The following is a 109337-nucleotide window of genomic DNA, read 5'->3' as shown; positions in this document are numbered from 1 at the left end:
GAGAAACACGCGACGGTCGCCAACGACGAGTGGCGACAGGAGCAGTACAACAACGCCTACGACGCGTTCCTGAAAGCGCGGACGGAGTACGAGCGGGCGCTGGACATCGCACGCGAACACGACTTCCCGGAGGAGAGCGACATCCGCGAGAGCGCGGACACGGTGACCCAGAGTCTGGATCACCTGTCGAAGTCGCCGCTCCGCCGCGCCGAGACGGCCGCCGAACGCGCCAGGGACGCGGACGCACCGGCCGTCGCGGCCGAACAGTTCGAGGTCGCGCTGGAACGGTACCAGACCGCGCTCGTCCTCGACTGGGGGAGCGAGAAACAGCGGTTCGCCGGCGACAGCGACGAGTTGCGCGAGACTATCGAACGGGTCGTCGGCGAACTCGTCCACACACGTCGCCTGCTGGCCGCGTACCACCTGGCGGCCGGGAACCGCCTCCTGGCGGCCGGTCACCCCGACGCGGCGAAAGACGCCTACGAGAACGGGCGCACCGAGATCGACGACGCGCTCACGGTCGCGAAAGAGCTGCAACCGCGGCTGACCCCGATGCTCGAGGCGTCCGCCGACACGCTCGCCAGGTGTATCGAGGCCGCCGACGACCCGGTCGACGACGGCTTCGAGTTCGTCGGCGACATGGCCGACGGCGACCCGCGGACGCGCCAGCTCTCGAACGACTGATCGTTCCCGCGTTTTCCGGTCCGACCGAGCCCGTGACCCACTGGTCCGGACCGCGGACGAGAGTTATTTGACAGGCCCGCCCGAACCGGGGAGCGAATGGTCCCGTTCCGGGAGTTCGACATCGACGCCCAGCGCAGAGCCTACTGCAACGCCGCTCGGGACCGGCTCGCCGAAGACGGCCCACTCGCCGCCGCCCGTGACCGCTGGGCGTCGCTCGTCCGAACCACCCACGGTGACGTGTTCGCCGACCTCGACGCCGACGCCCCCGTCGACCGGGCGTTCGTCGAGACCTGCTACGTCGACTTCCTCCTGGATTGCCTGCTCGATGCCTTCGAGGGCAACACAGGTGTGACGATCACGAACCGGGAGCCGGGAACCGACACCGGCGTGAACGGCGGCGCGCTCGGCGACCTCCACGATCGGGTACTGCCGCCGGAGCGGGGACGGGAGCGGGTCGTGTCGGCCGTCGACGCGGAGCAGTTGCCACGGGTGACGCCGGCCTTGCTCCGGGACCGCTACACCGATGTCGTCTCGCGGGACGTTCGGCTCGCGCTCGGAGAATACTACACGCCCCGCGGGGTGGCGGACCTCGCGCTCGATGCACTCCCGGCGTCGGTGGCCGACGCGAGCGTTCTCGACCCGGGCTGTGGATCGGGGGTGTTCCTGACCGCCACACTGGATCGGAAACGCTCGGCATGGGCCGGTTCTCCCGACGGTCTCCTCGACGCCGCCGCGTCGGTCGTCGGCATCGACGTGAACCCGGTCGCCGTGAAGTCGGCCACGCTCGCGTACTGCACGGCGCTGTTCGAGGAACTCGACGCGACCGACAGGGATCGATTCGCGGTGCCGGTCTTCCTGACCGACGCGCTCGGACTGACCCGCGACGACGAGATCGAGTTTCGCGGGGAGTCGCTCGACACGACGTTCGATGCCCTCGTGGGAAACCCACCCTGGATACCCTGGGAGCGTCTCTCAGAGCGGCTGAAGGACCGCTGGCGCGAACGGTACGTCGAGCCGCTGGACCTCCAGCCCCACGGGGGCGTCGCCGCCCGACTGGGCCACAGCAACGACGACGTGTCGGTGCCGTTCGCCTGGACCTGCGTCCACCGCTACCTCCGGACTGGCGGGACGGCGGCGTTCGTCCTCAAACGCGACCTGATGCGGGGCCCGGCCGGGGCCGTCCTCCGGCGACTGCGCGTCGGCGACCGGTCGCTCGCGCTCGCCGACGTGCAGGACCTCTCGGCGCTCGATCCGTTCCCGGCGGTCGGTGCCAACACCGCCGTCTACGCGCTCGACGCCGACGCCGAGCCGTCCTTTCCCGTCCCGGCGACTGTCTGGACGCCCGGCGACGGACGGGCGGACTTCGGCTCGGGGGCCGCGTTCCGGGAGAGTGCTACGGCGACGGCGACCGAACTCGTGCCGCTCGATCCCGAGGACGCGACGACGCCGTGGCTCCGGGCCGACGCCGAGCGGGCGGCACTGGGCAGCTGTGCCCACGAGATCAGGCACGGACTGAAAGACGACGCCAACGACGTGTTCGGGCTCGCACGGGACGATCTGGCCCAGATCGAGCCCGACCTGGTGTATCCGTATCTCAAGTCGCGACACGTCCGGAAGTGGGGGCTGACGGGGCACGACCTGCGGTTGATTCCCCAGACGCAGGCCGGCGAGGACAACGAGGCGTGGCTCCGCGAGGAGTACCCCGAGACCTACGACTACCTGCGGGCCAACCGCGAGGCGTTGACCGACCGCTCCTCGTCGTGGCTCGACCGCGGCCCCTTCTACTCGGTGTTCGGGCTCGGCGAGTACACCTGGGCCGACTACAAGGTCGCGTGGTGTCGCCTGGGGTTCAAACCCCACTTCACCGTCGTCTCGACCCGCGAGGATCCGGACCTGGGTGCGAAACAGGCGATTCCCGGCGATCACTACATGTTCGTCGCGACCGACGACCGGCGCGAGGCCCACTACCTCTGTGCCCTGCTCAACGCCGCGCCGTACCAGCGGACGCTCCGGGACCTCTCCTCGAACGGGAAGGCCAGTCTCTCGAAGTCGGTCGTCTCGGAACTGGCCCTCCCCCTACCGGCGGACTGCCCGCACGCCGACCGCCTGGCGGACCTGTCGGCCGAGGCACACGATCGGGTCGCCGCGGTCGATGGGTCCTCGGACGCGGACCCGGAACTATCGGCCATCGAGACGGAAATCGACCGTCTCGTCGAGGCGTGGCTGGCCGGCGACGGGGATGTCGCCTCACCGGAGCTACCGGGCGAGTGATTGATTAGGGAGGAGTGTCAATGGTAGATAGTTACGGGATCACAATGGGGGGCAGCACGAACGTAGAGCACACGGTGTCCAGCGACGGCGGTGGGAACGGCTACCTCGCGGGGGCGACGCTCGAAGACTTCTTCGAGGGGACCGAGGAGCCGGCGTACGTCCTGACGAACGAGAAGCGAGGGATCAAACACGAAGACGGCGACGGCGAGCGGGTCGTCAAGCCCGGCTCGGACTACAACGCCGTGGCGGCGGTGACCGACGAGCGCGTCCTGTTGCTCGTCGGCGGCAACGAGGACGGCAACGGGCGAAACCGGAGCGTCTCACTGCCGTACACGGAGATCCGGTCGGTCGAGACCAGTAGCGGCGTGCTCAAGAGCCGCCTGACGCTGACCGCGCGGACCAGCGACCGCTACACGTTCTGGCTCGGCGGCCGCGAGGACTACGGGCACGTCGAGGAGTACGTCGAGCAGGCCATCTCCTACTGGGTGACCGTCGACCGCCGCCTGGAGAAGGCCAGAGAACACCTCTCGACGGTCGAGGACAAACTCGAAGACGGCGACCCGGCGAGGGCCCGGACCGCGATCACCCGGACCGAGGAGTTGCTCGGGGAGGCAGAGCAGGTGGCCACGGACTTCCGGGACGGCGACCACGCGATGCACCGCCGGATCGCCCAGCTGGAGACGCGGCTGTCGCTTGCGCGGATCCGAACCCACTGGACCCGGGCGCGCCAGCTCGCCGGCGACGCCGAATCCGCCCGGAGCGAGGGCGAGTTCGTCGAGGCCTACGAGACCTACCGCCGCTCGCTGGCGGAGTACGAGCGCGCCATCGACCGCTCGGAGGGCGTCGAGTACCACGCCGCCGACGACATGGACGCGGAAGTGGCCGGCGTCGAGAAGGCCATCGACGAAGTGGCCGGAGCCCCGCTCAGGGAAGCAACCGAGGCGTGTGAGGCCGCGACCGACGCCACCGACCCCGAGACCGCCGTCGACCGCTGGGAGACGGCGCTGGACGCCTGTCACGACGCGCTCGCGCTCGTCCTCCGGCGCGAAGACGTATTCGACGGCGACCCCGACTCGCTTCGCTTCCAGGTCGAGTGGGCCGCCCAGAAACTGGTCGAGGCCCACGAAGCCGTCGCGGACGAGGCCCGTGATCGCGGCGACAGCGCACGCGAGACCGGCGACGGGGCGACGGCCAGCGAGGCCTACGACCGCGCGCGCGACCACTACGAGGCCGCCCGACAGGTCGCCGGCGAGTTCCGGTCGTGTGACCCCGAGCGGTTCGAGCGCGCCCTCGCGGACGTTCCCGGAGCCGACGACGCCGAGGCGGTCGACGCCCGCGCCTGAGAGACCGTTCTCATCCCCTGAGAACCCCCGTCTCGTTCTTCAGCCCCCGTCTGCAATTCCCGAGTAGCCATGCGCGAGGACACCGAACAGCGCTGTACCGGGTTCGAGGTCGGGAACGGCGACTACATCGTCTGTAATCCGGACAACGCCCACGCGTGGATCCGGTCGGACACCGTCGTCACGCTGGACGGCGAGGTCGAACGGGAACGGGACAGTTCGACCCGGCCACGCTGAGTCGACGGGCGTTCCAGACCGCCCATCTAAATACGTCCGGCCGACAACGGGCGACCATGACTACCTACCACGTGCGGCGGGCGTTCGAGACGGTCGCGACCGTGACTGCCGGCACGACGGGCACGGCAAAGAGCGACGCCGGCGAATCGATCCGCGAGTCGGTCCGCGAAGCGAGCGGCGAGACCTTCGAGTCGGTCACGACCGAGGCGACCGACGTGTTCGAGTTCCCGGCCGGTCCGTTCGACCCCTACCGGATCACGGTCCAGGGGACGGTGACGGTGGGCGTCGAGAGCGACGACGAGACCAGCGCGACCGAGACCGGCGACCAGTTGATCGAGGACCTCCTGACGGCCGCACAGCTGGACGGCTGGGAGTACCTGGACGAGGCGACGGTCGCGGGCACGGACTGAAGATGCGGTCGGGAGTGCGAGTCCCGTCCGGTCAGAGATAGTCGTCGTCGGGACCGCCTGCGGCCGGGTCCTCGGCGGTGTCCCACATGTCGTCTGCGTACTCGTCTGCTACGTCGGGCGCACCCCGGTCGTCGCCGGACACGTCGCGTGTGTACGCGTCCAGCCCCGCCGAGAGCAACGCCTCGACGGCCTCCTCCTCGGTCACGAACTCCTCGTCGACGAGCCGTTCGAACTGCGCGTGAACGTCCTGTGGAAGCGAGACTTCGACGGTCGGCACGTCCGTCACTATCCGGTCGTCCGATTTCAATCTTTGGGCTTCGATGACAGGTTCGAGGCGACACGCCTTTGCTCGGGAGACGGGTATCCCCGACAATGGGTCGGCTGGGACTGCGAGCGCTCATGGCCGGTGTCGGCCTCTCTCTGCTGGTCGGGTACGGGCTGGCGGCCTGGTTCGTCTACTCGGTGCTGGTGTGGTTCTGGGCGAGTCGGCCGCCGCTGGGGACCACGGTGGCCATCGTCGCCCTCACGACGCTGGTCTTCGGCTACCTCAGCTACCAGTACGGCACCAGTCAGTTGCTCGCCAGCGTCGACGCCACAGACCTGCCGCGGGAGCGCGCGCCGGAGCTGTACCGCCGTGCGGACCGGGTGGCCGCCGAGATGCGGGTCGAGACGCCGCGCCTCCTCGTCGCCGACATGACCGTGCCCAACGCGCTGGCGCTCGGCAGTCCCACCGACGGCGCGGTGGTCCTCGACCGGTCGCTGTTTCGCCTGCTCTCGCCCGCCGAACTGGAGGGGATCCTCGCCCACGAGTTCGCCCACCTCGAGAGCCGTGACAGTCTGGTCCAGACGCTGGCCTACAGCGGTCTGCGAACGGTGGTCGGACTCGTCACGGTCGCACTCTCGCCCGCCCTGCTCTTTCTGACCGGGCTGGCCCGGGGCGTGGCCTGGCTCCGCGGGCGGCCGGCCCGGTGGGCCGAGGGGACCGTCGGCCAGTTCCGCCTGCTGATCGGGAACGGCGTCGTCGTCCTCCTGTTCGTGTTCACACTCGCGATCCGCGCGCACTCGCGCCGGCGGGAACTGGCCGCGGACGACCGCGCGGCTTCGGTGACCGGCGATCCGCTGGCGCTGGCCCGCGCGCTGGCGAAGATCGACCGCGTGCGCGATCCGAACTGGAGCCTGCTCTCGCCGCTGTACACCCGCGGCGACGAGGAGGGGACGCTCGGCCAGGTACTCTCGACGCACCCGGCCATCGACGAGCGCATCGAGCGCCTCCGCGAGCGCGCCAGCGCGACCGACCCACGGCGGGGCAACTGATGTCGACTCCCGAGCCGAGCGACACCGCTAAGCCCCCGGGGTCGAACCCCGAGACGATGTGTCTTCCCACCCTGCAGACCTGCGCCGAGGACGGCTGTGAACGCGTCGCGATGAGTCGGAGCCGCGTCTGTTTCGGCCACGCCGAGATCGAGGAGATCGTCGGCTGAGGACGAACCTTCATGTCGCCCGCCCGTCTCCTCTCGGGCGATGACAGACGAGAGGGAGGGTTCGTGGCTGGCCGACGACTGGCGGCGAGTGGCGCTGGGGGTCGGCCTCGGGGTCGTCGTCCTGCTGGCGGTCGTGATCGGCGCCGTGTGGCTGTACAGCGGCCACCTCTACCGCACCAGCTACGAGAGCGAGTACACCTACGAGGTGACCTTGGCGACCGACGGGACCCTGACGAACGCGACGATCTATCTGCCGGTCCCAGAGGCGACCGACACCGCCGACCTCGGCGCGGCCGCCGTCGAGCGGGGGACCAACCGGTCCGGACCGTTGACCTACGAGGTGGTCGAGACCGAGCGCGGCCCGATGCTCGCCGTCTCGGCCGCCGAGTGGACCGTGACGCCGGAGTACTACCAGTTCGTCGAGCGGAACGGGCGCGGCGAGCGGGTCGAAATCTCCGAGTCCGAGTACGACCCCGAGGACCCCTCGATGGTGGTCAACGACACGCGGAGCGTCCGCTTCGAGGTGACCGTGCCCGTCGACCGGAGCGTCGACACCGGGACGCCGTGGGCCGGCGAACCGTTGCTCCGGCCCCGGGTCGACCGCCGACCGAGCGACTGCGGGTTCCCCGTCGGTGACCGGCTCCGGTGCTACGCGTACGAGTCCGCGGTGTACGCGAGTTACGACACGGCCAGCGACACCGAAGTGTACGCGTCGACGACGCTCTATGGTACCAACGCCTGGTGGGTCTTCGGCTGGAACTACGACGAGTACCGCGACGACGTGACAGTGACGCTGGACGGCCCACAGGCTGGCTGGACCGACGCGACTGGCACCCTCGAAACCGACACGGACCAGCGCGACCCGCCCTGACTCACAGGTCCGGGAAGTACCGCCCGTGAAAGCCGAAGGGGACCGCGTGCGGGAGGCGCGCTCGTGCCCTGAGCTGTAGCGTCTCGGCGTCGAACACGAGCAGGTACGTCCGCTCGGCGTCGGTATCGAGCGCGGGGGCGAGGACCACCCCTTCGTCCTCGCTGTCCCCGTCGGGACGCTGGACCATCCGCGGTTCCTCGACGTAGGTTCCGTCCTCCCACCACTCGGTGGCGGTGCCCGCTTCCACGTCGACTTTCACCAGTCCGTTGGCCCCGTCGCGGTCGGTCGCCTGGCCGTAGGCGTACCGGTACGGCTTCGTCCGGACGGCCGGGGGCACCGTCGGGAGTTCGACCCCGCCCGGATGGCGGCGGTCGTGGTCGACGGTTCCCGAGCGTGGATCGACCCGGTAGCGGTAGAGGTGGCCGTCCGGCGCGGCGGCGAAGCCACCCGAGCGGAGTTCGTCCAGCGCCAGCGCGTCCACGATGTCGGCGTCCTCGAAGGCCACGAGGTCGAGGACCACCGCGCCGTCGCGCTCGAAGGCGTTCACGTGGTGGAAGACGAAGAAGGGGTCGACGGTGGGATCGGCGACGATCTCGCCCGTCGCCCGGTCCAGCACGACGATCCGCGTCCCCGCGTCGGCGTCGTAGGAGAGCATCCCCGCGAACCCCTCGGTCCAGGGAGCGAGTCCGCGAAGCACGTCGATGTGGAGCGGTGGCTCCAGCAGGACGACGTAGTTCGGCGTGACGGCGACGTCGTGAACGTAGCCCGGCCCCTCGGCCGTGACGCGCGCGATCTCCTCGCGCTGGTCGCTCCCGTGGGGCACTCGATAGACGTAGTACTCGGTCCGTCGGCCGAAGGAGAGCCCGTAGCCGACGGACTCGCCGCGGTGGTCGTCGACGACGAAGTGGGCCGTCGCCATCTGGGTCGAGACGCCGTCCTCGAAGGTGAACTCGCCGACGGTCTCCAGGGTGTGGGGATCGAACTCGATCCAGCGGGGAACCTCGGTCTGGGCGACGAAGCGGTCGCCGATCCGGGCGAGGTGGACGTTGGCGTTGTCGGTCGGTTCGGGCGGCCCCAGGGCGCGAATCCACCGCCGGAGTTCGCTCAGCCCGCTCGCGCCGGTGGCGAACTGGCGGGTTGGTTCGCCGGCCTCGGCGCGGTCGTAGGCCTCGGTGCGGAGAAAGCGGTTGGTGTACTCGATCTCGCCGTCGTCGAACCCGTACCGGCGGAGCATGGCGAGGCCGTCGAACCAGTGGTTGACGCCGCCGCCGGCGTCGAACCGCCCCGGCCCGTTGCGGACGAGCGTCCCCGAGAGCCACGCCGGCACGGTGCCCGAGACCGGCAGTGACTCCCCCGTTCGTTCGTCGCGCAGCGTGCGAAACCCCAGTTCCGCCGCCGTATCTCGTGACACAGGTAGAACAGGAGGGCGACGGTAATCAAATTGCGGGCGCTCCCTGCGTTCCGTGTCGGCGTCCTACGTGCGGTCCTCGCGTGGCACGACCTCCATCGACATCTCCTGGCGCGGGTGAGCGGTCAGCGTCGGGAGCAGTTCCAGCGGGGACTCACCCCGGAAGTCGAGGCGGTACTGGTCCGCGACGGTGGCGACGATCAGCCGGGCTTCGAGCATCGCCAGGTGTTTGCCGATACAGTGGCGTGGCCCGCCGCCGAACGGGAAGTAGGCGAACCGCGGCCGGTCCCTCCGGCGCTCGGGACTGAACCGCTCGGGGTCGAAGGTTTCGGGGTCCTCCCAGTACTCCTCCGAGCGGTGGACGGCCCACTGGGGAAGCATGATGCTCGCGCCCTCGGGCACGGTGTAGCCGTCGATCTCGACCGGGCGTTTGGGCGAGCGGAAGATCGTGTACACCGGCGGGTAGAGCCGCATCGCCTCCTCGATGGTCCAGGTGGTGTATTCGAGGTCCCGCACGTCGGCCATCGTGGGCTGGCCGCCGTCGAGTACCTCGTCGAGTTCGGCGTGGACCCGTCGCTCGACCTCGGGGTGTTCCGAGAGCAGGTACCAGGTGTAGGTCAGCGTCAGCGCGGTCGTGTCGTGGCCCGCCAACAGCATCGTCATCATCTCGTCGCGCAGCTGCTCGTCGGTCTGTTCGCCGCGACCCCGGGCTCGCAGGAGGATCGACAGGAAGTCCATCGGGGCGTCGTCGTCGCCCTCCTCGCCTACGTCGTCGCGGCGGCGGGCGACGATCTCCTCGATCACGGACTCCAGTTCCGCGACCGCCGACTCGAACTCGGCGTCGTCGGGCATGGGCACCCAGTCGGGGAGGGCGAAGCGGATCGGATCGGGCTCGAACCGCTTGCCCAGCGGCTCCAGTTGCTCGCGGACGTGAGCGACCCGCTCCGCGTCGAGTTCGACGCCCATCATCAGATCGAGGATGACGTTCAGCGTGACGCCGGTCATCGCCTCCTCGGCGTCGATCACGTCGCCGGCCGCCCAGCCGTCGACCATCGACTCGGCGTGGCCGACGATGCGGTCCGCCATCCCCGAGAGCCGGGACATGTTGAACGCCGGGTTCGCCAGGTCACGCTGTTTCTGCCAGGTCTCGCCCTCGCTCAGCAGGAGTCCGTCGCCGAGCAGGTCGCCGAGGGCGTCGTCCTGAAACGCGGGTTTCTGGAAGTCCGCCGCGTCGGAGACGAGGATGCGCTGGATCGCCTCGGGGTCGGTGACCATGTACGTCTCCAGCGGCCCCATGTCGAACTGCGAGACGCCGCCGTAGGCCCGTTCCAGCGTCGTCACGAACGTGAACGGATCGCGAGCGTACTGGCGGCTACTTCCGAAGACCGGTTGCCCTTTGGGACCAGGTGGGGTCTGGGACATCGAGTTCACTAGGGACTGTACCACTAAATATCTGGGTCCGTCAGCGGTCTCGAAAAAACTGGCCGCGGGGGCTTACAGGAAGTCGTCGACGCCGATCCCGCCGTCGTCGTCGTCGCCGCCACCGCCACCGGGGATCTCCTCGGCGATCTTCTCGGCGAGACTCTCGAAGTCGCGGTTCTGGACCCAGACCTTCCCCGGCCCGCTGAACTTCGCGACTTTCCCCTCGCCGCCGAACGCGCGGCTCTTGACGCCGCCCGGGCGGAACGTCGAATACTGGACCGTCGAGTCGAACGCGACGATGTGTTCGGTGTCGACGTTGAACTGCTCGCCCTGCTCCAGTTCGACCGTCTCCATCGCGCCGTAGCTGTCGATGAACGTCGTCCCCGTGCCCGAGAGCTTCAGGAGGAACACGTCACCGCTCGTGAAGAACTTCGACGCGCCCTGAAACTCCGTGCTGACCTCGACGTTGGGCTCCGAGGCCAGATACGATCCCGAGTCGGCGTAGATCGTCTCCTCGTCGAGAAACCGGGCGCGCACGTCACCGGGGGCGGGCGGTGCGAGCGTCACGCTCCCGGGCTGTTGGGCAGTGAACGTGTTCATGAACACCGATTCCCCGCCCATCATCGACCGCTTGGCCGAGTCCAGCAGCCCACCGCTGCCGGTGTCGGTCGTCATCTCGATGCCGGGGTCGTAACTGACCATCGCCCCCGGCTCTGCGAGGATCTGCTCGTTCGTATCCAGGGCGACCTCTACGTCGGCGAATCCGTTCTTGCCGCGAATTTCGTACTCCATTGTCTGGTCGGGGCACTGACACCCCTGTACCTATCAGTGATCGTGTTATCGTACAAAAACGTACACACTAGTATTTTCGAGGCAGGGCAGAATCGGCCGCGAAGTCGGTCGAGCGGGCGTCACTCGGCCGAAACCTTCCGGAGGCCAAACGGACTTCAGTCGGCCGACCGTGGGTGTGAGCATGGTGAATGCAGCCATCGTCGGCGGCGGCCCCGCCGGCCTGAGTGCCGCACTGTTCCTCCAGAAAAACGGCGTCGACGCGACGGTGTTCGACACCGACGGCACCTGGATGCACAAGGCCCACCTGTTCAACTACCCCGGCGTCGGCTCTCAGGACGGCTCGGCGTACATGGAGACGCTTCGCACCCAGGTCGACAGTTTCGGCGTCGAGCGCCACCAGGGTACCGAAGTCACCGGCGTCGCGGCAGACGGCGACGGCTTCACCGTGACGACCGACGACGGCGACCACGACGCCGACTACCTGGTACTGGCGACCGGCGCGAACCGCGACCTCGCCGAGGAGCTGGGCTGTGAGTTCACCGACGAGGACGTGGTCGACGTGGACGTGGACATGGAGATGAGCGTCGACGACGCCTACGCCACCGGCGCGATGGTCCGGGCAGAGGAGTGGCAGGCCGTCATCTCCGCGGGCGACGGCGCGGCCGCCGCCCTGAACATCCTCAGCAAGGAGAAAGGCGAGAACTTCCACGACTTCGACACCCCCGCGGATGCCGACGCGACCTTCGGCGAGATGGGCGAGGAGTAATCCCCGAGTCGGCCGATCAGGCCGCCCTCGCTAGCCCACGTGGGCCGCGATCACCGCGGCTTCCGCTTTTCGCAGGAGTTCCCCCGCCGTGCTGGCCGCGCAGTCGAGTTTGGCCGCCACGTCCGCGACCGTCCCGTCGCGCGGGACCTCGTAGTAGCCCACCGCCAGCCCCGCTTCGAGCGCGGCCCGCTGGCGGTCGGTCAGCGTCGACGGCGAGCGCTCGCGCTCGAACTCGCGGACCCGCTCGATGGCCACGTCGCCCAGCGACGCGAGGTCGTCGTGGAACGCGCTCAGCGCCGTCGCCTCGCCGACCGCCTCGAACTGCACGACGCCGGTGTCGAGAAAGACGACCGGCGGGAGGAAGATGACGCCGGCGTCGGCGACCGTCTCCAGAATCGCCCCCGCGAACTCGTACTCGCGCTGTCCGAGGACGACGTAGGTTCCGTCGTCGTCCCCGACGAGCGTCCGGTCCTGGACCGACTCGACGGCGTCGACCAGCGCCGTGGTCGCCGCCCGGTCGCCATCGCACCAGAACAGCGCCGTCGCGTCCGCCGTGGGACTCCACATCAACAGCTCCACCCGCGTGACGGCCGTCTCGTCGACGAGCCGTCGGTGCAGCGGATGCACGAACCGTTCCGGGTAGATCACCGAGAACCGAATGCGTTTCATCCCGCGTTCGGCCCCGAGTTCCCCCGCCACCGTCTTAACCGACGGGTTCGGCTCGCCGTCCGTCACGGTCGGCGGGTCCGGTCCGTTCCCGAGCGGTGTCGGTCCAGCACGTCCTCACGGGTCCGGAGGAGCGTCCGGAGGTGGTCGGCATCGCTGACCGTCTCCAGATGTGCGTCGGGAATCTGCTCGGCGAGCTGACGAACGCCCGCTATCGGGACGTTCGCGTCGGCGTCGCCGTGCCAGAAGCGGACCGGAGTATCGACGGCCTCGACATCGAACTCCCACGCCGCGGCCGCGTGCTGGAACTCGGTGATCGTGCCCGACCGGTGTGTGGTCAGCGCCTCGACGAAGTCCGCGCGGACCACCTCGGCGGCCGCGTCCGGAATCGCCGCGGCATCGTCGGTGTACTGCCCGACGACGACGGACGGATCGCGACGCCGGACCAACCACGCCTGACCGCGAAGGAGTCCGCCCAACAGCGTCGGTGTCCGCGTCGCCAGGCCGCCGAGAAGCCGTTGTACCGCGGGATCGGTTCCGCCAACGTCCGGCGGCGTCGCCCCGGCGATCACGTCGACCCGCTCGATACGTCCGGGTTCGGTGGCCGCCGTCGCGAGCGCGTAGGGACACCCGCCCGAGAAGGCGATCAGGCCGGCGCGCTCGACACCGGCGTCGTCCAGCACCGCAGTCACGACCCGTGCCGTGTCCGTGATCGACCGACCGGGCCACGGCGACGACGCCCCGAATCCCGGTCTGTCGGGTGCGAGAATCCGGATCCCGCGCTCCCGGGCGGCCGTGTCGAACAGTTCGCCCAGTCGCCGCGAACCCGGTGTCCCGTGGCAGAACACGACCGGCGTCCCGTCGGGCGCACCGTACTCCGCGTACGCGAGTCGTCGCTCCCCGTCCAGCGAGACCATCGGCGGAGCGTCGTCGCCGCTGCCGTCAGCGTCTCCGGCAGTAGCCCGACCGGTCTCGCCTGTCTGCGTTGCCATACCCGACGATACCGGCCTGTGGCGTGAGAGGATGGTGGCGGATGCATGCGGTGGTTTATAAACAACGAGGGGATCCCCGGTCGGCCCTGGTGCCGGACGACTTCCGACCGACGTTTCACTCGCGGCGCGGTGACTCGTCGCTATCCCTCCTCGTCGGTAGCGACGCGAAAAGTGGGTCGGGGCGGATTGTGAACCACGGTCGTTCCGCTACGCTCCACTCCCTGGTTCAAATCCGACCAACGCTTCACTCGCGGCGCTCGTGGGTGAGCGCCGCGAGAAATTCAGTGGGTTGGGGCGGATTTGAACCGCCGGCTTTCTCCGTGTGAAGGAGATATCATAACCGGACTAGATCACCAACCCGGCGCTCGATGCTACCCCTGCGCCGGACTTAAGGGTTACCTCTCAGGCTTCCTTCTGCCGGTAGGTCTCGATCTTGTCCCGGGCGTCCGCGATGGCCTCCTTGGCCTCGCCTTCGGCCCGCCCCTGAAGCTCTTTCAGGTCGGCGCGGATCTCCTTCAGCCGGTTCGGTTCCGGTTCGGCCTCGTCGCCGCCGGTGAGATTGTCGATTCGGTCCTGAATCGGCTCCAGTTCCTCGACGACTCCTTTTTTCGCCGTCTCGCCTGCACGTTTGAGGTAGTATTGTGCGTCTTCGAAGTGTTTGTTCATATTCGTTGGTACGTCGAGGACAGATAAAAGGTTTGTGCCGATACAGCTCCAAACCGCCAGACAGCGAGCCGGTGCGTGCCCTGTAGCCGACCGACCACAAGGTTTTTCAATCTTTTAGGCATACCTAAAATCGGCTGGAACCCCGTCGGGGGGTCGGCCACGCGTCTGTCCCAACAACGCGTCCACCATGCCTCCGGCCGTCGAGGTGTCCGTGGGCATACCCTCGTCGGTCGGCTTTTCGTCACAACCCTATTGGTCCACCGGCGGGTACGTGCCGCTATGTTCACACGCCTCACGGTTCCGACGCCGTTCCAGGTCGGGGCGGTCAACGCCTACCTCGCAGGCCGGACGCTGATCGACCCCGGACCGGACAGCGAGGAGGCCTGGTCGCACCTGCTCGACGCACTCGAAGAGCGCGGGCTCGCTCCATCCGACATCGAGCGGGTCCTCGTCACCCACCCTCACCCCGACCACTTCGGGCTGGCCAATCGGTTCCGCGAGGCCGGGGCGTCCGTCGTCGCCACCCCCGACGCCGCGCGGATCATCGGCGACTTCGAGGGCCGGTTCGAGCGCGAGCGTGCGTTCTTCACCGACTTCTTCGAGCGCTGTGGGATGGCTCGCTCGACTGCCGAGACCGTCACCGGCCTCCCCGAAGTGTACCTCCGCTACGCGCCCGACGTGGCGACCGACCAGGAGATCGTCTCGGGCGATACCCTCGTCGTGCAGGACACCGTTCTCGATGTCGACGAAGTCCTCGGCCACGCCGACGGCGAGTGCATCCTCTCCTACGACGTCGACGGTGAGCGCCGCGCCGTCGTCGGGGATCACGTCCTCCCCGAGATCACGCCGAACCCCTTTCTCCTTCCGCCGGGGGAAGACCGTGACGAGCGCCCGCGCGTCCTCCCCTCGTACAACCGGTCGCTGGACCGCCTGCGCGACCGGGAGTACGACCGGATGCTCCCGGGCCATCGCGGGCTCATCGACGCACCGAGCGAACGGATCGGCGAGATCCGCGACGCCCACGAGGAACGGACCGACAACGTCCGTGACCTCGTGGACGGCCCGACCACGCCCGTCGACGTGATGGACGGGCTGTTCGGTGATCTCCCCGTCACCGAGTCGTTCGCCGGCATGAGCGAGGCCGTCGGCCACCTGGACGTACTCGAAGATCGAGGCGAGGTGACGATGCGGGATCGGGGCGGCGTCCTCGTCTACGAACCGACGTAGGTCGGCCGCCGATCAGTAGGTCGGACTCTCCTCGGGGACGCCCTCTCGTTTGTTGACCACGCGTGCGAGCGTGAACAGGCAATCCGAGAGGCGGTTGAGGTAGACGATGGCGGCGTCGTTGACGCCGGCTTCCTCGGAGGCGAAGGTGACCGCGCGGCGTTCCGCGCGGCGACAGACCGCGCGGGCCTGGTGGAGTTTCGCGCCCGGTTCGCTCCCGCTCGGCAGGATGAACCGCTCCAGCGGGTCGAGTTCGTCGTCGTAGTCGTCCATCCACGATTCCAGTTCGTCCACGTGCTCGTCGGTGATCTGCGGGTCGTCCTCCTCGGGATTGGGGTTGGCGAAGTCGGCCTGGACGACGTGGAGGTGGTTCTGGATCGATCGCAACTGGTCGTCCACGTCGTCGTAGCCCGTCGGTCGGACGACGCCGACCAGGGCGTTGACCTCGTCGACGGTCCCGTAGGCCTCGATCCGCGGACTCGCCTTCGACACCCGGTCCATGTTCCGGAGGTCGGTCATCCCCTCGTCACCGCGACCGGTATAGATCTTCATACCCCTACTGAGGCCGCCAGTTCCTTATACTTCCCCGGCGGCGAGGGCGACGGAGTTTACTGGCGGGCGGACCCCACTGATCGTATGGTCACCGGCCGGAGTCCGACCGTCACGACGCTCACCGTCTTCGTCGTGGTCTTCCTGCTGGAGTGGGTCGCGATCCCGCTCGGACTGTTCGGCACGCTGTTCGTACTGACCCCACCGGTCGCCGCCAATCCCTGGACGCTCGTGACGAGCGTCTACGCGCACATGACCCTCCAGCACCTGCTGGCGAACTCGCTCGGGCTCCTTGTCACCGGCGTCGTCCTCGAACGCGCGACGACCCGCCTGCGCTATCACGCCTTCTTCGTCGGGACCGGGGCACTGGCCGGTATCACTCAGATCACCGTCGGCAGCGCTCTCGGAACTGGCACCGGCGTCCTCGGCGCGAGCGGCGCGATCTTCGCGTTCGTGGGCTACCTCCTGGCCAGCAACCGCCTGACCGACACCGTCGTCGGCGGGATCGAGGTCCCCGCGCGCGTCCAGTTGCTCCTCTTCCTCGTCGTCGCCGCAGTCGTCACACTCGCCACTGGTTCGGCGCGTGCGGCGCTAATCGCGCACTTCACGGGGCTGTTCGTGGGATTGCTGGCCGGTCGGGCACACCTGTTGCAGGTCGACCGAACCAGTTCGATATAGCACTCGGCCGTTTATCGTCCCCGAAACCGGGACGTTGAACTATCCCGCCGTGGAACCGTCGCGTATGGCCATGGAACTCGAGCGGTCCTGTCCGAACTGTGGCGAGACGAAGACGTTCTACCGGGCGGCGAGCACGGAGCTGCACCTCGGGCAGAAGGTCAAGTGGCACTGCCCGGACTGTGACTACGGCTTCGTCCAGATCGACAGCATCGATACCGGCGCGAAAGCGTAACCGTTCGTTTTCCACTCCGTCCGACGAGTCGCTCCAGAGCGCACCCCCAGCCGGTCGTCCGACACCCCGGAGCGACCGCTATCGTTCACGGTTCACCCGAGAGTGTGGACCGTACGCGAGAGCGGTTGGGAGGCGGGCAACTGAGGTATCCGATTGACAGGCGAGACACCCCGATAAATCGGATGTCGCGATAGGAAATCCACCACAGGCGCGGATCGACGGTGGCTGCGCTATCGGCGGCCGGGTTCAGACCCGTCCGTCGATGATCTCGGCGACGCGCTGGCGGTCGAACAGCCGTTCGTCTTCGGGAATCTCCGGGTAGGGATCGCCGTCGGTGTAGCCCGGCCACTGCCCGAACCGCTCGGGGTACAACTGCTTCGCGGTCATCTCAGTCTGGAACAGATTGAGGAGCGGTCCCTGCCGACGCGCGCCCTGCGTGTAGATACGCCCCTCCTGTACCGCCGTCAACTCCGACGCGACCTCGTGAGTCCGCAGGTTCGCCCTGATCTCGCCGATGTCGTGATACGCGGTCATCGGTCCGAGAACGAGCAACACGTCCGGATCGGCTTCCAGCAGGAGTTCGTAGTCCAGCGTGATGTTCCGGCCGTCCTCGCCGTATCCCGGACCGACGGCGTCGGCCAGGGCGTCGGTCGCCCCCAGCGGCCGCGAGTGGGCGGCGTAGTACCCCGGATGGTTCAGCTTGTAGCCCCACATCTTCCCGTCGTCCGAGGTCGAGAACAACACCATCGCCGCGCTCGGGCGCTCGCTCTCGGGCGGCAGGCGTGCCTGAATCGTCGAACGCATCGCATTCCGAATCGCTGCCAACTCCTCGAACCGTCGGCCTTCCCGAAAGACCCGCGCGACCTTCCCGAAGATCTCCCAGAGCGTGTAGTACTCGTACCGATCCGTCCACTCCGACGGCGGCGTCTCGTGACTGCCGCTGAAGGTGTTCCCGAACCACGGGCCGACGCTGGTTCGGACTTCCTCGATGTCTCCTTCGTCCCACCCGTCGGCCGTCGCGACCTTCGCGGGGTCGGCCAGGTGAACGTCGCTGTCGAGTTCGATCAGCTTCTCCTTCGTCGGTTCCCAGGAGGCGTACAGTCCCTCCCAGTCGACCGAGACGCCGTCGAGACGGTGCGTGAACTTCCGGTACAGGGACTGGTGGTAGCCGGGTGCGTGCATGGCGTTGAGCGCGTCGCCGCGGCCCAGCGCCAGCGCCATGTCGGCGTGGTGCCCCAGGATCGTGAATACGTCCTCGGGGACCGACTCGAACGATACCTCACCCACCGGTGCCATCTCGACGGTGTACGCGCCGTCGCCGGTTGCGTCGGAGCGGCCAGACTCACTCTGGCCCAGCAGGTCCGAACAGCCGGCCAGTCCACCGCCGACCGCCACGGCACTGCCGTACTTCAGCGTGTCTCTGCGTGTCGGTGCTCTCGTGGCCGTGGTGTCGTCGTCCGTCATGCTCAGATGTCTCCGTCGATGATCTTCCTGACTTCGTCGCGGTCGAACAGCCCGTCACCGCCCGGGAACGCCGGGAACAGCGTCGGGTCGAACTCGCCGAACGTGTCCGGGTAGAACTGCCGCGCGACCATCTCCGTCTGCAGGAAGTTGACGATCGGCCCCTGCGAGCCGAAGGCACCGGGATAGACCCGGCCGTTCCGGACGGCCGTCAGCTGACTGCCGACCGAATCGTCTTCCATCGGCTCGACGTACTGCTCGCGGAACGCCGACCGGGAGAAACCGTCGCCGCCGCCCGTGGTTCCGATCCCCCAGTGGACGACGATGATCTCGGGATCGACTTCGAGCAGTCCCTCGTAGTCGATGGTCCCGGCTTCGACGTGGTCGGCAGAGAACGCACTCCCGACGCCCAGATCGCGATACGGTTTCATCTCGACACCCTCGGCCCGGGTGTCCATCGGGTAGAACCGCCCGTTGCTGGGGTCCGAGGCACTGTTGATCAGCGCGATATCCGGCCGCTGGGACTCGGGCGGCAGTCGCGAGTCGATCTCGCGCTGGACACGTTCGTGTACGTCTGCAAACGCCTCGTATCGAGCACGCTCCTGGAACAGGTCCGCCAGTCGGTCGAACGCCTCGTACAGCGAGTAGAGCTTGTAGTCGTGCCACTCCCGTCGACGGAGGATGTTGTTCCCGAAGAAGGGTGCGACGGCGTTCGCGACCTCCTCGGTGTCCCCCTCGTCCCAGGCGTCGTCCCAGCCGGTCTTGTGCATGTAGTTGGGGTCCATGAGGATGACGTCCGGATCCTGCTCGTAGAACACCTCCTTGTCCCAGTTCGAGGGGGACAGCGACGTGGTCTCTGACTCCGGCGGCACGTCGAGGCCGAACGGCTCGAAGAGGTACCCGGGAATCATGTTCGCCGCCGTCTGGAACCCGTCGCGCTGGCCGAGCGCGAAGGCCATGTCCGCCCACTCACCGTTGTTGACGATGTACGTCTCCGGGACCTCCTCGAAGGTCTGACACCCGACCGGCTCGATGCACGCCTCGTAGCGTTCGCTGGGGGTGCGGGTCGATTCGGGGTCGTCGCGCTGTCCGAGCAAGTCCGAACAGCCAGCCACCGCCGCACCTGCCGCGAGCGCACCGCCGTACTTCACGTAGTCGCGTCGGGTCGGTGCCTCGGTCGTTTCCGTCTCATCAGTTGCCATCTCAGAATTCACCTCGGATGATATTCGCAACGCGTCGTTTGTCGAACAGCCACTCGCTCTCCGCACCGAACGTCTCGTAGCCACGCCACTCGCCGAACACGTCGGGATAGAACTGCTTGGCGGCCATCTCCGTCTGGAAGAGGTTGATGATCGGTCCCTGATAGGCCGTCCCGCCGGGGTAGAGCCGATCGTTCTGAACAGCGGTGAGCTGGCTTCCGATATCGCTGTTGCGGAGCGTCGCTTTCTTCTCCTCGAAGGTTTCCTGGTCCACGTGTGACACGGCGTACTGGAAGACCAGTACGTCGGGGTCGATATCCAGCAGGACTTCGTAATCGACGTCTTTCGCCTCCTTCGGGTCGAGGTCGGCGAACGCGTCGTTCATACGGAGGTCCTGGTACTGCTTTTTGCCATTGCCGGCCTCGACCTTGTACAACGAGAACGTCCCCTCCTCGAAGGGGTCGTTGACGGACAGGAGCCCGACTTCCGGCCGTTCGGACTTGGCTGGGAGCCTGGACTGCAGGTCCGAGATGAACTCGTCGTGGACCGACTTCAGCGCCTCGTACCGTTCCCGTTCCTGGAAGACCTGGGCTATCTTCTCGAAGGCCTCGTACAGCGAGTAGTACTCGTAGTCGTGCCAGTCGCCCTGTCGCAGTCGAATGACGTTCCCGATGATCGGGCCGATCTCCTCGTCGACTTCTTCGAAGTCGGCCTCCTCCCAACTGTCGTCGAGCAACTGGATGAAGTTCGGGTCCATCAGGTGGACGTCGGCGTCGAGTTCGTAGAAGCGCTCTTTCGGGATGCCGTCGGACCAGAGCTGTTCGACCTCGTCCGTCGGCAGGTCCGTTCCCGGCAGATAGTCGTAAAACCGGTGGGGCCAGTTCTCGGCGAAGATGGCCGCTTCCATCCCGTCGAATTGACCGAGTGCGATCCCCATGTCCCCGTACGTGCTGAAGTAGGACATCCAGGTCTCCGGCACGGTATCGAACTGCACCTCGCCTGCTGGGGCCATCTCGACCGTGTACGGACTGCTTTCGGGCGTCGCACTCGATCCCTCGTCGCCGGTTCGACCCAGCAAGTCCGAACAGCCGGCCAGTCCACCGCCGACCGCCACGGCACTGCCGTACTTCACGTAGTCACGTCGGGTCGGTGCTGCCTGTCGAGTCGTGTCGTCGTCACGCATCGTCGATGTCCCCGTTGATGATGTCCGCGACCCGCTGGCGGTCGAACAGTTCCTCGTCGCCGGTCACGCGGCCGAACTGGTCGGGGTAGAGTTGCTGTGCGGCGCGTTCGGTCAAAAAGAGGTTGTGGACCGGCCCCTGGTGGAGGTACCCGCCGCGGTAGACCCGCCCGTTCTGGACGGCCGTCAACTCGCTTCCGACCGGATGGTCTCGCATGTAGTCGAGGACCACGTCCCGGAACTCCGCGGGCGACTTGCGCTCGTGCCCGCGCACGAGGATCACGTCCGGATCGACTTCCAGCAGCGTCTCGTAGTCCAGTTCACCCCGGTTGGTGGTGCTGAGGTTCTCGATGCCGGTGCCCGAGAGCGCGTCGCCGACGCCGAGATCGCGCCACTGCTTCTTGCTCGTCCCCAGGTCGGTGAGCCGGTACGGCGAGAACGTCTCGGGTTCGGCGGTGTTCTCGTAGGTGAGCAACACGTCAGGCCGTTCGCTCACCGGCGGCAGGTTCGACTGAATCCGGGCGATGAACTCGTCGTGGAACCGCTCGAACGCCCGGTAGCGGTCCTGTTCCTGAAACACCTGTGCGACCTTCTCGAAGGCCTCGTACAGCGTGTAGTACCGGTGGTCGTGCCAGTCGTCCGACCTGCGGAAGATCAGATTCCCCAGGAAGGGGCCGACGTTCTCGCTGATCTCGGTGATGTCCCGCTGGGACCAGTCGAACCAGTTGATCAGCATCGCCGGGTCGTAGAAGTGGACGTCGTTGTCGAGTTCGTAGAACGCCTCCTTGGAGCGGACTTCCGGGTGGCTCTCGATGGCATCGCTCGGGGCACTCACGCCGGGGATCTCGTCGTAGACGTACGTGTAGAACTCGTCGAGGTTCCCGCCGCCAGTCATCGTGTCACCGTGGCCCAGCGCCACCCCCATGTCGGCGAAGGCACCACAGTACGGTGCCCACCGGTCCGGGACCGAGTCGAACGTGACCTCGCCGGTCGGTGCCATCGTCACGGAGTACGATCCACCGCCGGGCGTCGCCGTCTCCTGGGTACTGTCACCGTTCAGGAGACTCGAACAGCCAGCGACTGCGCCACCGGCCGCGAGCGCGCTCCCGTACTTCAGCGTGTCTCTGCGCGTCGGTCCGTCCGTCGTCGTATCACTGTCGTCACTCATCGTCGAACTCCCCCTTGACGATGGCCGCGACCCGCTGTGGGTCGAACATCTGGCCCAGTTCGGACGTGTTTCCGGGCTCGGGGGGCTGGCCGAACAGGTCCGGATAGAGCTGTCTGGCGGTGAGTTCGAGCTGGAAGATGTTGACGATGGGGCCCTGGAACGCGTCACCACTCGCGTAGAGGCGGTCGTTCTGCACGGCGGTGAGCTGTTGGCCCACCGGATGGTCGTCCAGGGCGAAGAACGCCTCCGTCGCCTCGTCCGGGTTCTGCCAGTCCGCGAAGTGCAGTAGCACGTCCGGGTCCACCTCCAGCATCGCCTCCATGTCTATCTTGCCGCTGTCAGCCCACCCACTGCGCGGCCCGCTATCGAATTCCGAGAGGGCGTCGTTCGCCCCCAGCGGCCGGGTGTGTGCGTTCTGGAAGCCCGGCGCGTTCAGGTGATAGACCCAGAACGAGTCCTCGTCGCGGTTGTAGTAGACGACCCCGACCTCTGGGCGCTCGGCCTGGGCCGGCAGTTCCGCGCGGATGTCCGCCAGCATCTCGTCCCGGACGGCCTTCAGCTTCGCACCGCGTTCGGCCACCTGATACGCCTGCGCGTACCGATCCACCAGTTCCCAGATGGTGTAGAACTGGTAGTCCGACGCGGCGTCCGGTGCGACGTTCGTTCGGCTGTGATAGTTGGCGAAAAACGGCGCGATGTCCGACTCGATCTCCTCGATGTCGGCGTCGTCGAACGACGACCAGCTCGACAGCCAGACCGGGTCGATGTGGTGGACGTCGCCGTCGAGCTGGTAGAAGATCTCCTTGTCGACGCCGTCGTTGTACAGCTTCGTCAGCTCGCTCGTGTCGAGCGAGACGCCCGGCAGTTCGTCGTAGTACACCGCGCTGTAGTTCTCCGGAAAGCCCAGCGACGTGATCGCGTCCGCCTGGCCGAGCGACACGAGGATATCCGCGTCGTGGTTCGAGTACACTACCGCCTCCTCGGGTACCGCGTCGAACTCGACGGTCCCCATCGGCGACATCGTCACAGAGTAGCTGCCACCGCTCGGGGTCCCCCCGGACCCGTTCTCTCCGTCCTGGCCGACCAGATCCGAACAGCCAGCCATCGCGCCGCCGGCTGCCAATGCGCCGCCGTACTTCAGCGTATCTCTGCGCGTCGGTTCCCCACCGCTTGCCGTGTCTTCCGACATGGGATTTAGGCTCGCCTAAAGATATAAGCCACTTTCGAAATTTAGGTCAGCCTAAATCCCTCAGCGCGGCGCACCACACTGCGGGCACATCGGCGGACCGGTGTCGGGGAGTGCGAGCCCGCAATGTGGGCACTCCCCCTCGGCGTCGGGACTGGTGATGTCGTCGACGATCTCGTCGGTGGCGTCGCGGATCGCGTCTCTCGTTCCGATCTCGGTGGCGCTGTCTTCCGGTCCAGCCCCACCGTCACGGGCCGCGCGCACGAACCGGGCGCGGTCGGCGACGAACGACGCGTCGTCCTTTGTCAGGTCCGCGATTCTTTCGTCGGGAAGCGACGTGTCGTCGGCCCGGGTCAGCAAACCGAGGGCTTCGAGCGCTCGCCCGCGGACGTAGGTGTTCTCGTCGTCCAGACGCTCGATCAGCGCGTCGCGGGCGTCGGCCAGCGCGGTCGGGTCGGCAGTGCCGACTACGACGAGCGCGGTCGTGAGGTGATACCGGACGAGTTCCGCCTCGTCGTCGAGGTGGTCGGCGAGCGTCGACACCCGATGGGAGAGTCGCCCCGGGTCGCCGAGCGCGACGTGTTCGAGGGCCTTCGCCAGTTTCTCCCGCACCTCGGGTTCGTCGAATTCGAGGCCGATCCGGAGGTCCGCGAGGATGTCGGGGGTCAGCTCCCCGGGACGCGCGGCCGCGACGTACCCCAGCGCCTCCGCACAGCGTGCGCGAACGTAGTAGAACTCCGCGTCGTCGGCCAGTCGGTCGGCGAGGACCGACACCGCGTCCGTCGCGGATTCGGGATCGGACGCGGCGACGGTGACGAGCGCTTTCGCGGTCGTCAACCGCACCGCCCGCTGTTCGTCGTCGAGAAAACCGATCAGCGGCGGGAGCAGTGGCGCGACTGGCGTCCCGTCCTCCACGTACTCCCTCACCGTCCGGACGGAGCCTTTCCGTGTCTCCGGGTCGGCGGTTTGCGCGCGGTCGAGCGCGGTGCGGGCCGCGTCGAACTCGCGAGTCTCGATCAGGCTCGCCAGTCGGTCGGGGGACGGCTGCTGTGCTGAGTCATCCATCGTCGTTCAACGGGGTTGGACGGCGCTACTCCTCCCGGTGACAAGAAAGTACGCCGGACGGACCCGCCCAGCAGTCGCGAATGCGACGGCACACGGGGTCCAGGAGGCCAGTGTTCCGTCGAGAACTATCCGTTGACGATCCGTCTGCGTTCGACGCTGGTCTCGTCGACAGTCGGCTGATCCTGCGTAAGCCGAACCGTCGTAACGGAACACTCTCCCGGGGCGTAGGCCCCGAACCTGTCGACCGGGTCCGCGCCGGCGATGGTCCCGAGGATCGTCGCGATCGGGAAGTCGTGTGTGACCACGAGAATCCGGTCGTCGTCACCGGCCTCCGAACACAGTCGACGCCACCGACCGACGACGCGATGCCGGCCCGCAGTCAGCGTCTCGCCGCTTCGCGGGAGGGGCTGTAGTACGTCGATGTCGGTGCGTGGTTCGTTCGGGCCGTCGGTGAGTGCCAGTTCCTCGTAATCGAGGCCCTGGTACACTCCGGCGTCGCGCGGTCGCCACGCAGACTCGACGGTCGGGCGGGGTTCGACACCCGCGAGACGGACGAGTGCAGCCGTCTCCCGTGCGGCGAGCGTCTCGGCGGCGTACATCCGGTCGAACTCGTAGGTCGACGCCAGCCCGCGCGCGATAGTCTCGACCGACTCGCGGCCGGCCTGGGTGAGCGGGACGGGCGCGTGCCCGTGCAGTCGGTTCTCTCGATCCCATTCGGTCTCTCCGTGTCGTAGCAAAACGATCTCTGTCATGCTGTGGTGGCTGTCGGCGGTGTGGTGATGCGCCGTGGACGCGTCCGGTCCGGCGCTGCTGCCGCAATTGTCTGGTCGGTTCAGGCGGTCGGACTCACGGTCACTCCTCGCGACGGAACGTCGTCGTGCGGCCCCAGCTGGTCGCTTTCCCCCAGAGGCCCGACCGCATACACTCGAGTTCGACGATCTGTGAGTTGTCGACGAATAAATTCACGTTCGGTCCGAAGTTCTTGACGTACCACTCGAACATCTCCGGCCCCGGGGCCTCGAACACGAGATTCTCCATGCCGAGTTCGTTGGCCAGTTCGTAGACCACGTCCGTCCGCCACTCGTGGACCTCCTCGGTGATCCCCTCGGCCTCGACCATCAGGAGGTCCGCGCCGGCGTCGAGGTGGCGCTGTCCCTCCCGAATCGCCATCGACGGGTCCTGCTGGCCCTCGCGCTCCAGGTCGTCCGGATCCGACGCTCCGCCGGCCCCGAACTGGACGTTGATTTCGGGCTTCGGCTTGAGGTCGTAGTCCGCGACCAGTTCGGTCAGCGCGACCAGGTCCTCCGTGTCGATGGCCAGGAAGCCACTGGAGATCTCCACGATGTCGAAGCCCAGCGATTTGGCCTCGGCGACGTACTCCTCGACCTTGTCGTTGTCTCGCACGAGAACGTTCTCGACGAACCCGCCCGTCGAGACCTCGACGTCGTGGTCGTGGCAGATGCCGATCAGTTCCTCGACGGTCTCCCGGTCCATCAGCGCGAACGACCCGCCCGAGAACTTGTAGATGTCGACGTACTGGCCCATCGTCTCCAGGATGTCGCGCAACTCCCGCGGCCCCATCGGATCGTAGTAGGGACCCCGGATCTCGGTGATACCCTTCGTCCGCGGTTTCTCGGGCCGGTCGTTGACGTGCAGGAAGTCGAACGCTCGCTGTGACATGTGCAATCGACCCTACAGCGCCCACCCATTTGTATTTTTAGGTCGGCCTAAAACAAACTGCATTCTTGCGGTTTGCGGACGCGAAGCTGTCGGTGCTAGCGGACGGGGCTGTGGGTGCCGACGGAGGGCGGTGTCCGCGTCAGTGGGCTGGCGTTCGGGGGCGGGACCCGGTCAGTCGAGCAACGCGACCAGGTCGGCGACCGTGTTCGATTCGAGGTTCCTGACCGTGTCGACGATCTCCTCGCGACGCTGCTGGTCGTAGCGGTCGCGGGCCATCGTGTGGAACTTCGCCTCGACCTGTTCCCAGTCCATCGAGTTGTTCGGGTGGCCCTGGAAGTCGTCTTTCCGGGTTTCGAGGGTGGTGCCGTCCGTGAGCGTGATCGTCAGGTTCGCGGGCATCTCGCCGGACTCGAACCGCTCGGTGAGTTCGGGGTCTTCCTCGACCGTGACGGTCCGGAGGAGCGACTGCACGTCGTCGCGCTGGATGCGCTCGGGATCGTACGCGTCGTTGGTCATCTCGCGGTCGATCAACGCGGCCGCGAGCATGTACGGCAACGAGTGGTCGGCCTGGGCCTTCGTCTCGACCTCGTGGCGGTCGCCCTCGCCGCCGCCGATGATCAGCTTCGCGCCGTGGAACGTGTCGAGGTGGATCGACTCCACCTGCTCGTGGTCGAGGTCGTGCTCCTCGGCGAGTTCGATGATCCCCTCGACCGCCGACTGAGCGTAGGTCTCGGCGACGTAACGTTTGGTCATCGTATCGAAGACACGCTCACACCCGGCACTGAGGTCCACGTCGAACTCGCCGCTGACGATGTGTTTCCACCCTTTCTGACCCTCGAAGAGGTTGGTCGGCCCTTCCATACCGTTCTCGGCGAGCAGGCAGGAGTACACCCCGTTGCGGGCCGCGTTCGCGCTGGCGATCCCCTTCCACTCGTTGATCCCGCCAGTCCGGGTCACCCGAAGCGCGTTGTGGGCCGTGCCGGCGATGCCGACCGCGTGGCGGAGCTGTTCGCGGTCGAGGTCGAGAATCGACCCCGATCCGGCGGCTGCGGACAGGACGGTGTGGGTGACGTGATCCCAGCCCTTGTCCCGGACTGGCGCGTTCCAGGCCAGTTCACCCTGGAGTTCGTACGCGACACCGACAGCCTCGATCAGGTCCTGACCCGACGCGTCGACGCGCTCACCGCAGGCGATCACGCTCGCGATGTTGTCGCTTGGGTGGGGCGTCTCCCCCGGCGCGAGGAACGAGTCCATGTAGTCCAGATAGCGCGTCAGGGCGGTGTTGTGCATGGCCGCCTGTGACGGCGACGCACTCCCGGACCGTCCCCACAGGGTGCAGGACCCGCCATCGCTCACGTCCGACACCGTCTCCGCGACGATCTCTACGGGTGCCTCCCCGAGCGCACCGATCCCGATACCCACGGAGTCTAACACCCGTTTTTTCAGCTCCTCGACCACGTCGTCGTCGAACTCGTCGTACTCGACTGCCTGTACGAAGTCGGCGATGGCTCCGGTCGTTGCCATGTTTTTAGGCTAGCCTAAACATTTGAAAAGCGTTTCTGTTTTAGGTCGACCTAAAACGATGTCGGCTCCACGAAACGCTCCGTGGCTTGGCGACGACTACCGAGCCGAATCACGTGAAAAAGTCGGGGTTTCGGGAGAAATCGACGGCGGGTCAGAAGGGGGCCGTGTTCCTCGCCCGTACATCGAGCGTTGAAATCGCCGAAACCGGTAAACAGACCACTACGAAAGGTCACGCCAATGTCCGAATCGTTCACGAATCGAATCGCATCGCGATACAGTCAGCGAGTCGGCGTCTCGCTGGCCGCGACGCTGGCCGTGACGCTCGTGTTGGGCTCTATCTTCACCTACCACGCGGCCAACACCGGAGCCGCGGTGTCGGCACTGGCCGGCACCATGTTCGTCATCGTACTGAACCTGGGTCTGCTGGGCATCGTCCTCGGCGGCAACGTCGGCGTCGAACTCCGGCAGCTGACCGAGGTTGCCGAAGCCATCGAGGACGGCGACCTCGACGTGACCCCGGAGTCGGACCGCCCCGACGAGTTCGGCGAGCTGGCCGAGACCCTCGACGACATGCGGCTGTCGCTGGATTCGGCGTTCGAGGAATCCGATCAGGCTCGCGAGGAGGCCGAACAGGCCCGCGCGGAGGCCGAGCAGGCCAAACGGGAGGCCGAAGAACTGACCGAGACGCTGCTCGACCGGGCCGACGAGATCGGCGACGCGATGACCGCGGCCGCCGACGGCGACTTCACGCGCCACCTCGACGACGAGGCCGACGTGGAGGCCATCGAGCGCATCCTCGTCGCCTACGAGGAGATGGCCGACGGCCTCTCCGTGACGGTCGACGACATCCAGGACTTCGCGGCGGAGGTCCAGCAAGCCAGCGAGGCGGTCGCCGACGACGCCGCGACGGTCGAGGACCTCAACGCCACGCTCGCGACGGAGATCCGGGATCTCGCCGAGGACATCGGTGCGCAGGCCGAACGGCTGGACGCGGCCGTCAGCGAGGCCAACGATCTCTCGGCGTCCATCGAGGAAGTCGCCTCGACGACCGACGAGGTCGCACGCCAGGCCTCGGACGCGACCGAAGTCGGCGAGACGGGCGTGGAACGTGCCGAGCAGGCCGTCGAGGCCATCCGCGAGGTCGAGGACGCCGTCGAACGCCTGGGCGAACAGGTCGGCGCGCTCGACGACCGGATGGACGAGGTGGCGGCGACGACGGACCTGATCGACGAGATCGCCGAACAGACCAACATCCTCGCGCTCAACGCCAACATCGAGGCCGCTCGGTCCGGCGAGGCCGGCGACGGGTTCGCCGTCGTCGCCGACGAAGTCAAGGAACTCGCCGAGGAGACCCAGGACTCCATCGACGAGATCGAGGACATCATCGTCGCCGCGCGCGCGGACGTGGACACCGTCACCGACGAGATGGCGGCGACGAGAGACCGGATCGGCACGAGCGTCGGGAGCGTCACCGAGACCGGCGAGACCCTCGAAGAACTCATCGACACCGTCACCGACGTGGACAGCGCGATGGGCGAGATCGCTCGCGCGACCGAGGACGGCGCGGCCGCCACCGAGGAAGTGGCCGCGACCGTCGGCGACGTGCGCGAAGCGGCGACCGACGTGGCCGACCGCTCGCACTCGCTGGCCGACACCGCCGACGAGACCGCGGAGACGATGCAGGACGTTCGCGGGCGCGCCGACGACCTCGCGAGCCGGACCGCGGACCTCCAGCGCCGGCTGGCGGAGTTCGAGACCCGGAACGTGGACGATACGTCCGACCACGGGATGGGTGGCATGAATCGCACGGCGGCCAACGCGGGTGGTGACGATGATTAGTGCCGCGACGGTCTACGCGGCCAGCGCCGGCGTCTACGCCGTCGTGATCGCGGCACTGGTCCTCTGGCTCCGCCGGATTCCGGAGGCCTACCACAAGTACTGCTACCCGGTGCTGGGTATCGTCGTCATCTCCGGGATCGCAGTGGCGCTCGACGCCGCCGGAATCGGCACCGTCGTCGTCAACGAGTACCCGATCACGATCCCGAGTCTGCTCGGCGACCTCATCGCGTACCCCGCGCTCTGGGCGGTCGCAGCACTGCTCGCCGGCGTCGGCCGGCGGATGCTCGCGATCACCATCGCGCTCCCGTTCGTCCAGCGGGCCTCCTTCACCATCGCCGCGACTACGGGCGGGCTGATCGCGCTGGTGATGCTGGCCGTCCTCGTAGGCGGGCACCTCGTCCTCCTCTATCTCTACCGGAACCAGATCTGGGAGGCGGCACAGTCGGTCTCGGACGAACAGCGCCTCCTGCACTGGAAAGGGCGGAACCTGCTGTTGTTCCTGATCGGGATGATCATCGTCTCGGCGGTTCTGGCGCTGTCCGGACTGTTCGACAACTTCGTCAGCGCAGTCCTGACCCAGTACATGAACCTGCTGATCCGCGCCGGCTTCGCCGGCTTCCTCTTCGCCAACGTCACGAACATCGATATCGGCGACGCGGGTGGCAGCCTCCTCGACGAGATCGGCGGCGCGGGCGACGCCGGCGGTGGACCGACGAACCCCGACCCCGCCGACTGAGTCAGTTCCCGCCGCTCAACGCCTCGTTCAGCCCGTCGACCGGAATCACGGAGTAATCGACCGTGAGCGTGTCCTTGGTCGCTCGGATCTTGCCCACGAAGGTAGAGATGTCCTCGAGGGAGCCTTCGAGGATGAACAGTTCCATGCAGTAGGCGTCGCCGACGTGGTTGTGGACGTTCGACTGGACCAGTTCCTCGTGCTGGTGGCGCAGGTGCATCATCCGCTCCTCGACGCTCGTGGTCTCGTAGTTGAACAGGACGGTGACGACGCCCATCAGTTTCCGGTCCTCCAGCCGACGGTCCTCGAACTCCCCGAGCAGGTTGCGCGCGGCCTCCCTGACGACTTCGCTGCGGCCCGTGTACCCGTGGCCGTCCGCGAACTCGTCGATTCTGTCGAGTAGTTCGTCCGGCATCGACACGCTGACGACGGTCATGCTGTTAACTCAGCGCCGCTCAGCTATTAAGGATTGGTAAGTCCCGAACTACGACCCGTCGTCGAGTGCCTGCCAGGACAGTCGGGGATTCCGGGCCGCTGCGACCTGGTCGATCCGCCGTGCGCTGGTCTCGTGGGGGGCCGCGTCGAGGGTCGCATCCGCCTCGCCGGCGACGGCGTCGAAGGCCGCGGCGAGTTGATCGAGCGTCCGTTTGCTCTCGATCTCGGTGGGTTCGGTCATCAGTGCCTCGCCGACGATTTCGGGCCACTTCGTCGTCGGCGGGTGGACGCCGTAGTCGAGCATCCGTTTGGCCACGTCGGCGGCGTCCTGATCGCCGGCACTCGCGACGAACTCGTGGTGGAACGGCCCGAAGGGCACCTCGTAGTCGACCTGTTCGGCGAGGTAGTTGGCGTTCAGGACCGCCTTCGCACTGGCGTCGGCGAGTCCGGGATCGCCCAGCCGCGCGATGTAGGCGTAGGCCTTGATCAAAACGAGCCAGTTACCCTCGAAGCCGTGGACCTTCCCGACGCTGTGTTCGGGCTCGTAACGTTCGTACCCGGTGCCGTCGGGCCGTGCCCGGACGTGTGGACTCGGCAGGAAGGGGGCCAATTCGGAGTTGACGCCGACCGGACCCGCACCGGGACCGCCGCCGCCGTGGGGCGTCGCGAACGTCTTGTGGACGTTGTAGTGCATGATGTCGAAGCCCATGTCACCGGGGCGAGCGCGCCCGAGCAGGGCGTTGAGGTTCGCGCCGTCGTAGTAGAGCAGACCGCCGGCGTCGTGGACGACCGTGGCGATCTCCTCGATATCGCGCTCGAAGAGGCCGAGCGTGTTGGGGTTGGTGAGCATCAGCGCCGCGGTGTCGTCGCCGACCGCGGCTTCCAGCGCGTCCAGATCGACGCGGCCGTCCTCGGCGCTGGGCAGTTCCACCACGTCGTAGCCCGCGAGCGCCGCGCTCGCGAAGTTGGTCCCGTGGGCGCTGTCGGGGACGACCACCTCCGTCCGGTCCTCGCCGTTGGCCTCGTGGTAGGCCTTCGCGATCAGGATGCCCGCGTACTCGCCGGCCGCACCCGCCGGCGGCTGGAGCGTCACCGCGTCCATCCCACCGATCCGACCGAGGTAGTCCTGCAGGCCGGCCATGACGGCCAGCGTGCCCTGGATCGAGTCGTCCGGCCGGTCCGGGTGGACCGCGCCGTCGGGCAGGGCCGCCACGTCCTCGGTGAACTTGGGGTTGTACTTCATCGTACACGACCCCAGCGGGAAGGGGCCGCTCTCGACGCCGTAGTTCATCTGGGAGAGCCGGGTGTAGTGGCGGGCCAGCTCCGGCTCCGAGAGGGCGGGCAACTCCAGTGAGTCCCGTGTGAGGTCGTCGGGGAGCGGCGAGTCGTCACCGCCCACGTCGACCTCGGTAGTGTCTTTCTCAGACAGCAGGGGTTCGTACCGGTCCCCGGAGTCGGTCCAGCGGGCCTGCTGGTAGCCCAGCGTCCCCGATTCGTCGTCGCTCATGGGGCCACCTCCGCCATCGCCGCGACGAAGCCGTCGAGGGCCGCCGCCGTCCGTTCGGTCACGCAGACCTGCAGGAGGTGTTCACCCACGTCGTGGACCGCGTACCCCTGATCGCGGAGGTCGGCCGCGACCGCCGTGGCGGGCTGGTCCGTCCGGGCCAGGAACTCCCGGAAGTGATGCCGGTCGTGGACCGGTGCCTGCACGCCCTCGATCTCGTCGAGGCGTGCGGCCAGATCCTGTGGATAGCGCACGCAGTCCTCGGCCAGCTCGACCAGTCCGTCCGGGCCGAGCCAGGCCGCGTGGATCGCCGTCCGGAGCGCCACCCACGCCTGGTTCGTACAGATGTTCGAGGTCGCCCGCTCCTTCCGGATGTGCTGTTCGCGGGTCTGGAGGGTCAGCGTGTAGGCTCGACGCCCGCTGTCGTCTTCGCCTGCCCCGACCAGCCGACCGGGCACCTGCCGGAGGTAGTCCTCGCGTGTGGCGAACATCCCCAGTCCCATCCCGTAGCTACGGCCCAGCCCGAGCGTACTGGCGTCACCGATCACCACGTCCGCGCCGACGCTCGCCGGTTCCTCCAGCAGGGAGAGCGCCACCGGGTCCGAGCCGAGACAGAACAGCGCGTCGTGAGCCTCGGCGAGATCGCCGACGGTCGACAGTGACTCCTCGATCACGCCCCGAACTGTGGGGGTCTCGGCGTACACCATCGCCACGTCCTCGCCCATCGTGCCTTCGAGGGCATCGGTGTCGACGGCACCGTCGGCCATCGGATAGGCCTCGACCGTCACGTCGGCACCGTCGGCGTAGTTCTCCAGCACTGCCCGCCGTCCGGTCGCGAGGTGGGCGGGGACGAGAACGCGGTCGCCCGAGACCGACCGGACGCGCTGGGCGAGCGTCGCGGCCTCGCCGAGCGCGGTCGCGGCGTCGTACATCGAGCAGTTGGCCACGTCCAGGCCCGTGAGTTCCACCAGCACGGACTGGTACTCGAAGAGGGCCTGGAGGAAGCCCTGTGCGACCTCGGGCTGGTACTGCGTGTACGAGGTCAGAAACTCCGAGCGGTCGGCCAGGTGGTCGACCAGCGACGGGACGTAGTGGTCGTAGTGGCCGCGGCCGAGCAGTTCGGTGAGGTCCTCGTTGCGCGACAGCGTGCGCTCGATATCGCGACGAACCTCGCGCTCGCCCTCGGGGTCGATGCCGAACGCGTCGTCGAACCGCACGGTACTGGGAATGTCGAACAGCGCCTCCTCGCTGTCGACGCCGACGGCGTCGAGCATGGCCGCCGTCTCCGCCTCGGTGTGGGGTGCGTACGGACTCCCGCGTGTGTCGTTGTCGGTCATGGTAGCTACCGCAGGACGGCGCGGCCGCCCTGTGTCCTTGGGGACTGTTACGGCCGGGCTGAAAAGAGTGTCCCGGTTGGTCACGCCGTACAGAAGTCGATGGCGTTCCGAACGGCTTCCTTCCGACCGATGATCGTGACGTGATCGCCGTGTTCGATGCGGTCCTCGGCGTGGGGGATCCGGTTCTCGTCGCCCCGGCTGATCAGGCCGACGTAACACCCCTCCGGGAGGTCCTCGGCGAGGTCGGCCACGGTCCGGCCGGCCGCCGCGTCGGCCGTGACCTCGATCTCCTGTACGTCGCCGGTCCGGTCGAGTTCGGTCATCCAGCGCGCGATGGCCGGCCGCTCGATCACGTTGTCCATCGACCACGCGACGGACATCCCCGTCGAGATGGCCTCGATATCGAGGTCCTGGAAGGCGTCCTCGTTGTCGGGCTGGTTGACGCGGGCGACGACCGTCGCCACGTCGTAGGTGTTTCGCGCCAGCTGGCCGACCAGCAGGTTCACGTCGTCGCTGGGCGTCGCGGCCGCGATCACCTTCGCGTTCTCGGCTCCGGCCGACCGCAACACCTCCCGGTCTGTCCCGTCGCCGTGTTCGACGCGGTAGCCGTCCTCCCGGAGCGATTCGACCACGTCCTCGTCGAGTTCGACGATGGTGACCTCCTCGCCGCGGTCCTCGAGTCGGTCCGCCAGCGCCTGCCCGATTCGTCCGCCGCCGACGATGATGGTGCGCATCGGAATCACGTCGAGTGCCTGGGCGATGTGACGGGCCAGTCCCCCTTGAAACGCGACGGTCGCGAAGATCACGAGAAAGACCGTGCCGACCAGCGTCGTCGCCACCTCGGGCTGGCTGTCGCCCAGCTGGAGGGCAAACAGCGTCACGACGCTGGCGGGGATGATCCCCCGTGGCCCGATGGCGCTGACGAACAGCCGCTCGCGGAACGTGAACCGCTCGCCGACCGTCGAGAGAAAGACCAGCAGCGGCCGGATCACGAGCGCGACCACGAGGACGACCACGATGCCACCGATGCCGAGCGACCGCAGGTCCGACAGCGAGAGCAACGAGGCCAGCACGACGAACACGAAGGTCAACACGACGAGCGTCACGTCGCCTTTGAACTGCTCGATCTGCTCGCGGTAGGGCAGATCGACGTTGCCCAGCAGGAATCCGGCGCTGGCGACGGCGGCGATGCCCGACTCGGCGACGCCCAGCCCAGCCTCCGCGACGCCGTATGAGACCAGGGCCGCCGCCAGCACCACCAGCCGCGCGTTGCGGGGTGCGTTCTCGGTCGGCAGTTCCAGCCGCGCCAGCAACAGCCAGACGACGCCGGCCACGGCAACGCCCACGAGGACGCCCGCCCCGAGCCGGTAGGCGAACTGCCCGATCAGCGTCGGCAGCCCCTCCCCCTCAAGCAGGAGGTACTCGAACATCACGATGGCCAGGATGGCGGCGGTCACGTCGTTGACGACGCCCTCGGTCTCCAGCGTCGTCGCCACGCGCTCGCGCACGGGAACGACCTCCAGGATCGGCGTGATGACCGTCGGCCCCGTCGCGATCAGCAGGGAGCCGATCAGCAGCGCCAGTTCCCACGAGGTCCCCAGCGCGAACCGGACCACGATTGCGGTCCCGAGGTGGGAGATGATCGCCCCGACCGTCACCAGCCGCAGCGTCTCCCGCGGCGCTTCCCGCAGTCGGTCGATCCGCAACGCGAACGCGCCTTCGAAGACGATGATCGCGACAGAGAGCCCGACGATGGCCGACAGCGATCCCCCGTCGATGGCACTCGGCGTGATCAGCCCCAGCCCCTCGGGCCCCACGGCGACGCCGGCCGCCAGCCAGAACAGGACGCTCGGCACGCTCAGCCAGTCCGAGAACACCTGTGCGGCCACGCCGACACCGACGACGGTGACGACGAGCGCGATGAGTTCTGTCGAAGCGGACACCGGCGTAGTCGTTCGATTCCCGTCACGCCAGCGTCGAAAGTGTTCCGCTCGGTGGGTCTCCGGTTGGTTACGTGTCTAACTACGAAGTATAAACTCGTAACCGCTATATCAAATTGGCAGGGAGTGACGTCGTCGTCGGTAGTCGTGACCGACGGAGCACTGTTTCGAGCTCTGAAACACTGGTTCGGCTCTTTTTGTCTCCCGGGGCCTCCAACCCAGTGCCGGCAGTGAACGTGGCCGTCCCGATACACGCTCCGTGCCGACCGACGGCCCGCTGCCGGCTGGTCCCCCATGAACCACGAGACAGACGACCGCGATATCGCAGACCGGATTCGGACACAGCTTGTCCGGAAACGGCTCGGTCGTGACGACGACGAATAGCACCCGATCCCACCCTGCCCTATCCACCCACCACCCCTCTCGTCACATTTTTCGACGGTCACTACCCGTCGCGTATCATGCGTCCGTGACCGATTCGAGCCAGTCGAACTGGGCGTTCAACTCCTTCCGACGCTGGCGTTTGATCACCGTCGCGTCGAGGACGGCACCCACGACGGCCACGTCCAGCGCGAACTCGGTCGTCGCCGTCACCCGCGTTCCATCGTCCGCGGCGGTGACCTCGTAGGCCGTCCACATCTCGTCGAAGATGCCCTCGTCCTGTCGGTAGGCCAGCTCGGCGTCCGGGCGGTCGACCAGGGTGAGGTCCAGTTCGATGGCGGCGAGACCGAACCCGTTGACGATGGTCATGTCGTCGCCGTCGACGGTCACCTCGTCGAAGCCCGCCGCGGCCATGAACCGCTGTACGTCGGCCATCGCCTCGCGGATGCGTTCCGGCGACGCGTCGACCGTCCGGGAGACACTGACGGAGTCCATGCGCGAGCGTTCTCGACCCACGCCTAATCAGTTTGTGGCGAACACGACCGGCTCCCCGCCCCACTCACGAGAGTGCCGACACGCCCACGTACGTGATGATGCCGACAGCGAGGCCGAGCGCGACCGCGAACGACAGGATGGCCCGAATCGGCGGGCCGCCGGGCGGGAACGAGAACGCGGCGGTAGCCAGGAGCGCACTCCCGAGACCGAAGGCCGTAGCCGTCAGGATCGGATTCCGGACGAAACGGCTGTCCGACGGAAACACAGATGGGCTTCGAGCGATGGGCGCAAAACAGTTCTCCCGACGCGATCAGTCCGAGGTCGGTTCTTCGCCGGCGTCGATCGCACCGAGGGTCGGGGCCTCGTCGTCGCCCAGCGCCGTCTGGACCTTGCCGGCGACGACGGCGAGGACGTAGATCGCGACGGCGACCAGCACGATCACGCCGCCGGCGGTCGCCCCGGCGTAGTAGGCGACGCCGATCCCGAGCAGGACGGCCAGTTCCGCGAGGACGATCGAAACGAGGAGTGATCCGTTGAAGCTCCCCGAGATCTGTGCCGCGCCGGCGACGGGGACGACGAGCATCGCCGCCACGAGGATGACGCCCATGATCTGCATGGCACCGACGACGACGAGCGCGGTCAGCATCACCATCACGCGGTTGTACCAGGTGACGGGAATCCCGGACACCTCGGCGGCCGTCTCGTCGAAGGTGACGTAGAGCAACTGGTTGCGCGTGAGCGCGACCGTCCCGACGATGACGGCGAACAGCACGAGCAGGATGGCGGCGTTCTCCGGCGAGACCGTCGAGAGGTTCCCGAACAGGTACTGGTTGATCCCGACCGCCAGCCCGCCGGCGTTGATGCTGATGAGCGTCGTCCCCAGCGCGAACCCCGTCGAGAGGACGATGGCCATCGACACGTCGTTGTAGGCGTCGGTCGTCTCGGAGATGACCTCGATCAACAGCGCGGCGAGCATCGCCACGACGACCGCCGTCAGGTACGGCGAGACGCCCAGGTCGATCACCGCGTTCAGGAACAGGCCCACGGCGACGCCGGCGAACGCGGTGTGGGCGAGCGCGTCCCCGATCAGCGCGAGCTGGCGATGCACGAGGAAGGTACCGATCAGGGGTGCCATCACGCCGATGCAGAGGCCGACCAGGATCGCCCGGTGGAGGAACTGGTACTGGAGCAGGCCCAGTCCCGTCAGGTCCCACAGCAGGAACAGGAACGCCGACCACAGATCGAGCAGGACGTACAGCGGTGCGAGCAGGGGATCGAGCGGGCTGGCCTGCAGGACGGGAGTCATCCGGCATCACCCACGATGGACGCGGTGGTGCCGAACGCCCGGGCGAGCGCGTCGCTCTCGACGAACTCCGTGGCCGGGCCGTCGAAGTACACCTCGCGGTTGAGACAGACCACCCGGTCGGCGTGTTCGGTCACGGCGCTCAGGTCGTGTTCGATGAGCAGGATCGTGATCCCGCGGTCGTTGAGCGCGTCCAGCAGGTCGTAGAACGCCTCGACGGACTCGGCGTCGACGCCGACGGTCGGTTCGTCGAGGACGAGCAGGTCCGCCTCGCTCGCCAGCGCCCGGGCGATGAACGCCCGCTGACGCTGGCCGCCCGAGAGGTTCGTGATCCGGCGGTCGGCGAAGTCGCTCATCCCGACCGTCGCCAGCGCGTCGTCGACGATCTCCCAGTCAGCGGCCGAGAGCCGGCCGAACCCGACGTGTGGGAACCGGCCCATCTTCACCACCTCCCGGACCGTGATGGGCATCTCCTTCGAGGCGCTGGCCTGCTGGGCGACGTAGCCGATGCGGTCGCCGTCGTCGAACGCGTGGGCCGGTTCGTCGAACAGCCGAACCGTCCCCTCGTCGGGCTGGAGGAGCCCGAGCATCAGCTTCATCAGCGTCGACTTCCCCGAGCCGTTCGGCCCGACGACGGCCACGTACTCGCCCGGCGCGACCGTCAGCGAGACGTTCTCGACGACCGGCGTCGCGGTGTAGCCGAAGTCGACGCCGGACACGTCGATCACCGGCTCGGCGGGGGACTCGCCGTTTCTCGCCGCGGCGTCGCTCGCGGCGTCGGCGTGGCGACCGGTCATTCGAAGTTCCTCCACTCCTCGGCCCAGCCGTCGGGGCCGGCCTCCTCGGGCGCTTTGTTCCCGAGGACGACCTCGAAGGTGGGCATGTTGATGTTGTCCGCGATCTCCTCGTAGCCCCAGTCGTTTCGGACCCACTCCTTCCGGACGCCCGCGTAGGGCGTCACCGGGAAGTACGCCTCGACCTGCGTTTCTTCGAGCAACTGCCTCGCGGGCCGACGCGCCTCGAAGACGCCGTTGCCGATGTAGCGGATGTCGTTGTCCCTGATGAATTCTTTCGCTCTCGTGATGTCCTGTGGCTTCGGGTCGCCGCTGGCCGCGAGGTTCGTGACGAGCGGGCGCATCTGGACGCCGTATCGGACGCCGATGTACTGGAAGGCGTTGTGCGCGGCGAGTTGCACCACTTTCCGGTCGGCCGCGTCGAAGATCGCCTGATAGTCGCTGTCGATCCGGTCGAGCACGTCGGTCTTGTACGACTCGGCGTTCTCCCGGAGCGTGTCCTCGTGGTCCGGCGCAACGGCGACCAGCCCCTCGGTGATGTTGTCGACCGACTGTTTCGCTCGCTGTGGGTCGAGCCAGAAGTGTGGGTCCTTGCCCTGATTGGCTCCGACGCCCTCCTCCTCGCGGTCGAGGCTGGCGGCCAGATCGACGAGTTCGACGCCCTCCCGGACGTTGATCAGGTCCGTCTCGATGCCGTCGCCCTTGATCGTCTCGATAGCCCGGTCGGCCCACGGCTGGAAGTCGGGACCGACGTGAATGAACGCGTCCGCCTCGATGATCTGCCGGGTCACGTCGAAGTTCGGTTCCCACCCGTGGCCGTGGAGGCCGGTCGGAACGAGGTTCTCGACCTCGACGGGCGTCTCCGCGGCGATCTGTCGACCGAAGTCGTAGAAGCTGAAAAACGACGCGACGGCGGTCGTGCCACCCGAGCCACGCCCGTCACCGAGACACCCGGCCACCCCGGCCGTCAGTACCCCCGACCCCGCAACCAGCGCCTGCCGCCGCGAGAGCCGAGACGAGACACCGCAGTTCGAATCGTCCATGACGAATCTAGGGGGTACGTCGAAGTAGATAATAGTTTTGCTCCAAGCTAAATATTAGACGCGTCTAATTCGTTCGAGAGCATCGGCCCCGAATCGACGGGGGACGACGAGCAGCGGCGCTGGGAGTCGGTCCGGGGACGGCGCGGAAAACGGCGAACAAGAACAGTCGAGCGTCAGGCGATCTGGTCGTCGTACTCGTCGGGCGAGAGCAGGTCGTCGAGTTCGCTCTCGTCGTCTACTTCCACGTCGAGCATCCAGCCGTCACCGTAGGGGTCCTCGTTGACCAGTTCCGGGGCGTCCACGAGGTCGTCGTTGACGGCGACGACGGTGCCCGAGACGGGGGCATAGAGGTCCGACACGGCTTTGATGCTCTCGATGACGCCGAAGTCCTCGCCTTTGGTCACCGCGTCACCCTCGGCGGGGAGTTCGACGAACACCACGTCGCCGAGTTCGTCCTGCGCGAAGTCTGAGACGCCGATCCGAACGGTATCCCCCTCGCGGCGCGCCCACTCGTGTGAGTCCAGAAACCGGCAGTCGTCGGGAATCTCGAAGCTCATCTATCCAGAAATGGCAACGCCTGTGTTTGTGCCTTTTTCGGCTCGCCGCGGACGACCACCTGCACGTTGACGCCCGGACTGCGATACTCCACCGGGAGATAGGCCAGCCCGATGGGCTTGTCGAGGGTCGGACTCATCGTCCCGCTCGTGACGGTGCCGATGGCCTCGCCGTCGAGATCCTGGACGGTGTAGCCCTGCCGGGGGACGCCCCGGTCGACCAGCCGGAAGCCCGTCAGCTTCTCCTCGACGCCCTCGGCGTCGACCCGTTCCAGCGCGTCCCGGCCGACGAACTCCGTATCGAGTTTGACCGTGAACCCGACACCGGCCTCGTAGGGGTTGCGGGGGTTGTCCTCGGGGTCGAAGTCCTGGCCCGAGAGGAGAAAGCCCATCTCGATCCGCAGGGTGTCGCGGGCGCCGAGGCCGCAGGGCTGGCAGTCGAACTCGCGCCAGACGGTCTCGACCGACTCGGTGGGGACGATCAACTCGAACCCGTCCTCGCCGGTGTAGCCGGTCCGGGCGATCAGGCAGACGACGCCACCGACGGACGCGGTGATCGCCGAAAACCGCGAGAGGTCACAGATCGCCGTCCGCTGGCTCTCCGCGACCGGATCGAGCAGGCGCTCCTCGGCCTCGGGTCCCTGGAGCGCGAGCATGGCGTAGTCGTCGGTGCGGTTCTCGACGGTGGCGTCCAGTCCCCACTCGTCGCGGTGGTCGACCCAGCGGTCGTACAGCTGCTCGTCGTGGCCGGCGTTGGGGATGAACAGGTAGTCCGCGTCCCGATCCGCGGGGAGGTCGTAGACCACCGTGTCGTCGAGGATCGTCCCGTCCTCGTCGGTGATCATCGCGTACTGTGCCTGTCCGGGGTCCAGCGCGGTCACGTCGTTGGTCGTGAGCCGCTGGAGGAGGCGCTCGGCGTCCGGGCCGGACACCTCGATCTCACCCATGTGCGACACGTCGAAGATACCGGCCGAGTCGCGGACCGCTCGGTGTTCGGTTCGGATCGATTCGAATTCGACCGGCATCTCCCACCCGCCGAAGTCCGTGAACTTCGCCCCCCTGTCCTCGTGGACGGCGTGCAGGGGCGGCGTGCGTCCCGTCATACCAGTACCCGCCCCGCCCAGCGACCTAATTCTTCCCCTGCCACACGCGATCCCGGACTGCGAACGTCGCCGGGAGGACGGGGCCGACCCACGCACGTGAACGGTAATCTACATGTATCGGTGCCACGGAATCCGACCCATGTCACGGGATGTCGTGGTTACTGGAGTGGGGGCAGTGACGCCGGTCGGTACGGACGCACCGGAGACGTGGCGGTCGCTCCGTGCCGGCCGGAGCGGCGCAGGACCGATCACCCGGTACGACCCGGCCGACTACCCGGGCGAGGTGACGTTCGCCTGTGAGGTCGGCGACGACTTCGACGAGCGGCCGCGAGTCGACGCCGAGAAGATGGCACGGTTCACGCAGTTCGCGGTCGCCGCGGCCGGTGAGGCAGTCGCCGACGCCGGACTGGACCCGGGCGGGGACGACTGGGAGCCGTTCGACGTGGGCGTGAGCGTCGCCAGCACCGTCGGCGGCCTCCCGGCGTTCGAGGAGGCCGTCGAGTCACGGCGCGACCGCGGGGCAGTTCCGTCCCGGTTACCCGCGGTATTCCAGCCGTCGCTGGCGGCCGGGAACGTGAGCATCCAGTTCGAGGCTCGCGGGCCGAACCGCGCGCCCTGTACCGCCTGCGCGTCCGGGACCCACGCCATCGGCGACGCCGCCAGAGACGTTCGGACCGGCCGGGCCGACGTGGTCATCGCCGGCGGGACCGACGCCGTCGTCACGCCGACGGTCATGGCGGGTTTCGAGTCGCTCGGTGTCCTCAGCACCCGGACCGACGACCCGGCGGCCGCCGCCCGGCCCTACGACCGGGACCGCGACGGTGTCGTCATCGGCGAGGGCGCGGGCGTCCTCGTGCTGGAGGCCCGCGAACACGCCACACAGCGAGGCGCAACGCCGCTGGCCGAGATCTCCGGCGTCGGGATGAGCGGCGACGCGGCCGGCGTCTTCCGCCCCCATCCCGAGGCCGCGGGGTTGACGGCCGCGATGGAGGGGGCACTCGCCGACGCCGGCGTCGACCCCGCGGCGGTCGACCACGTGAACACCCACGGTACGGGGACACGACTCGGCGACGAACACGAGTGCCAGGCGCTGAACCAGGTGTTCGACGCCGTCCCGCCGGTCACGAGTACGAAGTCGGTGCTGGGCCATCCACAGGGCGGTAGCGGCGCGGTCGAAGCGGTGGCGACGACCCTCGCCATCCGGGACGGGACGATCCACCCGACGCTCAACCTCAACGCACAGGACCCGGCGTGTGACGTGCCCGTGGTGACCGAGCCCCGCGACTGCGAGGTCGACGCCGCGATGAGCATCGCCGCCGGATTCGGCGGCACCAACGGGAGCCTCCTGTTCACGGCACCGAACTGACCCACCGGCGTCCGGCGGTTCGGTCAGTCGTCGCCGGCGGTCGGCTCCCCGTCCTCGTGAACTGGCTCCACGCCCTCGGGCAGGTCCGGCACGTCGCCGGTGTCGTGACTCCCCGTCGGCGGCAGGTTCACCTCGGCCGCCGCGGACTCGCTCAGGTCCGTCTCGTCGTCGATGGCCTCCATCTCGCCGTCCGCGTCGCGGGCGTCCTGGTCGATCCGCATCGAGCAGAACTCGACGCCACACATCGAGCAAAAGCGGGCCTCCTTGTAGTTGTCTCCGGGCAGCGTCTGGTCGTGGAAGTCACGGGCGCGTTCGGGGTCCAGCGCCAGGTCGAACTGCCGCCGCCAGTCGAACTGGTATCTGGCCTCCGAGAGGGCGTCGTCCCAGTCCCGAGCGCCCGGCTTGCCCGCGGCAACGTCGCCGGCGTGGGCGGCGATGCGGTAGGCCGCCAGCCCGTCGCGCACGTCCTCGGCCTCGGGCAGGCCGAGGTGTTCCTTGGGCGTGACGTAACACAGCATCGCCGCGCCGGCCCGGGCGGCCTCCGTCGCACCGATGGCGCTCGTGATGTGATCGTAGCCCGGCGCGATGTCGGTCACGAGCGGACCGAGCAGGTAGAAGGGCGCGCCGTCACAGACCGCCTGCTGGCGCTCGACGTTGTCGGCCACCTCGTCCAGGGGAACGTGGCCCGGGCCCTCGACCATGACCTGCACGTCGTGGTCCCACGCGACCCGCGTGAGTTCCCCCAGCGTGTCCAGTTCCGCGAACTGCGCGTCGTCGCTGGCGTCGGCCAGCGACCCTGGGCGGAGACCGTCCCCCAGCGAGAAGGTCACGTCGTGTTCGGCGAAGATCTCACAGATGTCATCGAAGTGGGTGTAGAGTGGATTCTGTTCGCCGTTCTCCTCCATCCACTGGGCGAGGATGGAGCCGCCCCGCGAGACGATGCCGGTCTTCCGGCCGTCGGTCAGCGGGAGGTGTTCGGCCAGCACCCCGGCGTGGATCGTCTGGTAATCGACGCCCTGCTCGGCCTGTTTCTCGATCACGTCGAGCAGGAGTTCGGGGGTGAGGTCTGCCACCTCGTCGACCTGCGTGACGGCCTCGTAGATCGGCACCGTCCCGACGGGCACGGGCGAGTGGGCGACGTTGGCCTCGCGGATCTCGTCCAGATTCGAGCCGGTCGAGAGGTCCATCACCGTGTCCGCGCCGTAGTGGACGGCGGCGTGGAGCTTTTCGAGTTCGCCGGCGAGGTCGCTCGTGGTCTCGCTGTTGCCGATGTTGGCGTTGACCTTCGTCGCGAACTCCCGACCGATGATCATCGGATCGAGCGCGTCGTGGCCGTGGTTGGCGGGGATCACCGCCTGGCCCTCGGCGACCTGCTCGCGGACGAACTCCGGATCGCGATTCTCCCGGTCGGCGACCCGCTCCATCGCCGGCGTGACCTCGCCGGCGCGAGCGCGGGCCAACTGCGTCGGTGGCATCGACCACTAGATGATATTACTAGGTGATAAGCCTTGCTCCGACCGCACAGACGCGTCGCTGGAGCCGGGAGCGCGGCGGGCGAGAAGGGGGCGGGTTAGACCGCGAGGTACGAGGCGATGGTCTCCTCGTCTTCGAGGTCGGTCGCGCCGAGTTCGTCCACGATGGTGCCCCGTTCCATGGCGTAACAGCGGTCGGCCATGTCGCGGATCACAGAGAGGTTCTGTTCGACGAAGAGGATGGTGGTGCCCAGGTCCTCGTTGATCGCGCGCATGTCCTCGCTGATCTGGGCGACGATGGAGGGCTGGATGCCCTCGCTCGGTTCGTCCAGCAGGAGGAGGTCGGGGTTGGCGACCAGCGCCCGCGCGATGGCGAGCATCTGTTGCTGGCCGCCGCTCATGGTCCCGCCGTTCTGGTCGCGGCGCTCGTCGAGGATCGGGAAGTAGTCGAACACGTCCTCGTACAGCAGGTCCGACGAGCCCTCGTTGATCGACTCGCCCATCCGGAGGTTCTGCTCGACGGTGAGGTCGGGGAAGATCTCCCGCCCCTGTGGGATGTAGCCCATCCCGGAGCGGGCGCGTTCGTGTGGCGGCGTCTCGGTCACGTCGCGGCCGTCGAACCGGACGGTCCCCTCGTCGGGTTCGACGAGCCCCATGACGGTCTTGACCAGCGTGGTCTTCCCGACGCCGTTTTTCCCCATCACGCCGACGATCTCGCCCTCCTCGACGGAGAGGTCGACGTTCCGGAGGATCGGGGTCGAGTCGTAGCCCGCCCGGACCCCGTCGAGTTCAAGCATCGGTCTCACCTCCGAGGTAGATCCGCTGGACCTCGGGATCGGCTTCGATCTCCTCGATGGAGCCCTCACGGAACGTCTCGCCCTGGTGGAGGACGGTGACGTGGTCGGCGATCTCCGCCACGAAGTCCGTGTCGTGTTCGATCACGACGAACGCGATGTCGCGGTCCGCGTTGAGCTGGGTGATCCGGTCGGCGATCTCCTCGCGCTCGTCGACGGACAGTCCCGCGACGGGTTCGTCGAGCAAGAGCAGATCGGGGTCCAGCGAGGCCGCCATGCCGATCTCCAGTTGCTGTTGTTCGCCGTGGGACAGCGCCGACGCCGCCACGTCGGCCTTGGCGGAGAGCCCGGAGGCCGCGAGCGCGTCGGCGATCCGCTCGTCGCGCTCGGAGCCCGATGCCAGCCGCTGGATCGGCAGGCGGACGTTCTCGCGGACCGTGAGGTCCTCGTAGACGCTCGGCACCTGGAACTTGATACTGAGCCCGTGGCGGATGCGCTCGTGGGGGTCCAGCCCGGTGATCTCGTGGCCCTTGAAGTAGACCTCGCCGTCGGACGGGGACAGCGAACCGGTGATGAGATTCAGCAGAGTGGACTTGCCCGCGCCGTTGGGCCCGATGAGACAGCGCAACTCGCCGGCCTCGACGCCGAAATCCACGTCGTCGATGGCCGTCAGGCCGCCGAAGCGCTTGGTCAGCCCCTCGGTCTGGAGGATCGTGTCGGTGTCGACACCCGTCGCCAGCTCCGCGCTGGTCTGTTTGACCGCGGGGTCCATCCCGTCGGCGGTGTCGCTCATTCGACCACCTCCCCGGTCGGCTCGGTCGTGTCGTCGGTGTCGCCCTCGCCGCGACGGTCACCGATCCAGGACACGAGGTCCCGGAGGCCCGGCACGAGCCCTTCGGGCAACAGGAGGACGATCACGAGCAACAGGATCCCGTTGATCACGAACGCCCAGTCGCCGACGTTGACCGAGAGGAACAGGCCCAGCCGCTCGATGAAGATGGTGGCGACGATGGGGCCCAGCAACGTCTTCCGGCCACCGACGGCCACCCAGATCACCGGCAGGGAGGCCGCGGTCAGGCTCAGCTCCGAGGGGCTGATGTAGTTGAAGTACGTCACGTAGAGGACGCCGCTCAGTCCGGCCAGGGCACCCCCGAAGGTGAAGACGGTGAGCTTGACGCGTTTCACGTCGTAGCCCAGCATCTCCGTGCGGTCCTCGTCCTCACGGACCGCGACCATCACGCGGCCGTAGTCGCTGTTGAGCAACACGCGGAGCCCGAGGTACGTCAGCAGCACCGCGAGCAGGGCCGCGTAGAACAGCGTGAAGTCGTCGAAGACGAGGAACGGCTCCCCGATACCGAGCGCCAGGTCGGGGATGCCCGGCATCCCGTTGAAACCGCCCAGTGCGGCCTCGCCGATGGTCCACTCGTCACCGGCGGTCTGGTCGAGGAAGGTCTTCAGCACCAGCACGACCACCAGCGTCAGGATCGTCACGTACACGTCGCTGACGCCGCCGTAGAACATGAAGTAGCCCAGCACGGCCGCGAACAGGGCCGCGATCCCGACGGCCACGACCAGTCCGGCCATCGTCCCGAGCGGGCCGGTGACGTTGATCGCGACGATGCCGTAGGTGTAGCCGGCCACGCCGAAGAAGGCGACCTGGCCGAAGCTCAACACGCCGGTGTAGCCCCAGACGACGGCCAGGCTCAACGCCAGCAACGCCAGCGAGAGGTACTGGGACATGTTCGTGACCGCCGACGGGAGCATGTACAGCGGGAAGAACACGAACAGCAACACCGCGACGCCAAAGAGGGACCAGAAGCGCCGGGAGTTGCCCATCGTGTTCGGTCCGTGCAGGGCCGCCGCGAGCCGGCCGAGCGGCCCGCGGGACGCCGTGTCGTCGCTCTCGACGGCCATCTCACTCCACCTCCAGCCGGCGTTCGCGCAGCCGTTCGACGAGACTGCTCAGTCCCTCCGGGATAAACCGGATGAGGACGATGGCGACGATCAACAGCGCGATGCGACCGGCGAACGTCCCGTAGACGTTCGAGAACAGCGTGTCGACGATGCCGAGCAGACCGCCCGACAGCAGGGTCCCGACGACTACCGACGAGCCACCGACGACGACGGCGACGAACGCGTCGACCAGGAACGCCGCCCCGAGGCCGGGCTCGATGCTCAAAAGCGGCGCGTACAGCGCGCCGGTCAGGCCGGCGAGGCCCGACCCGAGCGCGAACGTCGTCATGTAGGTCCGTTCGGTGTTCACGCCCAGCGACTGGGCCATGGACTCGTTCTGGATCGTCGCCCGGGCACGCATCCCGTAGTCGGTCCTGACGAACACCAGGTAGAGCGCGACCAGCACCAGCGCCGCGACGCCGGCCAGCAGGACCTGGTAGAGGCCGATCGAACTGTTCCCGTAACTGAGTTCGCCGAACGGGATCGGCACGCCGCTGAGGGAGTTCCCGAAGTAGTTCCGGAAGGTCTGGACCATGATGAGGCTGAGCCCCCAGGTCGCGACCATCGAGTCCAGCAGGCGGTCGTACAGCGGCGTGATGACCGGATGCCCGACCGTGCGCTCGGCGATCCAGTTCGGGATGGCCCCGGAGATGATCGTCCGTTCGACCAACAGGCCGAACAGCGCCGTCACGAGTGCGGCGAACAGCATCGCGCCGATCAGCCGTCCGAGTCCGGGCAGTGCGTCGATGGGCAGGAGCGGAATCCCGCCGTTGTAGGCCAGGGAGGTCGCGAACGCCCCGACCATGATGAACTCGCCGTGTGCGAGGTTGATGACGCCCATGATCCCGAAGATGATGGCCAGCCCGGTCGCCGCCAGCACGATGGAGGCGAAGTTCGGGAAGAACTGGACGAGGAGATCCAGGCCGACGGCCATCCTACCCCGCCTCCTCGTAGTAGTCCTGTGGCGTGTACTGGGTCTCCTCGTCTTTGCTCGTGAGGTCACAGCCGACCGTGTCCTTGAGGAAGGTCTCGTCGATGACCCGGTCGTCGACGGCCTCGACGTTGTGTTCCTCGTCGGCCCGCATGACCCACATGTGGTGGTTGACGTGGTGGGTCTCGGGCACCAGTTTGATCTCCTCGCCGTCGGGCGCTTCCGGGGCGGGGTAGGTGATCCCCGACTCCAGGGCCGCCTTGACCTCCTCCTGGTCGGTCGTGCCGGCCTGTTCGACCGCCCGCTTGTACATGTAGATCGAGAAGTAGTTGTTCTCGGCCTCCTCGTTGAGGTAGGGCGCGTCGGGGAACTTGTCGTAGTAGCGGTCGACGAAGCCGCCCTCTTTCGTGTTGCGGTTGGTCGGAATCTCCTCCATGTAGTTGACGCCGGCGTAGATGTTCGACATGGCCGGCGGGTCGAGCCGCAGGTGTTCGTACCCCTGGGCCATCGCGGTCGAGGTCCCGATGGGGATGTCCAGTCCGGCCGAGGCCTTCTGTTTGTAGAAGGAGGTGTGGTTCGACCCGACGAGCATCGACATCACGAAGTCGGGGTCGGCGTCCTGGATCCGGCTGATCGTCGAGGAGAACTCGGAGTTCGACAGCGGGATGAACTCCTCGCCGATCACGTTGGCGTCGTTCTCGTCGGCCAGGACCTTCACCCAGTCGGCCGAGAGCTGGCCGAAGTTGTAGTCGGCCGCGATGGTGTAGATATCGGGCCCGTACTCCTCGACGAGGTAGGGCAGGACGATCCCGAGTTGCTGGCGGGCGGTCGGCCCCACCGCGAACACGTTCTTGTCACAGACCCCGCCCTCGTACTGGGTCGTGTAGAAGTACAGCTGATCGTTCGGATCGATTGCCGGCTCACGGATCGTCTCCCGGGTCGCGCTGGAGTAGCCGGCCCACAGCGCGTCGACGTCGCGCTGGTTGATCATCCGCCGGGTCAGCTCCAGGTACCGCTGGTTGTTCGACTGCGGGTCGGGGTCGAAGTACTCGATCTGTTGCCCGTTGATCCCGCCGTTGTTGTTGATCTCCTCGATGGCGAGCAGACTCGCCTTGTGTTTCGGCGATCCGACCAGCGCGAAGTTACCCGACTGGTCCTCGAGGATGCCGAGCTTGATCGTGTCGCTGCTGCCGCCACCCATCAGGGCACACCCGGCCAACCCCGCCGTCGCGATACTGGCACCACCGGCGAGGAACTTCCGGCGGTCGACGCGTTTCGTCACGCCGGTACACCCCCGTAAAGACGAGCGTCCATATCGGACGCGAATAGGTTCGTGTTGTAACCAATACTTCCGCAGTTTTCCGAATATATGTCCACCATCGTTCGACGTGAGACTGTGATTGACACTTGCTTATAACAGTTTCCAAATGGGTATTAATTCTCTCCAGTTACTGCAATATTGTATAAGGATCAGCCCCATACAGTCGCAATATACTCCTGAATTTCCGAATTACCACAACAATCGGTCAAAAATGGATTCAGGAATCGGGAATGATGAGATAACACTGGTTGCCGGATTGAAAGGAGGGGTAACGAGGGGGTGTTCGAGGGAGAGAAACCGCCACTGGCGGGCGGGTTAGAACAGGACGGGACCGACGCCGAGCAGCTCGTTCGTGACGAGCAGGCCGCCGATGACGAAGCTCGCGCTTCCGGCGAGGAGTTTCAGTGCCGACTGGAGGCGGGTGGTCAACACCGAGCCCCACAGGTACGACAGGACGCTCATCGTCACCACGGTGATGATCGAGAACGACAGCAGGAGCGAGAACGAGGAGGGGACGGTCGACGCGCTCGCGGCGAGTGCGACGACGATGGCCCCGCTCCCGGCCAGGCCGTGGACGACGCCGACGAGGAAGGATTCGCCGTCGACGTGCGTGTGGAAGGAACCGATGGAGACGCTCCCGAGGGTGACGTGGGCGTGTTCGTGGCCGTCGTGTTCGTGGCGTTCGACGGTGAGCAGGCCCGCGACCTCCAGCAACATCCGGAGGCCGAGATACACGAGGATCAGGCCGGCCAGTACCTCGAACGCCAGCGTGACGGATTCGGGGAGCGACGCGCTGAGGAAGACGAACACGAGGCCGACGGCGATGATCGGGAGGGAGTGCCCGACGCCCCAGGACGCGCCGACCACGCCCGGGCGGTCCGTCTTTCGGTCGTCGACGAGCGTCGAGATCGCGGCGAGGTGGTCGGCCTCCAGCGAGTGCCGGAGCCCCACCACCGCGCCAGTGATCGCCGCAGCAGTGATTGCCATGTGTCCGGAGACGGCCCACCGGCGTGATTAATCCACCGATCCGCCCAAAATCTTCGTCGATTTTCCCGCCGAAAACCAGACGGTTTCGTCGTTCTTCCAGCCCGAAGAACACAAACGCACATGGAAACGGGACAGATCCGCGCAAGATGGAACTCTCGGCGGACCGGCAACGACGTGGATTTCGACGCTCGTTCAGAAATTGTCCGCCGTTCGTCCACCGATTGGCCAGATATTCAGTTGTTTCGTTCGCCGTAACCAGCAAGGATTAGTGGTTGCTCTAAATATTCACCAGTGAACATGGACAATCCGACAACGGCGATTTCGAGAGGTGGACGCGATGGGCAGTGACCTGGTTCCCGGCGAAGTCGAGCCGGGCGAGGGCACAGTACGAATCAACGAGGGTCGCGAGACGGCCACGGTGTCGGTCGCGAACACGGGCGACCGGCCCGTGCAGGTCGGCTCGCACTTCCACTTCTTCGAGGTCAACCGGGCGCTGGCGTTCGACCGCGAGGCGGCGTTCGGGATGCGGCTGGACGTGCCGGCGGGCACCGCTGTCCGGTTCGAGCCCGGCGACGAGCGCGAAGTCGATCTCGTGGCCTACGGCGGGAAACAGCGCGTCACCGGCCACAACGGTCTGACCGACGGCGCGACCAGCGACGGCGAGGCCGGCGACGCGCTGACCCGGGCACGGGAGCGCGGCTTCGCCGATACCGGGGCCGAGTCCGACGCCGACAGGAGTGGTGCGGACAGGGAGGCGACGGAATGAAGGACGTATCCAGACGCCAGTACACGGACCTGTACGGCCCGACGGAGGGCTCGCGGGTTCGACTGGGAGACACCGAGTTGTTCGCAGAGGTCACCGACGACCTCGGGACGCCCGGCGACGAGGCGGTCTTCGGCGGCGGGAAGACGCTCCGCGACGGCATGGGGATGGCCAGCGGCGTCACGGCCGCGGAGGGCGCACTGGACTGGGTACTGACGAACGCGGTCGTGATCGACCCCGTGCTCGGCATCGTCTCGGCCGACGTGGGGATCAAGGACGGCGAGATAGCCGGCGTCGGGAAGGCGGGCAACCCGGACACGATGGACGGCGTGGACATGGTGGTCGGTCCCGCGACGGACGTGTACAACGCCGAGGGAATGATCGCCACCCCCGGCGGCCTCGACATTCACATCCACTTCAACGCGGAGAACCTGTACGAACACGCCCTCACGTCGGGCATCACGACGATGATCGGCGGCGGGTACGGCGGCGGCGCGACCACGTGTACGACCGGGCCGACGAACATCGAGCGCTTCCTGCAGGCGGCCGACGAGTGGCCCGTCAACGTCGGCTTCTACGGGAAGGGCAACGCGAGCGACCCCGAACCGCTCCGCGAGCAGGTCGAAGCCGGAGCCGTCGGCCTGAAGATGCACGAGGACTGGGGTTCGACACCCGAAGTGATCGACACCTGCCTCTCGGTCGCCGAGGAGATGGACGTGCAGACGGCGATCCACACGGACACGCTCAACGAGTCGGGCTTCGTCGAGGACACGTTCGACGCCATCGACGGCCGGACGATGCACATGTTCCACATCGAGGGGGCCGGCGGCGGCCACGCCCCGGACATCATCGAACTCGTCGGGGAACCCAACGCGCTCCCCTCGTCGACGAACCCCTCGATGCCGTTCACGGAGAACACCGTCGACGAACACCTGGACATGGTGATGGTCTGTCACCACCTCGACGACGACGTGCCCGAAGACGTTGCCTTCGCGGAGTCGCGCATCCGGGCGGAGACGCTGGCCGCCGAAGACGTGCTCCACGACCTCGGTGCTGTTTCGATCATGACCTCCGACTCGATGGCGATGGGCCGGATGGCCGAAGTCATCGCCCGCACCTGGCAGACCGCGGACAAGATGAAACGCCAGCGCGGCCCCCTGCCCGGCGACGAGGGGACCGACAACGACAACGACCGCATCCTGCGCTATCTCGCCAAGTACACCATCAACCCGGCGATCACGGCGGGTATCGACGAGTACGTCGGCTCGCTGGAACCCGGGAAAGTCGCGGACGTGGCGCTGTGGGACCCCGCCTTTTTCGGCATCAAGCCCTCGATGGTGTTCAAGAGCGGCTTCCCGGTCGTGTCGAGCATGGGCGAGGCCAACGGGTCGCTGATGACCTGCGAGCCCATCGTCCAGCGCGAGCGGGCGGGGGCCGTCGGGAAGGCGAAACACGAACTCTCGCTCTCCTTCGTCAGCGAGGCCGCCGCCGAGCGCGGCGTCGGCGAGGCGTACGGCCTCGACAGCCGGGTCGTCCCGATCTCGGGCACCCGGACGGCCGCCAAGTCGGACATGGTGCGCAACGACTACTGTCCCGACGACATCGACGTGGACCCCGAGACGTTCGAGGTGACCGTCGACGACGACGTGATCAGCTGTGAACCCGCCGAAGAAATTCCGCTGGCCCAGCGGTACATGCTCTAATCATGAAACTCACACCCAAAGAACGCGAACGGTTGACGATCTTCATGGCCGCAGAGCTCGCACGACGCCGCCGGGAGCGCGGCGTGAAGCTGAACCACCCCGAGTCCGTCGCGCTCATCTCGGACTGGGCCTGTGAACGCGCCCGCGAGGGGATGGGCGTCGCCGAGATTCGCTCGGCGGCACAGGCCCTGCTCACCGAGGAGGACGTGATGGAGGGCGTCCCCGAGATGATCGACACGGTGCAGGTCGAACCGACGTTCCCCGACGGGACCAAACTCGTGACCATCCACGACCCGATCCGGTTCGAGACGGCCGAGCAGGCAGAGGAGATGGGGCTGGCCGGTAACGGTGAGGGGAGCGCATGAGCCGGCAGGTCGCCACCGTCGGCATCGGCGGGCCGGTCGGCTCCGGAAAGACCTCGCTGGTCCGGGCGCTGGTCCCGCGACTGCGCGAGGAGGGCCTGCAGGTCGGCGTCATCGCCAACGACATCCTCACACAGGAGGACGCGGACGTGCTCCGGGACTCGTTCGCGGGCCTGATCCCGCCGGAACTGGTCGCCGGCGTCGAGACGGGGGCCTGTCCCCACACCGGCATCCGGGAGGACCCGTCGATGAACCTGGAACAGATCGACCGGTTCCTCGAGATCGAACCCGATCTCGATCTCGTCTTGCTGGAGAGCGGCGGAGACAACCTCGCGGCCACGTTCAACCCGGAACTGGCCGACTACTTCCTGTACGTCATCTCGACGGCCGAGGGCGACGACATCCCCCGCAAGCGCGGGCCGGGCGTCACGGAGGCCGACCTGCTGGTGATCAACAAGACCGACCTGGCACCCCACGTCGGGGCCGACCTGGACCTGATGCTCGACGACGCCGAGGCAGTCCGGGACGGGCCCGTGGTCACCACCAACTGCAAGGCCGAAGATGGAATCGACGAGGTGGCCGCGGAGATCCAGGGCCAGGTGTTGTTCGCCTGAGATGGCCGCCACGAGCCCACAGGACGCCTTCGAGGCGTACGCGGCCGAGCGACTCCCCCCGGCGGCCGACGGGGCGGTCGGCAAGGAGGGGCGGCTGGACGCGACCTTCGCCAGCGTCGGCGGGGAGACGCGGCTGGTACAGGACTACGCGACCGTCCCCTTCCACCTGACCGGCGGACTGGACCACGACGAGGCCATGCCCGACCTGTCGACGGTGTACCTCCAGTCGCCGACCGGTGCGGTGGCGCAGGGCGACCGCCACGACCTCTCGGTGACGGTCGGCGAGGGCGCACAGGCCCACGTCACGACCGGGAACGCGACGAAGGTCCACGGCATGGAGCGCAATTACGGCCGCGTGGACGTGGCCCTCTCGGTCGCCGAAGACGGCTATCTGGAGTACCTGCCGGAGCCGACGATCCTGCACGCGGACGCCCGCTACCGCGGCGAGACGACGCTCTCGGTGGCCGACGGTGCGAGCGCCATCGTCGGCGAGGTCGTCGTGCCGGGACGGCTGGCCCGGGACGAGGCCTTCGAGTTCGAACGCGCGTACACGCGCTTGCAGGTACGTGGCCCGGAGGGGTTGCTGTTCGAGGACGCGACCGACCTGCACCCGGCAGAGCGCGACCCGCGGCGGCCCGGCGTGATGGGTGACCACGACGTGCTGGGGACGCTGTACGTCGTCGGCGACGCCGCGTCCGATCCGCTGCACGAGCGCGTCGCCGACGCGACGACCGCCCGGGCCGGCGCGACCGCGCTCCCGAACGACGCGGGCGTGATGGTCCGCGCGCTGGGCGAGCGGGCGGCCGTTTCGGGCGCGCTCGACGCCGCCTGGGACGCGGCCCGCCGGACGCTCGTCGGGGCCCCGGCACCCGAACGGAGGAAGGACTGATGCTGGTCAGCGAATCCGTCCTCGGAAACGTCGAGGACGACGCCGACCTGCGGGCGGCGGTCGAAGGGCGTCCCCAGGAGGAGGTCGAGCGGGTCGTGCTGGACGAGCGCGAGCGCCGCCGCTCGCGGATCAGGACGACGACGGACGCGGGCACCGAGATCGGTGTCGTGGTCGAGGACGAGCGCGGTCTCGAACCGGGAGACGTGCTGGTGAACGACGACGAACGGATCGTCCTCGTGGAGTTCGCCGACCGCGAGGCGCTCGTCGTCGCCTTCGAGGGTGGCGACGCCGCGGCGATGGCCCGGGCGGCTGAGTTGGGCCACGCCATCGGCAACCGTCACCGCGATCTGGCCGTCAGAGACGGTGAAGTGCTGATCGCGCTCGAAGCGGACGGCGACCGGACCGTCGAGACGGTCACGGCGATGGTGCCGGAGGGGACCGAAACCCGACGCGAACGGGTCGACCCCACGCTGTTCGACGGCGCTGGTGCGACCGACCCCGACCACGATCACGGGCACGCCCACGACCACGGGAGCGACGGCCACACCCACGGGCCGGGGACCCACGATCACGCACCCGGCTCGGGCATCCGGACACTGGACGGGGCGCGCCCGGACGAGGAGGGCGACGGATGACCGGGGAGTCCGCGGTGGACGAGGCGCCGGTCGCGGCGCTGCAGTTCGCGGACTCGTTTCTCCCGGCGGGGTCGTTCACGACCTCCTACGGGGTCGAGCAGTTCGTGGCGGCCGACGAGATTACGGACGCCGACGACCTGCAGGCGCTCGTCGAGACCTACCTCGACCGGCAGGTCGGGCCCTGTGACATGGTGGTCGTCGCGGCGGCCCACGACGCGGCGAGCGACGGCGATCACGACGAACTCCGGCGGGTCGACCGGCGGTGTTCGGCGGCGCAGTTGCCCGCGGAGTTCCGCGAGAGTTCGACCCGGACCGGCGGGCAGTTGCTCTCGCTGGTGGCCGAGACCGAGGACGCCCCGTTCCTGGCGGCCTACGACGAGACCGTGGAAGCCGGGGACGCCCCGGGCAACTACGCGGCCGTCCTCGGTGCGGTTGCCGCCTGCACCGGGATGACCGCGCGCCAGGCGGCCATGGTCCAGGGGTACTCGTTCGTCACGGACCTCGTGGCGGCGGCCCAGCGCGTCCTCCGGATCGGGCACACCGATGTCCAGCGGATCGTCACCGAGAGCCGCCCCGCCATCGTCGCCGCGTGGGAGGCGAACGAGGACCGGAGTGTCGACGAGTTGAGCCCGTTCGCACCGCTGGTCGACGTGCTGTCGGCGGAACACGAGCGGGCCGAGCGCCGACTGTTCCTCAGTTGAACCGACCTCGTGGACCCCACACCCCGCAGAAGATTTTACATTCGTCGTCTCAGGGCGAAATCAGAGGCCGTTTCGACAAAAATTCCGCCACCGTGTTCGTTCTGATTCGACGAACATCCGGACTGTGGTGACCGAACGCTGTATCAGGATAAATCATGAAGGTTTATACTACTGGGAGTCACATGGTGAAACGAAGACGACGGAGCTACTATGACCCGGCCTCGATCCAACGAAATCGACCCGATGGTGCCCGAACTCGCAGCCGCGACCGACCGGACCGACAGTGGGGGCCGCGTAGCGTCCGACGGGGGCGTCGCCCGTGCCGCGGAGGCGGACGCGCCGCTCGTGCCCGACCTCACCTGAGTTGGTGGGTGGACTCTTTTCGGTCGTCGCAGGACCGAGAGCCTCGCCGCTACCGCTGGAACGGGCCGGTTGTAGAGCGAATCTCGATTCGCAAGCACAACCTTTGATTACCCGGTCGCTGTAGCCGAATGCATGGGGTCTGATGGGAACGACACCGACGAGGATGGGGGGCCGTTCAGGGCGACGTGGAATCCGGAGGATCCGGACTCGCTGACCGGCGCCATCGTCAACACGGTCGCCGAAGCGCGCGGCGTCGACGGGATGGAACTCTCCGAACTACTCAACGACGTCCTCGACCCGGACGCGCTGGCCCGCGTGCTCGCGTCGGGGTCCGGAACGGTCACCGTGACGTTCACGCTGGACGGACAGTCGGTGACGGTCGACAGCGAGGGCGCCGTCATCGTCGAACCGGCGGCGGAGTGAGTCCGGGCGACGCGAGCCAGTTTTCCCGCGGCGATCACAGGGCCCGTCGCGGTCGTCTCGAAAACCGTTTACCGCCGGCCCGCTCTCGGGGCAGTATGGGACTGCTGGATCGGCTGGGAGCCGGTGACGGGCCAGTGCGGGTGGGTCTGTTCGTCGACGGCCCGAACGTCCTGCGTTCGGAGTTCGACGTGGACCTCGCGGATATCCGCGCCGTGGCCGGCGAGCGTGGCCGACTCGCCATCACGCGGCTCTACCTCGACGAGAACGCGACGCCAGGCCTGATCCAGGCCGCCGAGGCCAACGGCTTCGAGGTCGTCACGACCAGCGGCGACGTGGACGTGAAACTGGCCGTCGACGCGACCGCCGCGGCCGCCGAGGGCGACATCGACCTGCTCGCCATCGCCTCCCGCGACACCGACTTCAAGCCGGTCGTCGAGGCCGCCGCCCGCCGGGGGGTCGAGACCTTCGCCATCGCGCCCGGCGAGTACGGTCGGTCCGACGCGCTCCGCACCGCGGCCCACGACGCCGTGACGCTGGAGTGACGACGCCGCGCGTTACCCGGCGGGCAGGATGCCCGTGATCACGCCCGCGGATTCGAGGACGACCCAGGCGACGAAGACGACGTAGGCCAGCAGCAGGCTGTACGACTCCGGCTGTGTGAGCGAGAGGTCGGTCCGGAGGACGGTAAAGAGGTGGATGGTCGCCAGCGTGAGGACGGCGAACATCGGGACGGCCATCGCGAAGTTGATCGACGCCGACCCGACGATGAGGACGCCGACCGGGATGGCCACGAGCAGGTCGAAGGTGTTCGAGCCGAGGACGTTCGCGATGGAGGCGACGCCGCGGTCGTCCTGTGCCGCCCGGATACTCACCAGCGCGTCGGGGAGACTCGTCGCCGCGGCGATGATCGTCACGCCCATGATGAACTCCGGGACACCCAGCGCGGCCCCGATCAGGTCGACGGAGTGGACCAGTCGCTCGACGGCGATCAGGATCACCACGAGCCCGGCCGCCAGAAAGCCCCACTCCTTGCGAACTTCGATATCCTCGATCCCGTCGGTGTCGGCCTCGTAGTCGCCGGTGTCCTGCATCTGGATGAAGATGTACAGGCCGTAGAGTCCGATGGGGATCAGTGCGAGCGGGCGAGTCACGAAGCCGGCGAGTTCCGGCGCACCCGCCGTGTTGTCGGGGTAGTAGATCACCGCCAGCGCGAACGTGATCACCAGCACCGAGACCGCGAGCATGTAGAACTGGGCCTCCTTGTAGACCAGCGTCCGGTTGGCCTCGATCTGGTCGTCCTTGGCGATGCCCGACAGCGCGGGGATCACGAGGATGTTGAAGATGGCCGACCCGACGATGGCCCCGACGCCGAGTTCGATGGAGCCGGTCAGGATGGCGGCGAACACGACGGAGGCGAGTTCCGGGAAACTGGACCCGACGGCGGTGACGATGGCCCCCTGCACCACGAGGGGCAGGCCGTAGTACGTCGAGAGTTCCTCGCTGGCGTCTTCGAGCCAGCCGCTACCGATCCAGATGGCACCCGTCGCCACGACGATGATCCCGATGTCGACCAGTGAGACGCCGGCCTCGCTCATCGGATTGAATCTCAGCCAGCGGACACAAAGGAATTCCGGAGGGGGTGTCAGGAGCGATACATTGACACGGGGAGCAGTTGCCCGAGACGAACGGTTTTTGCGCCGGGCGCGACCAGAGAGCGTATGGACGACCTCGACACGCCGGTACTGGACGATCACCTGCATCTGGACCCGGTCAACGGACGCAACACCGAGGCCGTCGAGGAGTTCGCCGACCACGGCGGGACGCACCTGCTCGTGCTGAACAAGCCCTCCTGGGGGCTCGGCGTCGAGGTCTCCGACGCCGAGGACTTCCGGGAGGTGTTCGATCTGACTGTGGAGGCAGTCGAGGACGCCACCGAGGTACTGGACGGGCGGGCCTGGCCCGTCCTCGGGGTTCACCCGGCACTGATCTCCCAGTTACTGGATCGGGGCTACGAGCCCGACGAGGCCCGCGACCTGATGCAGGCAGGGCTGGACGTGGCCGCCGAGTACGTCGCCGAGGGGCCGGCGCTGGCGATCAAATCCGGTCGGCCCCACTACGACGTGGACGAGGCGGTCTGGGCGGCCTCGAACGACGTGATGAAACACGCCTTCGAACTGGGCGGGGAGGTCGGCTGTGCCGTCCAGTTGCACACGGAGGGCGGCGAGGACTTCACCGAGGTCGCCGAGTGGGCCGAGGACCGCGGCCTCCCGCGCGAGCGCGTGGTGAAACACTACTCCGGGGGCCGGATGGAGGGCCCCGTCCCGAGCGTCCTCGCCGACAAGGACGAACTCGAAGTCGCAGTCGAGCGCGGCGAGCCGTTCATGATGGAGACGGACTTCATCGACGACCCGGACCGGCCGGGCGCGGTGCTGGGGCCGAAGACCGTGCCCCGCCGCGTGCGCTGGCTGCTGGAGGACGGCCACGACGAGGCGATCCGCAACGCCCACGTCGAGACGCCGGCACGGGTGTACGGCATCGACACCGAGGCGACGCTGGAGTGAGCGGGTGTTCGTAGCGGCTCCTGCGTGATGGGGCGTGAGAGACTCGATTTCGTCGGATTCGAGCGTTCCAGGTGGAGTCGAGCGGGGTGTGTTGACCTCGAAGTCTTTAACCCCGGCCGTACATAGGGGCAGGTATGAGCGATAGCGACCCGCCGGGGACGTTTTACACCGAGGAGCGGTGGCAAAACTGGATCGAGCGGATCGACGAGGAAGATATCGACCCGGAAGACGAGGACTCCGCGCGGCTCCTGCTCAACCTGCAAGACGACACGGCAATCGCGGTCGCGAAGATCATCACGGCCTACGAGGACGGGCATATCGAGGAAGAAGAAGCCCGCGAGAAGCTCGCGGACATCCGGGAGATCGTCCTCTCGGAGGTCCAGCTGGACGACGAGGAGAAGCTGATGCTCGTCGACGGCGTCCAGACCTCCCTCGTCTGCGTGTTCTACGCGGCAGAGGAGTACGTCGCCGGCGGCGTCGCCGACGACGGGAGCATCGAGGAGTACGTCCGCGCGGCCGCCGACGCCGAGGCCGAGGAGGACCCCGACGCGGCGCTCGGCTACTGCGCGCAGGCCGGCACCCGGATCATCGACGGCGACGAACTGTCGATGGAACTGGCCGAGGAACTGGAGTTCGGGCTGGTGGCCGAGTGGGTCAACGGGCTGGACAGCCTCCAGACGGCGATGAGCGACCCCGAAGTCGTCGAAGAGGACGAGGACTGAGGAGACGCGGGCCGGACAGACGGGGGCGTGGCGTCGACCCATCGATATTGTGACCTGACCTGGCCGCTATATATTTGGGCGGTGGACGCAAAGTCCGCGTGATATGGGTGTCCGGGACGACGAGCGCGCACAGTCCATCCAGATCGGGGCCGTGTTGCTGTTCGGGGCCCTGATCCTGGCCTTTGCATCCTACCAGGCGTTCATCGTCCCGGAACAGAACCGGAACGTCGAATTCTCACACAACCAGCAGGTCCAACAGCAACTCCAGGAGTTACGCAACGGAATCGTCTCGATCACCGGCGACGGCGACGGGCGGTCCGTGACGATCCCGCTGGGGACGACCTATCCCGACAGAGCCGTCGCGGTCAACCCGGGTCCGGTGACGGGGACCCTCCGGACGGTCGGGACGACCGACGACGGGGTGAACGCGTCCATCGCCAACGCGACGACGGGCGGCGAGACCGGCGACTTCTGGAACGGGACGACTCGCAATCTGACCACGGGAGCGCTCGCCTACGAACCCAACTACAACGTCCTCGACAGCGCGGGGACGACGTGGTACGAGAACAGCGTGCTGTACAGCCGCTACCGGGAGGGCGTCCAGCCCGCGACCGGCCAGCGGCTGATCAGTGGTTCCCGGCTGACCCTGGTGGCGCTGAACGGCTCGCTGTCGGTGACGCGCTCGGGGGCGGCCACGGTCGACGTGGGCGCACTCAGCGCCAGCACGCGTCGCGTCGCAGTCACGAACACGACCGGTGAACGGGTCGTCGTCACCGTGCCGACGCGGCTGAACCAGTCGACGTGGGAGACGTTGCTCGAACCCGAACGGGTCGCGCAGGGCGGGCACGTCGCGGCCGTCGACGTGGTGTCCGGACCGGGAGAGTTCCGGGAGTTGCGACTCGGGCTGGAGCAGGACGTGACCTACCAGCTCCAGCTCGCGCGAGCGGGCGTCGGAACGCGTACCCAGCGGCCCGAGGCCAGTTACCTGACGACGGTCTCCGGCGACGGCGAGAGCGTGGCCGAGGCGGGCTCCCAGCGGGTCGTCGTCGAGGTTCGCGACCGGTTCAACAACCCCGTCAGCGGGGTCCGGGTCGACGCGAACACGAGCCGGGACGACTCGGTGGTCCGGCCGCGCAACGACACGACAGACGAGGAGGGGCGGGCGGTGTTCACCTACCGCGCGCCCGACGACGTGAACGGGGGGCCGAAAGCGGACGCGCTCAACGCCAGCCTCGCGCTGGACCCGGCCGCGACGACGGGATTCGACGCGACGACGCCCGAGAACGTCTCCGTGGCGCTGACGGTCCGGAACACGGACGGGAGCGGGACCAGCAGTGGGGGCGGCGGCGCGTACACGGTCAGCTGGCGGACTCCCGGCGGACAGCAGGGCGTGACCTGTAGCGGCGGGAGTTGCGACGTGAACGCCTCGAAGTCGGGGACCGTGTTGCTGACGATGGAGACGAACCCGACGGCCGACGACGCGGCCGTGGAGTACACGCTGAGCGACGGCACTGTGGGTGTGCTCAACACCACGAGCGGGCAGACCAACGCCAGCGGCGCGGATACCGTCGGATTCGACGCACTGACGACGGGCGACGTGAGCGCGTTCACCACGAGCGGCGGGAGCGGCGACGAACTGCCCCTGACCGTGACCGAGGTGCCGGACTGCAACCCCGTGTTGAGCGAGAGCTTCGAGAGCGGGACCCTCCCCTCGGGGTGGACGTACACGCAGGTCACGTCGCCGGGTGACGGTGGCGTCAACGACGACACGAGCAACTCGGGACAGTACTCGGCGTTCGTCTCTCAGGAGGCCGGCTACGTCCGGTCGGCGACGGCCGACACGACCGACTGTAGCTCCGTGACCGTGGAGGCCTGGGTCCGGAAGGGCGGTAGCTTCAGCGAACCACCCGAATCGGGCGAGGATCTCTATCTCCAGTACCAGGCCGCCGACGACAGCTGGAACACCATCGCGTTCTACGAGCCCGAGGACTACGCCGACGGCGAGTCGTTCACGGTGAGCGAGTCGATCACGGACCCCCAGGCCGCCCACGCCGACTTCCGGCTCAGATGGTACCTGATCGACGGCAGCGGCAGCGGGTACGACTTCTGGCACTTCGACGACGTGTCGGTGGACGGGTCCTGAGATGACCGGGCGCACGCACCACCGCGGCGACGACCACCCGTTCCGGGCCGACAGACGGGGCCAGGCGATCCAGGTCGGGGCGGTCCTCCTGCTCGCGGCTATCGTCATCAGCCTCGCGACCTACCAGGCGTTCGTCGTCCCCCAGGAGAACCGCGAGGTCGAGTTCGATCACAGCAAGCAGGTGGCCGATCAGCTGTCGGAGTTGCGCTCGGACCTGCTCGCGACGGGGCTGGACGGGAGCAACCGGGCGACGACGGTCCAGTTGGGCGTGCGCTACCCGAGTCGGCTGTTCGCGATCAATCCCGGTCCAGCCGTCGGGTCGCTCCGGACGGTCGGGACGACAGACGACGCGATCAACGTCTCGGTCCTGAACGCGACGACGGGCGGCGAGACCGGCGACTTCTGGAACGGAACCACCCACAATCTGACGACGGGAGCGCTCGTCTACGACCCGGATTACAGTCGCTATCGCACGGCCCCGCGAGTGATCTACGAGAACAGCGTGCTGTACGCCAGCCGCGATCAGGGCAATGCGACGCTGTCGGGCCAGCGCCTGGTCCGGGACGACCGCATCACGCTCGTCACGCTCAACGGGTCACTCGGTGCGTCGCGGACGGGCGCACTGACGGTGGATCTCCAGCCGGCGAGCGCGGCGGTGCGAACGGTCGACGTGAGGGCCCCCGACGCCGACAGCAACGTGACCGTGACGGTCCCGACCCTGCTCTCGGAGGATCGGTGGGACGACCTGCTCGCTGCCGAACGCGTCGGTTCGGGCGGCCACGTCACCGAGGTCGCGGTCGAAGCGGTCCCGAACCGGCGGTTCGACCGGCTCCGGGTGGAACTCGCGAAGGGCCAGGGGTACGACCTCCGGCTCGCCCGGGTCGGCGTCGGCTCGGGCGTCGAGAACCCGGGGCCGGCCTACCTCACGAACGTGAGCGCGACGCCGACGGCGTTCGAGGGTGAGACGGCCCGGGTCGTCGTCGAGGTGCGCGACCGGTTCGACAACCCGGTCAGCGGCGTGACGCTCCGGGCGGCGACCGACCGGGGCGACTCGGCACTGCAGTCGTCCACGGCGACGAGCGACGCCGACGGCCGGGCGGCGTTCACCTACGAGGCACCCGACAGTCTGGGGAGCGACGGGACAGATTCGGTGGACGTGAGCTTCGCGGTCGATCCGGCCAGCGGGACCTTCGACGCGACGACGCCACGGAACGTCTCCGTGCCGGTCACGCTGCGGAGCGCCGGCGGCGAGGACGTGCCCTACCAGGTGGAGTGGCAGGACCCGTCCGGACAGCCGGGCGTCGACCAGCCCTGCTCGGCCGACCAGTGTCTGATCGACGGCACCGAGTCCGAGACGGTGACGCTGACGATGGCGACCGACCCCACGGTCGGTGGCGCGGACGTGCGCTACGCGGTCAACGACACGACCGTCGGGACGGTCCAGCGAGCGACCGGCGAGACCGACGCGAACGGCCGGAACCAGACGGTCCTGGAGGTCGACAGGAACGGCGGACTCCGTGTGTACACCTGGAGCGGCGCGGCCGGGGACGCCCTCCAGTTGAACGTCACCGGGTTCAACGGGTTCAGCAGCGTCGACGCGACCTCGATTCTGCCCTACGGGAACGAGCAGGTCCAGTTGATCGCGTTCACGCCGAACGCGGACCTCCCGAGCGGCGAGTCGGTCACGGTCGACCTGAGTGCGGCCCAGCGGAGTTCACCGCGCCAGGTCGAGTACGGCTCCGCCGGGGCGTCGGTGAGCCAGGGCGGCGGGAGCGCCGGGTTCAACGCGCAGAACTCCGACAGCGCGACGGTCGTCTACACCCCGCCCTCGGGCGGACTGGCGCAGGGCCAGACGGCGGTCGTCCGGATCACCAGCATCCGCGCGGGGACGCCCTCGAACCAGAACGGCCCCTACACCGTCTCGATCAGTCGGAGCGACGGGAACTCCGTCGGGACGCCGTTCGACGTGGCCGTCGACACCGGCACGTCCGAACTGCGGAGCCTGAGTGCGTCGGACCTGACCCAGGGCGAGAGCAGTACCACCCAGACGATTTCGTTCACGCCCGATACGGACCTCAACGGCGACGAGGTCGTCACCATCGACCTCAGCGATCCCCAGGACGGGACCGGCGGGAACCAGCAGGTCGACTACACGAACGGCGGCGCGTCGGTGGCCGGCGGCTCCCCCGGCAGTGTGAACCTCAACCAGCAAAACGCCAACAACGTGACGCTGAACTACGTCACGCCCGACAGCGGAGTGAGCGCCGGCACGACGATCACCGTGGAGTTCACCGGCGTCCAGACCGGGTCCGGCAGCGGCGCTCGCGGGACCTACACGGTCGGCTTCAGCCGCGAGGACGCCGACACCCGGAGTACGACCTTCGAGGTGACGAACCCCGGCGGCGGCGGCGGTGGCCCACCCGGCGGTGGCGGCCCACCCTGATGGAGACACCAGTGAACGGCGGGCATCGACGACCGAGGCGGACCGAACCTCTTTGGCTCGGGGATAAGTAGGAAAGTCAGGATGTCGTCCCGTCAGCGCGCCCAGTCGGAAGTCATCGGGGTGACGCTGTTGATCGGCGTGGTGGTGATCCTGGTCGGGATCGCGACCGTGTTCGTCCTCGGCGGCGGGGGCGGCGGCGACGAGCCGCTCGCGGACCTGCAGTTCGAGGCCACCGCCGAGAACGTCTCGATCACACACGTCGGCGGGGACGCGGTTCCGGTCGGAGAACTCCGCCTGCTCGTGCGGGGCGGCGGGTCGAACGGCCGGTTCACCGTCGACGCGGCGAACCTCAGCGGCGGGGACGACGAGTTCGGGCTCGGGGACTCGATAACGCGAGCCCACGGTGTGACGAGCGAGACGTTCGAGGTCCTGCTGGTTCACGAGCCGACCAACGCCATTCTCGGACGGGACGCGCTGAACGTGCCCGACCCCGGCGAACCGTCGGCCAGCTTCACCTACGTCCCGGGTACTCCCCAGCCGGGGGAGACGGTGACCTTCGACGCGGGCGGGTCGCGCGCGCCCAACGGGACGATCACCAGCTACGAGTGGGACTTCGACGACGGGACCGTCACGTCGACGGGGAGTTCGACCATCGACCACTCCTTCGCCAGCGAGGGCGAGTACAACGTCACGCTGACGGTGACGACCGACGCGGGGAAGACGGCCGTGACTAACCGGACGGTCAGCGTGACGACGCCGGTCGTCTTCGCGGTCAACTCCGGCGGGCCGTCGTACACCGCCGGCGACGGCACGCAGTACCAGGCCGACACGCAGTTCACGGGCGGGAGTACCTTCACCAGCGGCGACCCGATCTCGGGGACGACCGACGACACGCTCTACCAGTCCGAACGCTACGGCGACTTCAGCTACGACGTGCCCGTCTCCGACGGGGAGTATCGGGTGACGTTCAAGCTGGCCGAGATCTACTGGACCAGCGACGGCCAGCGCCAGTTCGACGTGTCTCTGGAGGGCACGGAGCGAATCTCGAACCTCGACATCCACAGCCAGGTGGGTCACGACGCGGCGCTGGATCTGACCCGCACGGTGACGGTCACCGACGGAACCCTCAACATCGAGTTCAGCACGGACGTGGACAACGCCAAGTCGAGCGCGATCAAGGTCGAACGGATCGGGGACGCACCGAGTCCCGCGAGCCTGTCCTGGGACACGGCGAGCGACTGGGACGGGGCGACGAGCGAGAACGCCGTCGTCCACGAGGGGTACGGCGACCGGACGGCCGGTGCGGTGGAACTGGGCTATCCCGGCGACGGGAGCCGCTGGGACGGCGCGCCGCTGGCGTTCTGGCCGTTCGACGAGGACAGCGGGTCCACCGTTGCCGACGTGACGGGCAACGGGAACGACGGGACGGTCCAGGGCGCGACGCTCGGTCAAGGCGGTATCCTGGGGACGACGGCGATCCAGTTCGACGGGACCGACGACTACGTCTCGGGCGCGACGGACATCACGGCCCTCCGGGAGACGGCCTCGATCTCGGCGTGGATTCGGACGACCCAGGGCGGCAACGACACGCCGTGGGTGGCCCCCGGCATCACGGGCGTCGAGAGCAACGGCGACGGCGACGACATCTTCTGGGGCTTCATCGACGGCTCGGGCAACATCGCCATCCAGACGGGCAACGACGCGACCGCGCGGAGTTCGTCGCCGGTCAACGACGGCACCTGGCACCACGTCGTCCTGACGCGGGAGTCGTCCTCCGGCGAGATTCAGGTGTACGTCGACGGCACCCTCGACGACACGGCCACGTCGCGCACCGGGACGATCACCAACACGTTCGACAGCATCGGGCGGATCGAGGACACCGGCGGGACGCCGGAGTACTTCGACGGCCGGATCGAGGAACTACGCGTCTACGACAGCGTCCTCTCCAGCGGGGCCGTCTCGGACCTGTACGCCGCGGGCAGTTCCGGATCGCTCACGACGGGCCAGAAGACGTTCGCCACGGCGCGGGACCCGGCGAATCTCCAGTTGACGAACGTCGCCGCCACGCTCCCCGCGGGCACCGGCATCGACGTGACGGTCGAGTCCGACCCCGACGGCGACGGAACCTTCGAGGAGACCAGCGACGCGATCACGCTCGACGGGAGCGGCGGTCCCTACGACGTGACCGGGCTGTCGAGTCCGAGCGGGACGTTCAGACTCGTCGTCCAGTCCACGACGAGTTCGCCGACCGAGAGCCCGTCGCTGGACCGGGCCGATCTGACCGCGAGTCCGTGAGCGACGCCCGCCGTGGTTTCGACATCTGTCGATAGTTTAGTCGACAATATATTATAGGGCGTTCACGGAGATGTAGGTATGACAGCGGTCGGCATCGACGCCGTGGAGATCAGGACGGGGAAGCTGGAACTGGACCTGGCGGAGACGTTCGCGCCCGCGAAGGGCGAGTCGCCGGAGAAGTACACGAAGGGCCTGGGCCTCCATTCGAGTTCGTTCCCGGACACGTACGAGGACATCGTGACGATGGGCGCGAACGCGGCCCACCGGCTGATGGAGCGCAAGGGGCTCGAACCCGACGACATCGGCCGGATCGACGTGGCCACCGAGAGCGCCTTCGACAACTCCAAACCGGTCTCGACGTACATCGCGGGCTGTCTGGAGCAGGTGTACGACGGCGACTTCCACCACGCCAACAAGGGCGAACGGAAGTTCGCGTGCGTGGCGGGCACCCAGAGCATCGACGACGCGTACAACTGGATTCGCGCGGGCCGGAATCGCGGCCGGAAGGCCATCGTCGTCGCGACCGACACGGCGCTGTACGCCCGCGGCGACCCGGGCGAGGCGACCCAGGGCGCGGGCGCAGTCGCGCTGTTGATCAGCGAGGACCCGGATCTGGTCGAACTGTCGCCCGAGCAGGGCTTCGGCAGTGCCGACGAGACGGACTTCCTGAAACCCAACCAGCAGTTCCCCTCGGTGGACGGGAAGCGGTCGGTGCAGGTGTACCTCGCGCGGATGCGCGAGGCCGTCGAGGACTTCGAGTCGGTCTGGGGCGAGATCGAGCCGGGTGACTTCACGCTCGTCCCGTTCCACACGCCGTTCCCGGGGATGGTTCGGAAGGCCGCACTGCTTGGCTTCCGACACATGACCCGGAACACGGGTATCGAGGAGGAACTGGCCGGGGAGATCGGTCGCCAGCCCCGACAGGAGGCGTTCGACGACGAGGACGCGTTCCGGGACGCCATCAGCGAGTACACGGACAAACTCAAAGAGACCGACACCTACGCCGAGTGGTACGACGACGTGATCGAACCCACGCTCACCATCTCCCGGCAGGTCGGGAACTGGTACACCGGCTCGGTCCACGTCGCCCGCATCAGTGGTCTCAAGCAGGCCCTGGAGGCCGGCGAGGACCTGACCGGCGAGCGGCTGCTGGTCGGCTCTTACGGCAGTGGCGCACAGGCGGAGATCCACGCCGAGACCGTCCAGCCCGGCTGGGAGGACGAAATCGCCGAACTGAACGTCGACGAACAGCTCGAATCGCGGTACTCCATCTCCTTCGAGGAGTACGAACACATCCACGACGTACACAACCACGACACCGACACCCAGGCCGACGCCGAGGAGTTCACGACGCCCGACGAGGAGTTCGTCTTCGACGGGTGGGGCCGCATGGGCGAACGGAAGTATCGCTACGTGGAGTGAACGGGTTGGCTCTCGTATCGCGACAGCTGTAACGAACCGTTACGAGCGGTCGTTTTCGAACCTGATACGGCCAATCCGTCAATCGAGCGCCACTATCGGCAGATTCTATCAAATTTCGTCGTCCAGTCGAAAGTATTGATAACGATAAAATTAACGAGGGATTCAAATCGGATGGGGGACAACTCCGGGGTATGGCACATCCAGCGGAGAGCGCGTTCGTGGGCGCGATCATCGGCCTGGTCACGGCACTGATCGCGTTCCCGACGCGGGTCGGTCGATTGCTCGCGCCGGCGGGCGGAGCCGTCGTCGAGGGAATCCGCTGGGCCAGCGAGACGCTCCCCTACTGGGCGTTCATCCTGACCGTCTTCCTCGGGACGATGATCGTCGCCGTGGTCGTCGCCTACGAGTTCGCCAGAGTCGGCTACGCCGCGGTCCGGCGGGCCGGGCCCCGGACGAAACGCATCGTCCGCTTCGTCACGCCGAACACACCGATCGGCAAAGCGGCTTTCGCCTTCTGTTTCACCATCCTCTTTCTCATCGGCTCGGTCTGGGCGCTCCCGTACGTGATCGGCGACCTCGGCGAGAACAGCGCCGTCAGCAACGCCGGCAACTTCACCAGCGGGGACGACCCCAAGAGCGCGCTCGAAGACGCCAACGACCGCATGAACGACGTTCTCTCCGGCGACGTTGCGACCCAGGGCGGTGCCGAGGGCGCGAGCGACGACGAACGCGCCTACGACCGACCCCGGCCCGACAGCGACGGCGACCGGCTGAAGGATAGCTGGGAGCGAGCGGGCGAGACACCCGGCGGCGCGGAACTGCCCAACGCCGACCCCGACCGCATGGACCTGTACGTCCAGTTCGACTACGGCAGTTACACCCACCCGCTCTCCCAGCGTGAACGGCAGGCACTCAAACAGGTCTGGGCGGACATGCCCGTTCGGAACCCCGACGGCTCGACCGGTATCACCCTCCACATCGACGACGAGCGCGACGACGGATACGGCGGCGCCATCGGTGCCGAAGTCTCGGTCTCCGGCGAGCGCGTCGAAGACGTCCACCAGTACTACACGGCCCGGAACCTCGGGCCGCGGCGCTGTCGCTACCACCAGATCGTCGTCGGTGAGGTCCGCGGTGGCAGTCAGGTCGGCTTCGCCAGCGCCCCCGGCTTCGGCGGCGTCGTCGACGACGAACGCCGCGCCTACGACGGCGACGTTCCCTTCCGCGTCCACGTCATCACCCACGAACTCCTCCACAACGTCGTCGGCGAAGTCGACGGCAAGACCCACACCAGCGAGGGCTGGCTCTCCCCGACCGTCGACGCCGACGAGGCCTTCCTCTCCGACGCCGCGAGAGCGGAACTGAACGACGGCCTGGCCGGGTCGGGGTACTACCAGCAGAACCTCTGCTAACCCACCTTTTTCCACCTCGGGTTCGCGCCGAGGGCGCGAACCACTCGGTGCAAAAACGTGGGCGAAAAAGCGGGACTCGCGCGCCGCGCGAGTCCCGTGATACCCGCGAGTAACCGCAGGGGGCGAGCGTGAGCTTGACAGAGCGCTGCTCTGTCAGTGGTGAAAAAAGCGCGAGCGCCTCCGGCGCTCGCGGGGAACCGCGGCGTCGTCCGAGAGAGCAACGCTCTCTCGTGATCACGAAAGGCGCTCCGCGCCTTTCGAACGCCTTCGCGCCGCGGATGCTGGTGGCAATTTGGGTTACCGCTGTCACACGCCGAACTGGAACCAGTCCGTCGCTGGCAACCCTGAAATGGTGAATCCAGCGCGTGCGACTCGGAACGGGCGAGCGGACCCACGCCGCATCGTCTGCCCGTTGCATCGCGACCGAGTAGGAAGCTTGAGGGAGCCGACGGGCGAGTGGACACCCATGAGTCCGACCGTCCACGAGATCCAGAACGCGATTCGAGCGGCGACCGGTCGCTTCGAGCGGGAGGTCGACGCGTCGTTCACGAAGGAGGAGTTGCAGGCGATCTGTGCGGCGCTCGGGGTCGCCGTCGACGACGCCGAGCGGCCGTCGACGACGCGGATGCGCCGACGAATCCGGGCGCAGGTGGGGATCGCGGAGTCGCCGGAGGTAGCGGACGACTCCACGTTCCGGAAGGCCGACCTCGAGGCGATCGCCGACGCGGTCGGGGCGTCCGTCGAGTCGTAACCGCAGTCTCCGATCAGTCCTCTCAGGGCAACTCGCGCATCCCGTCGAGCATCGTCGGCAGGTCCGTCGTCGTCACGGCCAGCGAGAACCCGTCGATGCGAGCCAGTCGCGGCGCGTGCTCCCAGAGGCTGTCCTCGTCCAGTCCGTGGAGGACGATGGCGTTGGGCGTCGGTGTGACGACACGCATCGCGACCAGCGGTGACTCCCCGCGCGTGACGTTCGTGAAGACCAGCGCCCGGTTCGTGGACTGCCCGTAGAGCCGGTAGAACTCCTCGCTGGAGAGGCGGGTGATCGCCTCGATGCTGTCGATGACGGTGTGGCCGGCGACGGTCGCCTGCGCACCCTCGACGATCTCGGTCGCGTCGATGGCGTCGTAGTACCGGTCTATCGGGATCGTCGCCGGGTACTCCCGGAGGTCGTGGACGATCTCGCTGTCGAACCCCGCCGAGAGCACCCGCGCGTGCTGGCGGATGCGCCCGCCGCCGCGGGCCTCGTCGATGTCCAGCAACGCGCCGACGATGCGGTCGACGACGCCGATGCCGGGGCTCTGCCGGCGGCCGCTCTCGTAGTCGGAGATCACGGAGGAGGAGACCTCCAGCGTGTCGGCCAGTTCGGTCTGGGACACGTCGAAGTCGGTCCGCCACTTCCGGAGGGTCGCCCCCGGGTCGTCGCTGAGCGTGATCTCGCCGGCGATCTTCTCGGCGAGTTCACGGCGTGGCCCACGTCCCATGTCGCCAGTGGACGCACTCGACGACTTTAACGTATCGGCACAGCAGAGAGGTCCACCGGAAGGGATTTGCCCGGACGCTCCCTGAACACCGCTATGCCATCGACGGTGGTGCACCTCGCCTTCGCGGGCATCCTCGCCGCCGCCGTACTCGGTGACGCCTTCTCCCGCCGAAGCCTCGCCGTCGTGTTCGCCGTCGTGATATTCGCCGATCTGGACGTGTTCGTCGGGTTAGCGGTCCCGGGCGCTCACCGTGCGGCATTCCACACGCTCCTGTTACCCGCGGTCGCCGGCGGCCTGCTGTACTACGACCTGCGCCGGGACCGGCCGTGGCTCACCGGACGATTCGGCGAGCAGGCACCACGCGTCGCCTGGGTGTCACTGCTCGCGTTCACGTTCGCCGCAGTGGGTCTCGACCTGTTCACCCACTGGGGCGCGAACCCGTTCTATCCCCTGCACGATCAGTTCTACTCCATCGGTGGGACGCTGGAGTACTCCACCCAGCGCGGGCTGGTCCAGACGTTCGTCGAGATCGGTACCGATCCGGTCGGCGACGGAACTGGAACGCGGGCGCTGGGGACGACCGAGAACTACCACGTCAACAGCGGCGTCGACCCGACCGCCGGAAAGGAGCCCGAAACCGTCGACCGGGTGTTCCCCGTCGCCCAGTCGGGCTGGCAACTCCTCCTCGTGCTGACGAGCCCCGTCGTCCTGTGGGCCCGTGCCAGTCAGGACTGAGTGGCGAAGGCGGCGACACTTCCCAGCGCACCGAAGACAGCAGGGTAGATCAAGCCCGCCAGGACGGCCGCCAGGAGAAGGTCCGGACCCGCCGAGGAACCGTTAGTCTGGACCTGGATCAGGAAGCCCACGATCACCGCCAGGGGCAGATAGCCCGCGACGACGGTGGCACCGGCCGCGGCCGCGTCGCCGACGTCCTGTTCACCCGGCGTCCGGCGGCCGACAGCCAGACCCGCACCGAACAGCAAGACGACAGGGACCACGTACAGGATCGCGGAGAACGCGTCGACCTGTGCGATGAAGTTGACCGTGTCGGACCCGCCGATGAACGGGATGTTCACGTCCACGACCGTCGAGACGAAGTGGGCGTTGTAGAACACCCACCCGACCGCCTGGTAGGTCAGGTCTTCCCCACCGAGGGCCTGAAAGACCTGGTTCACGGCCGATTCGCGAACGTCACTGCCGACCAGCAGGTACGTGAAGACGTAGCCGAGCAGGTACGCGCCCGCGCCGGCTATCGCGCCTGTTCCCAGCGGCAGCCCACCGATCCGATCGGAGCTCATATCTTTCACCTCGTCGGTCCAGGGAAAGTACCTTGTGGCGCCACCTTTTTCGCGCGCCGGATGCAGGCCCGTAGATGCCAGTGCGTACAAATCCGAGAGCCCCCGCTCCGCAACCCCTAAACGCGGTCCGTTCGTCCTCCCGACAATGAGTGACTGGACCGAGAAATACCGCCCGTCGACGCTCTCTGAGGTCCGGGGCAACGACAAGGCCCGCGACGCCCTGAAGGAGTGGGGGCGGACCTGGGACGAACACGGGGAGGCGGCCATCCTGCACGGGAGTCCCGGGATCGGGAAGACCTCCGCGGCCCACGCGCTGGCCAACGACATGGGCTGGGACACCGTCGAACTCAACGCCAGCGACTCCCGGACCAAAGACGACATCGAGCGCCTGGCCGGGCGTGCCTCCAAGAACACGACGCTGGGCGGCTCCGGCAAACAGCTCATCATCGTCGACGAGGCCGACAACTTCCACGGCAACGTCGACCGCGGTGGCTCCAAAGCGGTCACGTCTATCGTCAAGGAGGCCGGCCAGCCGGTCGTCCTCATCGCCAACGACTTCTACGAGATGTCCAACACCCTCCGGAACGCCTGCCGGGAGATCGAGTTCCGCGACATCTCCGCGCGCTCTATCGTTCCCGTCCTCCGGGACGTGTGCCGCCAGGAGGACATCGAGTTCGAGGACGAGGCCCTAGAGTCCATCGCCGAGTCCAACAGCGGCGACCTCCGGGGCGCGATCAACGACCTGCAGGCCCTCGCCCAGGGTCGCACGGAACTCCGGGCCGAGGACGTGATGACCGGCGAACGCGACCGGACCAACGGCGTCTTCGACTACCTCGACACCGTCATCAAGAAAGCCGACGCCGAGGAGGCGCTGAAAGCCTCCTACGACGTGGACGAGACGCCCGACGACCTCATCAACTGGATCGAGGACAACATGCCCAAAGACTACGAGGGCCGGGAGCTGGCCCGGGCGTACGACTTCCTGGCCAACGCCGACCGCTGGCTCGGGCGAGTGCGGGCGACCCAGAACTACTCCTACTGGCGCTACGCCGGCGACAACATGACCGCCGGCGTCGCCGCCGCCCGCGACGGCGAGAAGGGGGGCTGGACCCGCTACGGCCCGCCGAGTTACTGGTCGAAACTCGGCCGCTCACGGGGCACGCGGGAGAAACGCGACTACGTGGCCCGCAAGATCGCCGAGAATCTGGGCGTGAGCATGGCCACCGCCCGCCGGGAAGTCATCCCGCACCTGGCGGCGATGACCCACCACTGCAAGAACCGCGAACTCACCGTGGCGATGACCGCCCGCTACGATCTGGAGGCCGAACACGTCGCCTTCGTCACCGGCTCGGGCAAGGACACGAACAAGGTCCAGGACATCGTCGCGGATGCGCAGCAACTCCGGGAGGAAGCCGCCGTCGAACACTCCGGCGGTGCGTTCGAGGGCGGTCGCGCTGGGGCTGTCGGCGAGGAGGAAGCGAGCGAGGACGCCGCCGACGGCGACGACGGTGACGAGAGCGACGACGGCGACGGCCAGGCGACGCTCACTGCGAGCGCCGGGGCCGACGAGAGCGACGACGACACCGGCGAGGCGGAGTCGGCCGACGAAGACGCGAGCGCGGACGATCAGCAGTCGGGACTCGGCGAGTTCATGTAGCGGTCGAAACGCAGGCAGTTCTCAGAGCCGGACTGGCCCGGAAGACCCTTCGGCGCTCGCGTCGGCGTCCGCGTCGGTCGCGGTGTCGGCCGTGGTGGCGACCCCCTGGAACGCCCAGGCGGTCGTCGCGGTCATGGCCGCGAAGATGGTCAGCGCGGCGGTGTGGTGGAGGACCTGCGCGACGGGTCCGTAGAACCAGATGGTGTTCGCGCCGAGCAGGACCTGCACGGGCAGGACGGCCAGCGCGACGGTCGAAGCCCAGCGGATGTCGGTCCGGGGCTGGCGTTTCCAGGCGGCGTAGGTCGTCCCCACGATCATGAAGCCGGTGACCATCGCGACGAAGCGGTGGAACCACTCGACGAAACTCGGCCAGTCGGCCGGGAACAGACCGAACACGGCCCCGTTACAGAGCGGCCAGCGGGCACCGCAGGACAGTCCCGCACCGATGGCACCGGTGTAGACGCCGAGCAGGATGAGCGAGAACGTCATCCCGGTCGTCGCCGCCGCGAGGTGGCGAAAGCCCAGTCGCATACTCGCCTCTCAGGCTCGCGTCTACTTATGCTCGGCCTTTCGTTCTCGGGCAGTGGGATCGACGAACGTCGAACATTATTTTCGGTTACCTTTTTACGCTGGCAAGGTCCCCATAGTGCATGGGACTAGACGAGGATTCGCTCGACTATCACCGGGAGGACCCCCCGGGGAAGATCGAGATCTCGACGACGAAGCCAACCAACACCCAGCGTGATCTGAGCCTCGCCTACTCGCCGGGCGTCGCCGCCCCCTGCCGTGCGATCCGGGACAACCCAAACGACGCGTACAGCTACACCGCGAAGGGGAACCTCGTCGGCGTCGTCTCCGACGGGACCGCGGTACTCGGCCTGGGCGATATCGGCGCACAGGCCTCGAAACCCGTGATGGAGGGCAAGGGCGTCCTGTTCAAGCGGTTCGCCGACATCGACGTGTTCGACATCGAACTCGAGGACGCCGACACCGAGGAGATGATCCGCTCGATCAGTTCGATGGAGCCGACCTTCGGCGGCATCAACCTCGAAGACATCAAAGCGCCGGAGTGTTTCGAGGTCGAACAGCGCCTCCGCGAGGAGATGGACATCCCCATCTTCCACGACGACCAGCACGGGACCGCCATCATCTCCGGGGCCGCGCTGCTCAACGCCGCCGACATCGCCGGCAAGGACCTCTCGGAACTGGACATCGTCTTCTCCGGTGCCGGCGCGAGCGCCATCGCGACCGCCCGCTTCTACGTCTCTCTGGGCGCGAACCGCGAGAACATCACCATGTGTGACTCCTCGGGGATCATCACCGAGGCCCGCGCCGAGAACGACGACGTCAACGACTTCAAAAAGGAGTTCGCCCGCGACGTGCCCGAGGGCGACCTCGCGGACGCGATGGTCGACGCCGACGTGTTCGTCGGACTCTCCGTCGGCGGCATCGTCTCCGAGGAGATGGTCCAGTCGATGGGATCGGACCCCATCATCTTCGCGATGGCCAACCCCGACCCCGAGATCGCCTACGAGGACGCCAAACAGGCCCGCGACGACACCGTCATCATGGCCACGGGCCGCTCGGACTACCCCAACCAGGTCAACAACGTCCTCGGGTTCCCGTTCATCTTCCGGGGCGCGCTCGACGTGCGCGCGACGGAGATCAACGAGGAGATGAAACGCGCCGCCGCCGAGGCGCTGGCCGAACTGGCCCGCCAGGACGTACCCGACGCCGTCGTCAAGGCCTACGGCGACCAGCCGCTCCAGTACGGCCCGGAGTACGTCATCCCCAAGCCGCTGGATCCCCGCGTCCTGTTCGAGGTCGCGCCGGCCGTCGCCGAGGCCGCCATGGACAGCGGGGCCGCCCGCGTCGAGATCGACCACGAGGAGTACGTCGAGCAACTGGAGGCCCGGCTCGGCAAGTCCCGCGAGATGATGCGGGTCGTCCTCAACAAGGCGAAAAACGAGCCCAAGCGAGTCGTCCTCGCGGAGGGCGACGACGAGAAGATGATCCGCGCGGCCTACCAGATGGACGATCAGGGCATCGCCGACCCCATCCTGATCGGCGACCGCGAGCGCATCTGGGCGATCATGGAGACCCTGGCGCTGGATTTCGACCCCGAGATCGTCGACCCCGGCGAGGGGAGCCTCGAACCGTACGCCGAGCGACTGTACGACCTCCGACAGCGCAAGGGGATCACCCGCCGCGAGGCCGGCGAACTCGTGCAGGACGGCAACTACCTCGGGAGCGTCATGGTCGAGATGGGCGACGCCGACGCCATGCTGACCGGGCTGATGCACAACTACCCCTCGGCGCTGAAGCCACCGCTCCAGATCGTCGGCACCGCCGAGGACGCCAACTACGCCGCGGGCGTCTACATGCTGACCTTCAAGAACCGCGTCGTGTTCTGCGTCGACACCACCGTCAACCAGAACCCCGACGCCGAGGTCCTCTCGGAGGTGACCTGCCACACGGCCGAGCTGGCCCGCCGGTTCAACATCGAACCCCGGGCGGCCATGCTATCGTACTCGAACTTCGGATCGGTCGACAACGAGGGGACCCGCAAGCCCCGGAAGGCCGCCGACCTCCTCCGTGACGATCCGCAGGTCGACTTCCCCGTGGACGGGGAGATGCAGGCCGACACCGCCGTCGTCGAGGACATCCTCAACGGCACCTACGAGTTCTCCGACCTCGACGAACCCGCGAACATCCTCGTGTTCCCGAATCTGGAGGCGGGCAACATCGGCTACAAACTCCTCCAGCGCCTCGGCGGCGCGGAGGCCATCGGCCCGATGCTCGTCGGCATGGACAAGCCCGTCCACGTCCTCCAGCGCGGCGACGAAGTGAAGGACATCGTGAACCTCGCCAGCGTCGCCGTCGTGGACGCCCAGCAGAACGACTACTAGCCACCCACCTTTTTACTTCGCCGGGTTCGCTACGCGAACCCGGCTCGCAAAAACGTGGGCGAAAAACTGCCGGACGCGAGCCGGCGGCTCGCCTCCGGTGTTCTCGTGAGTGACCGTCGGGAACGAACGAGGGCTCGTCAGAGCTTCGCTCTGACGGTGAACCGCGCGCCTCCGGCGCGCGGACGCTGGACCCACGGCACCGCCGTGAACTGCTCCGACACTCACTCCGTCCCCAGCGACGCCAGCCGCTTTTCGGTCTCGAAGTAGAACTCGGCGATCACGCCCGACCAGAGGAAGGCGAGGACCACGACCGAGACGGGACCTGGGACGCCGACAGGCGAGAGAAAACTGGCGACGGCCAGCCCCACGGCCAGCAACGTCACCAGGAAGACGTACTCGTCGAGAGGGTCCGTGGCCAGCAGTGAGGTGTCGACGTAGGCGTAGGCCGCGCCGACGGCGACGCCGACGACGAGACTGACCAGGGACAGCGCGACAGGGCCGTCCGGAAACGGACCACTCCACAGCTCGACGACGACGTAGATCGTCAGCGCGAGTGTCAGCACCCCCGCGTGTGCGACTGACGCCACTGGCTCCCAGAACCCCCCGTCACTCCCCATTGCCCCATCGTGGCAACGGCCAGCATGATAAATCTTGCCGGCTATACTGTCGGACAGCAGTTCCGAACCGTCGGGTATCCGGAGCGGCAGAACCGTCGTCAGTTCCGTCGACTGTGATACACGTCGAATGCGAACTGTTCTGTCCGACAGTATCAGTCGCTGGCACCGCGGTCCGACCGCGAGGGCGGGGGCACCTGTTCCTCGGTCGGGTCCTCCGGAATGACACAGCGGTCGGGTTCGTGGTTGACGTGGGCGTACTGGTCCGGTGCGTTCGCCAGCGGATGCGCCGGGTTCACGTCACTGGAGATGCGAGCGGCCCTGATCTCGTCGAACCCGTTGATCCGGGCGCGGATGCCCCGCCAGTGGTGGTTCGTCGCCCGCGGGACGGAGACGGCGGGGTTCCAGTCCGCGCCACGGGCGTCGAGGACGGCCTGGTTGACGTTGCCAGCCAGGTCGTCGTGGTCGATCAGGACGCCGATGCGAGCGTCGTCGGGCGCTCGCGCCGCGAGGACGTCCAGCCCCAGGTGGAGTGCGCGGTACTCGGCGACGTTGTTGTCGGGTGCGCTGTCCGCGACCGAGAGCCGCGCCACACGTTCCCCGTCGCGTGTCTCGATGACCACGCCGAGACCGCCGTCGGGGTCGTCCCCGCCCCCGACCGCGCCACTCCGGCCTCTGTAGGAGCCGTCTGTGGCGAGATAGAAGTCCCGATGGTGGGTGCGAGGGGGGTGAGCAATGTGTGGCGTCGGCGACTCGTCGAACAGGTCCCGAAGGGACGGCCGGCCGTAAGCGGCCATATCTCCACTATGGAGACGGGATGATTTAAATATATGGGCCTTTCGAGGGTACGACTGGACGCCCGCGGGCGGGTTCACCCACCGGAAGGTCTACGGCCGGGCCGGCCGTCCCTCCGGGCATGCTCACCGCTCGCGACATCATGACGACCGACGTGGAGACGGTCGCGCCCGACGACGACGTGGCCGAAGTCCTCACGAAACTGGCCCAGGCGACGTTCAACGGCTACCCCGTCACCGACGGCGAGGAACTCGTCGGCATCGTCACGCAGGGCGACCTCGTCGACCTGTTCCAGCCCTCCGACCGGACGCTGTGGATTCCCGTCGGTTTCCCCCCGTTCCTGGAGAGTCTGACCTACGGGATCGACCTCTCGTGGGACAACCTGGACGTGGGACTGGACATGGTCCGCAACTCCGGGAAGTCGATCAGCGACGTGATGACCGCCGACGTGGTGACGGTCGCGCCCGACGACGACATCGACCGGGTGCTGGATCTCCTGGCCGACCGCGACCGGGACATCAACCGCTTGCCGGTCGTCGAGGACGGCGAGGCGCGAAGCGCCGCTGGCAGCCGGACGGAGTCCGGCGACGGCCGCGTCGTCGGCATCATCGCCAGACAGGACGTACTGCGGGCGCTCCGCGACGAGCGACTGGAGAAGGCGGGGTAGCGCGGGCGGCGTCAGTCGTGGTAGCGGTGACCGATGACCGCCGCGACCACGTTCAGGGCGACCAGACCGACGAACGCACCGACGATGGAGCTACTGCGGAGACCGTAGGCCAGCAGTGGAAGGTAGAGGAAAGGGAGGACGATCGCGGACCAGAAGGCGAGACCGGTCACACCGGCTTTCAGACCGGTCCCGTACTGCGCCAGTGCGGGGCGGACGTCGCTCACTGGCGGGAACAGTTGCCGTTCGTTACTGGAGGGACTTGACGAGGCCATCGTGTCGTTCTACTACCTGCTTGAACAGCCGACCCCTTATAACCGGTCGAGCCTTCGACCCGTTTCGGCTCATTTCACTCGACTACCGGCAGCATATGGACCTTTCACGACGGCCGCAGAACGCTCGATAAATTTTAAATAGCTATCTAACGCCGTAACGTCGAATTACAGCCCGCCATTATTTCGCACCCATCTTGCCGGAAGGAGTGGCGCAAGCCGAGTGTGTAAGATATTGGTTAACACACCCATGGTAACTATCGGCACGAATCGAGATCGGCGAGCAGTCGGTCGCGGGTCGTCGAGTCGAGGTCGGCGGCCGCATCGTCGGTGAACGGTGAGGCCAGAAGCGTCGCGAGCGCGCGGTCGGTCTTCTCCCGAATTCGGTCGATCGCTTTCTCGACGGATTCGACGGACTCGTCACGTTCCGCGGCGATCTCGTCGACGGAGTGATCGTCGTCGAGCATGGCCGCGATCTCGCGTTCGCCGTGGCTCAAAATCGACGGTTGTGGCGTGGCGTCGGTCATACTGGTGGTTCGGAACGACCGGTCAAAACGGTGGCGTCAGCCCAGCACGCTGACGGAGACCTCGTGGGGGCCGGCCGGGGTGTCGAGCGTGACGGCGTCGGCGAAGTGATCGGTGACGGCCTCGCGCCAGGCGGCGACGGCCTCGGCGTGGCGCTCGCGGTGGCGCTCGCGGGTGTACTCGACGGTCGGATCGTCACGGAGGTCGTCCTCGGTCTCGGCCGGTGTGGGATAGGCGGGCGCGGACTCGGTGACGAAGGCGTCGGGTTCGACGTGGATCGGCGCGGGCTCGTCGTCGTAGTCGGTGGCCCCGTCGCGGTGAATTCGAGCGCGCATCCGCCCGCTGAACGGCGGTGTCACGCGCAAGACGGGGTCCTGTCCGCTCCGCCGACCCGCCTCCAGGGCGGTGACTACGTCCTCGGCGTCGACCGCAATCGCGTTGATCGCCGTCGGATCGGCTGACCCGGGCATAGCGAAAGCTATCGGCCCACAGTATTGAGGGTTCCCGTCCCCGCTCAGTCCCCGGTCGCGCTTTGCCGTTGCACGTCCGCGATGAGATCGTCGACGGACCGGTTGATGTCGACCACCTCGTCGGTCTGATCGTCGAGTTCGTCCGTGATCTCGTCGACGGCGTCGACGATGTCTGCGGCGTTCTCGGTCGACTCGTCGATCATGCTGGCGACTTCCTCGGTCGAGGCGGCCTGCTCGTCGGTCGCGGTCGCGACCTCCTCGATCCCGTTGTTGACTTCCCGGACGGTCTCGCTGATCTCCTCGAGCGTGTCCATCGCGTCGTCGACCGACTCGATCCCGCCCTCGATGCGCTCGTTGTTCTGTTCGAGGCTACCGACGGCCTGCTCGGTGTTCTCCTGAATCTCGTCGATCATGGCCTCGATCTCGCCGGCCTGGGTCTGTGACTCGCCTGCGAGGTCTTTGATCTCGTCGGCGACGACGGCGAACCCCTCGCCGGCCTGCCCGGCGCGGGCGGCCTCGATGGACGCGTTCAGCGCGAGGATGTTGGTCTGGTCGGCGATGTCGTTGATGATCTCGACGATCTCGTCGATCTCCTGGACGCTGTCCTGAATCGTCCGCACGTCCTCGGCGACGCTGTCGGCCGCCGCCTGGATCTCCTCCATCGCGTCGACGACTTCCTCCGCCGAGTCCTGCCCCTCGTCCGCCAGGTCTCGGGCCTCCTTGCTGGCGGCGGCGACCTCCTCCGCCGAGGAAGCGATCTCCTCGACGGAGGCCGACAGCGTCGACACCTCGTTGGCTACCTCGGACATGCCCTGGTGTTGCTCGCGAGCCAGGTCCGAGATCTCCCGGGTTCGCTCGGCGATCTCGACCGAGGAGTCCTCGAGTTCGGCAATCGACGTCTGGATCTCGCTGGCCGCATCGTGGTCGTACCCCGCGTTACGGTCTATATCCTGTTCGATATCGTCTTCCATGTCGTCGTCGATCCCAGCGTCGAGACCAGCCTCACGGGACATTGTGACGGTAGGAAGGCAACTTGCAACAAAACGATGACTGCCTGACTGTCAGGATTGATAATCATCCAGTCTCTCAGATTACACGTCCGGCGCTACTGCCGGTCACGCTCGAAGAAGGAGTCGAGCAGTTTCCGCTCGGCCACCCGGAGGTGCTGGTGGAAGGTCGAGCGGGAGATATCCATCATCTCGGCGAGTTCGTCGCCGTCGACGGCGCGCGGCCAGTCGAAGAAGCCGCTGTAGTACGCCGTCCGGAGCGCGGTGAGCTGTCGGTCGGTGAGTCGTTCTTCGAGGCCGGCACGGAACTCCTGGCGGGTCTGAACCGGGCGTTCGTGTTCGTGATAGCCGGCGAGTTCCGTGCCCTCGTACCGGTCCGCGATCAACTCGAAGAGGGATCTGGCGTCGGCCTCGCGGGAGAGTTCGACGGTGAAGGCCGTCACGCCGTCCTGGCTGGTGACCTCCTTGGTGACCGCACCCCTGTCGACGAGGAGTTCGACGAGCGAGCCCTCGAGGGTCAACTGCAGGAGACAGCCGTCGTCGTGATCGGCCAGCACCGTCACGTCGGTGACGGCGTCCTGCTCGGTCGCGAACGCACGGACCGTCTCGGGTTCACAGTCCTCGACGGTGTAGAACTCCCGGAGCGCACCGTTGGAACCGTAGACAGACCCGGAGTAGGAGAACTGACAGTCGAGTTCGGTCGAGGCGGCGTTGAGCAACAGCGTCGGATCGTCGACGGTGAACTCCATCTCGACGATCCGGTCGGCCGTCAGGGTTCGCTTGCTCTCCAGCGCGTCGATGGCGTTGGCGATGGCGCGACCGAGCGCCTCCAGTACGACCTGTTCGCGCTCGTCGAAGGCGTCGGGGTGGCCGGCACAGACCGTGAGGACGCCGTACTCGCTCTCGCGGTTCCCGATGGGGACCGAGATGACCGCCTCGATCCCGGCATCGCCGTAGCGTCGCCCGACGGCGGAGCCGCTGTCGACCGTCGAGACGATCTGGCCGCTCCCGGTCGCGAACGCCCGTGCGCTCGGCGTCGGTGCGTCGGCGTCCAGCGCGACCGACTCGTCCTCGAGGTCCACGTCGGCCGGCCCCGCCGCCGCCCGCACGCGCAATCGCTCCTCCGAGATGTCGGCGCTCCCGATCCAGGCGAACAGGTAGGGGTCGGTGTCGGCCAGTCGCTCACAGACGCCGTGTTCGATCTCGTCTCTGGAGACCGACTCGACGAGCAACTGGGTGATGTCCTGGACGAGGCCGTTGATTCGGTCGACGAGGTGTTCGAGGCTCTGACGCTCCTGCTGGGCCTGACGGGCGTTCTCCTGGGCCTCCAGTTCGGCGAGCCGCCGGTCCGTGATGTCGATGTGTGCGACGGTCGCGAAGTTGCCGTCCCCGATGGTGAACGGCGTCGCCCGCATCAGGAACCAGCTCTGTTGCTCGGGCGTGTGGCAGGGGTATTCGAGCGTGAACTCCTCGCACTCGCCGTCGAGGACGCGTCTGATCCCCCGGACCGCCTCGATGGCGTAGTCGTCCTCGGTCGGATCGACCGAATCGAAGTAGTTGAACCCCTCCGCGTCCGCTTCGGCCCCGGCAGTCCCGTCACCCGCAGTCCCCCAGGAACTGTTGGTGAACAGAATGTGTCCCTCCTCGTCCAGCACAGCGATCTGGCTCGACAGCGTATCGAGGGCTGCTCTGGCTATCGATTCGGTGACTTCCATTCAATCCATTTCGGGACCGCAGACGCATAAAAATCCCCCCGCCGACCCCGGGCTGCGTCCCACGTCGACGCCGGGATGGGGTCACTCGGGCGCGACCCGCGACAGAACCGGAATCTCGGCCCGACGCTCGTCGGAGAGCAGGGCCCAGTCGATCCCTGCCGGCTTCCCGCCGCCACCGGTCCGAACCGTCCGCTCGGGCGTCACGACCAGATCTAACGGCACGTCGTGGTCCCGGGTCGGCACGTCCGCGTCGACCAGTTGTCGCTCGTGGACCGTCGTCGCGACCGGCGTCGTCCCGTCGACCAGCCCCAGTTCCCGCAGCACCGCGAACTCCAGGTCACTGTACCCCTCACCCTTGCCGACCCGTGCGCCGTCGGCGGTGACGGCGACGCTCCCCGAGACGATCAGATCGACCGACTCCATCTCGTCGGGACCGACCTTGACGCCGACTTCGGCCGACCCACCGACCGTCGTCGCGTGGTCGATGTCCTCGACCTCTGCGGGGTCGAGCCGCAGGAAACACTTCTCGTCGCGGAGTCGCGGCACGGCCATGTACACCGTCTTCCCCTGTCGCAGGGCCGCGCGCCGGACCGGAAGCTGTGGCGCGTCCGGATTGGCCTTGAGCACGTCGGCGTCGACCCACTCGTCGGTCTCGGCCAGTCGCTCGGCGGCCTCGTCGGCCCCCGCGAAGTTGGGAATGCGCCCGTGTGGCGGGAACGGGAATCGGGCCTCCCCGCTCTCGTCGAGATCGTCCCACACGCGCTCACGGAGGGATTCCTTGTCCATACAGACGCCAGCGGTGCCACCGGCTTCAGCCTTCAGGCCGACACTGGGGTATTAAACGACCGCAATATGTTCGCACAACGGCTACCCACCAGTCCCGCCACTCGACGGTATGAGCAGCGTCGACAAGACAGATGGGGGCGAGGGGGAACGCAGTGCCACGACCGGGCGGGGACGCCCGACCGTGACGACGATCGCAGGGGCGTCGGACCGGACGGTGTTCACCGAGACGGGCAACACCGACGCCTGGATCGCGACCGACTCCGTCAGCGACGTGACGCGGTAGCGCCCGCTGTCGCGCGGCGACGCGAGCGCGAACAGCCGTCTGCTCGGCCTTCTCACGGCGTTCGAGAGACTGCCCTGGGCGGGCTCAGAACTGCGTCGAGACGCACGGGGCGCGTATCGCCTCTTGCACGCTCACTGGCGTTCGCGTGCAACCTGCCGGATTCTCCGCCCACCGCCGGGCAGTTCGGAGCAGTCGCTCACACGAGGTTCGCGACGGAAGGAAATGCCCGGGGCGGGCTCCGAACCGCGGAAAATCGGATATTTTCCCGCTCCCGCCTCGCTCCGCTCGGCGGGACCCTACGGGTTCGGAGTGGCCCGGGCATGCTCACGGCGTTGCCACTCGCCGTTGGCTCGTGGCGTTCGAGAGAATGCCCGGGGAGGGCTCCGAACCCTCGATCTCCGCATGTCCCAGGTTCGAGGCTGACGGGCCTCACGGGACCGGGAGCGACGCCGCGCACGAGTCTCGAAAACCCTATGAGTGCGGCGCTATGTCCAGCTAAGCCACCCGGGCTCAGTGTGCACCCGGTGCTAAACGAGTGGTCGTCTTTAACCTTCCCATCTCCGGCGGCTATCCCCGCCACTGCAAGCGAATCCCACACACGAGAAGCGTCAGCGCGACGAGTCCGACGACCACCCCGAAGCCCGCACCCTCGGCGTCCGTGACCTGGGGCCCGACGACGGTCCCTTCGGGCGTCGCTGCCGTCGTTCTCGCTGTGGCGTTTTCGGCTCCGACCGCCGCTGGTGCGTCTCCCGCCGTCGCCGTCACCGCCGTCCCGACTCGCGTCCGGTCGGTCGTCGACGGTTGCGTGGCCGTCGTCGGTCGCTCCGGCGTCGGCTGAACGGATATCGAGATTCCACCGCCCACGTCGTCGACCTCGATATCGCCCAGGCCGCCACCGATATCCGCGTCCCCATCGTCGTCACCGTCGTCGTCCCCGCCACCGCCTGCGTCGTTTCCACCGTCATCGTCCGCACCAGAACCACCGTTCGACTCGGGTCCGGTATCGGTACGCCCGCCGCCCTCTGTCCCGGCCTCGGGGGCCGGCTCGCCCGCGTCACCGCCATCGGCCGACGCACCCGACTCGGTCGGTTGCTGTGGCTGTGGCGTTTCCGACTCGACGGTGTCGGTGGCCGTCGGTTCGGCCGTCGCCGGTGGGTTCGACGTTCCCGGCGTGCCCGGATCGGTGGCCGTGACCGTACCCCCCTCGGCCGGCGCGTCCGGTTCGGCTGGGGTACCTGGTGTGTCCGCTTCGGTCGGCGTCTCCTGCTCGACCGGTGTCCCGCCGTCGGGCGTCGACTCCGCGGGCGTGCTATCGGCCGGTCCCTCCGTCGGTGGAGTCGGCTCGGGCGTTCCCGGGTCGTCGGGCGTCGGTCGTGGCGTGGGCTGGTCGGGGGCTTGAGACCCGCCGTCGGCCGACTCATCGTCGGCGTCCGGGTCGGGCGTCGGCTCCGGGGTGTCGTCGGCTGGCTGGCGCTCCGTCGTCTCCTCGTCGGGTTCGTCCTCCTCGTCGTCGAGCGCGTCCTCGATGCGGTCGAGCAGGTCCTCGTCGTCCTCGCCGTCTTCGCCGTCGGTGTCGTCGTCTTCACTGTCGTCCGCGGGTCCGTCCTCGTCCGCCGTCGGCTCCCCACCCTCGGCGGTCTCCCCGCCGTCTCCGGTCCCGTCTTCCTCGGTCTCGGCTGGTGGTCGCTCCGTCTCGTCGTCGGTCGTCTCCGCTCCGTCCTCGTCGTCGGTCGTCTCCGCTCCGTCCTCGTCCGTCTCGTCGCCGACGGCGGTCTCCTCGGGGCCATCGGTCGGTTCGGACTCCGTGGACTCGGCCGGCGTACTCGCCGCCGGCTCGTCGTCAGAATCCGGGGCTGGAGTCGCGGCGTCTTCGGTTTCCGGGGTCTCCGGGGCCGGTGTATCGGTGGACTCGTCGTCCGCACTGGAGGGAGTGGCCTGGTCGGGTGTCGCGTCCGGCCGTTGTTCGGTCGTTCCGGGATCGTCCGGCGGCGAGTCGGCGGGCGTCGACTGTCGTTCGGGGTCGATATCGGGTTCGGGCGTCCCGGAGTCCGTCTCAGGGGAGTCTTCGGTGGCTGGATCGGGGTCGTCGGCGGGAGTGTCCGCCGCCTCGTCGGGCGTGGCCGGGTCGTCGGGTTCCTCGGGGGTGGGGTCCGGTGCCGGCTCGGGTGCGGGCGTGGCCCCAGTGTCGTTCGCCTGGAGGGCGAGGGGTGACGGGGCGTCGGCCGCGGCGGTGACGGCGACGGCTGCGGAGACGCCGAGCGAACACAGTGCGAGGACCGACAGGGCGGTGACCAGGGGGCCGAGACGTGACACGACCGAGGGGTCGGCGAGGGGCGAAATTGTTACGCGGGGAGTAGTCGGGCGACAAGCCGGGCTTATCTCGCCGGGGTGGGGGTAAGCCGGTGATACCCGACGCGGGGGCCGACGGGCCACACCACCCGCGGATTTAAGCCACCCGGCAAGTACACAACGACCATGGAGATTCCTGACCTCGTCCGGGACGCGCTCGGGGGCGAGGACGTCGAGTTGGGCGTCAACCTCGGTGACGAAGACGTCGTCTGTCTCACGCCGACCCGGACGCTCCTGTACCGGGCCGAAGGGCTGTTGAGCGACGAGAAAGTCCAGGAGTTCCCCCACGACGTGGAGTGGCTGGACGTGAAAGAAGGCCGCCGCAAGACGAAGTTCATCCTCGAATACGTCGAGGGGACACGCAAGTTCGGCGTCCCGAGCAACAGGGACGGCGCGGTGCTGGAACTGCTGTTGACCGGTATCCTCCGTGCCGACGGCGTGACCGACCCCGACGAGTCCGTCGCCGGTGCGTTCCGCTTCAGCGAACTCGTGTTGATCGTCACCGACAAGCGAGTCGTCCGGCACATCGGCTCGGCGGTCTGGACCGAGGATTACGAGGAGTACCCGTTCTCCGACCTCACCGGCCTCTCCTTCGAGCAGGGCAACGTCGCCACGGAGGTCGTCCTCGAAATCGAGGGCCGACCCAAACGGATCAAGACCCCCAACGAGCAGGCGCGGAAGGTCCAGCAGGTCGTCGAGAACGCCGTCTTCGACTTCTACGACGTGGGCAGTCTGGAGGAGTTGAACGCCAGCATCGGCGTCGAGGAGGGCGAGAAGGCGGAGAGCGAAGACAGTGGCGGCGGCAGCGACATCGACATCGGCGGCGGCATCGACCCGCTGGTCTCCGACGACGAGGAGCGGAGTCCGAGCATCGACGGCCCCACGGCGGGTGGGGCGTCCGAGGCCGCCACACGGGCGGAGTCCCAGTCCCGGAGCGACGACGACGGCGACGCCGCGACCGAACCGACCGGCCGACAGGAGCGAACCGCCGACGCCGGCGGCAGTCGGTCGACGACCACCGAGTCGACGACCCGGAGCCAGGGGTCCGAGGCGGCGAGTCAACGGGACCTCGACGCCGTCGAGGCACAGATTTCGGAGCTGACGACCGCGGTCGAGCGCCACAACGAGTTGCTCGAACAGCAACAGCGGACGATCAAGAAGCTGATCGAGGAGTTACGCGAGGGACGCTAGCTCTCCCGCCCGGTGACTTTTCGGATGCAGGAGGAGCCGAACGGGCCGTGTTCGCCGGCGTCGAACGTGATGAAGTAGCCCGTCGAGATCTCGGCTCCACAGCGCCGACAGGTGAACTCGCCTTCTTTCGTGATCACGTCCGTCTCGAAGCTCACGTAGTCGTGACTCGTCGGGCGGACGGTTCCGTCCTCGCGCTCGACGATGCCGCGGGCGACGGCGGTATCGAGAATCTCGCGCTGGACGTTGGGATCGGTCGTGATCGTCTCGATCCGGTCGAGCGCCGCGGCGACCGACAGGGAGTCGTGTTCGAGGCTGGCGAGCAGCTCCAGGCCGAGTTCGACCGGGTCCACGTCCTGCACGACCGACACTGTGACGGCGACCGGATTAAGCGTTGTGAGCCCACCACAAGAGGTATACGGCACGGGCATCGCCTCTTGTGTAGATGCGAGGCGTGACGCGCCAGCGGTTACTCGTCGGGTCGATACTCGCCGCCGTGGCGGCCGTCGCGGTCGCCGGTCGGTCACCGACCGCGGTCCTCCGGTGGGCCGAGAGCCTCGCCGGCCAGCCGGCCCTGTTCGCCGTCGCGCTGGCGGGCCTGTACCTGTTTCGCCCGCTCGCGCTCCTGCCGGTCGCGGTGTGTTCCGTCCTCGTCGGCTACGTGTACGGCCTCGCGGGCATCCCCATCGCCATGGTCGGGGCGGCCGCGACCAACATGCCGGTCTTCCTGCTGGCCCGCTACACGGACATGGGTGGGCGGCTGGCGGCCCGCTTCGAGGCACACGCCGGGCGGTTCGTCGCCACGGCCGGGGCGTTCCGGAGCGTCGTGGTGGCGCGGCTCCTGCCGCTACCCTCCGACGCCGTCTCCTACACGGCCGGGCTGACGCAGGTGCCCGTGCGGCACTACGTCCTCGGCTCGACCGTCGGGGAGATTCCCTGGATCGTCGCCGCCGTCCTCGCGGGGCGGTCGATGCACGACCTCACCGTCTCCGGCGCGAGCGTCGGCCTCGACGTGATCGTCGGCCTGGTGGCCCTGGCGGCCCTGTTGCTCGCCGGACCGACCTACCGGTATCTCACCGGAGAACAGCGACCGGGCACCGCCGACGCTCAGTAGAAGGTGTCCGCGCAGTCGTAGACGACGCCGTGTTCCGGGCAGACGTACTTGCAGTGGCGGCTGTACATCGGCCGCTCACACATCGGACAGGGGCGGCCCCCCGAATCGGAGTCCCGACCCTCGGTGCCGACGCCGCCGCTCTCCTCGTCCATGCTTGCCGAGTGAGGGCAGCGTGGACTTGACTCTGTGGGTCGATCCCGACCCAATTCTAGAACCATCCCGAACGGAGTTCGGACAATCGGTTTAGGTGAGTCTCGCCTTCGGACTGGTATGTCACGGCTCCGTGTGCAGGTGTCGAACGCACTGCCGACGCTCGTGGTCGGCCTGGTCGCCGGGCTCACCGCCGTCGTCGGCTCCTACGCCGCCGCCGGATTCACCCCGTCGTTCGTCGTCACGCCGGTCACGAACTGGATCCGCGAGACGAGTCCCGCAGTGATCACCAACTCGATCATCGAGAACCTCGGAAGTCTCGGCCAGACGCTGCTCTTTCTGAGTGCCGTCGCGCTGTTCGTCGGCGGCGTCGCCGCCCTGGTCGTGGGCTCGCGCGCCCTCGGCCAGCGGCTCAACAACCGGGCGCTCCCGGTCGTCGCGACGACGGCCGGCACCTGGGCGTTCGTTGCGCTCACCACCGGCCAGCCGTTGCTCGCGCTCGGCGCGGCGCTCCCGCCGGGTGCAGTCGTCCTGCTGTTCGTCACCGCGCCGTCGCTCCCGATGCCCGAACCCGTCGACTCGCGCCGCCGGCAGCTCCTGTCGAGCGGGGTCGCACTGGCCGGCTTCAGCCTCGCCGGGTACGCCGTCGGCCAGCGTCGCACGCCGGATCTGGGCGGCGAACCCCTCGCCGGGAACTCGAAACAACAGCGACTGCTCCAGGACGCGGCCGAGAAGTCCTTCTCGATGGACGGCGCGGAGCCGCTGGTCAGCGAGAACTTCTACACCGTCGACATCGCCAACGTCGACCCGACCGTCGACGAATCGGAGTGGAACCTGACGATCACCGGCGAGGTCGACGAGGAGGTGACCCTCGGGTACTCGGAGCTGCGGGAGATGGAGTCGGTCGACCGCTTCGAGACGCTGCGCTGTGTCGGCGAGGACCTCAACGGGAAGAAGATGGACACCGCGCTCTGGACCGGCGTCCCGTTGCAGGACCTGGTCGCACAGGCCGGCCCGAACGGCGACTGTGACTGCGTGCGCCTCCGGGCCGCCGACGGCTACTACCAGGTGTTCCCGATGGACGCGCTCGAAGACAGCCTGCTCGCCTACGGGATGAACGGCAACGCTCTCCCGCGCGGTCACGGCTACCCCGTCAGGGCACTCATCCCGGGCCACTGGGGCGAGATCCAGGTCAAGTGGATCAGCGAGATCGAGGTCCTCGACCAGGACGCCGAGGGCTACTGGGAGAAGAAGGGCTGGCACGGGACCGGCCCCGTCGAGACCGTCGCGAAGCTCCACGCGGTCAACGACCTCGACGACGGGCGCAAGGAGGTCGGCGGCCACGCCTACGCGGGTGTCCGGGGCATCCAGCAGGTGGAGGTGTCCACCGACGGCGGGTCGACCTGGAACGAGGCCGAACTCACCGAGCCACTGGAGGGCATCGACACCTGGCGACAGTGGCGGTACCGCTACGATCCGCCGGGCGGGTCCCACGAAGTCGTCGTCCGCGCCACCGACGGCGAGGGACGGCTCCAGCCCCGCGAGGAGAGCGACTCCTACCCCAGCGGGGCGACCGGCTGGGTGTCCAAGACAGTGCAGTGATCGAGACCAGCACGCATAAACGGGAACCGTGAGAACTGCGACCAACTGTCGATGGAGAAGGCCCTGTGGTACCTGCTGGCCGGCACACGGGGTGGTGAGAACCGCGCCCGGATCATCCGGACGCTCGACGAGCGCCCGCGCAACGCGAACCAGCTCGCGGAACACCTGGAGGTTGACTACAACACCGTCCGGCACCACCTCGACATGCTCGAAGACCACGACGTGGTCGAACCGGGCGGGGACGATTACGGCCAGCTGTACTTCCTCACGGATCGCTTCGAACACCACCGCGACGCCTTCGAGGAAATCATCGACCACGTGGAGTAACCCATGGCAATGAGTACCTGGATCACGATCGCGAGCGGACTCGCCGGACTGAACGTGCTGTTGCTGGCGGCGCTTGGCTTCGTCTGGCTACGCAACTACCGGCAGTTCAAGTCGCCGCTCGTCCTCGGCCTGCTGGCCTTCTCGGCCGTGATGCTCGTCGAGAACCTCGGTGCCATCTACTTCTTCTTCTCGATGGGCATGCTGTACGCCAGCGACGTGATGGCCCAGCAGTTCGTCGTCGCCCTGCGCGGCCTGGAGACCATCGCGCTGGCCTTCCTGACCTACGTCACCTGGCAGTAACGCCGGGTTCGTGTCTCACTCCGGGTCCCCGTCCCCCTCGTCGCGCCACGCCGAGAGGTCCGACACGGCTTCCAGTCCCTCGTGGGCGAGTTCGAGTTCCTCCGTCGCGACGCCGGACCGATCCGCGACCAGTTCCGGCCCGCTCCACTCGACGGGCGTCGCCGCGAGACACCGCCAGCCCCGGACCGGCCGACCGGCCCCGTCGAGCAGGATGACGTGGACCGTCCGCGGTTTCACCGTCCCCGCCACCCACTCCTGGAGCCAGTCCCACAGCGTCGTGTCGTCGCCGACCCCACGCTGGAGTTGCAGGTTCGGTGACTGCGTGCGGCGGCGCTCGGTCGACGGTAGCGACTCGCGGTACTGGTCGAACCAGTCGCCGAAGTCCCACCAGGGGCTGTCCCCGGTGTCGCTAGCACCGGTCTCCGCCTCGTCGGGAGCCACCTCGACGCGGACGGAGAGCCCGCGGACGGCCGCGAAGCCCAGTCGCTCGTCGGTACCGATGTCGACCACGAACCGGTGGCTCGGGTACGGGTCCGCCGGCTCGTCAGCGGCCATCGGTTCGCCCCCGCCGGTCACCCGCAGGCCCGGTGTCGGTCATGCGACGCGCTCGAACCCCTCACAGACGAGTTCGAGCGATTCGATGGCCACGTCCTCGCCGGTGGCGTCGAGTCGCGGGGCCTGGTAGGTCGCCGGCCACACGTTCCGGAGTTCCCAGCGCGCGCCGGCGTTGCCCTCGCGGTCGAGGACGACGACCGCGGCCGTGCGCCGCGCCTCGTCGACCTTCCCCTGCTCGACCAGCGTGCGCCACTCGTACAGTTCGATGGAGTCGTCCGTGACGCCACTCCGGAGGACGACCCGGCCGTAGCGGTTCAGCCCCGCTAGCTGTCGCACCGTGGGTGGGTCGGTCCCCTCGCGGTACTCGATCACGTCCGTACTGCTGGTCGGCTGGCGACACTCGGCGAAGCCGGCCTTCGCTACTCCGTCGATCTCCAGCAGGAACCGTACGTTCCGGTAGGGACCGTGCTTGTCCGGCATGGTTACACCGGTCCCTCCGGTCGAAGTTCGATGTCGACTGTGCGTCTCCCTGCCGCGAGGCGCTGATACATTTCGTTTCGCTTTCAGACGGAGCGTACATAACGGTACCTCTACCAGCAGTGAGAAAACGAAAATCGGCGCGTCCGCGTTCGGTCGATCGCTCCCCGTAGTGTCACACGCTCCAAGTGTAAGTGGGGTAGATCAGCAGGTCGTCAGCACTCGGACCAGCCACAGGACTCGCAGGTCTTGCAGCCCTCCGAGTAGTACAGCGTCATCGCGCCACAGTCGGGACACTCCGGGCTCTCGCCGCTGGAGATGAGTTCCTGTGTGGCGTCCTCGCCGGACTTTGCCTGGGCCTTCGCGCCACCGTCCGGTTCGGGCGCGCCCGCGCCGGTGTCGGCGACGGCCTCGGCGTTGGGGTCCTCGGCGGTCTCGGTCTCGGCGGCCGTCTCGTCGAGGGTCTTCTGTTCGGGGTAGCCCTTGTCGATCTCGTCGTCGAGGTAGCGACGCAGGGCCGTCCCGATGGCGTCCGGGATGGACTGGATCTGCTCGCCCTTGTCCCAGGCGACCTTCGGGCTCCGGGTGCCCTGGAGTTCGTCGACGATCTCCATGGGGTCGACGCCGCTCCGCAGGGCCGTCGAGATGACCTTCGCCAGCGCCTCGGTGAAGGAGTTGGTGAAGCCACCGGAGTGGCCGATGTTGGCGAACAGCTCGAACGGTTCGCCCGTCTCGGGGTCCTCGTTGATGGTCACGTACACCTTCCCGTAGCCGGTGTCGATGCGCTGGGAGACGCCCCGGAGCGCGTCGGGCCGGGAGCGCTTGTCGGCGTACTTGCTGGCGTCCAGGTCGAACAGGTCCTCGGCTGACACGTCGAGTTCGGCCTGCACGTCCTCGTGGTCGAGGAAGGCCTCGAAGCTCCCGAAGATGTCCTCGATCTGCTGGGAGAGGACTTCGGCGGCCTCGTCCTCGTCCATCTCGGCGAACTCGGTGTTGTCCGCCCGCGTGGTCAGCACCTGCTTCGAGCGGGTGCCGTCGCGGTAGTAGGTGACACCCTTGCCGCCGTGTTCGTAGATGTACTCGAACACTTCCTTGGCGTCCGCGACCGAGGAGTCGTTGGGCGCGTTGACCGTCTTCGAGATGGCCGAGTCGACGCCTTCCTGACAGGCCGTCTGGATCGCGGCGTGCTGTTTGGCCGTCAGGTCCTGCGTGGTGACGAACAGTTCGCCGATGGCGTCCGGCACGGTCTCTAGCCCATCGATGCCGTCGAACCGGTTCTCGGCCATCTGCTCCTGGGCCTCCTCCTTGACGGCGTCGACGTCGATGCCGTTCTCCTCCAGCACGCGGAGGAAGTAGTCGTCGAACTCCACCAGCATCTCGTCGCCCTGCACGTCGTCGGAGACGTTCTTGTAGTAGGCGACGTTGTAGATGGGCTCACACCCGCCGGTGGTGTTGCCGACCATACTCGTGGTGCCCGTCGGCGCGATGGTCGTCGTGTTGTGGTTGCGGATGGGGAAGCCGTCTTCCCACTCGTCTGCGTCGAGACCGGTCTGTTTCTCGAACCACTCGCGGTACTCCGTCGGGTTCGCGTACTTGGACTTGTCCCACTCGTCGAACGCGCCGCGTTCCTCGGCGAGTTCGTGGGAGGCCCACTTCGAGCCGTGGTTGATGTGGCGCATGATCTGGCGCGCGACCTCGTTCGAGGCCTCGTCGCCGTACTTCATGCCGAGCTGGACGTACAGCTGGGCCAGCCCCATCACGCCGAGACCGATCTTGCGCATCTCCCGGACCTTCTGTTCGATCTTCTCGACCGGGAAGTCCGACATGGTGACCACGTTCTCCAGGAAGCGGGTCCCCATCTCGATGCGGTGGTCGAACTCGTCGGTGTCGAGCGCCTCCGTGAGGAAGGCGTCGACGGCGTCTTCGAGACTGTCGTACTCGTCGCGGTGTTGCTCGGACCAGAGCCGCCAGTCCGGCGCGTCCTCGGCGGCCAGCGTCGAGAGGTTGATGTGGCCCAGGTTGCAGGCCTCGTACTCCTCGAGGGGCTGTTCCCCGCAGGGGTTGGTCGCGAGGATCTGGTGGTCGGGGTGTTCCTCCACGTCGAAGGAGTGTTCCTTGTTGACGCGTTCGAGGTAGATCACGCCGGGTTCACCGTTCTCGTGGGCACCCTCGACGATGTGTTCCCAGACCTTCTCGGCGGGCACCGAGAGGACTTCGCCGACCTCGACGTGCTCGCCCAGCCCGAACATGTCGTACAGTTCCTTGGTCTCGGGCGTGGCGACGTGGGGTTCGTCGGTGCGCGGGTTGGTGAAGGTGAACTCCTCGCCCGCTTTCACGGCGTCCATGAAGTCGTCCGTGATCCCCACCGAGATGTTGAAGTTCGACAGGTGGCCCTCGACGGCGTTCCGGAGGTGTTCGGGCACCTTGCCGTCGTCGTCGATGAGTTCGCGCGCCTCCTCCAGCGCGTCGGCGAAGGAGTTGTGCGTGAAGTCGTCGGGGTCGTTCAGGCGCAGGGTCTCGGCCAGACTCACGTCCTTGTTCTTGGCGTGGATGAACTGGATCACGTCCGGATGGGAGACGCGCATGACGCCCATCTGGGCGCCCCGCCGGGCACCGCCCTGGGCGATGGTCTCACACATCTGGTCGTACGTGCGCATGAACGTGATGGGGCCGGAGGCGATGCCGCCGGTCGAGCCCACGGCGTCCCCGTAGGGACGGAGCCGCCAGAAGGCGTAGCCCATGCCACCGCCGGACTGGAAGACCTGGGCGGCCTCCTTGGCGGTCTCGTGGATATCGTCGATGTCGTCCTCGGGCGAGTCGACGAAACAGGCCGAGAGCTGCTGGAGTTCGTCGCCCGCGTTCATGAGTGTCGGCGAATTGGGCATGAAGGCGAGTCGCTCCATCAGGTTCTGGAACTCCTCGGCGGTGTCCTCGACGTGTTCCCGGACCGGGTCGGGGAGTTCGGGGACCAGCGTGTCGTAGGCGAACTTGTTGACGTTGTAGATAGAGAGGGTCGTCTCCGCGTCCGAATCGGCCGTGACGCCCTTCCCGAAGACCTCCGCGGCGAGTTCGTCCCGGCGAGGGTGGTCGGGTTTGAGCTGGTCGGGCGTGACGGTGATCTCGAGGTCCCGCTTCCCGGCCTCGAAGACGGCCTCCGCGAGCGCGATGTTCTTCCCGACGCGCTCGAAGAGGTCTTCCTGTTGCTCGATCAGTTCGCCGTCGGCGTCTTTCCGCAGATACCGCGCTGGGAGAATGTTGTGGTAGGCGTTGCCGGTCAACCGCGCTTCGAGGGTGTCGCCCTCGGTGCGCTTGATGGGCAGCGTTACCTCGTCGGTCGAGAGGTCGTGCCGACTCACGGCCGCTCCCCCCCTTCCGGCGCTGTCTGACGTGCGATTCGCGACTTGGTCCTGGGCCTCTGACCTGTCATTTGTAACGGAACTCGTGTTGTCTCGGGTGGCAAATAACCCTTGTCGTTGGGGCGTTTTCCGCGTCGATACAGATGTAACTTGCTTGTCATTCCGTACCCGCAAGCACCGCTTCGCGGGCGTGATTGCTACGCTCGATAGCGAGGGACGGACACTTCTTAAGCCTGGGCAGACCGGAGTGAAAGTGAAATCGGCACCGCCGGAATCCAGAGACGGGGGCGGAGTTTCCAGTGGAAATTGGAGGGGGTTCGGGTGTGAGTGCGACCCCGAACGGAGAGATTTCTTCGCTCGGCCCGAGGGCCGAATAAAACGCCTCGGAATCCACAGATGTCGGTGGGATGCGCGGGTCAGTGCGGAACGGCGGGCGCGCGGGGCGCGCGCCTCGGAACCTCGACACGAAAAGCGGGGGCTGGCCGGTACGTTTTATTGCGGGGCGGTGGTACCGTCGGCCATGTTACCCGTCCAACTGGGTCCGCTGGGGTCTCCGCCCGCGCTGTTGCTCGGCCTGCTCGCGCTGGCCGCCGTGATCGTGGTCGGTCGCATCCTGTTGAGCCTCGCCTGGAAACTGGTGGTGATCGCACTCGTGGTCGTGGCGGCGCTGTGGGTGCTGGGTGCGATCAGCCTCGGTGACGTGCTGATCACCGCGCCCTACTGATCGGCCGCCCAGTCGAGGAAGTTCCGGACCACGTCGTGGCCCACGGCGGTCAGGACCGACTCCGGATGGAACTGCACGCACTCGATGGGGTACTCGCGGTGGCGAATCCCCATCACGAGGTCCTCGCCGTCGTTCTCGCAGGTCGCGGTCACGTCGAAACAGTCCGGCACCTCGGTCGCGACCAGCGAGTGGTAGCGCCCGCCCCGGAAGCCCTGGTCCAGCCCGGCGAACACGCCCTCGCCGTCGTGGTCGATGGCGAACGCCTTCCCGTGGATCGGTTCCGGCGCGCGCCCGACCGTCCCGCCGTAGACGTGGGCCGCGGCTTCGAGGCCGAGACAGACGCCCAGCGTCGGCACCTCGGGACTCACCTCGCGCAACACCTCGTTGGTCACGCCCACGTCCCGTTCGTTCGCGGGGTGGCCAGGGCCGGGGCTGATGACGATGGCGTCGGGGTCGACCGTGCGCACGTCGTCGAGCGACGCGGTGTTGCGCAACACCTCGGTCTCTGCGTGTTCGCTGACGTACTCGACGAGGTTGTACGTGAACGAGTCGAAGTTGTCCACGAACAGCACCTTCGGGCGATCCTCGTCGACCGCGGTTCCGTCCTCGGCGGCGCTCATCGTGACACCTCCTCGGCCCCCTCTCGGTCACCGGCAGAGTCGGGGTGCGCGTCGGCTTCCACGGGCTGATCGGCGATGGCGTCCAGCGCGGTCAACACGCCGTCCATCTTCTTTTCGGTCTCGTAGTACTCGCTCGCGGGATCGGAGTCGGCGACGATGCCCGCGCCGGCCTGAACGGTGATGCGGTCGAGGTCGTCGTCCCGGTCGGCGGTGTAGGGACCGTTCCCGTCTTCTACTGTGGCCGTCCGGATCACGATGGCGAAGTCGGTGTCGCCGGTCCAGGAGTAGTAGCCGACGCCGCCACCGTAGAGCCCGCGTGGCTCGGGTTCGAGGTCGTCGATGATCTCCATGGCGCGGATCTTCGGCGCGCCCGAGAGCGTCCCCGCGGGGAAGGCGGCCCGGGTCGCGTCGAACTGATCGGCGTCGTCGGCGAGCGTGCCCGTCACGGTGGATTCGATGTGCTGGACGTGGCTGTACTTCAGGACGTTCATGAACTCCTCGACGCGGACGCTTCCCGGCTCGGCCACCCGGCGCACGTCGTTACGCGCCAGGTCGACCAGCATCGTGTGTTCGGCCCGTTCTTTCCCGTCCGCGAGCATTTCGCCGGCCAGCCGGCGGTCCTCGACCGGCGAGGTCCCGCGGTCACAGGTGCCCGCGATGGGGTTGGAGACGATCCGGTCGTCCCGCACGGAGATCAGCGTCTCCGGGCTCGCGCCGACGACGGTCAGCCCGTCGTAGCCCAGCAGGTACATGTACGGCGAGGGGTTCACGGCCCGCAGCGACTCGTAGAACGCCAGCGGGTCCACGTCGCCGTCCAGTTCGCGTTTCCGGGAGATGACGCCCTGGTAGATGTCCCCGTCGAGGACGTGCTCCTTGGCGCGCTCGACAGCTTGCTCGTAGTCGGCCCGCGGGTCGGCCCGCTCGGAGTCGAGCCTGAAGCCGCCGGTCTCGACGGCCACGTCGGCGTCGAGCAGGGCCGCGACTCGCTCGGCCTCGGCCGCGAGTTCGTCGTAGCGCTCGCCCGCGTCCTCGTCGGGGGTCACGAGCGGCGTGAACACCAGCGAGACGGTGTCGTCCTTGTCGTCGAAGACCAGCGTCTTCGTGTTCAGGACGAACTGCGCGTCGGGCAATCGGCCCTCGGGGTGATCGAGCCCCACCTCGTCGAGCCACATGTCGTAGACCGCGTCGTAGGCGAGAAAGCCCACGAGCCCGCCGTCGAGGTGCTGGCGGTCCGCGCCGTTGAACCCGCGCAGGGTCGCGTCCGGGAGCGCGTGCCGGAGGTGGTCCACCGGGTCGGCGTCCGCGCTCGCATCGGTCGCAACGAGTCCCGCGTAGCGGTCGTCGAACGTCTCGACGCCTGCGCCCGACGAGTCGACGGTCACGACCGCCTCGGGGTCGTACCCGACGAACGAGTAGCGAGCGTGGCGTTCCTCCTTGGTCGGCGCGAACGCGCCGTCCGGGTCGCTGGAGGCGACCTTCTCCGCACTCTCCAGCAGGAAGGCGTACGGGGCTGGCTCGGCGTCGGTCGTCCGCCCGGTCAGCGCGGCGTAGGCGGCCAGGGGCTCTACGTCGGCGGGCAGGTCCGCGGCGACGCGGACGACCGCCGGGCCGTCGGTGTCTGCCAGTTCGACGAATTCCTCCCGGCTAGTGTCGATCATGCACTGACCACCGCGCTCTCGGCCCGCTCGACGAACTGCCGGACCGCGTCGTGGTCCTTGACGCCGCCCGCAGATTCCACGCCGCTGGCCACGTCGACGGCGAAGGGCCGGACGGTCTCGACCGCCTCGGCGACGTTGTCCGGGGTGAGCCCCCCCGCGAGAATCACCGGCGTCCCGAGGTCCGCGACCAGGTCCGCCGTGCGCTCCCAGTCGTGCGTCTCGCCGGTCCCGCCACCGCCCTGCTCGTCTACCGAGTCGACCAGCAGCGCGTCGGCCGCGTCCGCGTACGCCGCCACGTCCGAATCGGTCGCGTCCACGGCGGCGATCACCTTCGCCGGCGCGCGCTCTCGGACCGCCGCGATGGCGTCCGGTCCGAGATTCCCGTGTAACTGGACGGCGTCCGGTTCGACCCGTTCGACCAGTTCGACGGCCCGGTCGACGCCGTCGGGCATCGTCACCAGCACGCTCGTGACGAACGGCGGGACGGCGGCCGCGAGGGCGGCGGCCTGCTCGACCGGAATCTCACGAGGCGTGTCGACGCTGACGGCGGCGGTGAGTCCCACCGCATCCGCGCCGGCGGCGACGGCCACGTCGAGGTCCGACTCGCGCGTGATCCCACAGATCTTCGTCCGCGTCATTGCTCGACCGCACAGAGGTCCGCGAGTTTCTCGGTTGGTCCGCCCTCGGCGATGGCCTGCCGGGCGCGCTCGACCCCGTCGCGGTGGGAGTCCGCTTCGCCCGCGACGTAGATCGCCGCCCCTGCGTTCGCGAGGATGATGTCCCGTTTGGGGCCCGTGATTTCGCCCTCGACGATTCCGCGGAGGTCCGCGGCGTTCTCCTCGGGTGACCCGCCGGCGACCGCCTCGATGTCGGCCCGGTCGAGGCCGAGATCGGCGGGTGTGATCGTGTACTCCTCGACGGAATCGCCCTGCACCTCCGCGACGACCGTCTCGTCGTGGATGGCGATCTCGTCCAGCCCGGCCCCGTGGACGACCATCGCGTGCTCGACGGGCATGTGCGTCAGGGAGTTGGCGATCAGCGGCACCAGGTCGGGGTCGTAGACGCCCAGCACCTGCGCGTCCGCGCCGGCCGGGTTCGTGAGTGGCCCGAGGACGTTGAAGATCGTCCGCATCCCGAGTTCCTTTCGCGGGCCGATGACCGCCTTCATCGCCGGGTGGAAGACCGGCGCGAGCATGAATCCGATCCCGTCGCGCTCGATGGCCGCCTCGACGGCCGGCGGTTCGGCCTCCACGTTCACGCCGGCGACCTCCAGCACGTCGGCGCTCCCCGACGACGAGGAGACCGAGTAGTTGCCGTGCTTGGCGATGGGTACGCCCGCCCCGCTGGCGACGATGGCGCTGGTCGTCGAGACGTTGATCGTGTTGTAGTCGTCCCCGCCGGTCCCGCAGGTGTCGACCAGCGGCGACCGGTCCGGCGAGATCGTCCGCGCGGCCTCGCGCATCCCCTGGGCGAAGCCCGCGATCTCGTCTTCCGTCTCGCCTTTCGCGCGCAACGCCGCCAGCAACGCGCCGATCTGTGCCTCCGTCGCCTCCTCGAAGATCGCCGTCGCGGCCTCGCGTGCCTCCGCGACCGTCAGATCCTCGCCCTCCGTGACTCGTTCGATGTAATCCTGCATTGTGGACACCAATGGACGTATTCGCGTTGTGATGTACAAATCCGTTCATTGACTTAAGCGTATCGGGTCCACGGCGGTCGAGGCGGCGCGACGGGCGCGTGTGAAACGGGCACGAATGCCGGACGGAACGGCTTTCTCCAATCCGAAACCTTCAATTACCACTGCGGATTACGGTGTGATGCAGGCAGCACGGGTTCGTGGTCTAGATCGGTTACGACACCTCCTTGACATGGAGGAGGCCGACGGTTCAAATCCGTCCGAACCCATTAAAATTTTTACAGGATTGGTTTCGGGAGAGGTTTCTGTGCTATATTCGGTCGGTATCGACAGTCTCACCGGGTGCATCGGGGTGGTGCGTTCGACAGACAGTTGTCAAGTTTCTGAGTGAGTGTGCATCGCGCACGGGTTTCCCCCATTTGACGAACAGTCGCAGTGGGACGACGTGGTGAACGTCGAGCCCGAACCCGAATTGGGCTTCGTGTTCCTCGTTCGTGATTCCACAGACCGTGCAGCGGTAGTCGTCGCGTTCGAGGGCTCGTCGGCGCTGTCGGTACCAGCCGTCCCGGTAGTGTGTGGAAACATCATCTTCGATATAGATGTCGTTGTCCTGCCCCCAGCACGCCATCGAACAGTACTCGGTATCCAGCGACTGTCGCCGCTCGAACGTCTCGCCACAGCCGGGACAGGTGAGTTCGACTCGCCGCCGTCGCGGTTTCCCGGCACAGTCGGTCGAGCAGAACATCCCGTCCCGGACTGACGGGTAGTAACGGAACGAGTCGCCGCAGGTTGCACACTCACCGGTGACCAGCGACTCACCGTCCGTGATGTCGAGTCTGGCCAGCCAGTGACAGATGGTCGTCGCCGAGACGTTGCACTCGTCGGCGATTGCTCGTTGATCGCGGCGCTGCTCGACGTACTGCTCGCGAAGCCACTCTCGGTCCTGATACGGACGGTCGTCGTCGATGTCGTGCCGGGCCAGCCACCGACGGATCGTACTGGGCGACGTAGCGCACATCTCGGCGATTTCGGTCGAGGACTTCCCGTTCTCGACGTACTGGGTGCGGAGAAAGTCCGCGTCACGGTACTGTCTATCCACTGCCCGTCACCGCTGTGTTCGTGCGGAACGCGATTGGCTCACCACTCGCCACGGCCGGTCCCGTCGTCGGGATCACGTTCCAGGTTCGTCCCGTGCCAATAGTTCAAGATTCGGGGGCGAGAATGTCGGGACTCGAACCAGCGCGAACCCTTTTGCAGGTGGCTTCCGAGTACGAACTAGAATGGCAGGTGAGGACGCGCCACCGGTCGACACCGAGAGCGTCGAGGACCTGCTGGACCGGATGACGGACGCGTTCCTGGGGTTGGACGACGAGTGGCGGTTCACATATCTGAACGAGCAGGGGCGACGCGTCGTCTGCGAGGCCATCGGGGAGGACCTGACGGTCGAGGAACTGCAGGGCCGGACGATGTGGGACACGATTCCGGAGCTTGCGGGAACGGTCTTCGAGGAGCGCTATCGCGAGGCGATGGCGTCACAGTCGCCCGTGTCCTTCGAGGCCGAGTACGAACCGCTGGACGCGTGGTTCGAGATCAACGCCTACCCTTCGGAATCGGGCCTCTCGGTGTACTTCCGGGACGTGACCGAGCGGCGACAGCGGCGCAGGGAGCTGGAGAAACGCGAGACGGTGCTCCGGGAGATGTACGAGGTCATCTCCGATCAGGACCTCTCGTTCGAGGGGCGCGTCGAGGAGTTGCTGGCCATCGGGTGTCGGGAACTCGGTGTCGAGTACGGGACGCTCTCGCGGGTCCGGGACGACGAGTACGTGTTCGAGGTGGTGCAGGCACCGGACGATAGCCTGGAGGCGGGGGACGTGATCGATCTGGAGCAGACCTACTGCGAGCGAGTCGTGGTGAACGAACAGCGACTCGTCACGGGCGACGTGGCGGCGGATCACCCGGAGCTGACCGACTGCGCGGGTTTCAGGGAGTGGGGGATCAACTGTTACCTGGGGACGCCCGTCACCGTCGACGGGGACGTGTACGGAACCTTCTGTTTCTACGACGCGGAGACGATGACGCGGTCGTTCTCCGAGTGGGAGATCACGCTGGTCGACACCATGGGCCGGTGGATCGGGTCGGCGCTGGAGCGGAAACTCGCGACCGAGCGGCTCGGCCGGCAAAACGAGCGGCTCGAACAGTTCGCGACCATCGTCTCCCACGACCTCCGCAATCCGCTGGGGGTCGCACAGAAGCGCCTCGACCTCGTCGCCCGGGACTGCGAGAGCGAGCATCTGGCGGAGGTCGAACGCGCCCACGACCGGATGGAGACGCTGATCGACGACGTACTGACGATGGCGCGGGTGGGCGAGACGGTCGAGGACATCACCGAAGTAGAGATGGCGGCGGTCGCGAGGGACGCCTGGGACAGCGTCCGGACCGGTGACGCGTCACTCGAAGTCGACGACGAACTCGTCGTGGCCTGTGATCGGAGCCGGCTCCAGCAGTTGCTGGAGAACCTGTTCCGGAACGCTGTGGAACACGGTTCCACCGACGACGGAGACGACAGCGTGACGGTCCAGATCGCGGGCCGTCCCGGTGGCTTCGTCGTCGCGGACGACGGCCCGGGAATTCCGGAACGCGAGCGCGACTCCGTGTTCGAGTTCGGCCACTCCGGGTCCGACGGGAGCGGCGTGGGCCTGGCCATCGTCGAGCAGATCGCCACAGCACACGGCTGGAACGTCAGCCTCACCGACGACTGGGACGGCGGCGCGCGCTTCGAGTTCCAGACGACGGCGGATCGGTGAGCGCGGACCGTGGGCTGTCGGGTGAGCAGGAAAGACGGCGAGAGAGACGTGTACCCGGTCGGAGTTACTCCTCGGCGACCGTCGCGGCCGCGCTGGTCGTCGGCTGGTCGACCAGCTGGCGTTCGAGGTCGTCGAGGTGGTTCACGACGCTGTGGACGTCGTCCCCGTCGGTGCAGGGGGCGACCTGTGCGAGTTCACCGCCGCGGTACTCCGCCAGTCCCATCTTCGGCAGGACGATGGTGGTGTGGTCCTGCCCGGTGATCGACGAGGACTGCTCGTGGGTCTGGTAGAACGATTCGAGGGTGGTGTTGTTGGCCAGTGCCCACTGTTTGAACTCGGCGATCCGGTTGAGGATGAACTCGCCCTGGTCGGTCTCGGCGGCTTTCGTCGTCGGGTCGATCTGGCGGCCCCAGACTTTCACGTAGAAGTCGTCGACGTGGCCCTCGTCTTCGAGACGCTGGAGCCGCTTGATTACCTGCTCCTGTCGTGTGCGCGCACCCGGTGGAGAGAGCGTCCGCACGTAAAGTTCGAGTCGTATTGGGTCTGTGTTCGATGACATGGGGGTCCCCTCCCATCGAACAATCGTGAATCGCGCTCCTAAAGCGTTCCTCTAATTGATATAATACCACATGGAACGCCTAGTACCGATATAATGTCCCGCGACCCCTGTCAGACGGTTACATCCGGACCGTCGTCGAGTTCGCACCTAAACGTATCGGTAGCGAACGGGGCGCCGGCGGCGTGTTTCCGGTCGGGAATCACTGCCGGCAATCGCCGGGAGCCGGGAACCACCGCTAAGTTTGATTACCCCGGGCAGTCAAGCAAACACGGGAGATTACGATGGATATTGCTGATATCGCGACCAGCGATTATATAGAAGTCGACGCTACCGAGCGGCTGGCGAAGGTCCGCTCTATCTTCGAGCGCAAGAACCCCCGGGGAATCATCGTCACGAACGACGGGGCCTACGAGGGAGTGATCGGCCGGCGGCAACTCCTCCAGTCCCACGTGCAAGACGACGCCAAGGCCGAGTCCCTGATGGTCTCGGCCCCGCAGGTCGAGCGAACCGACGACGTGCGCGAGGTCGCGCGCGTCCTCGTCGAGGGCGGCACGAAGATCGCCCCCGTCTTCGAGGCCGACCGGCTGTGGGGGATCGTCACGACCAACGCGATCCTCGAGGCGGTACTCGAACACCTCGACGCGCTGACCGTCGGAGACATCTACACCGAGAACGTCGTCACGGTGGCCGAGGATACCCACATCGGGCAGGCGATCAACCTCCTGCGCGAACACGGCATCTCGCGGGTGCCCGTCCTCGACGAGGACGGCCTGCTCTCCGGCATGGTCACCACCCACGACATCGTCGACGTGGTCGTCCGTGACATGGACAAGACGACCCGCGGCGAGCGCGCCGGCGGGAACGACCGCATCCTCGACATCCCGGTGTACGACGTGATGTCCAGTCCCGTCGCCACGACCGACACCGCCGAGTCGGTCCGATCGGCCGTCAGCCGGATGCTCGAAAACGACTACAACGGCCTGGTCGTCACCCCCGAGGACGACGACAGTCAGGTCGTGGGCATCCTCACGAAGACCGACGTGCTCCGGGCGTTGACCTACACCGAGGAAGAACACATGGACGTCCAGATCACCAACATCACGTTGCTGGACACCATCTCGCGGGAGGACGTGCGCGTGGACATCGAGGGCGTCGTCGACAAGTACAGCGACATGCAGGTCCGGCACGCCCACGTCCGCTTCCACGAACACAAGGAGAAACTCCGGGGCACGCCGCTGATCCAGTGCCAGATCCGACTGCGCACCACGGAGGGGCAGATCGCCGGCTCCGGCGAAGGCTACGGCGCGGAACAGTCGTTCAACGTGGCGCTGGACAAACTCGAACGCAACGTCCTCGAACTGAAGGACGTGCGTTCCGACGAGGAGTACCGCGGACAGTTGCTCCGGAAACTCGGCGAGTTGTAGGCCGACACCTCGCCGCGTCACCCGTCGGCGAGTCGCGACCGAACCTCGACGCTACCGGTAGTGATCGACCGACCGGGGAAGCAACGGCGGTTTTCCGTGCGCGTGTTCGGCGTTGTAGGCGCCCCCCGGAGGAACTCGCTCGCGTCACTTCGTGCGGAGCCAGGCCCGTGCTTCCAGCACATCCTCGGCGAACAGTTGTTCCAGTGGGACCTCCGTGTCCCTGCGGGCAGTCTTGTCCAGCTCGAACTGCGCGATCCGGTCTTCCGGATAGATGTACGCCCCGTACTCGACGCTCGTCGCGAAGAATCGAGGTGCCCAGTCCTCGTAGAGCCACTCCCGCTGGTCCGGGAACGACTCGAACGCGCGGCAGTCGGCGAGGACTTTCGTCGCCGTCCGGTCTTCGACGAGCGAGAGTAGCGCCTCCTGCCCAGCCCGGAACGATTCCCCCTCGGGTGTGGTGTGCCACTCGAGGACTGCGGCGTCGAGTTCCGGATCCCACCCAACCGTGTACACCTCCGTCTCGTCGTACGACTCCAACGGCATGGCGGAGGCTACGAACAGCGGGTATTTGTAACTGGACCTCGGTTCCGGATCTCGAAACTCCGGCCGGCCGGGACTACGTCGTCCCGAGCCAGTTGCGTGCTTCCTCGATGTCCTCGGTAAAGAGGCGTTCGAGGCCGGGTTGTGGGCTTTTACGCGCGGACATGTCGACGGTCGTTCTGGCTGGCCGATCCTCGGGGTAGACGATTGCCTTGTCCGTCAGTCCGGCCTCGACGGCCCGCGGTTGCCAGTCCGCCACCGTCCAGTCCTGATCGGCCTCGCTCATCAGTCCCTGCTTCCGGGCGTCCACGAGCAACTTGGTCGCGTCCCGGTCGACGATCCAGTCCAGGACGCGTTCCATCACGTCCCGATAGTCCTCGCCCCCCACGTCACCGTCCCACTCGACGGTGATCGTCTCGGTCCCTCCGTCCCAGTGTACCGAACAGACACCGGGCTGACTGAGCAACTCCTCGGTCATACCCACCCTAGTGGCCGTACTGTCTTGTATGCCACCCCGACGGACGAGAAAGCAGGGGCCGCTGAGTGCGGCCCACGATGCCCGAGGTCGGTCGACGGCTGTTCGCGGCCGGTCCGAAACCAGTCTGTCAGGCCGCGACGCCACAGCAGCGACAGCGTGACTCGCCAGCCGCTTCGTCCCATACCAGCGTCCCCTCCTCACAGTTGCGACAGGGAGCGTAGCTCGCGGACGGTGCGTACGAGAGGTCGGTCCCGGTGGACGGGTTCTGCGCCTTCGACATTACGATCAACACTTGCCCAACAATACGGCATAAAGCTTTGGTATAAGGGAAGTAATATGGAGAATATTTCCCTAGATACTGCAGTATTTTGTGTGTTATTTCCTTTTCTTCCAGTCGAGATGTTCGCGGCATCCCGGACGGTCAGTTCGGGGCAGTCGCTATCGCTCCGGATGCGAGACGCTGGGTCCGCGAAAAGGGGGTGTCGTTCGAGACTGGGCGGAGTTACTGCTCGGCGATCCACTCCCGCGCTTCGTCCCAGTCGCTTGTCATCCGGGACGTGTGGTCGTGCTCCTCGATGTCGACGATGTCGTCCAGATTCATCTCCGCGATAGTGCTCTGGTGATGGACCACGACGTGGTAGTCCGCGCCGATTTCGACGGCTTTGGGGAGCCACTCCTCCATGATATACTCCTGGTCCTCGCGGTCGACGAGTGTCATGTCCCGGTGATCGATGAGGATCGTCCCGCTGTTTCGCTCCTCGGCCAGTTCGAGCATCGATCGTGCCCCCTCACGGAACGACTCGCCGTCGACGTACTGCTTCCACTTGTGGACGACCGATTCGATCTCCGGATCCCATCGCGTCGTGAACGCCTCCGTCTCTCTGTACACCTGCTGTGACATACGAGATCGTTTCACGAATTCTGAAATATGTCTATGGGACACAATAACATCCGCGATAGCGAGGGGTTCACATGTGGACGGTGATCGACGTACCGAAAAAACGGGTCGGTCGTCGAGTCGTTACTGGAAGCCGATGCGACCGCCGCCACTCCGGCGCTGTGCCTGGCCGCCGCCGCCCTTGAACTCCTCTTCCATCTGCTGGAAGTAGTCGCGGATGTCCTCGTCGACGGTGGGGCGCACGCCCTCCATCGCCTGGCGGAAGTGGCGCATCTCGACGACTTCGGCGTCGTCGTCCTCGCGCAGGGCCTCGATGGCCGCCTCGCGACAGATGCTCTCGAGGTCGGAGCCGACGTACCCCTCCGAAATTTCGGCGAGTTCCCGGAGGCTCACGTCCGCCGAGAGCGGCGTGTCCTGCGTGTGGATGCGGAGGATCTGCTCACGGCCCTCCACGTCGGGTTCGCCGATGTAGGTGAGCCGGTCGAACCGCCCCGACCGGATGAGGGCGGGGTCGATCATGTCCGGCCGGTTGGTCGCGCCGATGACCATCACGTCCTCCATTTCCTCCAGCCCGTCGAGTTCCGTCAGGAGCTGGTTGACGACGCGCTCGGAGACGTTCGACCCCACGTCGCCGCCCCGTCCGGGGGCCAGCGAGTCCAGTTCGTCGAAGAAGATGATCGTCGGCGCGACCTGCCGGGCCTTCCGGAAGGTCTGCCGGATCGCCTTCTCCGATTCGCCGACCCACTTCGAGAGCAGTTGCGGCCCACGGACCGAGATGAAGTTCGCGTCGGTCTCGTTGGCCACCGCCTTGGCCATCAGCGTCTTCCCGGTGCCGGGCGGGCCGTACAGCAACACGCCCGACGGCGGGGTCACGCCCATGCGCTCGAACTTCTCCGGGGAGTTCATCGGCCACTCGACGGACTCCTGGACCTGCTCTTTGGCGTCGTTGAGGCCGCCGACGTGGTCCCAGTTGATCTTCGGGAGTTCGACGAGGACTTCCCGCATCGCGCTCGGGGAGACCTCGTTCAGCGCCCCCCGGAAGTCGTCCCGTTTGATGATCATCCGGTCGATCAGGCTCGGCGGGATGTCCTCCTCGTCTAAGTCGATCTCGGGGAGGTACCGCCGCAGGGCCTTCATCGCGGACTCCTTGGTGAGGCTCTCGATGTCTGCGCCGACGAAGCCGTGGGTCTCCTCGGCGAGTTTCGAGAGGTTCACGTCGTCGGACAGGGGCATCCCGCGGGTGTGGATCTGGAGGATCTCCTCCCGGCCCACCTCGTCGGGGACGCCGATCTCGATCTCGCGGTCGAACCGACCCGGCCGCCTGAGTGCAGGGTCGACCGAATCGACGCGGTTCGTCGCGGCGATGACGATGACCTGGCCCCTGCTTTCGAGACCGTCCATCATCGTCAGCAGCTGGGCGACGACCCGGCGTTCGACCTCGCCGGTCACGTCCTCGCGCTTGGGCGCGATGGAGTCGAGTTCGTCGATGAAGATGATCGACGGGGCCTCCTCGCTGGCGTCCTCGAAGATCTCACGTAACTGCTGTTCGGACTCGCCGTAGTACTTCGAGATGATCTCCGGGCCGGCGATGGAGAAGAAACTCGCGGAGGTCTCGTTGGCCACCGCCTTGGCCAGCAGGGTCTTCCCGGTGCCTGGCGGCCCGTGGAGCAGGACGCCCTGCGGGGGCTCGATGCCCAGTTTCTTGAAGATCTGGGGGTGTTTCATCGGGAGTTCGACCATCTCCCGGACCCGCTGGATCTCGTTTTGCAGGCCGCCGATGTCCTCGTAGGTGATGCCGCCGCCGGTCTTCTCGAAGCCGCTGATGGGCTCCTCGCGGAGTTCCACGTCGGTGTCCTCGGTGATGAGGACCACGCCCTCGGGATCGGTCTCGACGGCGATCAGCGGGATGGCCTGGCCCGGCGAGCGCATGAACGGGTGGTTCGTGCTGCTCATCACGGGCACGATGTCGCGCTCGACGACCGGCCGCTTGAGGATCTGTCGTTTGACCATGCCGGCGGCGTCCGAGCCGAACTGCACCGACGCCTCCTCGGGCGGTGCCAGCACGAGTTCGTCGGCTTTCTGTGCCTCGGCTTTGCGGATGGTGACGCGTTCGCCGATGCCCACGTCGGCGTTCTGGCGCGTGAACCCGTCGATGCGGACGGTGTCGGTGTTCCAGTCCTGTCGGTCCGCGCGCCACACCTTCGCGGCGGTGGTGTCGCTCCCTTCGATCTCGATGATGTCGCCCGGAGAGAGCTTGAGATGCAACAACGTATCGGGATCGAGGCGGGCGATGCCGCGACCCGAGTCGTTCGGGTACGCCTTCGCCACCTCTAGTTGAACTTCATTCATACTCTGTGGGGATGTAGCACACTCGGGTACGCCGGGAGATATGCTTTTTGCTACCGGTGGTCCACTCTCCGTCTCCTTGCCGGTCGGTTACCGCTCGCCGTCCCCGACCGGAATCACGTCCGCGACCCGGTTCAGGTCGTCCGCAGTCACGTCTCCGCTCCTGAGAACCGACGGCTCCCCCGAGAGATCCAGGATCGTACTCGACTCGGTGGTCCCCCGCGGGCCGCCCTCGATCAGGTAGTCGACGTGCTCGCCGACCTGCTCGCGCGCGAACGTCAGGTCGACCAGTCGGTCGTCGGCCTCGCCCGCCCTGTTCGCGGAGGTCATCGCGACCGGGCGGTCGAGGTGACTCACCAGGTCCCGCCAGGTCGGGTTCGAGAGACAGCCGATAGCGACGGTCCCGTCTTTCCGGACCCGCTCGTGGGGCACCGCGTCGGTCGCCGACAGGACGAGGTTGAGCGGCCCCGGCCAGAACGCCTCGACGAACTCCTCGACCAGCGTCGGGTCCTCGTGCGTGCCGTACGTCCGCCACTCGCCGGGATCGCGCACGAACATGGTCAGCGGTTTCTCGGCCGGCCGGTCGGTCATCTCGTAGACGCGCTCGATCGGCTCGTCCTGCCAGGGATCGACGGTGAGCGCGAGGTTCGTGTCCGAGGGAGCCACGACGACCCCGCCGTCGGCGACGCAGTCGGCGGCCCGCCGCAGGTTCCCGCTCGTCGGCTCCAGCACCGGCGCGTCCATACAGTCGTGTCGTCGAGCCGGAAGGAGAAAGCTACCGGTTCAGGCAGTCCGGCGAGCAGCGAGCGCCACGGCCAGCACGAGTACGCCACTGCCGGCGACGACGGCCGCGGCTCCGAACACGCCACGG

109 protein-coding genes and 3 tRNA genes (1 of these 112 running past the window's edge) are annotated in these 109337 nt (G+C 67.3%); 46 read left to right on the top strand and 66 right to left on the bottom strand.

All coding sequences use genetic code 11. The features are described from left to right. The 5 genes from ACOZ4N_RS02025 to ACOZ4N_RS02005 form a co-directional block, all read left to right on the top strand. Positions 1 to 684, top strand: partial view of a PH domain-containing protein gene (locus ACOZ4N_RS02025; protein WP_424018256.1) — the 3' end only. Its footprint begins 705 nt before the window's first position; 684 of the gene's 1389 nt are visible here — the last part of the coding sequence; its start codon lies beyond the left edge, outside the window; it ends in the stop codon at positions 682 to 684. A gap of 96 nt (positions 685 to 780) precedes the next feature. Continuing rightward, on the top strand, positions 781 to 2955 hold the full coding sequence (locus ACOZ4N_RS02020; RefSeq protein WP_424018255.1) for an N-6 DNA methylase: 2175 nt from the start codon (positions 781 to 783) through the stop codon (positions 2953 to 2955). A gap of 20 nt (positions 2956 to 2975) precedes the next feature. Beyond that, positions 2976 to 4298: a PH domain-containing protein gene (locus ACOZ4N_RS02015; protein ID WP_424018254.1), complete on the top strand. Its 1323-nt coding sequence runs from the start codon at positions 2976 to 2978 to the stop codon at positions 4296 to 4298. A gap of 69 nt (positions 4299 to 4367) precedes the next feature. Further along, positions 4368 to 4532 (top strand): hypothetical protein, encoded by a 165-nt coding sequence (locus ACOZ4N_RS02010; protein WP_424018253.1) that lies wholly within the window; start codon positions 4368 to 4370, stop codon positions 4530 to 4532. 56 nt (positions 4533 to 4588) lie between these two features. Beyond that, a complete protein-coding gene (locus ACOZ4N_RS02005) occupies positions 4589 to 4942 on the top strand; it encodes a hypothetical protein (protein ID WP_424018252.1) in 354 nt (117 codons plus the stop codon). A 31-nt stretch (positions 4943 to 4973) separates the two neighbouring features. Here the strand turns inward: ACOZ4N_RS02005 and ACOZ4N_RS02000 are convergent, their stop codons facing one another. Beyond that, entirely contained in the window at positions 4974 to 5219 is a 246-nt protein-coding gene (locus ACOZ4N_RS02000) for a DUF7120 family protein (protein WP_424018251.1), read from the bottom strand. 95 nt (positions 5220 to 5314) lie between these two features. On the opposite strand from ACOZ4N_RS02000, the gene ACOZ4N_RS01995 reads away from it, so the two are divergent. Together ACOZ4N_RS01995 and ACOZ4N_RS01990 are read left to right on the top strand one after the other, a co-directional pair. Then, entirely contained in the window at positions 5315 to 6256 is a 942-nt protein-coding gene (locus ACOZ4N_RS01995) for a M48 family metallopeptidase (RefSeq protein ID WP_424018250.1), read from the top strand. Between the two features lie 207 nt (positions 6257 to 6463). Further along, positions 6464 to 7294 carry a hypothetical protein gene (locus ACOZ4N_RS01990; protein WP_424018249.1) on the top strand — a complete coding sequence of 277 codons (831 nt, stop codon included), beginning with the start codon at positions 6464 to 6466 and terminating at the stop codon, positions 7292 to 7294. Position 7295: 1 nt separating this feature from the next. On the opposite strand, the gene ACOZ4N_RS01985 is transcribed toward ACOZ4N_RS01990, so the two are convergent. The 3 genes from ACOZ4N_RS01985 to ACOZ4N_RS01975 all read right to left on the bottom strand — a co-directional run bounded on the left by ACOZ4N_RS01985 (position 7296) and on the right by ACOZ4N_RS01975 (position 10916). Further along, positions 7296 to 8705 carry a carotenoid oxygenase family protein gene (locus ACOZ4N_RS01985; RefSeq protein WP_424018248.1) on the bottom strand — a complete coding sequence of 470 codons (1410 nt, stop codon included), beginning with the start codon at positions 8703 to 8705 and terminating at the stop codon, positions 7296 to 7298. Positions 8706 to 8768: 63 nt separating this feature from the next. Then, positions 8769 to 10124, bottom strand: coding sequence for a cytochrome P450 (locus ACOZ4N_RS01980; RefSeq protein ID WP_424018247.1), 1356 nt, complete (start codon positions 10122 to 10124; stop codon positions 8769 to 8771). 72 nt (positions 10125 to 10196) lie between these two features. Continuing rightward, positions 10197 to 10916, bottom strand: coding sequence for a TIGR00266 family protein (locus tag ACOZ4N_RS01975; protein ID WP_424018246.1), 720 nt, complete (start codon positions 10914 to 10916; stop codon positions 10197 to 10199). A 181-nt stretch (positions 10917 to 11097) separates the two neighbouring features. On the opposite strand from ACOZ4N_RS01975, the gene ACOZ4N_RS01970 reads away from it, so the two are divergent. Beyond that, entirely contained in the window at positions 11098 to 11682 is a 585-nt protein-coding gene (locus ACOZ4N_RS01970; protein WP_424018245.1) for an NAD(P)/FAD-dependent oxidoreductase, read from the top strand. Between the two features lie 30 nt (positions 11683 to 11712). Here ACOZ4N_RS01970 and ACOZ4N_RS01965 read toward each other — a convergent pair whose 3' ends face one another. From ACOZ4N_RS01965 to ACOZ4N_RS01950, 4 genes are all read right to left on the bottom strand, one after another. Next, positions 11713 to 12351, bottom strand: a complete 639-nt coding sequence (locus ACOZ4N_RS01965) for a helix-turn-helix domain-containing protein (RefSeq protein WP_424019974.1) — start codon at positions 12349 to 12351, stop codon at positions 11713 to 11715. Positions 12352 to 12413: 62 nt separating this feature from the next. After that, positions 12414 to 13340: an alpha/beta fold hydrolase gene (locus tag ACOZ4N_RS01960; RefSeq protein ID WP_424018244.1), complete on the bottom strand. Its 927-nt coding sequence runs from the start codon at positions 13338 to 13340 to the stop codon at positions 12414 to 12416. A 285-nt stretch (positions 13341 to 13625) separates the two neighbouring features. Further along, positions 13626 to 13700: transfer RNA gene (locus ACOZ4N_RS01955), tRNA-Val, on the bottom strand. Positions 13701 to 13742: 42 nt separating this feature from the next. Next, positions 13743 to 14006 (bottom strand): DUF7553 family protein, encoded by a 264-nt coding sequence (locus ACOZ4N_RS01950; RefSeq protein ID WP_424018243.1) that lies wholly within the window; start codon positions 14004 to 14006, stop codon positions 13743 to 13745. A gap of 279 nt (positions 14007 to 14285) precedes the next feature. Here ACOZ4N_RS01950 and ACOZ4N_RS01945 point away from each other — a divergent pair, with 279 nt between their 5' ends. After that, positions 14286 to 15233: an MBL fold metallo-hydrolase gene (locus ACOZ4N_RS01945; RefSeq protein ID WP_424018242.1), complete on the top strand. Its 948-nt coding sequence runs from the start codon at positions 14286 to 14288 to the stop codon at positions 15231 to 15233. A gap of 12 nt (positions 15234 to 15245) precedes the next feature. On the opposite strand, the gene ACOZ4N_RS01940 is transcribed toward ACOZ4N_RS01945, so the two are convergent. Further along, complete coding sequence (locus ACOZ4N_RS01940; RefSeq protein WP_424018241.1) at positions 15246 to 15782, bottom strand: cob(I)yrinic acid a,c-diamide adenosyltransferase; 537 nt, start codon at positions 15780 to 15782, stop codon at positions 15246 to 15248. An 84-nt stretch (positions 15783 to 15866) separates the two neighbouring features. Here ACOZ4N_RS01940 and ACOZ4N_RS01935 point away from each other — a divergent pair, with 84 nt between their 5' ends. Next, complete coding sequence (locus ACOZ4N_RS01935) at positions 15867 to 16457, top strand: rhomboid family intramembrane serine protease (RefSeq protein ID WP_424018240.1); 591 nt, start codon at positions 15867 to 15869, stop codon at positions 16455 to 16457. Between the two features lie 64 nt (positions 16458 to 16521). Next, positions 16522 to 16689 carry a hypothetical protein gene (locus ACOZ4N_RS01930; protein ID WP_424018239.1) on the top strand — a complete coding sequence of 56 codons (168 nt, stop codon included), beginning with the start codon at positions 16522 to 16524 and terminating at the stop codon, positions 16687 to 16689. A gap of 246 nt (positions 16690 to 16935) precedes the next feature. On the opposite strand, the gene ACOZ4N_RS01925 is transcribed toward ACOZ4N_RS01930, so the two are convergent. The 9 genes from ACOZ4N_RS01925 to ACOZ4N_RS01885 form a co-directional block, all read right to left on the bottom strand. Next, entirely contained in the window at positions 16936 to 18153 is a 1218-nt protein-coding gene (locus ACOZ4N_RS01925) for an ABC transporter substrate-binding protein (RefSeq protein WP_424018238.1), read from the bottom strand. 2 nt (positions 18154 to 18155) lie between these two features. Continuing rightward, entirely contained in the window at positions 18156 to 19352 is a 1197-nt protein-coding gene (locus ACOZ4N_RS01920; RefSeq protein WP_424018237.1) for an ABC transporter substrate-binding protein, read from the bottom strand. A 1-nt stretch (position 19353) separates the two neighbouring features. Beyond that, positions 19354 to 20532, bottom strand: coding sequence for an ABC transporter substrate-binding protein (locus ACOZ4N_RS01915; protein ID WP_424018236.1), 1179 nt, complete (start codon positions 20530 to 20532; stop codon positions 19354 to 19356). Continuing rightward, on the bottom strand, positions 20525 to 21697 hold the full coding sequence (locus tag ACOZ4N_RS01910) for an ABC transporter substrate-binding protein (protein WP_424018235.1): 1173 nt from the start codon (positions 21695 to 21697) through the stop codon (positions 20525 to 20527). The genes ACOZ4N_RS01915 and ACOZ4N_RS01910 overlap by 8 nt, the downstream gene beginning before the upstream one ends. Continuing rightward, the gene (locus ACOZ4N_RS01905; protein ID WP_424018234.1) at positions 21690 to 22886 is read right to left on the bottom strand and encodes an ABC transporter substrate-binding protein; all 1197 of its coding nucleotides are present in this window, start codon (positions 22884 to 22886) and stop codon (positions 21690 to 21692) included. Before ACOZ4N_RS01905 ends, ACOZ4N_RS01910 begins: the two co-directional genes overlap by 8 nt. Positions 22887 to 22946: 60 nt before the next feature. Then, positions 22947 to 23948 carry a HEAT repeat domain-containing protein gene (locus ACOZ4N_RS01900; RefSeq protein ID WP_424018233.1) on the bottom strand — a complete coding sequence of 334 codons (1002 nt, stop codon included), beginning with the start codon at positions 23946 to 23948 and terminating at the stop codon, positions 22947 to 22949. A 125-nt stretch (positions 23949 to 24073) separates the two neighbouring features. Beyond that, positions 24074 to 24700, bottom strand: coding sequence for a histidine phosphatase family protein (locus tag ACOZ4N_RS01895; RefSeq protein ID WP_424018232.1), 627 nt, complete (start codon positions 24698 to 24700; stop codon positions 24074 to 24076). Positions 24701 to 24800: 100 nt separating this feature from the next. Then, positions 24801 to 25628: a phosphosulfolactate synthase gene (locus ACOZ4N_RS01890; RefSeq protein WP_424018231.1), complete on the bottom strand. Its 828-nt coding sequence runs from the start codon at positions 25626 to 25628 to the stop codon at positions 24801 to 24803. A gap of 171 nt (positions 25629 to 25799) precedes the next feature. Next, complete coding sequence (locus tag ACOZ4N_RS01885) at positions 25800 to 27152, bottom strand: MmgE/PrpD family protein (RefSeq protein ID WP_424018230.1); 1353 nt, start codon at positions 27150 to 27152, stop codon at positions 25800 to 25802. Between the two features lie 237 nt (positions 27153 to 27389). Here ACOZ4N_RS01885 and ACOZ4N_RS01880 point away from each other — a divergent pair, with 237 nt between their 5' ends. Together ACOZ4N_RS01880 and ACOZ4N_RS01875 are read left to right on the top strand one after the other, a co-directional pair. After that, positions 27390 to 28991, top strand: coding sequence for a methyl-accepting chemotaxis protein (locus ACOZ4N_RS01880; protein WP_424018229.1), 1602 nt, complete (start codon positions 27390 to 27392; stop codon positions 28989 to 28991). Further along, on the top strand, positions 28984 to 29727 hold the full coding sequence (locus ACOZ4N_RS01875) for a rhodopsin (protein ID WP_424018228.1): 744 nt from the start codon (positions 28984 to 28986) through the stop codon (positions 29725 to 29727). Before ACOZ4N_RS01880 ends, ACOZ4N_RS01875 begins: the two co-directional genes overlap by 8 nt. Before the next feature lies 1 nt (position 29728). On the opposite strand, the gene nikR is transcribed toward ACOZ4N_RS01875, so the two are convergent. From nikR to gcvT, 11 genes are all read right to left on the bottom strand, one after another. Next, positions 29729 to 30160 carry a nickel-responsive transcriptional regulator NikR gene (gene nikR, locus ACOZ4N_RS01870; protein ID WP_424018227.1) on the bottom strand — a complete coding sequence of 144 codons (432 nt, stop codon included), beginning with the start codon at positions 30158 to 30160 and terminating at the stop codon, positions 29729 to 29731. 48 nt (positions 30161 to 30208) lie between these two features. Further along, entirely contained in the window at positions 30209 to 31666 is a 1458-nt protein-coding gene (gene gcvPB, locus ACOZ4N_RS01865) for an aminomethyl-transferring glycine dehydrogenase subunit GcvPB (RefSeq protein WP_424018226.1), read from the bottom strand. Beyond that, entirely contained in the window at positions 31663 to 33000 is a 1338-nt protein-coding gene (gene gcvPA / locus ACOZ4N_RS01860; protein ID WP_424018225.1) for an aminomethyl-transferring glycine dehydrogenase subunit GcvPA, read from the bottom strand. Before gcvPA ends, gcvPB begins: the two co-directional genes overlap by 4 nt. An 80-nt stretch (positions 33001 to 33080) precedes the next feature. Beyond that, the gene (locus ACOZ4N_RS01855) at positions 33081 to 34943 is read right to left on the bottom strand and encodes a cation:proton antiporter (protein WP_424018224.1); all 1863 of its coding nucleotides are present in this window, start codon (positions 34941 to 34943) and stop codon (positions 33081 to 33083) included. A 456-nt stretch (positions 34944 to 35399) separates the two neighbouring features. Beyond that, positions 35400 to 35816 carry an SRPBCC family protein gene (locus ACOZ4N_RS01850; protein WP_424018223.1) on the bottom strand — a complete coding sequence of 139 codons (417 nt, stop codon included), beginning with the start codon at positions 35814 to 35816 and terminating at the stop codon, positions 35400 to 35402. Positions 35817 to 35880: 64 nt separating this feature from the next. After that, entirely contained in the window at positions 35881 to 36081 is a 201-nt protein-coding gene (locus ACOZ4N_RS01845; protein ID WP_424018222.1) for a hypothetical protein, read from the bottom strand. A gap of 45 nt (positions 36082 to 36126) precedes the next feature. Further along, the gene (locus tag ACOZ4N_RS01840; RefSeq protein ID WP_424018221.1) at positions 36127 to 37122 is read right to left on the bottom strand and encodes a metal ABC transporter permease; all 996 of its coding nucleotides are present in this window, start codon (positions 37120 to 37122) and stop codon (positions 36127 to 36129) included. Next, positions 37119 to 37931, bottom strand: a complete 813-nt coding sequence (locus tag ACOZ4N_RS01835) for a metal ABC transporter ATP-binding protein (RefSeq protein WP_424018220.1) — start codon at positions 37929 to 37931, stop codon at positions 37119 to 37121. The genes ACOZ4N_RS01840 and ACOZ4N_RS01835 overlap by 4 nt, the downstream gene beginning before the upstream one ends. Then, complete coding sequence (locus ACOZ4N_RS01830; RefSeq protein WP_424018219.1) at positions 37913 to 38956, bottom strand: metal ABC transporter substrate-binding protein; 1044 nt, start codon at positions 38954 to 38956, stop codon at positions 37913 to 37915. The genes ACOZ4N_RS01835 and ACOZ4N_RS01830 overlap by 19 nt, the downstream gene beginning before the upstream one ends. Positions 38957 to 39129: 173 nt before the next feature. Beyond that, entirely contained in the window at positions 39130 to 39513 is a 384-nt protein-coding gene (gene gcvH, locus ACOZ4N_RS01825; protein ID WP_424018218.1) for a glycine cleavage system protein GcvH, read from the bottom strand. Next, complete coding sequence (gene gcvT, locus ACOZ4N_RS01820) at positions 39510 to 40613, bottom strand: glycine cleavage system aminomethyltransferase GcvT (protein WP_424018217.1); 1104 nt, start codon at positions 40611 to 40613, stop codon at positions 39510 to 39512. Before gcvT ends, gcvH begins: the two co-directional genes overlap by 4 nt. A gap of 139 nt (positions 40614 to 40752) precedes the next feature. On the opposite strand from gcvT, the gene ACOZ4N_RS01815 reads away from it, so the two are divergent. Next, positions 40753 to 41979, top strand: coding sequence for a beta-ketoacyl-[acyl-carrier-protein] synthase family protein (locus tag ACOZ4N_RS01815; protein ID WP_424018216.1), 1227 nt, complete (start codon positions 40753 to 40755; stop codon positions 41977 to 41979). Positions 41980 to 42002: 23 nt separating this feature from the next. Here the strand turns inward: ACOZ4N_RS01815 and thiC are convergent, their stop codons facing one another. The 7 genes from thiC to ACOZ4N_RS01780 all read right to left on the bottom strand — a co-directional run bounded on the left by thiC (position 42003) and on the right by ACOZ4N_RS01780 (position 49437). Next, the gene (gene thiC, locus ACOZ4N_RS01810; RefSeq protein ID WP_424018215.1) at positions 42003 to 43454 is read right to left on the bottom strand and encodes a phosphomethylpyrimidine synthase ThiC; all 1452 of its coding nucleotides are present in this window, start codon (positions 43452 to 43454) and stop codon (positions 42003 to 42005) included. A gap of 95 nt (positions 43455 to 43549) precedes the next feature. Further along, on the bottom strand, positions 43550 to 44248 hold the full coding sequence (locus ACOZ4N_RS01805) for an ABC transporter ATP-binding protein (RefSeq protein WP_424018214.1): 699 nt from the start codon (positions 44246 to 44248) through the stop codon (positions 43550 to 43552). Beyond that, the gene (locus tag ACOZ4N_RS01800) at positions 44241 to 45038 is read right to left on the bottom strand and encodes an ABC transporter ATP-binding protein (RefSeq protein ID WP_424018213.1); all 798 of its coding nucleotides are present in this window, start codon (positions 45036 to 45038) and stop codon (positions 44241 to 44243) included. Before ACOZ4N_RS01800 ends, ACOZ4N_RS01805 begins: the two co-directional genes overlap by 8 nt. After that, the gene (locus ACOZ4N_RS01795; protein WP_424018212.1) at positions 45035 to 46159 is read right to left on the bottom strand and encodes an ABC transporter permease subunit; all 1125 of its coding nucleotides are present in this window, start codon (positions 46157 to 46159) and stop codon (positions 45035 to 45037) included. The genes ACOZ4N_RS01800 and ACOZ4N_RS01795 overlap by 4 nt, the downstream gene beginning before the upstream one ends. 1 nt (position 46160) lies before the next feature. Then, a complete protein-coding gene (locus ACOZ4N_RS01790; RefSeq protein ID WP_424018210.1) occupies positions 46161 to 47132 on the bottom strand; it encodes an ABC transporter permease subunit in 972 nt (323 codons plus the stop codon). Between the two features lies 1 nt (position 47133). Beyond that, a complete protein-coding gene (locus ACOZ4N_RS01785) occupies positions 47134 to 48411 on the bottom strand; it encodes an urea ABC transporter substrate-binding protein (protein WP_424018209.1) in 1278 nt (425 codons plus the stop codon). Positions 48412 to 48765: 354 nt separating this feature from the next. Then, positions 48766 to 49437, bottom strand: a complete 672-nt coding sequence (locus ACOZ4N_RS01780) for a high-affinity nickel-transporter protein (protein WP_424018208.1) — start codon at positions 49435 to 49437, stop codon at positions 48766 to 48768. Positions 49438 to 49774: 337 nt separating this feature from the next. On the opposite strand from ACOZ4N_RS01780, the gene ACOZ4N_RS01775 reads away from it, so the two are divergent. From ACOZ4N_RS01775 to ACOZ4N_RS01730, 10 genes are all read left to right on the top strand, one after another. Continuing rightward, entirely contained in the window at positions 49775 to 50203 is a 429-nt protein-coding gene (locus ACOZ4N_RS01775) for an urease subunit beta (RefSeq protein ID WP_424018207.1), read from the top strand. Further along, a complete protein-coding gene (ureC, locus tag ACOZ4N_RS01770) occupies positions 50200 to 51903 on the top strand; it encodes an urease subunit alpha (protein WP_424018206.1) in 1704 nt (567 codons plus the stop codon). Before ACOZ4N_RS01775 ends, ureC begins: the two co-directional genes overlap by 4 nt. 2 nt (positions 51904 to 51905) lie before the next feature. Beyond that, positions 51906 to 52268: an urease subunit gamma gene (locus ACOZ4N_RS01765; RefSeq protein ID WP_424018205.1), complete on the top strand. Its 363-nt coding sequence runs from the start codon at positions 51906 to 51908 to the stop codon at positions 52266 to 52268. Beyond that, positions 52265 to 52879, top strand: a complete 615-nt coding sequence (gene ureG / locus ACOZ4N_RS01760) for an urease accessory protein UreG (protein ID WP_424018204.1) — start codon at positions 52265 to 52267, stop codon at positions 52877 to 52879. The genes ACOZ4N_RS01765 and ureG overlap by 4 nt, the downstream gene beginning before the upstream one ends. Position 52880: 1 nt before the next feature. Then, positions 52881 to 53768, top strand: coding sequence for an urease accessory protein UreD (locus ACOZ4N_RS01755; RefSeq protein WP_424018203.1), 888 nt, complete (start codon positions 52881 to 52883; stop codon positions 53766 to 53768). Then, positions 53768 to 54403, top strand: coding sequence for an urease accessory protein UreE (locus tag ACOZ4N_RS01750; protein ID WP_424018202.1), 636 nt, complete (start codon positions 53768 to 53770; stop codon positions 54401 to 54403). The genes ACOZ4N_RS01755 and ACOZ4N_RS01750 overlap by 1 nt, the downstream gene beginning before the upstream one ends. Next, positions 54400 to 55104 (top strand): urease accessory protein UreF, encoded by a 705-nt coding sequence (locus ACOZ4N_RS01745; RefSeq protein WP_424018201.1) that lies wholly within the window; start codon positions 54400 to 54402, stop codon positions 55102 to 55104. Before ACOZ4N_RS01750 ends, ACOZ4N_RS01745 begins: the two co-directional genes overlap by 4 nt. 210 nt (positions 55105 to 55314) lie before the next feature. Then, positions 55315 to 55467, top strand: coding sequence for a hypothetical protein (locus tag ACOZ4N_RS01740; RefSeq protein WP_175452846.1), 153 nt, complete (start codon positions 55315 to 55317; stop codon positions 55465 to 55467). A gap of 132 nt (positions 55468 to 55599) precedes the next feature. Continuing rightward, entirely contained in the window at positions 55600 to 55890 is a 291-nt protein-coding gene (locus tag ACOZ4N_RS01735) for a HalOD1 output domain-containing protein (protein ID WP_424018200.1), read from the top strand. Between the two features lie 95 nt (positions 55891 to 55985). After that, a complete protein-coding gene (locus tag ACOZ4N_RS01730; RefSeq protein WP_424018199.1) occupies positions 55986 to 56432 on the top strand; it encodes an NYN domain-containing protein in 447 nt (148 codons plus the stop codon). Between the two features lie 12 nt (positions 56433 to 56444). On the opposite strand, the gene ACOZ4N_RS01725 is transcribed toward ACOZ4N_RS01730, so the two are convergent. Then, a complete protein-coding gene (locus ACOZ4N_RS01725; RefSeq protein WP_424018198.1) occupies positions 56445 to 57485 on the bottom strand; it encodes a sodium:calcium antiporter in 1041 nt (346 codons plus the stop codon). A gap of 123 nt (positions 57486 to 57608) precedes the next feature. Here ACOZ4N_RS01725 and ACOZ4N_RS01720 point away from each other — a divergent pair, with 123 nt between their 5' ends. The 8 genes from ACOZ4N_RS01720 (at position 57609) to ACOZ4N_RS01685 (ending at position 69639) form a co-directional block, all read left to right on the top strand. Beyond that, positions 57609 to 58451, top strand: coding sequence for a TatD family hydrolase (locus tag ACOZ4N_RS01720; RefSeq protein WP_424018197.1), 843 nt, complete (start codon positions 57609 to 57611; stop codon positions 58449 to 58451). A 134-nt stretch (positions 58452 to 58585) separates the two neighbouring features. Continuing rightward, the gene (locus tag ACOZ4N_RS01715; protein ID WP_424018196.1) at positions 58586 to 59173 is read left to right on the top strand and encodes a DUF2150 family protein; all 588 of its coding nucleotides are present in this window, start codon (positions 58586 to 58588) and stop codon (positions 59171 to 59173) included. A 103-nt stretch (positions 59174 to 59276) separates the two neighbouring features. Further along, the gene (locus tag ACOZ4N_RS01710; protein ID WP_424018195.1) at positions 59277 to 61316 is read left to right on the top strand and encodes a hypothetical protein; all 2040 of its coding nucleotides are present in this window, start codon (positions 59277 to 59279) and stop codon (positions 61314 to 61316) included. Between the two features lies 1 nt (position 61317). Next, entirely contained in the window at positions 61318 to 63759 is a 2442-nt protein-coding gene (locus ACOZ4N_RS01705) for a hypothetical protein (RefSeq protein WP_424018194.1), read from the top strand. An 81-nt stretch (positions 63760 to 63840) separates the two neighbouring features. Next, positions 63841 to 66054 (top strand): malectin domain-containing carbohydrate-binding protein, encoded by a 2214-nt coding sequence (locus ACOZ4N_RS01700; protein ID WP_424018193.1) that lies wholly within the window; start codon positions 63841 to 63843, stop codon positions 66052 to 66054. Positions 66055 to 66132: 78 nt separating this feature from the next. Further along, entirely contained in the window at positions 66133 to 67476 is a 1344-nt protein-coding gene (gene hmgB / locus ACOZ4N_RS01695) for a hydroxymethylglutaryl-CoA synthase (protein WP_424018192.1), read from the top strand. Positions 67477 to 67667: 191 nt separating this feature from the next. After that, positions 67668 to 68888, top strand: coding sequence for a hypothetical protein (locus ACOZ4N_RS01690; RefSeq protein WP_424018191.1), 1221 nt, complete (start codon positions 67668 to 67670; stop codon positions 68886 to 68888). A gap of 466 nt (positions 68889 to 69354) precedes the next feature. Beyond that, positions 69355 to 69639, top strand: a complete 285-nt coding sequence (locus tag ACOZ4N_RS01685) for a hypothetical protein (protein WP_424018190.1) — start codon at positions 69355 to 69357, stop codon at positions 69637 to 69639. 22 nt (positions 69640 to 69661) lie between these two features. On the opposite strand, the gene ACOZ4N_RS01680 is transcribed toward ACOZ4N_RS01685, so the two are convergent. Continuing rightward, complete coding sequence (locus ACOZ4N_RS01680; protein ID WP_424018189.1) at positions 69662 to 70369, bottom strand: helix-turn-helix domain-containing protein; 708 nt, start codon at positions 70367 to 70369, stop codon at positions 69662 to 69664. Between the two features lie 93 nt (positions 70370 to 70462). On the opposite strand from ACOZ4N_RS01680, the gene ACOZ4N_RS01675 reads away from it, so the two are divergent. Further along, on the top strand, positions 70463 to 71104 hold the full coding sequence (locus tag ACOZ4N_RS01675; protein WP_424018188.1) for a metal-dependent hydrolase: 642 nt from the start codon (positions 70463 to 70465) through the stop codon (positions 71102 to 71104). Here the strand turns inward: ACOZ4N_RS01675 and ACOZ4N_RS01670 are convergent. Further along, a complete protein-coding gene (locus tag ACOZ4N_RS01670) occupies positions 71095 to 71667 on the bottom strand; it encodes a hypothetical protein (protein ID WP_424018187.1) in 573 nt (190 codons plus the stop codon). The genes ACOZ4N_RS01675 and ACOZ4N_RS01670 overlap by 10 nt on opposite strands. Positions 71668 to 71812: 145 nt before the next feature. On the opposite strand from ACOZ4N_RS01670, the gene ACOZ4N_RS01665 reads away from it, so the two are divergent. Continuing rightward, entirely contained in the window at positions 71813 to 73324 is a 1512-nt protein-coding gene (locus tag ACOZ4N_RS01665) for a replication factor C large subunit (RefSeq protein WP_424018186.1), read from the top strand. A gap of 21 nt (positions 73325 to 73345) precedes the next feature. On the opposite strand, the gene ACOZ4N_RS01660 is transcribed toward ACOZ4N_RS01665, so the two are convergent. Next, positions 73346 to 73855: a COX15/CtaA family protein gene (locus ACOZ4N_RS01660; protein ID WP_424018185.1), complete on the bottom strand. Its 510-nt coding sequence runs from the start codon at positions 73853 to 73855 to the stop codon at positions 73346 to 73348. A gap of 119 nt (positions 73856 to 73974) precedes the next feature. Here ACOZ4N_RS01660 and ACOZ4N_RS01655 point away from each other — a divergent pair, with 119 nt between their 5' ends. Continuing rightward, positions 73975 to 76233 (top strand): NADP-dependent malic enzyme, encoded by a 2259-nt coding sequence (locus ACOZ4N_RS01655; RefSeq protein ID WP_424018184.1) that lies wholly within the window; start codon positions 73975 to 73977, stop codon positions 76231 to 76233. 221 nt (positions 76234 to 76454) lie between these two features. Here the strand turns inward: ACOZ4N_RS01655 and ACOZ4N_RS01650 are convergent, their stop codons facing one another. Continuing rightward, positions 76455 to 76850, bottom strand: coding sequence for a hypothetical protein (locus ACOZ4N_RS01650; protein WP_424018183.1), 396 nt, complete (start codon positions 76848 to 76850; stop codon positions 76455 to 76457). 152 nt (positions 76851 to 77002) lie between these two features. Beyond that, the gene (locus ACOZ4N_RS01645; RefSeq protein ID WP_424018182.1) at positions 77003 to 77644 is read right to left on the bottom strand and encodes a ribonuclease H; all 642 of its coding nucleotides are present in this window, start codon (positions 77642 to 77644) and stop codon (positions 77003 to 77005) included. Between the two features lie 119 nt (positions 77645 to 77763). On the opposite strand from ACOZ4N_RS01645, the gene ACOZ4N_RS01640 reads away from it, so the two are divergent. After that, entirely contained in the window at positions 77764 to 78309 is a 546-nt protein-coding gene (locus ACOZ4N_RS01640) for an HPP family protein (RefSeq protein WP_424018181.1), read from the top strand. An 11-nt stretch (positions 78310 to 78320) separates the two neighbouring features. Here the strand turns inward: ACOZ4N_RS01640 and ACOZ4N_RS01635 are convergent, their stop codons facing one another. From ACOZ4N_RS01635 to ACOZ4N_RS01610, 6 genes are all read right to left on the bottom strand, one after another. Continuing rightward, entirely contained in the window at positions 78321 to 78581 is a 261-nt protein-coding gene (locus ACOZ4N_RS01635) for a hypothetical protein (RefSeq protein ID WP_424018180.1), read from the bottom strand. A 254-nt stretch (positions 78582 to 78835) separates the two neighbouring features. Continuing rightward, positions 78836 to 79105, bottom strand: coding sequence for a hypothetical protein (locus ACOZ4N_RS01630; protein ID WP_424018179.1), 270 nt, complete (start codon positions 79103 to 79105; stop codon positions 78836 to 78838). Between the two features lie 36 nt (positions 79106 to 79141). Beyond that, positions 79142 to 79573 (bottom strand): hypothetical protein, encoded by a 432-nt coding sequence (locus ACOZ4N_RS01625; protein ID WP_424018178.1) that lies wholly within the window; start codon positions 79571 to 79573, stop codon positions 79142 to 79144. Positions 79574 to 79617: 44 nt separating this feature from the next. After that, positions 79618 to 80586: a methyl-accepting chemotaxis protein gene (locus tag ACOZ4N_RS01620; protein WP_424018177.1), complete on the bottom strand. Its 969-nt coding sequence runs from the start codon at positions 80584 to 80586 to the stop codon at positions 79618 to 79620. 92 nt (positions 80587 to 80678) lie between these two features. After that, positions 80679 to 82295, bottom strand: coding sequence for a bacterio-opsin activator domain-containing protein (locus ACOZ4N_RS01615; protein WP_424018176.1), 1617 nt, complete (start codon positions 82293 to 82295; stop codon positions 80679 to 80681). A gap of 81 nt (positions 82296 to 82376) precedes the next feature. Continuing rightward, a complete protein-coding gene (locus ACOZ4N_RS01610) occupies positions 82377 to 83081 on the bottom strand; it encodes a 5-formyltetrahydrofolate cyclo-ligase (protein WP_424018175.1) in 705 nt (234 codons plus the stop codon). A gap of 109 nt (positions 83082 to 83190) precedes the next feature. Here ACOZ4N_RS01610 and ACOZ4N_RS01605 point away from each other — a divergent pair, with 109 nt between their 5' ends. Further along, positions 83191 to 83364 carry a hypothetical protein gene (locus ACOZ4N_RS01605; RefSeq protein ID WP_424018174.1) on the top strand — a complete coding sequence of 58 codons (174 nt, stop codon included), beginning with the start codon at positions 83191 to 83193 and terminating at the stop codon, positions 83362 to 83364. A gap of 368 nt (positions 83365 to 83732) precedes the next feature. Here the strand turns inward: ACOZ4N_RS01605 and ACOZ4N_RS01600 are convergent. Further along, positions 83733 to 83874 (bottom strand) — tRNA-Met (locus tag ACOZ4N_RS01600). Between the two features lie 57 nt (positions 83875 to 83931). Continuing rightward, complete coding sequence (locus tag ACOZ4N_RS01595; RefSeq protein ID WP_424018173.1) at positions 83932 to 85677, bottom strand: hypothetical protein; 1746 nt, start codon at positions 85675 to 85677, stop codon at positions 83932 to 83934. A gap of 162 nt (positions 85678 to 85839) precedes the next feature. On the opposite strand from ACOZ4N_RS01595, the gene ACOZ4N_RS01590 reads away from it, so the two are divergent. Continuing rightward, positions 85840 to 86904 (top strand): DUF7115 domain-containing protein, encoded by a 1065-nt coding sequence (locus ACOZ4N_RS01590; RefSeq protein ID WP_424018172.1) that lies wholly within the window; start codon positions 85840 to 85842, stop codon positions 86902 to 86904. On the opposite strand, the gene ACOZ4N_RS01585 is transcribed toward ACOZ4N_RS01590, so the two are convergent. Beyond that, positions 86901 to 87263, bottom strand: a complete 363-nt coding sequence (locus tag ACOZ4N_RS01585; RefSeq protein ID WP_424018171.1) for a DUF5830 family protein — start codon at positions 87261 to 87263, stop codon at positions 86901 to 86903. The genes ACOZ4N_RS01590 and ACOZ4N_RS01585 overlap by 4 nt on opposite strands. An 83-nt stretch (positions 87264 to 87346) precedes the next feature. Here ACOZ4N_RS01585 and ACOZ4N_RS01580 point away from each other — a divergent pair, with 83 nt between their 5' ends. Further along, a complete protein-coding gene (locus tag ACOZ4N_RS01580) occupies positions 87347 to 88015 on the top strand; it encodes a TVP38/TMEM64 family protein (protein WP_424018170.1) in 669 nt (222 codons plus the stop codon). Here ACOZ4N_RS01580 and ACOZ4N_RS01575 read toward each other — a convergent pair. After that, positions 88009 to 88167 (bottom strand): HVO_2523 family zinc finger protein, encoded by a 159-nt coding sequence (locus ACOZ4N_RS01575; protein ID WP_424018169.1) that lies wholly within the window; start codon positions 88165 to 88167, stop codon positions 88009 to 88011. The genes ACOZ4N_RS01580 and ACOZ4N_RS01575 overlap by 7 nt on opposite strands. A 118-nt stretch (positions 88168 to 88285) precedes the next feature. On the opposite strand from ACOZ4N_RS01575, the gene ACOZ4N_RS01570 reads away from it, so the two are divergent. Genes ACOZ4N_RS01570 through ACOZ4N_RS01560 form a run of 3 tightly spaced genes read left to right on the top strand, consistent with a single transcriptional unit; the run spans position 88286 to position 90394 of the window. Beyond that, positions 88286 to 89767: a molybdopterin-dependent oxidoreductase gene (locus ACOZ4N_RS01570; protein WP_424018168.1), complete on the top strand. Its 1482-nt coding sequence runs from the start codon at positions 88286 to 88288 to the stop codon at positions 89765 to 89767. Positions 89768 to 89818: 51 nt separating this feature from the next. Then, positions 89819 to 90094 (top strand): ArsR/SmtB family transcription factor, encoded by a 276-nt coding sequence (locus ACOZ4N_RS01565; RefSeq protein ID WP_424018166.1) that lies wholly within the window; start codon positions 89819 to 89821, stop codon positions 90092 to 90094. Between the two features lie 9 nt (positions 90095 to 90103). Beyond that, positions 90104 to 90394, top strand: a complete 291-nt coding sequence (locus ACOZ4N_RS01560) for a hypothetical protein (protein ID WP_424019973.1) — start codon at positions 90104 to 90106, stop codon at positions 90392 to 90394. A gap of 15 nt (positions 90395 to 90409) precedes the next feature. On the opposite strand, the gene ACOZ4N_RS01555 is transcribed toward ACOZ4N_RS01560, so the two are convergent. The 3 genes from ACOZ4N_RS01555 to ACOZ4N_RS01545 all read right to left on the bottom strand — a co-directional run bounded on the left by ACOZ4N_RS01555 (position 90410) and on the right by ACOZ4N_RS01545 (position 94782). After that, positions 90410 to 90949 (bottom strand): phage tail protein, encoded by a 540-nt coding sequence (locus ACOZ4N_RS01555; RefSeq protein ID WP_424018165.1) that lies wholly within the window; start codon positions 90947 to 90949, stop codon positions 90410 to 90412. A gap of 39 nt (positions 90950 to 90988) precedes the next feature. Next, positions 90989 to 91429, bottom strand: a complete 441-nt coding sequence (locus ACOZ4N_RS01550) for a phage tail protein (RefSeq protein ID WP_424018163.1) — start codon at positions 91427 to 91429, stop codon at positions 90989 to 90991. 212 nt (positions 91430 to 91641) lie between these two features. Next, on the bottom strand, positions 91642 to 94782 hold the full coding sequence (locus tag ACOZ4N_RS01545; protein WP_424018162.1) for an adenosylcobalamin-dependent ribonucleoside-diphosphate reductase: 3141 nt from the start codon (positions 94780 to 94782) through the stop codon (positions 91642 to 91644). Between the two features lie 520 nt (positions 94783 to 95302). Here ACOZ4N_RS01545 and ACOZ4N_RS01540 point away from each other — a divergent pair. Further along, complete coding sequence (locus ACOZ4N_RS01540) at positions 95303 to 95506, top strand: hypothetical protein (protein ID WP_424018161.1); 204 nt, start codon at positions 95303 to 95305, stop codon at positions 95504 to 95506. On the opposite strand, the gene trpG is transcribed toward ACOZ4N_RS01540, so the two are convergent. The 4 genes from trpG to trpD are packed head-to-tail and all read right to left on the bottom strand — an operon-like array spanning position 95500 to position 99420. Next, positions 95500 to 96126, bottom strand: coding sequence for an anthranilate synthase component II (trpG, locus tag ACOZ4N_RS01535; RefSeq protein ID WP_424018160.1), 627 nt, complete (start codon positions 96124 to 96126; stop codon positions 95500 to 95502). The two genes, ACOZ4N_RS01540 and trpG, sit on opposite strands and share 7 nt — an antisense overlap. Beyond that, positions 96123 to 97784, bottom strand: a complete 1662-nt coding sequence (gene trpE / locus ACOZ4N_RS01530; RefSeq protein ID WP_424018159.1) for an anthranilate synthase component I — start codon at positions 97782 to 97784, stop codon at positions 96123 to 96125. The genes trpG and trpE overlap by 4 nt, the downstream gene beginning before the upstream one ends. Further along, on the bottom strand, positions 97781 to 98422 hold the full coding sequence (locus ACOZ4N_RS01525) for a phosphoribosylanthranilate isomerase (protein WP_424018158.1): 642 nt from the start codon (positions 98420 to 98422) through the stop codon (positions 97781 to 97783). The genes trpE and ACOZ4N_RS01525 overlap by 4 nt, the downstream gene beginning before the upstream one ends. Beyond that, entirely contained in the window at positions 98419 to 99420 is a 1002-nt protein-coding gene (trpD, locus tag ACOZ4N_RS01520; RefSeq protein ID WP_424018157.1) for an anthranilate phosphoribosyltransferase, read from the bottom strand. Before trpD ends, ACOZ4N_RS01525 begins: the two co-directional genes overlap by 4 nt. A gap of 191 nt (positions 99421 to 99611) precedes the next feature. Between trpD and ACOZ4N_RS01515 the strand changes: the two genes are divergently transcribed. Then, a tRNA-Val gene (locus ACOZ4N_RS01515) sits at positions 99612 to 99686 on the top strand. A gap of 41 nt (positions 99687 to 99727) precedes the next feature. Here the strand turns inward: ACOZ4N_RS01515 and ACOZ4N_RS01510 are convergent. Then, complete coding sequence (locus tag ACOZ4N_RS01510; protein ID WP_424018156.1) at positions 99728 to 100516, bottom strand: hypothetical protein; 789 nt, start codon at positions 100514 to 100516, stop codon at positions 99728 to 99730. A gap of 181 nt (positions 100517 to 100697) precedes the next feature. On the opposite strand from ACOZ4N_RS01510, the gene ACOZ4N_RS01505 reads away from it, so the two are divergent. Continuing rightward, positions 100698 to 102221: a sensor histidine kinase gene (locus ACOZ4N_RS01505; RefSeq protein ID WP_424018155.1), complete on the top strand. Its 1524-nt coding sequence runs from the start codon at positions 100698 to 100700 to the stop codon at positions 102219 to 102221. A 64-nt stretch (positions 102222 to 102285) separates the two neighbouring features. On the opposite strand, the gene ACOZ4N_RS01500 is transcribed toward ACOZ4N_RS01505, so the two are convergent. Beyond that, positions 102286 to 102780, bottom strand: coding sequence for an HTH domain-containing protein (locus ACOZ4N_RS01500; RefSeq protein WP_424018153.1), 495 nt, complete (start codon positions 102778 to 102780; stop codon positions 102286 to 102288). 281 nt (positions 102781 to 103061) lie between these two features. On the opposite strand from ACOZ4N_RS01500, the gene ACOZ4N_RS01495 reads away from it, so the two are divergent. Next, a complete protein-coding gene (locus ACOZ4N_RS01495; RefSeq protein WP_424018152.1) occupies positions 103062 to 104204 on the top strand; it encodes a CBS domain-containing protein in 1143 nt (380 codons plus the stop codon). A 144-nt stretch (positions 104205 to 104348) separates the two neighbouring features. Here the strand turns inward: ACOZ4N_RS01495 and ACOZ4N_RS01490 are convergent, their stop codons facing one another. The 5 genes from ACOZ4N_RS01490 to ACOZ4N_RS01470 form a co-directional block, all read right to left on the bottom strand. Next, a complete protein-coding gene (locus tag ACOZ4N_RS01490) occupies positions 104349 to 104747 on the bottom strand; it encodes a hypothetical protein (protein ID WP_424018151.1) in 399 nt (132 codons plus the stop codon). 73 nt (positions 104748 to 104820) lie between these two features. Beyond that, positions 104821 to 105222 (bottom strand): STAS/SEC14 domain-containing protein, encoded by a 402-nt coding sequence (locus ACOZ4N_RS01485; RefSeq protein WP_424018150.1) that lies wholly within the window; start codon positions 105220 to 105222, stop codon positions 104821 to 104823. A gap of 502 nt (positions 105223 to 105724) precedes the next feature. Further along, entirely contained in the window at positions 105725 to 106123 is a 399-nt protein-coding gene (locus ACOZ4N_RS01480) for a hypothetical protein (protein ID WP_424018149.1), read from the bottom strand. A 120-nt stretch (positions 106124 to 106243) separates the two neighbouring features. After that, complete coding sequence (locus tag ACOZ4N_RS01475; RefSeq protein WP_424018148.1) at positions 106244 to 108469, bottom strand: CDC48 family AAA ATPase; 2226 nt, start codon at positions 108467 to 108469, stop codon at positions 106244 to 106246. A gap of 87 nt (positions 108470 to 108556) precedes the next feature. Further along, a complete protein-coding gene (locus tag ACOZ4N_RS01470; protein WP_424018147.1) occupies positions 108557 to 109210 on the bottom strand; it encodes an L-threonylcarbamoyladenylate synthase in 654 nt (217 codons plus the stop codon). Positions 109211 to 109337 lie beyond the last annotated feature (127 nt).

The organism is Halorientalis pallida, assembly GCF_049605515.1.
Classification (GTDB): Archaea; Halobacteriota; Halobacteria; order Halobacteriales; family Haloarculaceae; genus Halorientalis; species Halorientalis pallida_A.
Note: the sequence above shows the minus strand (reverse complement) of the source record. Positions and strands in the feature narration are given on the sequence as shown.

What these genes read in the sequence shown, in the direction of transcription:
- ACOZ4N_RS02020 (WP_424018255.1), top strand. Translation starts at nt 781, where the DNA reads ATGGTCCCGTTCCGGGAGTTCGACATCGACGCCCAGCGCAGAGCCTAC.
- ACOZ4N_RS02015 (WP_424018254.1), top strand. Translation starts at nt 2,976, where the DNA reads ATGGTAGATAGTTACGGGATCACAATGGGGGGCAGCACGAACGTAGAG.
- ACOZ4N_RS02010 (WP_424018253.1), top strand. Translation starts at nt 4,368, where the DNA reads ATGCGCGAGGACACCGAACAGCGCTGTACCGGGTTCGAGGTCGGGAAC.
- ACOZ4N_RS02005 (WP_424018252.1), top strand. Translation starts at nt 4,589, where the DNA reads ATGACTACCTACCACGTGCGGCGGGCGTTCGAGACGGTCGCGACCGTG.
- ACOZ4N_RS01995 (WP_424018250.1), top strand. Translation starts at nt 5,315, where the DNA reads ATGGGTCGGCTGGGACTGCGAGCGCTCATGGCCGGTGTCGGCCTCTCT.
- ACOZ4N_RS01990 (WP_424018249.1), top strand. Translation starts at nt 6,464, where the DNA reads ATGACAGACGAGAGGGAGGGTTCGTGGCTGGCCGACGACTGGCGGCGA.
- ACOZ4N_RS01980 (WP_424018247.1), bottom strand. Translation starts at nt 10,124, where the DNA reads ATGTCCCAGACCCCACCTGGTCCCAAAGGGCAACCGGTCTTCGGAAGT.
- ACOZ4N_RS01975 (WP_424018246.1), bottom strand. Translation starts at nt 10,916, where the DNA reads ATGGAGTACGAAATTCGCGGCAAGAACGGATTCGCCGACGTAGAGGTC.
- ACOZ4N_RS01970 (WP_424018245.1), top strand. Translation starts at nt 11,098, where the DNA reads ATGGTGAATGCAGCCATCGTCGGCGGCGGCCCCGCCGGCCTGAGTGCC.
- ACOZ4N_RS01965 (WP_424019974.1), bottom strand. Translation starts at nt 12,351, where the DNA reads ATGAAACGCATTCGGTTCTCGGTGATCTACCCGGAACGGTTCGTGCAT.
- ACOZ4N_RS01960 (WP_424018244.1), bottom strand. Translation starts at nt 13,340, where the DNA reads ATGGCAACGCAGACAGGCGAGACCGGTCGGGCTACTGCCGGAGACGCT.
- ACOZ4N_RS01950 (WP_424018243.1), bottom strand. Translation starts at nt 14,006, where the DNA reads ATGAACAAACACTTCGAAGACGCACAATACTACCTCAAACGTGCAGGC.
- ACOZ4N_RS01945 (WP_424018242.1), top strand. Translation starts at nt 14,286, where the DNA reads ATGTTCACACGCCTCACGGTTCCGACGCCGTTCCAGGTCGGGGCGGTC.
- ACOZ4N_RS01940 (WP_424018241.1), bottom strand. Translation starts at nt 15,782, where the DNA reads ATGAAGATCTATACCGGTCGCGGTGACGAGGGGATGACCGACCTCCGG.
- ACOZ4N_RS01935 (WP_424018240.1), top strand. Translation starts at nt 15,867, where the DNA reads ATGGTCACCGGCCGGAGTCCGACCGTCACGACGCTCACCGTCTTCGTC.
- ACOZ4N_RS01930 (WP_424018239.1), top strand. Translation starts at nt 16,522, where the DNA reads ATGGCCATGGAACTCGAGCGGTCCTGTCCGAACTGTGGCGAGACGAAG.
- ACOZ4N_RS01925 (WP_424018238.1), bottom strand. Translation starts at nt 18,153, where the DNA reads ATGACGGACGACGACACCACGGCCACGAGAGCACCGACACGCAGAGAC.
- ACOZ4N_RS01920 (WP_424018237.1), bottom strand. Translation starts at nt 19,352, where the DNA reads ATGGCAACTGATGAGACGGAAACGACCGAGGCACCGACCCGACGCGAC.
- ACOZ4N_RS01915 (WP_424018236.1), bottom strand. Translation starts at nt 20,532, where the DNA reads ATGCGTGACGACGACACGACTCGACAGGCAGCACCGACCCGACGTGAC.
- ACOZ4N_RS01910 (WP_424018235.1), bottom strand. Translation starts at nt 21,697, where the DNA reads ATGAGTGACGACAGTGATACGACGACGGACGGACCGACGCGCAGAGAC.
- ACOZ4N_RS01905 (WP_424018234.1), bottom strand. Translation starts at nt 22,886, where the DNA reads ATGTCGGAAGACACGGCAAGCGGTGGGGAACCGACGCGCAGAGATACG.
- ACOZ4N_RS01900 (WP_424018233.1), bottom strand. Translation starts at nt 23,948, where the DNA reads ATGGATGACTCAGCACAGCAGCCGTCCCCCGACCGACTGGCGAGCCTG.
- ACOZ4N_RS01895 (WP_424018232.1), bottom strand. Translation starts at nt 24,700, where the DNA reads ATGACAGAGATCGTTTTGCTACGACACGGAGAGACCGAATGGGATCGA.
- ACOZ4N_RS01890 (WP_424018231.1), bottom strand. Translation starts at nt 25,628, where the DNA reads ATGTCACAGCGAGCGTTCGACTTCCTGCACGTCAACGACCGGCCCGAG.
- ACOZ4N_RS01885 (WP_424018230.1), bottom strand. Translation starts at nt 27,152, where the DNA reads ATGGCAACGACCGGAGCCATCGCCGACTTCGTACAGGCAGTCGAGTAC.
- ACOZ4N_RS01880 (WP_424018229.1), top strand. Translation starts at nt 27,390, where the DNA reads ATGTCCGAATCGTTCACGAATCGAATCGCATCGCGATACAGTCAGCGA.
- ACOZ4N_RS01875 (WP_424018228.1), top strand. Translation starts at nt 28,984, where the DNA reads ATGATTAGTGCCGCGACGGTCTACGCGGCCAGCGCCGGCGTCTACGCC.
- nikR (WP_424018227.1), bottom strand. Translation starts at nt 30,160, where the DNA reads ATGACCGTCGTCAGCGTGTCGATGCCGGACGAACTACTCGACAGAATC.
- gcvPB (WP_424018226.1), bottom strand. Translation starts at nt 31,666, where the DNA reads ATGAGCGACGACGAATCGGGGACGCTGGGCTACCAGCAGGCCCGCTGG.
- gcvPA (WP_424018225.1), bottom strand. Translation starts at nt 33,000, where the DNA reads ATGACCGACAACGACACACGCGGGAGTCCGTACGCACCCCACACCGAG.
- ACOZ4N_RS01850 (WP_424018223.1), bottom strand. Translation starts at nt 35,816, where the DNA reads ATGGACTCCGTCAGTGTCTCCCGGACGGTCGACGCGTCGCCGGAACGC.
- ACOZ4N_RS01840 (WP_424018221.1), bottom strand. Translation starts at nt 37,122, where the DNA reads ATGACTCCCGTCCTGCAGGCCAGCCCGCTCGATCCCCTGCTCGCACCG.
- ACOZ4N_RS01830 (WP_424018219.1), bottom strand. Translation starts at nt 38,956, where the DNA reads ATGGACGATTCGAACTGCGGTGTCTCGTCTCGGCTCTCGCGGCGGCAG.
- gcvH (WP_424018218.1), bottom strand. Translation starts at nt 39,513, where the DNA reads ATGAGCTTCGAGATTCCCGACGACTGCCGGTTTCTGGACTCACACGAG.
- gcvT (WP_424018217.1), bottom strand. Translation starts at nt 40,613, where the DNA reads ATGACGGGACGCACGCCGCCCCTGCACGCCGTCCACGAGGACAGGGGG.
- ACOZ4N_RS01815 (WP_424018216.1), top strand. Translation starts at nt 40,753, where the DNA reads ATGTCACGGGATGTCGTGGTTACTGGAGTGGGGGCAGTGACGCCGGTC.
- thiC (WP_424018215.1), bottom strand. Translation starts at nt 43,454, where the DNA reads ATGCCACCGACGCAGTTGGCCCGCGCTCGCGCCGGCGAGGTCACGCCG.
- ACOZ4N_RS01805 (WP_424018214.1), bottom strand. Translation starts at nt 44,248, where the DNA reads ATGCTTGAACTCGACGGGGTCCGGGCGGGCTACGACTCGACCCCGATC.
- ACOZ4N_RS01800 (WP_424018213.1), bottom strand. Translation starts at nt 45,038, where the DNA reads ATGAGCGACACCGCCGACGGGATGGACCCCGCGGTCAAACAGACCAGC.
- ACOZ4N_RS01795 (WP_424018212.1), bottom strand. Translation starts at nt 46,159, where the DNA reads ATGGCCGTCGAGAGCGACGACACGGCGTCCCGCGGGCCGCTCGGCCGG.
- ACOZ4N_RS01790 (WP_424018210.1), bottom strand. Translation starts at nt 47,132, where the DNA reads ATGGCCGTCGGCCTGGATCTCCTCGTCCAGTTCTTCCCGAACTTCGCC.
- ACOZ4N_RS01780 (WP_424018208.1), bottom strand. Translation starts at nt 49,437, where the DNA reads ATGGCAATCACTGCTGCGGCGATCACTGGCGCGGTGGTGGGGCTCCGG.
- ACOZ4N_RS01775 (WP_424018207.1), top strand. Translation starts at nt 49,775, where the DNA reads ATGGGCAGTGACCTGGTTCCCGGCGAAGTCGAGCCGGGCGAGGGCACA.
- ureC (WP_424018206.1), top strand. Translation starts at nt 50,200, where the DNA reads ATGAAGGACGTATCCAGACGCCAGTACACGGACCTGTACGGCCCGACG.
- ACOZ4N_RS01765 (WP_424018205.1), top strand. Translation starts at nt 51,906, where the DNA reads ATGAAACTCACACCCAAAGAACGCGAACGGTTGACGATCTTCATGGCC.
- ureG (WP_424018204.1), top strand. Translation starts at nt 52,265, where the DNA reads ATGAGCCGGCAGGTCGCCACCGTCGGCATCGGCGGGCCGGTCGGCTCC.
- ACOZ4N_RS01755 (WP_424018203.1), top strand. Translation starts at nt 52,881, where the DNA reads ATGGCCGCCACGAGCCCACAGGACGCCTTCGAGGCGTACGCGGCCGAG.
- ACOZ4N_RS01750 (WP_424018202.1), top strand. Translation starts at nt 53,768, where the DNA reads ATGCTGGTCAGCGAATCCGTCCTCGGAAACGTCGAGGACGACGCCGAC.
- ACOZ4N_RS01745 (WP_424018201.1), top strand. Translation starts at nt 54,400, where the DNA reads ATGACCGGGGAGTCCGCGGTGGACGAGGCGCCGGTCGCGGCGCTGCAG.
- ACOZ4N_RS01740 (WP_175452846.1), top strand. Translation starts at nt 55,315, where the DNA reads ATGACCCGGCCTCGATCCAACGAAATCGACCCGATGGTGCCCGAACTC.
- ACOZ4N_RS01735 (WP_424018200.1), top strand. Translation starts at nt 55,600, where the DNA reads ATGGGGTCTGATGGGAACGACACCGACGAGGATGGGGGGCCGTTCAGG.
- ACOZ4N_RS01730 (WP_424018199.1), top strand. Translation starts at nt 55,986, where the DNA reads ATGGGACTGCTGGATCGGCTGGGAGCCGGTGACGGGCCAGTGCGGGTG.
- ACOZ4N_RS01725 (WP_424018198.1), bottom strand. Translation starts at nt 57,485, where the DNA reads ATGAGCGAGGCCGGCGTCTCACTGGTCGACATCGGGATCATCGTCGTG.
- ACOZ4N_RS01720 (WP_424018197.1), top strand. Translation starts at nt 57,609, where the DNA reads ATGGACGACCTCGACACGCCGGTACTGGACGATCACCTGCATCTGGAC.
- ACOZ4N_RS01715 (WP_424018196.1), top strand. Translation starts at nt 58,586, where the DNA reads ATGAGCGATAGCGACCCGCCGGGGACGTTTTACACCGAGGAGCGGTGG.
- ACOZ4N_RS01710 (WP_424018195.1), top strand. Translation starts at nt 59,277, where the DNA reads ATGGGTGTCCGGGACGACGAGCGCGCACAGTCCATCCAGATCGGGGCC.
- ACOZ4N_RS01705 (WP_424018194.1), top strand. Translation starts at nt 61,318, where the DNA reads ATGACCGGGCGCACGCACCACCGCGGCGACGACCACCCGTTCCGGGCC.
- ACOZ4N_RS01700 (WP_424018193.1), top strand. Translation starts at nt 63,841, where the DNA reads ATGTCGTCCCGTCAGCGCGCCCAGTCGGAAGTCATCGGGGTGACGCTG.
- hmgB (WP_424018192.1), top strand. Translation starts at nt 66,133, where the DNA reads ATGACAGCGGTCGGCATCGACGCCGTGGAGATCAGGACGGGGAAGCTG.
- ACOZ4N_RS01690 (WP_424018191.1), top strand. Translation starts at nt 67,668, where the DNA reads ATGGCACATCCAGCGGAGAGCGCGTTCGTGGGCGCGATCATCGGCCTG.
- ACOZ4N_RS01685 (WP_424018190.1), top strand. Translation starts at nt 69,355, where the DNA reads ATGAGTCCGACCGTCCACGAGATCCAGAACGCGATTCGAGCGGCGACC.
- ACOZ4N_RS01680 (WP_424018189.1), bottom strand. Translation starts at nt 70,369, where the DNA reads ATGGGACGTGGGCCACGCCGTGAACTCGCCGAGAAGATCGCCGGCGAG.
- ACOZ4N_RS01675 (WP_424018188.1), top strand. Translation starts at nt 70,463, where the DNA reads ATGCCATCGACGGTGGTGCACCTCGCCTTCGCGGGCATCCTCGCCGCC.
- ACOZ4N_RS01670 (WP_424018187.1), bottom strand. Translation starts at nt 71,667, where the DNA reads ATGAGCTCCGATCGGATCGGTGGGCTGCCGCTGGGAACAGGCGCGATA.
- ACOZ4N_RS01665 (WP_424018186.1), top strand. Translation starts at nt 71,813, where the DNA reads ATGAGTGACTGGACCGAGAAATACCGCCCGTCGACGCTCTCTGAGGTC.
- ACOZ4N_RS01660 (WP_424018185.1), bottom strand. Translation starts at nt 73,855, where the DNA reads ATGCGACTGGGCTTTCGCCACCTCGCGGCGGCGACGACCGGGATGACG.
- ACOZ4N_RS01655 (WP_424018184.1), top strand. Translation starts at nt 73,975, where the DNA reads ATGGGACTAGACGAGGATTCGCTCGACTATCACCGGGAGGACCCCCCG.
- ACOZ4N_RS01650 (WP_424018183.1), bottom strand. Translation starts at nt 76,850, where the DNA reads ATGGGGAGTGACGGGGGGTTCTGGGAGCCAGTGGCGTCAGTCGCACAC.
- ACOZ4N_RS01645 (WP_424018182.1), bottom strand. Translation starts at nt 77,644, where the DNA reads ATGGCCGCTTACGGCCGGCCGTCCCTTCGGGACCTGTTCGACGAGTCG.
- ACOZ4N_RS01640 (WP_424018181.1), top strand. Translation starts at nt 77,764, where the DNA reads ATGCTCACCGCTCGCGACATCATGACGACCGACGTGGAGACGGTCGCG.
- ACOZ4N_RS01635 (WP_424018180.1), bottom strand. Translation starts at nt 78,581, where the DNA reads ATGGCCTCGTCAAGTCCCTCCAGTAACGAACGGCAACTGTTCCCGCCA.
- ACOZ4N_RS01630 (WP_424018179.1), bottom strand. Translation starts at nt 79,105, where the DNA reads ATGACCGACGCCACGCCACAACCGTCGATTTTGAGCCACGGCGAACGC.
- ACOZ4N_RS01625 (WP_424018178.1), bottom strand. Translation starts at nt 79,573, where the DNA reads ATGCCCGGGTCAGCCGATCCGACGGCGATCAACGCGATTGCGGTCGAC.
- ACOZ4N_RS01620 (WP_424018177.1), bottom strand. Translation starts at nt 80,586, where the DNA reads ATGTCCCGTGAGGCTGGTCTCGACGCTGGGATCGACGACGACATGGAA.
- ACOZ4N_RS01615 (WP_424018176.1), bottom strand. Translation starts at nt 82,295, where the DNA reads ATGGAAGTCACCGAATCGATAGCCAGAGCAGCCCTCGATACGCTGTCG.
- ACOZ4N_RS01610 (WP_424018175.1), bottom strand. Translation starts at nt 83,081, where the DNA reads ATGGACAAGGAATCCCTCCGTGAGCGCGTGTGGGACGATCTCGACGAG.
- ACOZ4N_RS01605 (WP_424018174.1), top strand. Translation starts at nt 83,191, where the DNA reads ATGAGCAGCGTCGACAAGACAGATGGGGGCGAGGGGGAACGCAGTGCC.
- ACOZ4N_RS01590 (WP_424018172.1), top strand. Translation starts at nt 85,840, where the DNA reads ATGGAGATTCCTGACCTCGTCCGGGACGCGCTCGGGGGCGAGGACGTC.
- ACOZ4N_RS01580 (WP_424018170.1), top strand. Translation starts at nt 87,347, where the DNA reads ATGCGAGGCGTGACGCGCCAGCGGTTACTCGTCGGGTCGATACTCGCC.
- ACOZ4N_RS01575 (WP_424018169.1), bottom strand. Translation starts at nt 88,167, where the DNA reads ATGGACGAGGAGAGCGGCGGCGTCGGCACCGAGGGTCGGGACTCCGAT.
- ACOZ4N_RS01570 (WP_424018168.1), top strand. Translation starts at nt 88,286, where the DNA reads ATGTCACGGCTCCGTGTGCAGGTGTCGAACGCACTGCCGACGCTCGTG.
- ACOZ4N_RS01565 (WP_424018166.1), top strand. Translation starts at nt 89,819, where the DNA reads ATGGAGAAGGCCCTGTGGTACCTGCTGGCCGGCACACGGGGTGGTGAG.
- ACOZ4N_RS01560 (WP_424019973.1), top strand. Translation starts at nt 90,104, where the DNA reads ATGAGTACCTGGATCACGATCGCGAGCGGACTCGCCGGACTGAACGTG.
- ACOZ4N_RS01555 (WP_424018165.1), bottom strand. Translation starts at nt 90,949, where the DNA reads ATGGCCGCTGACGAGCCGGCGGACCCGTACCCGAGCCACCGGTTCGTG.
- ACOZ4N_RS01550 (WP_424018163.1), bottom strand. Translation starts at nt 91,429, where the DNA reads ATGCCGGACAAGCACGGTCCCTACCGGAACGTACGGTTCCTGCTGGAG.
- ACOZ4N_RS01540 (WP_424018161.1), top strand. Translation starts at nt 95,303, where the DNA reads ATGTTACCCGTCCAACTGGGTCCGCTGGGGTCTCCGCCCGCGCTGTTG.
- trpG (WP_424018160.1), bottom strand. Translation starts at nt 96,126, where the DNA reads ATGAGCGCCGCCGAGGACGGAACCGCGGTCGACGAGGATCGCCCGAAG.
- trpE (WP_424018159.1), bottom strand. Translation starts at nt 97,784, where the DNA reads ATGATCGACACTAGCCGGGAGGAATTCGTCGAACTGGCAGACACCGAC.
- ACOZ4N_RS01525 (WP_424018158.1), bottom strand. Translation starts at nt 98,422, where the DNA reads ATGACGCGGACGAAGATCTGTGGGATCACGCGCGAGTCGGACCTCGAC.
- trpD (WP_424018157.1), bottom strand. Translation starts at nt 99,420, where the DNA reads ATGCAGGATTACATCGAACGAGTCACGGAGGGCGAGGATCTGACGGTC.
- ACOZ4N_RS01505 (WP_424018155.1), top strand. Translation starts at nt 100,698, where the DNA reads ATGGCAGGTGAGGACGCGCCACCGGTCGACACCGAGAGCGTCGAGGAC.
- ACOZ4N_RS01500 (WP_424018153.1), bottom strand. Translation starts at nt 102,780, where the DNA reads ATGTCATCGAACACAGACCCAATACGACTCGAACTTTACGTGCGGACG.
- ACOZ4N_RS01495 (WP_424018152.1), top strand. Translation starts at nt 103,062, where the DNA reads ATGGATATTGCTGATATCGCGACCAGCGATTATATAGAAGTCGACGCT.
- ACOZ4N_RS01490 (WP_424018151.1), bottom strand. Translation starts at nt 104,747, where the DNA reads ATGCCGTTGGAGTCGTACGACGAGACGGAGGTGTACACGGTTGGGTGG.
- ACOZ4N_RS01485 (WP_424018150.1), bottom strand. Translation starts at nt 105,222, where the DNA reads ATGACCGAGGAGTTGCTCAGTCAGCCCGGTGTCTGTTCGGTACACTGG.
- ACOZ4N_RS01480 (WP_424018149.1), bottom strand. Translation starts at nt 106,123, where the DNA reads ATGTCACAGCAGGTGTACAGAGAGACGGAGGCGTTCACGACGCGATGG.
- ACOZ4N_RS01475 (WP_424018148.1), bottom strand. Translation starts at nt 108,469, where the DNA reads ATGAATGAAGTTCAACTAGAGGTGGCGAAGGCGTACCCGAACGACTCG.
- ACOZ4N_RS01470 (WP_424018147.1), bottom strand. Translation starts at nt 109,210, where the DNA reads ATGGACGCGCCGGTGCTGGAGCCGACGAGCGGGAACCTGCGGCGGGCC.